Raw genomic sequence first — 98,628 nt, forward strand, 5'->3', positions numbered from 1 at the left:
ACACGCTCTTGAGTTCTCAAACCACCACCGCACCGGACCGGAAGCACCAGCCCCAAGGGGAAGCACCCCGTGCCGAGCAGCAAGAGAAAAACTTACACCAACCCCGGCCCACACGCAACCCCGACCCACACGAACACCCCCAAAACCATTGGAAACACACGCAAACACCGGCGTGTCGAAAACACCCCGAAACCAGACCGAACCACACCCACGACACCCACGGGGACACCGGAACCACCCACAAAACACCACAGAACAACCAGACAACGGCGCGTCACACAAGCATTCAGCCGCACAAATCGCCAGTCAGCCAGCTCACAACCGAACCGCATGCGGTATCGGAACCTCGACAGAGCCACAACGCTTGCGACTTGCATCAGCAACATAGCCGTTATATATGCGCATCACGGTCGAACACTCACGCACATGCATGCCACGTCCATCCAAGTCATACGGGTACCGCCCACCACACGCCACTGGGAAACAAGGCACCATCATCAACGCCCCATAAGCCCACGACAGGGCAAAGTCTAGAATGGCCTTCATGAGGGTGCCCCGACCGCAGCCAGCGATAGCATCGCTCGCCACGAGACGGGCACGACACCGTACAAGTTCGCCACACACAAGGCGAGGAACGAAACGAACGCACATACCGCGTCTCCAACACAGCCAAGCAAAGCGACCACATCAAGCACAACACCATGATCAAGCCAGCAACCACACGCAATAACCGCACCACCACCAGCCGCAACATCGACCGGCAAACACGGCCACGCACACAGCACAATGCCTTCGCGCGCATTGGAGCCACGGCACGATGGGCACTCGCCGTGGCGGCATGTCTGTGGCTGGCCTGGTGCACCGCAGTCGGGCCGCTGTATTGGAACGATTCCTCCATTGCGAACTTTGGCGCGCTCAATGCACTATTCGGCATACTCGCGTTTGCCATCTACCTGTTCATCGTGGTGGTGCTGGTACGCAAAGCACACCACCAGCCGGCACTCGGATGGGCGGCTGACCGCGCCACCGGCGAGCGCACGCCCAGAACACTGATTCCGCGATCCTGGCGTACCACATGGAGGAAACGAGCCGCAACGTTCCGGATCACCAAAACCGGCATCTGGCTTCAGCGCATAAGCGCATGCTGCGGCCGCTGGATTGTGCGCTGTACCGACAAACGATGGAAAATCGCACTGGTGCTCGTCATCGGATGGCTGTGGGTACCGACAACGCTATTGGCCGCCTTCGGCGCGGACCTACGAAGCCAGGCCTGTGAATTCAGCTGGGCTTGGAATCAGTGGACGGGTTTGAAACAGCCGTATATCGGGTTCTTCTCCTTCGCCCCGATGGACATCTACCCGACCGCACATTACCTATGGCCGGACTCCCCTACCTACCTGACCGACCAGCATAATATTCTGCTCACGCTGTGGTATGGCTCCACATTGGCCGTTTCCCGCTATTTCACCGGTTCCAACGACTGGGGCATTGTGCTGCTGGCCGCCATCCAATGGCTGTTCGCCATCGGATGCATCGCCGCCACATTGCATCGCTTCCTGAATCTGCCTTGGCTCGCGCGCAACGAATACGTTGATTTCGCCCACCCTGAACGCGGCGGACGATTCGCCCCGACTCGCCTTGGACGCCCCGAGCGGGGCATGCGCGCCACTCTGCCTTCCCAATCGGCACATGCGCCGGCACGAATCATCACGATACTGTTCTTCCTGTTGTGCCCGTTGGCGGTATTCTCCACGATTTCGCTGACCAAATCGCCGCTGTTCGCATTCGCGTTCACTTGGGCGTTCGGCATCTGGTACGAGCTGTACGCCACATCCGGCGACCGCCATGCCCCGGCCCATGGCGCACCGTTCCTCGCAAGATTCCACCGTTTGCCTGCACGCACCTTCCTTGCTTTCCTCGCCGCCAACGCGATCATGCTGATCAGCGCGAAATACGCATGGTACGTGCTGCTGTTCGAATTTGTTCTTGCCCTGATTGCAGATCGCAGGCATTGGAAGGTCTACGTGTTCGCACTGCTTGTGCCGACGGTGCTGATTCACGGCGGCATCTCGATGGCCATCAATTCCGGGATCATTATCAGCGGCGATCCGATCGAAAGCCATGGCGTTCAGTTGCAGCAGATCGCACGAATCGCCAATAAGGCACCTGAGACCATCCCCGAGTCGGCACGCAGAAAGCTTGCGCCGGTCTTCAATCTTGACCAGATGGCCGAAGCGTACTTCCAGCAGGATGCGGATCCGGTGAAATCCTCGGGCATCCAGTCCAAGAAGGTCAGTTACCGGTGGCGGTCCGTCACGCCGGAAAGCATGAAGCATTTCAACGAGGCCTGGCTGGAGACCGTGCGTGCGAATCCTGTGGTGGCAGTGGACGCGCTGATGGCAAAATGCTTCGGATACTTCGACATCGCAGATCTTCCCTACGTTTCGATGGACTATTACGTGTATAACGACCAAGTGACTTCGAACTCCACATGGATCAAGTACTACAACGCGAATTGGCGCGCATGGGTGGCGAATACATCCAGGCAGATCAGCCGGACACCGGTTCTTGGATGGCCGCTGCACGGCAACTTCTACGTTATTCTGACGCTGCTCATCGGCGCTGCGGAAGTGATTCTGCGACGGTGGCGCACACTGGCATGGCATCTGCCGTTGCTGCTGCTTATGGGCGTGATGATCACCGCACCGGCGAACAACTTCGAACGCCACATGCTACCCATAGCCTTCTGCTTCGTATTCCTATGCCTGACATTCTGGCGTGATTCGCATGCCCGCGTCTCCACAGCGAACACGGGTGCCCGCGCTTGCACAACGAAGGATTAGACTGGCCTGATATGACCCAAGATTTTCTGGACATGCTTCTGGCGGGAGACAAGGCCGATACGGATTGCGAAACCACGCCGGATCGCGCGGACACGGCAAGCGCCACCCACCTTATTCGTGCTGTCGCGTTCGAATGTCTGCTGAACCACGTGGTTGACGAACGTGCGCAATCCGTGCTGCGACTCGTCGGTTTCGATGGTGATTTTGCCTGCTGCGCAGTCGCAGGCCGCCCCTCGGAAACCGAGCATGCCTCCAGTGAAACGATCCGCCATGCCATTGCGGATATCGGCGGCGCAGAACCGCTGATCGGCATGCAGGGCGAAACACTTGTGGCGTTATTCCGATTGCAGGGCGCCACAAACCCTGATCTCACTTGCACGGCGATTGCGGGAGCCTTTGCCTCCGACGTTCCCCTCTGCCTAGGACCGGTAAGACGCGGCATCATCGGCGCTTCCCGAACCATTCATGCGGCATTGACCACGCTGCGCACCATTCCTGCGCTACACGCGATAATCGAAACAACACCCTCCTCACGAGTGCAGCATCAACCGTTGCTACGAGCGGAAGATGCGCTACCGGAACGTGCACTGCTCGGCGATGAGGATGCACGGCATGAACTGGTTGATGGCATCTATGCCAATCTGCTTGGCCAAGGTGAGGACGACCCGACCATGCTTACGGTTTCCTCGTTCCTTGAATCCGGAAGATCTCTTGAAATCACTGCCCGTATGTTGAACGTGCACCCGAACACCGTGCGGTATCGCCTGAAGCGTATGGCGGATACCACCGGCTGGGATGCCACCAATCCGCGCGACGCCACTGTGCTGACAACCGCCATTGCGCTTGGGCGAATCGCTTACGCCGAACAGCATTAATCCTGAGCCGCATATCTTGTAGCCGTACGGCACGGATGACTGGCTGCGTTGGGCGAAATCGCCGGCAATGACTCGACCTGCTCACAACTACGACGAAGGCCTCCCGCACCATATGGTGCGGGAGGCCTTCGTATCGACCAGTGAATCAACCATCACACGGCGAAGCCGCTGATGGGTTCAGACTCACAGAGCAGCCGGATCGACCGGGATGCCAGGGCCCATCGTGGAGGTGATAGTGGCCTTGGTCACGTAACGGCCCTTCACAGTGGACGGCTTGAGACGCTTGATCTCATCGGCCACTGCATGGAAGTTCTCGTCCAGTGCCTTCTCGTCGAAGGAGACCTTGCCCACGAGGAAGCTCAGGTTGCCGTTCTTGTCGACGCGGAACTCGATCTTGCCGCCCTTGATGTCCTTGACAGCCTTGGCCACGTCCATGGTCACGGTGCCGGTCTTCGGGTTCGGCATGAGGCCACGCGGGCCGAGCACGCGGCCCAGACGGCCGACCTTGCCCATCATGTCCGGGGTGGCGACGACGGAGTCGAAGTCGAGGAAACCGCCCTGCACCTTGGCGATGAGGTCATCGTCACCGACGATGTCGGCGCCGGCTTCCTGAGCGGCGGTGGCCTGCGGGCCACGGGCGAACACCAGAACCTTGACGGTCTTACCGGTGCCGTTCGGCAGGCTCACGGTGCCACGAACGAGCTGATCGGCCTTGCGGGGATCGACGTTCAGACGCACCACGGCTTCAACGGCTTCGTCAAAGTTGCGGGTCGGCATGCTCTTGAGCAGCGCGATGGCCTGATCAGGGGTGTACAGGTTGTTGCGATCGACCTTTTCGGCCGCTTCACGATACTTCTTGGAATGCTTAGCCATCTGTCCTTCTCCTTATCAGTCGGTCACCGTGATGCCCATGGAACGGGCGGTGCCTTCGATGATCTTCATGCCGGCTTCGATGTCGCGAGCGGACAGGTCAGCCATCTTGGTTTCAGCAATTTCGCGGACCTGGGCCTTGGTGACGGAACCGACCTTGTGGGTCAGCGGGTTCTCGGTGCCCTTCTCAATGCCAGCGGCCTTCTTCAGCAGAGCTGCTGCCGGCGGGGTCTTCAGGATGAAGGTGAAGGAACGATCTTCGTAAACGGTGATCTCGACAGGGATGACCTGGCCCATCTTGTCCTGCGTCTGGGCGTTGTACGCCTTGCAGAAGTCCATGATGTTCACGCCATGGGAACCCAGAGCCGGACCCAGCGGCGGGGCAGGATTGGCCTTGCCAGCCTGGATCTGCAGCTTGATCAGCGCGGATACTTTCTTTTCTTTAGCCATAGTTATGGTCTACTTTCTATAACGCGGTACATTCGGTCGCCGTTGCGTTGCTCCACCTTGCGGCTTGACGCTGCAACAGTCTCCTCCCGCAACTTATATCGCTGTGCTGTGCTAGCGGGTCTCCCCTCCAGACACAAGCTTTCCCATTATGCCGTTCGGTTGCGACAAAATCCGCCGCACGGACCTGTACCTGCAAAATCACGCAATATCAAGGCACCCCAAGGGAGACGCACGAAAATGCGTCGACCGAGGAGCAACGCCCCCGGAAACCAAACACCGCCAAACCAGGAAGGCGACGCACAACGCTGCGGCCGCACTCCCCTAACAACCCCAATAAGGACCTGAACATACAAAAAGCACGCGCTGGCAAGGCGCACCGAGGGAAAGCGTACGAAGGTACGTCGACCGAGGAGCAACGCAGCCAGCGCGTGCTTTTTGTATGTTCAGGAGAGTTTTTCGACTTGGCTGAAGTCAAGCTCCACCGGCGTATCACGGCCGAAGATGGACACGAGAACGGTGAGCTTCTGGGTGGTGGGCTCGACGTCGGAGACGACGGCGGGCATGGTGGTGAAGGGGCCATCGGTGACGGTGACCTGATCGCCGACGGCGTAGGAGACCTCAAGCTTGCGCTTCTTGGCGGCGGCGGGCTTGTCGCCGGCCTTCTTGAGGGCTTCGGAGGCGATCATGGGGGCCATCATGGAGACGACTTCCTTGCGGCTGAGCGGTGCCGGATCCTTGGTGGGGCCGACGAAGCCGGTGACGCCTTCGGTTTCGCGGACGATGCGACGGGCTTCCTCATCGGGCCACATACGAATCAGGACGTAGCCGGGGACGCGCACGCGGGTGAGGATCTTCTTGCCCTTTTCGGTGTGCTTTTCGACTTCCTCCATGGGGACTTCGACCTGGAAGATCTTGTTTTCGAGACCGAAGCTTTGGATGCGGGATTCGACGTTGGTCTTGACGCGCTTCTCGTAACCGGAATAGGTGTGGAGCACGTACCACTTGCCTTCGAGAGTGCGAAGGGACTTGGAGAATTCGTCGACTGCGGCCTGACCGGCGTCGACGGGTTCGGCGGGTTCGTCGCCGTCCTGTTCGGCATTATCGGTGTCTTCGGCGGAATCGGATTCGGTTTCAGCCTCAGCTTCGGAATCCTCGGCTTCGACGGCCTGATCGGCCTGTTCAGTCTGATTTTCGGTCTCTTCGACGGTTTCGACCGGCGCTTCCTGCGGTTCAGCCGCGGTAGCAGCCGCCTCGACGTCGTTGTCGACGTCAGGCGACGCATCAACGTTTTCGAAATTTACTTCATCACTCATGCGTCAGTCACCTTTATGTTCGCGTTCGCAGTTTAACGATCAGCCAAACACAAGCAGTACAAGCTTGCCCAGGCCGTAATCCATGCCCGTAACCAAGGCCATCAGCAGCAGCACGAAAATAGCCACGGCCAGTGACCAGAAGAACAGTTCCTTGGCGGTCGGGGTAACCACCTTGCGAAGTTCGTCGATGATCTGCTTGATGAACAAACCGATGCGCATGAAAACGTTGGGCTTGATGGCCTTTTCAGCCTTGTTTGCCTTAGCCATAATCATCCTCTTCGTTCAGGAGCCGTCAGGAAAACTTGGCAGGGAAGGCGGGACTCGAACCCACAACCTACGGTTTTGGAGACCGTTGCGCTACCAATTGCGCCACTTCCCTAGGTGAACCTCCGCCATGCATGCGCTCAAGAGAACGCTTCGCCTGACGAAAACCGCCAAGTCGATACATTAGCAGCAGGTCACGATTTAGACAAATCGAACGTGCTCACCGCGTGTACACCCGCGTGTCACGCCTCCACGTACGCCTTCATGCGACGCATGCCTTCGGCCAGCTGGTCGTCGGCAAGCGCGTAGGAGAAGCGCAGGTACCCAGGTGCGCCGAAGGCTTCGCCCGGCACGGCCGCGACGTGCGCCTCATCCAGCATCGCCGCGGCGAATTCGCTGGATGTGTGCGCGACGGTGCCGTTGGGGCCGAGCGGCTTGCCCAGCAGCGCGGTGATGTCGGCGAACGCGTAGAACGCGCCGGTCGGGGTCGGGCAGTTGACGCCTTCGATGTCGTTCAGCGCGGCGACGATGGCCTGACGGCGCTTGTCGAAGGCCGCACGCATCTCGTACACGGCGTCAAGCGGACCGGAAACGGCCTGGATCGCGGCGCGCTGGGAGATGTTGTTCACGTTGGAAGTCATGTGACCCTGCAGCTTGGATGCGGCCTTGGCCACTTCGGCGGGGGCGATCATCCAGCCGACGCGCCAGCCAGGCATGGCGTAGGTCTTGGCGACGCCGTTCAACACGAGCAGCTGGTCGCGCACTTCGGGCACGGCCGCGCCGATATACGTGGTCTTGGCGCCGTCGTAGTTCAAGTGTTCGTAGATCTCATCGGAGATGACCCAGATGTGGTGTTCGATGGCCCATTCGCCAATCGCCTTCACGGTTTCCGGCTTCCATACGGCACCGGTCGGATTGTTCGGCGTGTTCACGATGATGGCCTTCGTGCGCTCGGTGCGTGCCGCCTCGATGCTTTCGATGGACGGCTCGAATCCGCGATCGGCGCCGGCGAACACTTCGACCGGCTTGCCGCCGGCCAGTTTCACCGCTTCCGGGTAGCTGGTCCAGTACGGGGTGGGGATGATGACCTCGTCGCCTTCGTCGAGCAGAATCTGGAAGGATGCGTAGACGGCCTGCTTGCCGCCGTTGGTCACGACGACCTGGCTCGGATCGACCTCATAGCCGGAGTCACGCAGCGTCTTCGCCGCGATCGCCTCGCGCAGCTCGGGCAGACCTGGGGTCGGCGTGTAACGGTAGTTCTTCGGATCCTGCACCGCTTCCGCGGCGGCGGCCACGATGGGGGCGGGGGTCGCGAAGTTCGGTTCGCCGGCACCGAAGCCGATCACGTCGATTCCGGAGGCTTTCATAGCCTTTGCCTTGGAGTCGACGGCGAGCGTGGCGCTCGGCGCCACATGATTAATACGGTCGGAGAGTCTTTGCCAATCAGCCATAGTCATGATTGCCATGCTAGACCTTGCGGGAGAAAAAGGAAACGCCTACGGGCATCATGATTCAGTATGCGGGTGCCTCTCGCGCCGGATGCGCGATCCACCGCATTCCCGTCATCGCTTGCCCCGGTTTTACAGCATGGAAAAGCCGTCCCTCCCGGCGGGGAGGGACGGCGTAACGTTTCGGGTATCAGCCGTGCTTGGGCATGAGCCGGGCATGATCAGACGAGCACGAGATTGTCGCGATGCACCAGCGGATGGGCGTATTCCTCGCCCAGGAACCGTTTGAGTTGCGTGGTGTTGCGGCCGAGCATCTGCGGAATCTCCTCCGAATCGAATCCGGCCAATCCCCTACCCAGATGGTTGCCGTTCTCGTCGTCGATCCACACCGCGTCGCCCGCGGAGAATTCGCCACGAACCTCCACCACGCCGGCGGCCAGCAGACTCGCCTGCCCGCCGCGCACGGCTTTGGCGGCTCCCGCATCGGCGACCAGCGTGCCGAAGGGATGCGCCGCGAACCCGATCCACAATCTGCGGGACGACCCACGGTCGTTGATCGGCGCGAACACCGTGCCGACGGGATCGCCCATCATGGCCGGGCCAGCGTTCGAAGCGCAGGTCAGCACGGTTGGAATGCCGGATACCGCGGCCACACGCGCGGCTTCCATCTTGGTGACCATGCCGCCGGTGCCGACGTTCGACCCGCTGCCGCCGACCTCGATCTTGCTCAGGGCGTCTTCGACGTTCGGCACGTAGGGGATGCGTCTGGAATCGGGTTGGGAGGGAGGTGCCGTGTATAACGAGTCGACATCGGTGAGCAACACCAGTGCGTCGGCGACGACGATGTTCGCGATGAGCGCGGACAGACGGTCGTTGTCGCCGAAACGGATTTCGTTGGAGGCCAGGGAATCGTTTTCGTTGATGATCGGCACGGCGCCGAGGTCGAGCAGACGATCCAGCGTACGCCGTACGTTGCGGTATTGCTGCGGCTGCATGGTGTCGGATGCGGTGAGCAGGATCTGCCCGACACACAGGCCGTACCGCGAGAACGCGGCCTCGTACTGCGCCATGAGCAGTCCCTGGCCGACGGCGGCGCACGCCTGCTGGTCGGTCACATCGGTCGGGCGCGAAGCGAATCCGAGCGTTCCGAATCCGGCTGCGATGGCGCCCGATGAGACGAGCACCACACGGCCGCCCATGAGCCTCACACGCGCCAACGCGGCGACCAAGGCGTTCAATCGTTCGGGATCAAGATGACCGGACGGCATGGTCAGCGAGCTCGAACCGACTTTGACAACGATGGTCCGCGCTTCGGTAATCGCCCTGCGCACTTCGGCTTGCGATGGTGTGATCATACGTCCATTCTCTCACTCTTCGCCGCGTCCGAACAGGCTCGTCTCGTCGTGACGGTCGTCGTCCACGCTCGGATCGGCCCAGTGGCCGGCCTTGCGTTCCGCCATCATGGCTTCGCGCACCGCGGCCTTGGCGTCCATCATCGCGTGGTATTCACGACGGCGCTCGGCGTTCGTACGGCGATGTGCACGGCCCTCATCCTCGTCCAGTCGCAGATCCTTGCCTCGTGCACCCAGCGGGGTGCCGTCCAGCCTCTCCGCACCCGCGGCGATGGTCGGATCCCAGTCGAATGCGACAGCGCGGTCACCCTTGCCGATGCGGATCTCATCGCCCGGATGGGCGCCCTTGCGGCGCAGTTCGTCCTCCACGCCGAGCTTGGCGAGACGGTCGGCCAGATAACCCACGGCCTCATCGTTGTCGAAGTTGGTTTGCAGCACCCAACGTTCCGGCTTGCGGCCCGTGACTTCGAACCACACGTCGCCGTTGCCGAGCTCCTTGCGTTCGATGGAGAAGTCGAGCGACGTGCCCTGCTCGTCGGCGCTGCGACGGCGACGGCCCGCGCTTTCCAAAGGCTTGATCACCACGCGTGCGGCTTCCTCCTCGCTTTCACGCTTGGCGACCTCGCCACGCATTTCGTCGACCATGCCGGCCAGCGCGAAGTTCAGTTCCTTGAGGCCCTCATGCGAGGCGGTGGAGATGATGAAGGTGCGCATGCCGCGCTTTTCGAATTCGGGACGCACGAATTCCGCCAGTTCCTTCGCTTCCGGCACGTCGACCTTATTGAGGATGACGATGCGCGGACGCTCGGGGATCGGGATGGCACCCAGCGGCAGGTCAAGGGAATCCGCGTATTCGGCGAGCTCCTTCTCAAGCGCCTCGTAGTCGCTGATGGGGTCGCGGTCGGGTTCGAGGGTCGCGCAATCGATGACGTGCGCGATGATCTCCGTACGTTCGATGTGACGCAGGAATTCCAGGCCAAGGCCCTTGCCTTGCGAGGCTCCCGGGATCAGGCCCGGCACGTCGGCGATGGTGTAGCGGCTGTCGCCTGCGATGACCACGCCGAGGTTCGGCACCAGCGTGGTGAAGGGATAGTCGGCGATCTTCGGCTTGGCGGAGCTCATCGCGGCGATGAGCGAGGACTTGCCCGCGGAGGGGAAGCCCACAAGGGCGACGTCGGCGATGGACTTCAGTTCCAGGATCACATCGCGTTCCTCGCCGGGTTCGCCGAGCAGCGCGAAGCCGGGGGCGCGGCGCGTGCGGTTGGCGAGGGCGATGTTGCCCAAACCGCCGTTGCCGCCGGCGGCCGCGACGAAACGATCGCCCTCATGGCGCAGATCGGCGAGCTGCTCGCCCGGATGCTTGGGTTTGCCTTGCGGGCCGCGTGCTGTGAAAATCACCGTGCCGCACGGCACCGGGAGGATGAGATCCTCACCCTTGGAACCGTCCTTGTTATCGCCGAGACCCATGGTGCCGCCCGGAGCCACGCGATGCGGCATGAAACGATAATCCAGCAGGCTGGTGGCGTTACGACTGGCCTCGAAGATCACGGAACCGCCGTCACCGCCGTTACCGCCGTTCGGACCGGCCAACGGCTTGTACTTCTCGCGGCGGATGCCCGCGGAACCGTTGCCGCCGTCACCGCCCTTGACGTGGACGGTTACTCGATCCACAAAATCACTCATTGTTGTTGCCTTCGTTCAGGTCTGCCTGCCGCGATCCGATCGGCCTGTGCCGCCAGTCTCGCCCGGGCAAAGTACGGGAGTTGGGATGCAAATATGGAAAAAGCCGCGTCCATAGGGCGCGGCTTTCCTGTAAGCGTATTCGCGTGCTCAGGCGGCGATGACGTCGACGACCTTGCGGTCACGACGGACGCCGAACTTCACGGAGCCGTCGGTGAGAGCGAACAGGGTGTGATCCTTGCCCATGCCGACGTTCTGGCCCGGGTGGAAGTTGGTGCCACGCTGGCGAACGATGATGTTGCCGGCGACGACAGCCTCGCCACCGAACTTCTTCACACCGAGGTACTGAGGCGATGAATCGCGACCGTTGCGCGAGCTGGACGCGCCCTTCTTATGTGCCATGATTGGTTCCTTTCGACTCTGATTAAGCTACTGCCAAATCTCAGGCGATCGCCGTGATCTTGACGGCGGTCAGCGGCTGACGGTGGCCCTTGCGGCGGGCAACGCCAGTCTTGTTCTTGTACTTCTGGATGTTGATCTTCGGACCCTTGGCCTCATCATCAACAACCTCAGCCTTGACGGAAACCTTGGCCAGATCGGCGGCAGCCAGAGTCACCTTGGCGCCATCGACTACGAGCGCGACCGGGAACTCCACAGTATCGCCCTTCTTGGCGTCGAGACGGTTGACAAGGATGACGTCACCGACCTCGACCTTTTCCTGATGGCCACCGGCCTTCACAATCGCGTACATAATCGTTCCTTTGTATTTTCTTGGGAAAGCTTCCTTGCCTGGCGACTTGGACAACACTGAGCCCACGGCCAGACACCAGCAAACTAATTTACACTGGTACTTGGACTAACGCAAGTCGTGTCAAGCGCGACACGCGCAGACGCCCGAAACGGGGCGAGGATTTCAGTCCTCGTCCTGTTCCGTGTTGTTCGCGGCCACGGCGGCCGCGGCGATCTGCGCGAGCTTGGCTTTGACGGCCGGCGAGGAGCCTTGCGGTTCGGGGGCCGGCGTGGTGCCATGACCATGCTTGTTCGTCTTGACGAACGGGTCGCCGCCGCGCATCGCGTACGGGTCGTCGTATTCGGCGCTGACGGTGGGCTTGTCATGCAGGATGAAGCCACGGCCCTTGCAGGTCGGGCATTCCTCGGAGAACGCTTCGACCAGGCCCTGGCCGATACGCTTGCGGGTCATCTGCACCAGGCCCAGCGACGTGACCTCGGCAACCTGATGCTTGGTGCGGTCGCGGGCGAGGCACTCCACCAGTCGGCGCAGCACCAGATCACGGTTCGCGGGCATCACCATGTCGACGTAGTCGATCATCACCATGCCGCCGATGTCGCGCAGACGCAGCTGGCGTGCGATCTCCTCGGACGCTTCCAGATTGCAGCGCGTCACCGTCTCCTCCAGCGACTTGCCACGGCCGATGAAACGGCCGGTGTTCACGTCGATGGTGGTCATGGCCTCGGTACGGTCGATGACGATCGAACCGCCGGACGGCAGGTAGACCTGACGTTCCATGCCCTTACGCAGCTGGGAGTCGATCTGCCACTTGTCGAACACGTCCTTGCCTTCATGCTCGGCGGGATCCCACTTCTCCAGCTTCGTTTTGAGATCGGGGGCCATGGTGTCGAGGTATTCCTCGATGCGGTCGTACACCTTGTCGCCTTCGACGATGAGCTTGGTGAAGTCATCGTTGAAGATGTCACGCACCACGCGGATGGCCACGTCAGGCTCACCCTGCAGCAGCTTCGGACGCTTGCCGTGCCAGAACTCCTCACGCTTGGCGTTGATGCGCTCCCACTGGCGTACGAGGCTTTCCAGATCCTTGACGATCGCGTCCTCGGAGGCGCCTTCGGCGGCGGTGCGGATGATCACGCCCATGTCCTTCGGGGCGACCTTCGACACGATGTTCTTCAGGCGGCTGCGTTCGCGTTCGCTCAGCTTGCGGCTCACGCCGGTCATGCCGCCGGACGGCACCAGCACCAGGAATCGGCCGGCGAGCGTGACCTGAGAGGTCAGACGTGCGCCCTTGTGACCGATCGGATCCTTGGTGACCTGCACGAGCACCGGATCGCCGCTCTTGAACGCGAGCTCGATCCTGCGCGGCTGGCCTTCCAGTCGCGTGGCATCCCAGTTCACCTCGCCGGCGTACAGCACGCCGTTGCGGGCCTGGCCGATGTCGACGAACGCGGCCTCCATGCTCGGCAGCACGTTCTGCACACGGCCGAGATAGATGTTGCCGACCGTCTGCACTTCCTGGATATCGGACACGTAATGCTCGACGAGCACGTTGTCTTCCACCACGGAGATCTGGGTGTGCTTCTCCTTCTCGCGCACCACCATGAACCGTTCGACGCTCTCGCGGCGTGCGAGGAAGTCCTGTTCCATGATCTGCGACTGGCGGCTGCGTTCGCGGCGGTTGTCACGGCGGCGCTGCTTCTTCGCCTCGAGTCGCGTGGAGCCCTCGACGTCGGTGATCTCGTCGATGTACTGCTGCTTGCGGGAGCGACGGGTCAGCGGCTGCTCGTCCTCGGCGTTCTGCTCGCCCTTGTTGCGGCGACGGCGACGGCGACGGGTGACGGTTTCGCCTTCGTCCTCGCGATCGCGATCACGGTCGCGGTCGGAACGGGATTCGTGCTCGTCGTGCTCGTCACGGTTCTCGCGGTTCTCGCCGGAACGGGATTCCTCGGCGTTCTGCTCGCCCTTGTTGCGGCGACGGCGACGGCGACGGGTGGGACGCTCCTCCTCGGCGCCTTCCTCCTCGTCGATCGGACGGTAGTTGATGTCGTCGAGCTCGAGGTCCTCCTCGATCTGCTCGACTTCGGCGGCGGCGCGACGCTCCTGCGCGTTCAGCCTGCGGTTGCGACCGCGACGCGACGACGTGCCTTCGCGCTCGTCGTCCTCGTTGCGGTTGTCACGGTTGTCGCGATCATCGCGGTTGCCGCGGGTACGGGTATCGCGATTATCGTCGTCATGATCCTCGTCATGGTTCGTGCGGGAGGCGCGAACGTCGCCGTTCTCGCGATCATCGCGGGAGTCGCCGCGATTGCGGTGGCGACGGCGGGTGGGACGCTCCTCATGATCGTCATCGCGCTCATCGCGGTCGTCGCGGGTGTCGCGATCGTCGTTGGAACCGTTGCCGACCGGGATCACCGGCTCCTGGAACAGCAGCGACGTCATCGGACGGGCCGCGCCGCCGCGGGTCACATGCGGCGAGGACGAGAACAGTTCCTCGGCAATCGCCTGGGCGCGGTCATCGACATCGGAATCGGATGCTGTGGAACGACGGCGACGGGAATGCTTGGGCTCTTCGGCCTTCGGCTCCGGAATGTCCACGGTTTCCACGGCGGAACGACGGCGACGGGTGCGGCGGACCGGCTGGTCGTCAGCGTCCTCGACGGGCGCGGGGACGTCGATCTTGGGTTCCTCGAACAGCGGGGCTGAGTGGTCCTCCACCTGAAGTTTCAGCGAGACGCCGGCCGCGCCTGCGTCGCGCACCACGCGCCTGCCTCCACGGCGGCGACGTGCGGGGGTTACGGGTGATTCATTACGCTGAGCGTCGGTTTCTCCGAGCTCACCCTTGTTCACAATGGGCACAATGCTCCTTGCAGACGCGCTGCATCGCGTCGGCTTTCTCGGGCTTCGCAGTCTCTCACACCACGCTCTCACCGTGGCCGCGCATCAGTTGCTACAACGAAGCAATCCAGTCAAAGTCTGTCTGCCCAGTGGCGGACACCGGCGCTTGCACGGGAACACGGTCCAACTGCAAGGGGATCAACGCCATCTGGCACGTAGGTGGTTTGCAGAACCACCACTCTCCAGTATGCCACACCTTGCGACGTACCGTGTCGGAAACGGAACCGCAGTATGGCACATACGTCGGAAAGCCCGACAGTTCAACAATCAATTCATTCAACAATCAATCCGATTGCAGGTTCAACGGGATTCGACGGCGCTCAACAACGCTCGGCAGCGCTCGACAGCATGATATGGGCCGACGCCCGCACCCCGCGGAGGTCGGCCCATATCGGCTCGCCAGTTCGCAACGGCCCATCGACCCGAGCCGCACCCGGATTATTTCAGCCAATCCTCCAGCAGATCGGCCATCAACACCAGATCGGACTCCGGCAGCTGCTCGTCGTGCTTATGCGCCAGCAGCGGGCTGCCCGCACCAAGATTCACCGCGGGAATCCCCAGGATCGAGAAACGCGCCACATCGGTCCAACCGAGCTTGGCCAGCGGGTCACGGCCGGTACGCTCCTTGACCAAGGTGACCAGCGACGCGGCCAACGGGGAATCCAGTCCCGGCCTGGCGGACGGCGACTCGTCCTTCATCTCGATGCCGAAACCTTCGAACACGCCACCCGTGGCCTTGTGCTCGCCATTGCCCAGTTCGGCACCGGCATCGGCGCCCATCATCAGCGCCTTCGCCTCAGGCAGCGTCTTGTCGGGCGCGAAACGGTAGTTCACATGGATACGGCACCAGTCGGGAATCACGTTCGTGCCATTGCCGCCGGAAATCAGCGTGGCATTCAGCCCCTCCTGATACGCCAGACCGTCCACTTCGATGCACTTGTTCTCGTACGCGTTGAGCCGTTTGAGCACTTCGGCGGCATCATGGATGGCGTTGTGGCCCATCCACGCGCGTGCGGAATGCGCGGCCACGCCATGCAGCACCACGTCGAATCGCATCGTACCGTTGCAGCCTCCTTCGATACCGCAATCGGTCGGCTCGCCGATAATCGCGAAATCGCCAGAAATCCAATCCGGGTGCGCTTCGACCACCTTGCGCAGGCCGTTCTTCTCCGCCGCGACCTCCTCATGGTCGTAGAACACGAACGTCAAATCGACCTTGGCGTCGGTGAGCGTCGCCGCCAAGTACAGCATCACCGCGTCGGAACCCTTCATATCGGTCGCGCCACGCCCCCAAATCACACGCTCCCCCGGATGCGCCGCGGCGACATCCTCACGGATCAGCGGGTCGCCGGGTTCCAGCCATTTCGGCGGGAAATTGTCGATCACCGGCACCGTATCGAGATGCCCGGCGAGAATCACGCGATGTTCCCTGCCGAACCCGGTGGAGGCGACCAGCGTATCGCCGTGCCTGCGGACCGTCAGATGCGCTTGCCGCTTCAGGAATGCCTCGACCGCGTCCGCGAGCGCCCCCTCCTCGTCGCTGACGGAGTAGATGTTCATGATCTGATCCATAAGGGTGTTCAGCGCCTCACGCTTGCCGCGGGACGCGTCGAATCCAATCTCGTATTCACTCATGCGTCTCATTATCCGCCAAAGACGATACGGGTATGGTGGGCGGGCATCGTTTTGAGATAAAACGGCTGACGGTATTCCCGCCGTGCCACACTGGGGTTGATTCGAAGAGAGAGGAACATGCTATGCCAGGTCTGTTGAGCGCGATGCAAGGGTTCTGCGTCATCGGCATCGTCATCGGAACCGGCTATGTGGCCGCGCGTATGCGTATCGGCGGGCCAACCGCGCAGACGGTGCTGAACAGGTTCAGCTTCTTCGTGTCCAGCCCGTGCCTGATGTTCGCGATCCTGTCGAAGGAGAAGATCTTCGCGATCTTCCATTCGTCAATCGTCGTGGCGTTCTTCTCCGCGATTCTGGTGGGTATCGTGTTCCTGCTGCTCAACAAGGCCTTCTTCCATATGAAGCCGGCCGATGCGACCATCGGCGCATTGAACTCGTTGTATTTGAATTCCAACAACATCGGTTTGCCGATCGCCACGTATATTCTCGGCAATCCCGCGCTGGTCGCGCCGATTCTGGTGATGCAGCAGGCGGTGTTCACGCCTATCGGACTGACCGTGCTCGACGTGACCACCAAGGGCAAGGTGTCGGCCAAGGAGATCCTCAAGCAGCCGTTGCATCAGCCGCTGCTCATCGGTTCGCTGCTGGGCATCATCGTGTCCGCGGTTTCCGCGAAGGTCGGTTGGTTCGTGGTGCCGAGCTGCATTTACGATCCGATCAACATGATCGGCAATTCGGCCGTGCCGATGATCCTGATGGCGTTCGGCATGTCGTTGCATGGCACGAAGCCGTTGCAGGAGAAGGCGGATATTCCCGCCACGATCACGGTGGCCGTGTTGAAGAACATCGTGATGCCGATCATCGCGTTCCTGCTGAGCTACTTCGTGATGGGCTTCCGTGGCGCGACGCTGTATGCGTGCGTGGTGCTCGCCGCTCTGCCGACCGGTCAGAACGTGTACAACTATGCGGCCCGGTACAACGTGGGTCTTACGTTCGCGCGCGACGGCATTCTGTTTTCGACGTTGACTTCGCCGATTTTCATCGCGATCATCGCGGCGTTGCTCAGCTGAAATCCGCATCCCGTTGTCTGCCTAGAACGGCCGGAATGGTGTGAACCGTTCCGGCCGTTCCTATTGGCGTGGGTCTGTGTGCTGGTCTTCGCGTCAGTCGTCGGCGCGATGCTCCACCATATTGAGCCTGCGGGCCGCATGGTTGGCAGTCAACGCCCCCACGCCGATCAGCGCGTAGCATAGCGCGACGCCGCAGAGCAGGCTGAACAGCGTCACCGGTTCGAACAACGTCATCGCGATGATCGGGAACAGCAGCAGCATCGAACCGCATCCCGAAACCAGCACCACCGTATTGAGCGGCGTGAACACCTCCGCGAACCGCGCCCGGGCCAGCGTCCGCTCATCGGTACCTTCCAAGCGCAGCATGCGGTATTCGGCGGCCTGATCATACACACTGCTGGCCTGCATCACACCGGAACTGACCGCGGCGAGCACGGCGGCGAACGTGAGCGTCAACAGGCCACCGGTGCCGATATCGCGCATGTACAGCATCGAAGGGTCGAGCGGATCGCCGCCACGGTCCTGCCCCACCAGTGTTCCGATCGACGTGATGACGGCGATGAACACAGCCAATCCCACACCGGACACGTTGCGCCACGCACGCTTCGGATTGTCAAGGATGCGGCGCATGGCGATCATAGTGGCTGCGTCCTTCGGCCTACGGGCACGCGCTTTGGCCCGTTTGGCAATCACCCACGTACCGACCACGTTCACCATCGTGAATCCGACGAAGAACGCGCCGAACACCAGCACGAACACCGCGTTTTCACCCAAACCGGCGAACATCGAGACGTTGTTCAGCAGCAGGTAAAGGCCCGCCATCACCACTAGGAAGATCAGTACACGCCATGTGGCTGGCAGAGGCTGCGCGGCGCGGCTCATCACGCCCAATGGGGTGATGGCAACGCGGCGCAGGGTGATCAGCGACGATACCAGCGCGAGCACGGTGACTCCGGCGAGCACGCCCACGAGCACCGGTAGGCCAACCCACAATTCCTGGAACATGAAATGACGGTTCTGGAATTTCAGCAGCATGATCAACGGCATGACCGCACAATAACCGACAATGCCGATACCAGCGCCGAACAATGCCTGGATCGCAGCGTCGAGCGCGGTCAGTTTGACCACTTGAGCGGTGGTCGCGCCGGCCAGCCTGAGCGCGGACAATCGCGCATCCCTACGGGATGCGGCCAAGCGGGCCGCGGAGCCCGCAAGCGAAACGAACGGAACGACGAGCATCAGGCAAGCGAACGCGGCCAATATTACATAGCCGTCCGAATAGGTGTCCATAACCGCCGCGGAACGTTCGGCGGTCCAACGCGTTCCCGGTGCGGCGACGAACATGCCTGCCTCGTTCCTGGCACGTTCCCACGCTTCATGGGTGCCGGGCGCACAGGAAGCGGAACTGATCAGACAACCGAGCGTATGATCGGCGGAGGCGCGCCAGATGAAACCGTGCACGCCTCCCAGCACAGTCAGGAAAATCGTGGTGGCCGCCGCAAAGGCAATGACCGCGAGCGCCGACGTGCGTTCGCCTATGCCGCGAGCGCCTCGGCGGTGGAACAGTTTCCATAGGGTGAAGGTGTTCATTGTTCGCCTCCGAGCAGTCGCCCATCGCGCATGGTGACCGTCCGGCTGCAGAAGGCGGCCACGTTCGGATCGTGGGTGACGACAACCACGGCCGACCCGTTGGCCTGTGCGGCGTCCATGAGTATGCCCATGACTTCGCGCCCGGTGGCTTGGTCGAGTGCTCCGGTGGGTTCGTCGGCGAATACGACCGAAGGGTTCGTGGCGAGCGCACGGGCGATGGCCACACGCTGCATCTGGCCGCCGCTCATCTCGCCGGGGCGGTGCGAGGCGAGATGTTTGAGGCCGAGACGTTCCATCCAAAGCATGGCGGTATCGGTGGCCTGCGAGTAGTCCGTTCCGCCGAGCATCAACGGCAGCGCGATGTTTTCGACTGCAGGCAGTTCGGGGAGCAGCTGCCCGGATTGGAAGACGAAGCCGAAGGCGTTGCGGCGCAGCATGGTGCGGTCCTGATCGGAGATGCCGGTGAGCTCGCAGGCGCAATTGTTGCGCACATGGTAGGTGACCTGGCCGGACGTGGGCAGGTCGATGCCGGCAAGGATGTGCAGCAGCGTGGATTTGCCGGAGCCGGAAGGGCCCATGATGGCGACCGTTTCGCCGACGTTGAGACGAAAACTCACGTTGTTGAGCGCCGGTGCGGTGTTGGCGAGCGCACTCATCGGAGTCGTGCCGACACGGTTCGCGGTCTTGCGTCGCGCCGCATAGTCCATGATGAGGTTGGTTGCGGTGATGACCGGCCTGCCTCCGGGAATGAGGGCATGCGCTGCCGTGCGGTCGCTCGCCGCGTAGGCGTTCGTTGTATAGGCATTCGGTGCGGCGACCGATGCGTTGACGTTCTGATTCCGTTTCATATGTCACACGCTATGCCCCCGAAGCCCTCCCCTCCATCGGACGTTGGGAGGATTCGACGCGCCTGACCTCATCCGAAGGAATGACCACAGGCCGTGCCCGCATACGGCGCCGGCGTGGGAACGGTAAGCGACGAGATGCCACGCTCAACGGTGATGTCAGCGACGCACGTCAGCGATAGGTTGCGGCGAGCGCGTTGAGACGTGCCGCAAAACGCGGCCAATCGGTACGCATGGCGGTGAGCAGCTTCAATCCGCCGACCTGTTCGATCGGCACCCATGCGATCTCCATGCTTTCATCGTCGTTCGCCTTCGGCTCGACCGTGTGCCCGGGCTTTTCGAACGCGAACACGGTGGTATACGCCCACGGACCGTGATCCTCGCAATAGGAGCCGACTACGTCGATGTCTTCCGGCGTGATGTTCGCCTCCTCATAGCTTTCACGCAACGCGCCTTCGATCGGGGTCTCCCCTTGGGCGGTCGCGCCTCCTGGAATGCCCCATGTGCCGCCTTCAGCCGACCAGACGGCACGATGCTGCATCACCACATGCGTGACATTGCCGGTCCGTTCGTCGCGGCGGGCCAGCAGCACGCCGGAAGCGCCGTTCACACCCCAGTGTTTGCGCCCGCAATCACAATCGATCCAGCCATCGCCTGGCTGGTGCACGTTCTCCTTGGGCGGTTCGATGCCCGCATGCCCGGCGCCTTCGGCCTTGCTTTCCGTAGGCGCAAGCTCGGAGCGCACATTCCACAAATCAGGCCATGCGATGCCCAGCCGTTCCGTAAGACGGCGCACCAACGGCAGACTCAAGCCGATAATGCCGCTCGGATCGCCTTCGATACCGTCGATGAAGGCCCCACCGAAGCCTTCCAGCGTGAACGACCCCGCAACTTCCAGCGGCTCGCCGGTGGCGATGTAACGTTCGATGTCATCACCGCTGAATTCCGAGAAATGCACGACGGCATGGCTGGCGTCGCGCACCACGCGGCCGGTGGCGAAGTCGACAAGGCAATGGCCCGTCCACAGTTCGCCAGTAGCGCCGCTCATATGCTTCAGCCGTTCGCGGGCGGCTTCGACGCTATGCGGCTTGCCGTAGCATTCGCCATCCATAAGGAACATGGAATCGCAGCCGAGAATCAGCGGCCCGACGGTGCTATGCACCAGGCCCGGGCGGCCGGCGGTGAAGACGTTGATGGGCTGGGTTCTAGTCGGGATGTTCACGCCGGAAAAGTCGCGGGTGGTGGCGATGTGGGCGGTGGAATAGTCGATCGGCTTGCCGGGTTCCGTTGTGCCGCGTTCGACGGCATCATCGGTTTCCGAGCGCCCGGCCGCCTTCAGCGGGTAGCCGACGACGCATTCGCCAGTCGCGGCATCGGCCGTGGCTGCGACATTGCGATACGCCTGGTACACGGCTTGAGCCTTGGCTTCGGCAAGAATGGCAACCCGATCGCCGATAAACAATTCGCCGACATTGACGCCGGCCTTTGCCGCGGCGTCTCGTAACGCGGCCGGTTCGTCCACATGCGATACGCGAATCGTGGGGCATACGCCAGCCGCATTCAGCACATTGCGGCGAGGCAGGGACTTGGATGCCAGAATCAGCGGAATGGCCATGGTGTCGAACTCCTCTATCGTTGTTCCCGAAACCGTCGTTCCCGGAAGCTGTTGCTGAGCACAGCATAGCGCACGCGGCACCGCAAGACCGGGCGACGCACTCCCCTGATGGAACGCCTAGGCGAAGCATCCGGACGAAACGAACAGGGTCTTCCATCCGGATGGACGGAAGACCCTGTTGAGAACGGAATGCAAATCAGCTGCGTTCCACTTCAACACCCTTGGTGTTGATCGGCAGATGCAGCACCTTCCAATGGCCGGAAGCGAGCTGTTCGGCGGCCACCTTGTCGATGGCCTCGCGGGCGTCGCCATAATGCAGCACCAGCACACACGGGCCGGCGCCGGAAACGGCGGCCGCATAACCGTGCGAGCGGAACAGCGCAATCAGATCGGTGGACGGCTGCATGAGCGGCGCACGGTACTGCTGATGCAGTTTGTCCTGCGTGGCCACGTACATCAGCGCATTCGGTTCCACGCCCTCGACCGGGTTCATCGCGGCGGGGAGCAAGCCGACGCGCGACACGTTGTACACCGCGTCACGGTAGGCGACTTCCTTCGGCAACGCCTCGCGCGCCTTCTCCGTGGACAGCTCGTAATCCGGCACGAATACGGCGGCGCTCACCGCCGGATCGACCGGATAGTTGACCGTATGGAATCCGCCATGCAGCGGTTCGCCGCCGGGGATCGAAACGGAGCCGACGCCTTCGGGCATTTCGAAATCCCAGCTCACCGTAAGCCCGCCGAACACGGCCGGCGCGACATTATCCGGATGGCCTTCGTAATGCGCGGCCATGTCGAAGATGGCGGCACGGTTCAGCTCGCCCTCCTGGGCGAATGCGGCGGCCGCGGCGATGCCGGCGACGATGGCTTCCGCGGAGGAACCCATGCCACGCGCCTGCGGGATGTTGTTCGTCGCTTCGAGTGTGAACCCGAGATTGCCCAGACCGAAGGTGGCACAGGCGCGGCGGAACGTGGACACCACGAGATGCGTTTCGTCACGCGGCAGCGTGTCTTCGCCTTCGCCGTGGATGATGACGTGCGCGACGCCGTCCGAGGGATCCTCGTTCAGCGTGAAGACGAGCTCGTCATGGTAGTCGAGCGCCAGGCCGACGGTGTCGAATCCGGATCCCAGATTCGCGCTGGTCGCCGGCACGCTCACATGAACACGATTGCAGACCGGTTTCATCAGTCGAGCACTCGCAGGATGGACGGTTCGCCGGCGACGAAGTCGAGGCCCTGCACGGCTTCGACGGTTTCGCGCAGCGTCACTTCGTCGGTCAGGTGGGTGACGAGGCGCAGCTGCTGGATTTCGCCGTCATAGCCCGGATCGGTGACGGAAGGCTTGAGATCCTGGTTCACGCCGTTGATGGATACGCCGCGCTTGGCGAATTCGGCGGCGATGGCGGCCAGCACACCCGGCTTGTCGTGGATGAGGAAGCGCACGGCGAACGCGGCCTTGGACGCCTCGATCGGCGCCTTCTTCAGATCCTTGTACAGCGGGATGGACGGGCCGGTGCAGCCGGCGGCGATATGACGAGCCACGGTGACCACGTCGCCCACCACGGCGGAAGCGGTCGGAGCGCCGCCCGCGCCGCGACCGTAGAACATGAGATCGTCGGCGGCTTCGGCCTTGACGAACACGGCGTTGAAGGAGCCGTGCACGCTGGCCAGCGGGTGGGATTCGGGGATAAGCGCCGGATAGACGCGGGCGGAAACGCCTTCGTCGCTGTTCTCCACGACGGCGAGCAGCTTGATGACCTTGTGCTCGGCGGTGGCGGCGGCGATATCGTCGGCGGTGATCTTGGTGATGCCTTCAACGGACACGTCGTCGATGGTGACGGAGGTGTGGAAGCCGAGGGTGGCCATGATGGCGGCCTTGTTGGCGGCGTCGTAGCCTTCGATGTCGCCGGTCGGATCGGCTTCGGCATAACCCTTGGCCTGAGCGTCCTTGAGCACATCATCGAAGTCGAGACCCTTGGTGGTCATCTCGTCGAGAATGTAGTTGGTGGTGCCGTTGACGATGCCCAGCATGCTGGTCACCTTGTCACCGACGAGGGATTCACGCAACGGGCGCAGGAACGGGATCGCACCGCCCACAGCGGCTTCGAAGTAGATATCGACGCCCTTGGCTTCGGCGGCGGCGTACAGTTCCGGACCGTACTTGGCGAGCAGGGCCTTGTTGGCGGTGACGACGGAAGCGCCGGATTCGATGGCGGCGAGTACGAACTTGCGGGCGACGCCGGTGCCGCCGATGAGTTCGATCACGATGTCGCTGTTCGTGGCCACGGACATGGTGTCGGTGGTGACGATGGACTTGTCGATCCACGGGAAGGGGTCGGTTTCCGCCGGATCAAGGCAGGCGACGCCGGTGAGTTCAATCGGACGACCGATACGTGCGGTCAGTTCGTCCTTCTGCTCGACGATCAGACGTGCGGTCTGCGATCCGACGGTGCCGGCGCCCAGAAGTCCGACGCGGATGGGGGTTTCGTTCTCGTTTGCCACTGTGAGCCCTTAACCTTTCTGTGCTTGCGCATGCGCGACTCGTGTTCATTCTACGAATGGAATATGACGAGACGGCCGTTCATCCCACGAATCGAAGCGGCTCGCACCCGCACGTTGCCAGCCCATCATCCGCAACGCCTTCCGTACCAATGGCAACGCCCGCGGGAAAAACTCCCGCGGGCGCTACCTGGACGATACCGTTTCCGTCACTCGCTGACGTCCCAATCCAGCAGGTCGTCGATGGTCTGGCGACGGATCATGACATGCGCTCCCTCCTCGGAAACGCCCACGACCGCGGGAATCAGCGCCTGATTATAGTTGCTGGCCATCGTGCGACCGTATGCGCCGGTGACCGGCACGGCGAGCACGTCGCCGCGCTTGGTGTCGGCGGGCAGGTGGCATTCGTGCACGATGATGTCGCCGGATTCGCAGTGCATGCCGACCACACGCGACAGCTTGGTCTCGGCGGAGCCCGCGCGGTTCGCGAGCTTCACCGCATAATCCGCGCCGTACAGCGCCGGACGGATGTTGTCGCTCATGCCGCCGTCGACGGACACGTACACGCGTTCGGTGACCGGATTGCCGGCCTTGTCGGTGGTGTCGCCGCTCAGCTGAACCGGCTTGACGGTGCCCACGCGGTACAGCGTCACACCGGCCGGTGCCACGATCCAACGGCCCGGCTCGAAGGAGATGACCGGCGCGGGCATACCGAGCGCACGGTTGATGGACGACACGGCTTCGGACAGGCGCCCGAGCTCCACGTCGATGTCCATCGAATCCTCGCCGTCGGTGTAGGCCACGGAATAGCCGCCGCCCAAGTCGACTTCGGGCAGCGTGTAGGCGTCGGTGGCGTAGAAGGTCTTGCGCAGCAGCATCATGCGCTTCGCCGCCTGAATGAAGGCGTCCGCGTCGTGGATGTTGGAGCCGATGTGCGAGTGCACGCCGACCAGTTCGAGCACATCCTGATGACGGTAGATCTCCTTGAGCACGGCGAGCGCCGGGCCGTCGGCCACCATGGTCATCGCGTCGGCGAGCTTGCGGTCGCCTTCGGAAACCTTCTCGTGGCTCAGGTCATACGGGTATTTGATGTCGTACTGCAATTCGCGTGCCGCATGGCCGTCACCGGTCGCGCTGTTCGCACCGTCTGCGCCGCCGTTGCCGGCTGCGTTTTCGGCGAGACGCGCGTTGGAACCGGCCGGGGTGACGTCGGTCAGATCATCCAACACGTCGAGTTTGCCGGTATCCGCGCCTGCGGGCAGCAGCGAAACGCCGAACTTCTGGTCCTCGTGCGCGGTGGAGATGAACTCGTGGCCGCCCGCGTGGATGCCGGAGGTCACGCGCAGCATGACCTTGGCCCGTTTGCCCAGTTTGCGGGCGATTTCGGCGATGCGTGCCGGTTCGTTCGGCTCGTCGATGACGATTTTCGCGAATCCCTGTTCGATGGCGAGCGCGATTTCCTCGTCGGACTTGTTGTTGCCGTGCAGCACAAGCCTGCGGCCGGGGACGCCCGCGGCGAGCGCGATGCGCATTTCACCCATGGAGCAGGTGTCGATGAGCATGCCCGCCTTGGTGACGATGCGGCAGATTTCCTTGCTGAGGAACGCTTTGCCGGCGAAGCTCACGTGGGTGACGGTGTTGTCGAAGGCGTTGGCGGCGGCGTGCACGAACGTTTCGGCGCGATGCTTCACTTCGTCGGTGTCGATGAGGTAGAGCGGCGAGCCGAATTCGTCGAGCAGGCTTTCGGCGGTGCGCCCGTGGAAGGTGATGGCGCCGTTTTCGTCGATGGCGCTGGCTTCAGGCCAGATGGGGGTGACGGGCATGATCACATCTTTTCCGGAGCGGTGACGCCGAGCAGGTCAAGGCCTTCGGCGATCACGATCCTGACGGCGTCGTTGAGCTTGAGTCGCGCGGCGGCGCGGGCGGGTTCCGGGGCCTTGGCGATGCGCAGGGCTTCCGCTTCCTCGCTGCGGGCTTCCGGATCGGTGAGTTCCATGGGGACCACGCGTTCGACGTTGTACCACTTGTGGTAGGTGGCGGCAAGATCCTCCAGATAATGCGCCACGCGGTGCGGGGCGCGCAGGTTGCCGGCTTCGCGCAGCAGGGCCGGCCACTGGACCAGGGCGGCGAGCACTTCACCGTCGGCGGGGGTGTCGAGCAGGCTCAGGTCGGCGCCTTCGTAGGTAATGCCGGCGGTTTCGGCATTGCGATCCACGTTGCAGGAGCGTGCGTGCGCATACTGCACGTAGTACACCGGGTTCTCGTTGCTGTGGGATGCGAGCAGGTTGAGATCGATGTCGACCGGGGAGTTGTAGTCGGTGCGTGCCAGCGAGTAGCGGGAGGCATCCACGCCGATGGCGTCGGTCAGATCGTCGATGGTGACGACGTTGCCGGCGCGCTTCGACATGCGCACGGCCTTGCCGTCCTTCATCACGTTGACCAGCTGGCCGATGAGGATCTGCATGTTCTCGCCCGGCTTGTCGCCGAACGCCTCGCACATGGCCATCATGCGGCCGATGTAGCCGTGATGGTCGGCACCGAGCATGTAGATGGCCACGTCGGCCGGGTTGACCTCGCGGTGGCGCTTGTTGCGGTAGTAGGCGATGTCGGCGGCGAAGTAGGCGTAGTGGCCGTCGGATTTGATGATCACGCGGTCCTTGTCGTCACCATGCTTGGTGGAGGCGAACCAGGTGGCGCCGTCCTTTTCGAAGATGTCGCCGCGTTCGCGCAGGTCGGCGATGGCCTTGTCGACTTCGCCATCGTTGTACAGGCTGTTCTCGTGGAACCACACGTCGAAGTTGACGCGGAAGTTCTTCATGGACTTCTGGATCTCGTCGAACATCATCGGGACCGCACGCTTGCGGAATTCCTCACGCTGTTCGGAATCGCCTTCGCCCAACGGTTCGCCGTTCTCGTCGGTGCCGCCGTCGATGCGCGGCAGAGCGAGGATGTCGACGCCGTCCGCCTTGGCTTCGTCGATGACGCGCTGCGCGATCTCATCGATGTAGGCGCCCTTGTAGCCGTCGATCGGTGTGGTTTCGCCGTGTGCGGCGGCGACGAGGGACTTGGCGAAACGGTTGATCTGCTCGCCGTGATCGTTGAAGTAGTATTCACGTACGACCTTGGCGCCGTTGGCTTCGAGCACGCGGGCCATGGAGTCGCCGACTGCGGCCCAACGGGTGCCGCCGATATGGATCGGACCGGTCGGGTTGGCGGAGACGAATTCGAGGTTCAGGGTTTCGCCGCCGAGATGATCGTTCTTGCCGTAGGCGCTGCCAGCTTCGAGCACGGAATCCACCACGGCTGCGGCGGAAGCGGAGTCGAGCACGATGTTGATGAAGCCGGGGCCGGCCACTTCCACGGACTTGATGCCGTCCGCCTTGACGAGTTCGGCGGCGAACAGTTCGGCGAAGTCACGCGGCTTCATGCCGGCCTTCTTGGCCAGCTGCATGGCGGCGTTGGATGCCCAATCGCCGTGCGCGCGGTCCTTCGGACGCATCACGGCGAACTTGGCCTGCGGGGGGATAAGATCTGCGGTTAACGTACCGGCCTTGCCTTCGTTCACAAGGTCGTTGACGATGTTGAAAATCAGTTCACTAAGCGCTTCTGGACTCATTCCTCCAAGTCTACCGAGCGCGCAGACAGAAACACCCCTCCGATTCCGCTTCGCTTCAAGGCGTGGAACACACGCCCGAGCGGAGGGAAAACGAGGGGTGAAACCGCGGGTTGTACGGCTCAGCGCTTGCCGTTCCTGCGGCGACGCCACGCTTCGGAAGCGTAATAGGCCACGTAGCACAGCGCGACGAACGGGATCATGTACAGCAACGTCGAACGCTGGGATGGGTCGAGGACCACGAGCACCAGCGCACCGATGCACATCACGATCGCGGCGATCGGCACGAACGGGTAGCCGGGAGCCCTATAGCGCAGTTCACTCACGGCATGGCCTTCACTGATCCAACGCTTGCGGAAGAGCATATGGCATACGGACACCGACGCCCACACCACGAGCGTGGCCAAGCCGGACACGGCGACCAGCGCAAGATACACGGTCGACGCGGCCACCACGGACGACAGCAGGGCGAGCAGGCTGCCTGCCATGCTGAACAGCACGGCGAACACCGGCACGCCATGGAAATTGGTTTTGGCGAGCGCGGACGGGATCATATGCTCCTTGGCGAGCGACCACACCATGCGCGAGCACACGTACAGGCCGGAGTTCGCGGCGGACAGCACGGCGGTGAGCACCACGAAGTTCATGATGTCGCCGGCGAACGGCATGCCGATGGACTGGAAGACGAGCACGAACGGGCTGGTGTCGACGCCGGCTTTCTGCCACGGGATGAGCGCGGACATGACGGCGATGGAGCCGATGAAGAAGATGGCGAGACGCAAAACCGTGGTGTGCACGGCCTTGGGGATGGCCTTCTGCGGGTCCTTGGTTTCGCCCGCGGCCACGCCCACGACCTCGGTGCCGGAGAAGGCGAACACCACGGTGAGCAGGGTGGAGAAGACCGGGATGATGCCGTTCGGCAGCAGGCCTTCGGAGACGAAGTTGCCGAAAAGCGGCGCATGGCTGTAGCCCTTGATGGGGATGATGCCGAAGATCGCGAACAGGCCGACCACGATGAACGCGATGATGGCAATCACCTTGATGCTGGCGAACCAGAATTCCGATTCACCGTACAAGCGTACGGAAAGAATATTGAGCAGGAACACCACGACGATGAACACCGCGGACCATATCCATGCGGGAGAATCGGGGAACCATCGTTGCATGAGCAGGCCCGCCGCGGTGAATTCGGAGGCGAGCGCCACGGCCCAGTTCAGCCAGTAGAGCACGGCGATGGTGAACGCGGTGCCGGGACCGATGAATCGTTTGGCGTACAGGTGGAAGCTGCCGGCGTAGGGCATGGCCACAGACAACTCGCCCAAGCTCAGCATGATGAAATATACGAGCAGCGAACCGATACCGTAGGCGAGGATCGCGCCGAACGGTCCGGCCTGGTGAATGGTGTAGCCGGAGCTGAGGAACAGGCCCGTGCCGATCACGCCGCCAAGGGAGATCATGGTCAGGTGGCGGGCGCTCATCTTGCGTTCGAGACCGTTATGCTCGTCCGTTGCTTCCGTTTCCATGGCTTCTGCCGTTTGCGCGGATTCCACCGTTTGCGTTACGCCCGGCTCCCCCGCTGTTTCAGGCCGTCTGCGTTCATTATCCGATTGCACGGTCATTCGTATGCTCCTTGCCCGCAATACTGTGATGGATGCGGCCGTTCCGGCACGCGCATCCAAGGGGCAACTATACGGTATGCGGGTACGCGAAGCCCTCGCATGGGGCAGTATTCGGATTATCGTACGCCTGTGGCGGCATGCAAAAGCCCCGCGCGAATCAACTTCGCACGGGGCCAGACGAATCGTGCCCGGACGGAACCGGGGCCAATGTCACTGTGCTGCGATCGTTGCGATCATCACTGCACGGCGATGGCGTCGATCTCGACGAGCGCACCCTTCGGAATGTTGTTGCCGCCGAAGGCCACACGGGCCGGCTTGACGGAACCGGTGAAAGTCTGAGCGTACACGGCGTCGACCTCCTTGAAATCATCGACGTTCTTCATGTAGATGGTGGCGCGCACGACCTTGTCGAGGCTGCTGCCTGCAGCATCGAGGATGTTCTTGATGTTCTTCAGCGCCTGTGCCGCCTGCTCACCTGCGGTCGCACCGGCCAGTTCGCCGGTAGCCGGATCAATGCCCAGCTGGCCGGAGACGAACACGAAGCCGTTCGCCTTCACGCCCTGGCTGTACGCGCCCAGCGCCGCCGGAGCCTGAGAAGTCGCCACTTCTTCCAGGGATTCGTTCATTGTGCACTCCTTGCAATCAGGGCATACGTCACGCCGCACACACCGAACGATGAGCGGCGAACCGATGCCGTTTGACGTCTTTCCCAGCAGTCTACTTGCCCAGCCTGCATGACCGTTCGCTCTGCCCGCAATCCGGCCACTGCGGGTGGGTTAGCAGACGGGTACACCACCCGAACAGCGGTACCTAAAACGGTACCTAAACGGGACACATACATCGAAAGATGCAACGATTCAAAGGCTGACAAAAGCCCAAGCGAACACCGGATTTTCAGTATATTTTCGGCATGAAAAGGATTTCCGGCATACCGTCGGCAACCCCTGTAGTGGGCTTGATGGGGATCGAACCCACGACCTTCTGTTCCGGAGACAGACGCTCTATCCACTGAGCTACAAACCCAAGCAACTCCCCTACTCTACACCATCTGAGCGAAAACTTCAGCCATCGAGCACACCGACTGCCCCAATCGCATCCCGCGCCCGCACCCCGCACCAGCACCCCGCACCCGAAGCCCAAGGCGAACCAGATAAAACCCCAGCAAAAGCCTCAAATCGCCGCGCTTCGCCTATCCGCGCCGTAATGAAACCGTCTAGACTTGAGTTATGTCCGAGCCAATGAATGATTTCGAATACGAGCGCCGCTTCTTCTGCCATGCGCTGCCCGCTGAATATCGCAAGGGCAATCCTCCGGAACTCGTCATCCAAAGCTATTACGTGCATTCCAACAATTACGTGCTGCGCGTGCGGCTTACATCACGCAGCATCAATCTCGTCATGGATTGCGACACCTACCCCATCGATGTGCTGCACAACTACCGTGACGCCTTCTCCCACGCCTATGTGACGGTGAAGGGTCCGGCCTCGCTGGGAACACGGTATGAGAAGGAAATGGAGATCGATACGCGCATCGCGGCGGAACTGATCACGCGCGGCGGCGATACGGTCATCAAGAACCGCTATTCCGTGTGGATCGCCGAAGATGGGTGGAACGTGGACGTGTTCGGTGCGACGAACGCGCCGCTCATCATCGCCGAAGCCGCACGCAGCGGGCCGGTGACGAATCTGACGATTCCGAAATTCTGCCTGACCGAAGTCACCGACCAACCACGGTTCAGCAACGAGAGTCTGGCCGCAAGCCCGTTCAGCAGGTGGGCCGGAGAATTCGAGGCCGAGCTGAGCGAAAAAGGACCCAGCTTCCAACAAGTGTTCGGCACGAACAAGATGGGCGACTGAAAAGGCGTTCCGCAGAAATCCGCGGAACGCCCGTACAACAAGCTCGGAAGCGAGCGCCGGCGTGCGGCGCATCGCTTATCGCATCAGTACATCAGCGTGGCGAGACGACGACGTGCCGCCACCAGACGAGGATCCCCGGTTTCGGGAATGGTGAAGTATTCAAGCAGACGCTGGCGCACCGGCTCGATATCCGCCTTATGGCCTGCCGCCACGAAGTCAAGCAGACGGTCGAACGCATCCTGGATCTGCCCGCCGATCATATCGATATCGGCCACGTCGAGCTGCGCTTCCACATCATCCGGGCGATCGGCGGCGGCGGTACGCACTTCACGCACGTTCGCCGTGGCGGAACGCGCCAACAGCAGCGCCTTGGAACGTTCACGCGCGGCGAGTGCATCGTTCGGATCGGCTTCGAGCACTTGCGCGTATGCGGCCGCGGCACCGGCATAGTCGCCGACCTGCGCAAGCTGGTACGCCTCCTGATGCTCAGGCGGCACCACGGAAGCGGGATTCGCGGCACCCTCATCCTGCGCACCATCCGCATCAGGATCGCCGGAGTACGGTGCGGTTCCGTTCACGCCGGCCTGCTGGGCCATGGCCACGATCTTCGGCAGCACCTGTTCGGTGATCTGCTGCATTTCCTCATCGCTGGGCAGCCCCTGCAGCAACGGCATCGGGCGGCCGCCGATCAGGGCGAACATCGCCGGAGCGCCCTGCACTTGCAGTGCCTGGGCGATATTCGGATTGGTTGCGATGTCGATACGGGACATCTGAATCTGCCCGTTCATCGCGTTGACCGCGTCGGCGAGCTTGCGTGCCATCGGGAACAGACGATCATCGGTCGGAACCCACAGGAATAGCAGGATCGGGAACGTGGTCGAGGTCTGCACCATCGCCTGGAAGGTGTTTTCAGTCGTGTCGATCACATAGCCGCCGGCCGCCGGCGCCCCACCGGCCTGACCGGGTTCGGCTTTGACCTGATGCTTCAACGCCTCCAAATCGACCGCACCCGCCAACGAAACGCCCGGATTGAACTGCTGCTGACCTGCCATGGTGTCCTCCATAAACACAAAATCGTTGCTGGCTTAACTATAAGTACCAGCAACGATTTCATGCTACGCAAAATCCACTGTTCAACGGATCGCCTATATGGTATACGGGCTTATATCATGCGGGCTTACAGCGCCTCCACCTTGACGGGTTGGCGTTCCGCGCCCACGGCGGTGATCTGCTGCCCGGACCCGGCTGCCGGAACCCACAGCGCGATCACGTTCACGTACGTGACCTTCATCGTGCTGGTGGCTTTGCCGCCGCCGAACAGCGCCTTCTCCTCATCCGAGGCAGGCAACGATTCGCGTCCTTCGCCGGCCTGACGCGTCCACGTCGAGTCGATACGAGCCACGACCAGATCGCCGCCGTCCGCCGAACGCATGATCTTGATCTGATCCTTCGGCACGGTGAACACCTGCTGCTGCGTGCCCTTGTTCGCCTCCATGCCCTGCTGCACCGTGGCGGACAACTTCTGCAGGTCGTCACGGAACATATCGTCGGCGAAATCCTTCTTGTATTTGCTGGAGTCACCGCTGTTGAGCAGGTCGCAGTATTCGTTGACCGCTTCGGCGGGGGTCGCCACCAGCTTGGAATCCTTCGCCGTGCCCATTTCGCTGCCCAGCTTGGGCACTTCGAACTTCGGCAGTTTCGCGCCCTGGAACAGCCTTGCGACACCCCACAGCTTGTAGTTGTCTCGCGCGGAATCCTGGGTCAGGACCAGAAGCCTCTTGGACTGCTGGTCGTCGGTTGTGGTCGTGATGGTGAACACGGTGCGCGGCCAGCCGTCGTTGACGGGGATGACGGTCTGCGTGATCTTGCGCGGAATAACCGCCTTGGCCTGCATCTTGCCGGTCGCCTTCGCGATAGTGAGTTCGCTGGTGCGCACGTCGAGTTGCGGACCGGTGACACGTTCGGCCAAGCCATCCGCGCTTTTGCTGTTGTCCGCGGCGTCGAGCACATCGAGGATCTTGTTGCGGATCGCCTTCTCTTGGGCCGTGCTCAGGTCGGGCGTGGTCTTTTCGGACGATGTCGACGTGACTTGCGGAACCTGCCCTTCGCACGCCGCAAGGGAGACGAGCATGCCGGCGCTGGCTATGAGCGCCGTGATTCTGGTAAGGGTGCGTTTGTTCATCAGGCTTCCTCCTCTTCGGCGGATTCCTCATCGGAAGGTGCGCTCTCGGCGGAGTCCGTATCGTTATTGTCGGATTCGTCCGATTCGGATGCGTCCGTTTCGTCGGATTCGTTCGATTCGTCCGATTCGGATTCGTTCGATTCAGCGGATTCATCGGATTCGGTTTCGTCCGTCACCTTATCGTCCGATTCATCGGATTCGCTGTCGGCGGATTCAGATGCAGCTTCGGTTTCCGTTTCTTCCGGCGCGTTTTCGGTCGCGTCTTCAGTCGTGCTTTCGGCTTCGGTCACATCTTCAGCCGCGTCTTCGGTTCCGGAATCAGCACCGGAACCAGCACCGGAGTCGGCTTCGGCATCGGTTTGCGTTCCCATGCCGAAGGATTCCCCGGATTCCTGTGCCAGTCGCGCGAAGTACGCTTGCAGTTCGTCCGCGGAAATCACCGACGTCTCCTCGCCCACCGACTCATCATCGGCTTCCGTATCGCCGGCGGCATCCGCCACCAGATTGCGTGCGGACGGATCGACAACGGTCGGCTGCGCAATCTCATCATTCGAAGCGGCGGCATGCCTACGGCTCCTCCTGGAACGCGGTTTGAATGCGGAGGCCAAACCGCTCAGGCTTCCTGCCACAGCATCCTTCACGGACACTTCCTCAATCGGTTGCTGTTCCTGTTCCTCAAGCTGACCTGCCATACCGGACACCACACGCTTGTTGCGGCGACGATGCGGCGGCATGGCGAACACGGATGCGGTCAGCACCGCGCCCAACGCCAACAGTCCGCCGACGAAATAGAACGGCATCGCGAAATCGGGCAGCGTCTTACGCGTCCATGTGAGGGAAACATCCGCATTCTGTTTCTTGCCCAAGTCGATGAGCAGCACGTCCGAACTGTTCTTGGCATTGATTTCGGTTTCAACGTTCCTCTCATCGCACGTCACCGCACGCCACATGTCGGAATCCTTGAAATCGACCCCTGTCTGTTCCTCTGCGGCGGCATCGGCGGATGCGCTCGTATCTCCGGTGGCTTTCACCGTGCTCAACGTCGACCAGTCCTCAAGACCGGTCAGTCGCGTGTACGTTTCGCCGGACAGCCATCCCGTGGCATCCTTTGCCGATGTGGAGGCGATGCAAACCTTTTCCGCCCCACCTACCGACACGTTCACTTTCACATCGTCGTCAACCAGACCGCTCACGCCAGGGTCCGTTACGACATAACGGCTTCCGGATACCTGCGTCTGCGCCGTAATCGTACGACTGGGCTTCCACTCGGTGGCGTTCATAAGACCAAGCCCGATGGACGCTACGGCGAGCAGACCCAGGATCGGTGTCACCACACCGCGCATCAGCCTCGCATGGTGACGCGCCTTCTTTTCTGCACTTGGCTCGTTATCCATGGCTTCGACCTCGGATTCGTTTGTCCGTTTCAAAAAAACTCATAGCACCACCATTCTAACAATAGGGCGTTATACCCGGAAAATCAGGGTTCCCGGCTAGAGTGAGTTGTCATGCATTCACATAAGATCACCATGTTGCTCCGTTCCGCTCTGGCGGCCGGATGCGCGCTGGCCATGTGCGCCACGCTTGCCGGCTGTTCCAACGGCTCCGACTCCTCCAGATCCGACAAGGATTCCTCCGATTCCTCCAAGCAGACGGTCAATATGGACCAGATCTCCGGCATCACCGCCACCGGCAAGCTCGGTGAGAAGCCGAAGGTCACCTTCAAAACACCGATGACGGTGCAGAACAACACGTACGCGATCCTTCAGAAGGGCGACGGCGATACCATCCAGAAGGGCGACCGCGTGTGCGCCCAAGGCATTGCGATAAACGTCAAGGACGGTTCCGAACTCATGAGCTCATGGGAGAAGAACACCCCCGACTGCTCCATCCTGCTGTCCGACTCGAACCTCAAGCAGATCGAACCGTACAAGGCGATGATCGGGCAGAAGCTCAACACCTCCATCGCATTCGGCATCAACGACAGCAATTCCGCGAACACCTCGTACATCCTCGTCTACACGCTCGTATCCAAGTCAAAGGATCTCACCCGTGCCGAAGGCGACCAGGTCACCGATGTTCCGGCGAATCTACCAAAGGTGACGCTGGGCAAGAACGGCAAGCCGTCCATCGATATGAACGGTCAGGGCTCGGTCGACAAGCAGATCACCCAGACGCTCATCAAGGGCAAGGGCACGAAGATCACGAATTCTATGACCGCCGTGGTGAAATACACCGGTTGGACGACCGACGGCAAGCAGTTCGATTCCTCGTGGGATAAGAACACGACGTTCGACGCCGACGTCTCATCGTCCGGGCAGATCATCCAAGGCTGGAAGGATGGCCTGATCGGTCAGACGGTCGGCTCGCAGGTACTGCTGGTGATCCCGCCCGACAAGGGCTACGGCAATAAGGCTTCCGGCTCGATTCCGGCGAATTCCACGCTGGTGTTCGTGGTCGATATTCTCGCCGCGTACTGATCGGTTGCCCTAGCCGTTCCGTAGCGGATTTCAATCGGCGGATTTCGGCCGATATAGCGAAGGAGCCTTCCCGGGTATCGGGAAGGCTCCTTTTCAGTTTACGGCTCGACCTGTTGCCCAAGCGTAGCCCGAGCCGCGGTTCAGTCCTCAGCGCGGAGAACGCCGTCACGCATTGCATAGCAATAATCGGCGATCTGGTTGAGTTCATCGAAGTGATGGGATGCGATGATGACGGTGGCGCCCCGATCCCGTTGACGTCGCATTTCCTCAAGGAACATCGCCACGGATTCCTGATCCAATCCGTTCGTCGGCTCGTCCAGCACGATGAGGTGCTGGTGTTCCATCAGCGCTTGCACGATGGCGAGCTTCTGCCGCATACCCAGCGAATACGATTTCACCTTGGCGTCGGCATGATCCAGCAGATCGAACAGTCGCAGCAGCCGTTCCGTTTCCTCCTGATCGAAATCCTTATTGATACCGGCCAGATATTCCAGATTCTGCATACCGGTTTCAGACAGCACGAATCCCGGATTCTCAATGATCACACCCACGGAGTCCGGCAACTTCCGATTGAACACGACAGGCTCGCCGTTCATGGTCACCGTGCCCGCGTCCAATCGGATGAACCCGCAGATCGCACGCAGCAACATGGTTTTGCCTGAACCGTTCGGCCCCACCACGCCGTAGATTCTTCCGCGTTCGAACCCGGCGCTGACATCCCGCAGCACCTGCTTGTTCTTGATGGTCTTCGACGCATGATCGATGGTGATGTACATGATGTTCTCCTTACGAAACGACTATGATTCAGATGATTTCCAGACGCTCGAACAGCGCATAATTCGCCACGATCAGCGCCGCCGTCAGAACGCCCAATGTCACGCTCCAATTCGGTACGCCCAGAGGCGATTCGAGCAGCCAGCGCATCAACGGCATATACGACAACGGCACGATGTACAGCACCATTGCCGCAAGATAACCGTAGGGGCGGTTCCTGCCGAGATAGCCCAGGTTGATGATCAATGCCAACACCAGCAACGTCCAGCCCGCGCATACCGCACCGATCATCAGCTGTTTGGGGGACGCGTACACCACATGAAGGGCCACAGCCAGCTGCACGCCGGCATAGAAGAGGCAATACGCCCCCACTATCGCGCAATATCCAAGGAATCTCGGTAGACCTCGGGGTCTGCGCACATACACCATCGTCTCGGGAATGCTGAGATATTCCGAAGGGCGTTCGAGCATCAACGCCACACCAACCACCATGAATCCGATGGCGTACAGGTTGCTTTCCAATCCGGACGGCATGTATGACTCGGGGGCGCGGAACATGCCGATGAAAATCCTGCAATCCTGGCCGCTCGTGTAAAAACGGTACGTCATCGCCACGTACATGAGCACAAGCATCAGACGAAGACCGTTGCCTTCACGCAATATCTGGACGATTCGCCTCCAAGCCATCATGACAACCTCAATCTGTCACTACAGTTGAACGCGGCCATGTTCGCCATCGTTAGCAGTATGCAGTAACCGATGAAAGGCGCTACTTGCCGGACAAGCACCGCCACCAAGGAATCGCCGATCGGGTACCAGAAATAGAAAGCGTATCGAGTCAGATCTCCGGGCATCAGTTTCAGACAGAAATCGGCGATGATGGGAATGGCGATGGCAGGCGGCAGAATCTGCCCCCATGGTATACCCAGATTCATCAACAGCCACACAAGCAATGCGACCGACATGTTCATCATGAACAGTTGCAGCAGCATGACCACGCATAGCGACCATTGTCCCGATTCACACAGACTGCCCTTAAGCATGTTCGCCACAACGAAAAGAACCCAGGCACTTGCAGCTATGGACAACGCAACAAGAGCCAGCCACGCGGCATTCAGACGGAATTCGTCTCGCGGGTCTCGTCGTACACGTTCGAATGCGCCAAAACGTGCGCAGCCCATGCAAAACAGCATGAGATTCGCAGGCAGAATCACACGCTCCGCGAGCTCCACCATGCAGCCTCGATACAATACTGGCAACGGCATAGACTGTTGCAACACTGATAAGTAGTACGCTAAACCGCAAGCAGCTGCAATCCACATGAGACCCCGCACATGCGCGGAAACACGTCTGATCGGCATAAACAGATCGTTAATCATGGCGCTTCCTTTGCAGCCAGCACAATACGGCTACTATCGCCGGGAAACCGACCAAGGTCATAGCGATGCCAATAAGGTTCGCGATGTTCGCCCCAGGCGTTTCGAAACCATCAAGTTGGAGATAGAGAATTGGATTCAGTTCCTCAACATGGCTTGATATGGAGGAAAGCTGGATTATCCCCGGAAGCATCCACCACAACAGCAGGAAGGCAACCGGCACGAGCACTTCCACGTTCCGATGCCTTACGAACGGCGAAATCGCAACAGCCAAGCATGCAAACAATCCTGACAGTGCCGCCATTAGCAGTCCGACGACGACAATGCACAGCACCTGGTTGAACCGATAAATCGGATAAACCCATCCATTCGCGGAAATCAGAATGAATTGGAAGCTCGCAATATCGACATCCGAACTCTCCACGCCATCGATAAACGACAAATGGGGATTTCCCCCAGCAGCAAGGAGAACATCGATGACGTAGGGGAGCACGCCTCCCAGAGCTCCCAGCAGAAAACCCGAGCACAAGGAGGTGCGTTCCACGACGCCATAGCTTGAACGAGCCTGCAGAAACGTCAATCTGCCACTGCGACGTTCCACGGCCAGTGTGCTTCCTCCAGCTAGTGCGGCCAGAAAAGGAAACAGAAACTGATATAGCGTAGTTCCACTGCCATAGCTGGAAAACAACAGCGTCTCGTCCAAGAACGTCGGCTGGTGATATGGCAGTCTATATCCCGCATGTCGTATCGTCCACCACTGAAAGATGGCTATGACTACCGCCAGCACTAACACCAGTAGGAAACGAATGCTCAATAACCCACGTCTGATCTGTCCACAAAGCAAAGAACCATTGATCATTCTCACACAACCTTCTCCAACGATTCGATTGTCGGAGGCACAGACATCATGTACCTCCAACAATCGATTTCAGACGGAATCCGGGCTCCAAACGCCCCAGGCCTGAGTCACGTCATTGTATTTGGCCGTATTCTGCAGCCTGAGATGTATCTGGCACGGCTTATATCCATTATTTTCAAAAGCATACTGACTAATTTTTCTTGACTGGCCAGTTGTGAAGTTCACCGTGCTCGATTTCACATCGTTATTTGAATAGCCTAGTGCCCAAGCCCGAATCGTGCGATTCTTTGTAACAGAGTCAGCTTTGATATACGCATAGGATGCATCCTGCTTCTGCCGATTCGGAGTATCTGAGGTCTCCCAATTTTTTAAGTACGCACTCCATGCGGTATCACCATGATTGTTAGCCATGGCGGGAGCCGCAAAACAGCACATAGAGGCAACAGCAGCGAGAATAGCCATACAGCATCTCATCATTCTGCTCATACGTAGTGATTTCATCATTGAAACCTTTCTTCTGCAATGATTCGCAAGGCCGAATGCCTTGCAGATTCCAATGTAGGGAGATCGTAATGGGAAGCATATGCTATCTGCAGATAGCTGCAGAAATTGCCGTACTGCGAAACGACTTGACAACACACCTCAGGCAACGCGATACACTGCAACCATGGCATTCAAGGGGGATATAGGTATTCGCAGCATACGCATCGGTGTGCTCGACAACGATGCCTGCGCATTGAACTACATCATGCTGATGCTCAAGCAGCTCAACAACAGAAACGGCATGACACTGAATCCATGGACCACTACCTTCCCAGCACGCGCACTGCAGGAATGCCAGCATGGCATGCGGCATACGGATATTCTACTGCTCGACATGGCTTTGAACGGCATCACCGGTCCGCAGGTCGCGCAATCGATTCGTCGCATCTCACCGACCACTGCGATCATTGGTATGACCTCGTATGAGCCGGAACTGTACCAGGCGGAAGCATCGAAGGCCGGCATCACGACGATATTGGACAAGACGACGCTTGCCGACAATCTTCCCAAGGCAATCGTCGACGCATTAGCCGCTCCTCAAGAGTCGATGGAGTCCGAATACGAATCATCCAGCGCACAAACGCCTTTGCCAAAACTTACTGATGCCGAGCAGCGCATCCTTACGCTCAGCGCCTCAGGCCTGAACGCCAAACAGATCGCGACCCGTCTTGGCATTTCCACCGACACCGTTTTCTCGCACCGACGTAATATCAAGACGAAATTCCATATTTCCGACTGGCATGACGTCATCGCACAGAGTCGACAGCTGCATATCATCTGAACCTATTGCAATGATTGCGATACCAACAATAACGCGCACTTCACTCTCAAGGAAGAGGACGAATGACCGCACATACCTCTACGCTCCGACGGCTCCTGCAAGCCATGCCACGCACAGCACTTACCACATGCACATGCGTGCTCGCCATTGCGGCAATCGCCAATATAGGCGTTGATTGGGGGATTGACGGCTCGGAATGGGTGCGCTACCTATGCTGTGGGCTCGCCGCCACAGTCGCATCCACATGGTTCGCATACAAACCGCAGCATGGAAGCTATGCGGTCATCGTCGTATCCATAGGCGACTTCCTAATCGGAGGTACAGCGTTCGCGCCCATGCTAATTCTGGCGCTGCTTGCCACCGGAAGTATCGGCTATACAAGCCTTGTAGAAGGGGTTTTGGCTGGCATCGCATTGCTTGCGGCCGTGTTCTTCTCACCGTATACAGTTGCGTTTCCCGCCATCGACAACAATCTGCTCTCGTTCCCCTGTCTTATCGCTCTGACTTTAAGCATCAGCGTGCTGATTCGCAGGAACGGGGAACGGCAACGCCAACTACAGCGGGAGCAGACACTGCTTGCCAACGCCGGAATCGCACAACGCCTGCACGACTATACGACGAACGATCTGAGCGACATCGCCATGATGGCCGATCACCAGCTTGCAATATGCGACGATGAGCAGCGGGAAGCGTGGCACAGCGTTAAAAACCTAGCTCTTGATGCACTGACGCATACCCGAAAAGCTATTCGCACACTTGAAAGCGACAAGACAACCGTCAAGCAATACGACGGCACACAGACGTATGACCACCGCCAGAACCAACTCGTCTCCCTGCGGCACAGCAGCACCGCGCCAGCGCAGGCCTCCGAAACCACCGGGATCGATAGACTCGACGAACTTAACAAGCTCATCGCCACCTGCCAGAGCAATCTGGCGGCAAACGGCTACGCAGGCGAGGTCATTCGTTTCGGTACGGAACCGACACAGCTGGGTGACGCGACGGCAACACTTATCATCGGTCTCGTCCGCGAACTGTTCGGCAACATCGCCAAGCATGCCCAGGCATCTGCCGGCTACACCATGCTGATTAGTTGGACCGATGCCGCTTTCGTCATCGAACTTTCCGACGTTCCGGAGCCTAATACCGATGTTGGTCTGCGGTCCGGGCTGGAACGATACCGTCAGACTATCGAGTCGATGCAAGGGCAATGGGACATCGAAGACACAAGTAACCATTGGAACTTCCACGCAGAGGTTCCGTGCCAGCGCACGAACTGAGTCATTTCCTCAAACTATCGACACTGAGCGCACCCCAACGTCGGTAGTTTGAGAGAAGCCCAAACTACCGTCGCTCATGGGGTGCTCACCATCGGTAGTTTGAGGAAACGCTAGAACAGGCGCAGCGAGTCGTCCTCCGTGCCCTTCATCTCCTCGTAGTCGAGAATCAGGCAGCGGAAGCCACGGTCCTCGGCAAGCACGCGGGCCTGCGGGGTGATGGTCTGCGCGGCGAAAATGCCATGCACGGGTGCGAGCAGCGGGTCACGGTTCAGCAACTCGCAATAGCGCGTAAGCTGCTCCACGCCGTCGATGCCGCCATGTCGTTTGATTTCGATGGCGACGTGTTCGCCGTTCGCGTCGATGGCCATGATGTCCACCGGACCGATGGCGGTCGGGTATTCACGGCGGACAAGTTTCGCGCCTTCACCGATGCGTTCGATCTGTTCGGCCAGATAGCGTTGCAGGTGATCCTCGACGCCGTCCTTGATGAGTCCCGGATCCTCGCCCAAATCGTAGGTCTCGTCGGAGTAGATGTGCTGCAAGGTGACTTCGAGCACGTCGGAGGACTTGTCCGAGGTCACGCGAAGCACCTTTTCCGGCGTGGGCGTATCCACGTCGTCGTCCGCGTTCGGCGGGGTGATGTCCTTGAGCGTGCAGGGGGCCGCCATCCAGTTCAACGGCTTGTACGATCCCAATTCGGAGAAGATCAGCAGGCTGTTGTCCGCCTTGACCAGCAGCACGCGCTTGGCGAGCGGCAGCGAGGCGTTCAGACGGCCCGAATATTCGGCGGAGCAATCGGCAACCAGAATTCGCATAAGAGCCCACCCTAGCGCATGGGCACAATCTTCGGTATACGTGCGCATACGCACGCCCGACGCACGCAATCGCCGCATCCCCGCACGCCCGCAGGCATAACAAAAGCGGCGCCCCTTTCGGAGCGCCGCCCAAAGCAGACGATATCGTCTATACGGTCATTCGGCGTTTTCTTCCGCACGCTTAAGCGTGCCGGCGTCCTCGACCGCAACGGTGAGCTTGTTCGAATCGAAGGAAATAAATCCGTCCGCGACTTCGATCACGTGGCGGGTACCGTCCTTCTCAACCACGGCAAGCTTACCCTGCTTAATCAGCGTGAGCACAGGCTCGTGATTAGGCAGAATACCCATCTGACCGCCGGAAGCGGGAATGGTGACCTGCAACGCCTCTCCGCTCCACACCGGGTGTGCGGCGGAGACGATGTTCACCTGCATCGTGGCTTTCTCGCTCATCAGTCACCAAATTCCTTCTGCATGTCGTGCCACTTGCGCTCGAGATCCTCGATGCCGCCGATGCCGGAGAAGGCCTGCTCGGGCACGTTGTCGTACACGCCGTCGCAGATGCGGGTGAAGGCTTCGATGGTCTCGTCGGCCGGCACGTAGGAACCCGGACGACCCGTGAACTTCTCGGCCACGTAGAAGTTCTGGCCGAGGAACTGCTCGATACGACGAGCACGGTTCACGGTGGTCTTGTCCTCTTCGCTCAGCTCGTCGATACCGATCAGGGCGATGATGTCCTGCAGCTCCTTGTTGCGCTGCAGAATCGCCTTGACGCGGTTGGCGCACTCGTAGTGAGCCTGGCCCACGTAACGCGGATCAAGGATTCGCGAGGTGGAGCTCAGCGGGTCCACTGCCGGGTAGATGCCCTTCGATGCGATTTCACGGGAAAGCTCGGTGGTCGCGTCGAGATGGGCGAAGGTGGTTGCCGGGGCCGGGTCGGTGTAATCATCGGCCGGCACGTAGATGGCCTGCAGCGAGGTGATGGAGTGGCCTCGGGTGGAGGTGATGCGCTCCTGCAGGGCGCCCATCTCATCGGCAAGGTTCGGCTGGTAGCCCACGGCGGAAGGCATACGGCCCAGCAGGGTCGACACCTCGGAACCCGCCTGGGTGAAGCGGAAGATGTTGTCGATGAACAGCAGCACGTCCTGGTTCTGCACGTCACGGAAGTACTCGGCCATGGTCAGTGCGGTCAGCGGGACACGCAGACGGGTACCCGGCTGCTCATCCATCTGGCCGAAGACCAGTGCGGTCTTCTCAAGCACGCCGGCCTCGTCCATTTCGCCGATCAGATCGTTACCCTCACGGGTACGCTCGCCGACGCCGGCGAACACGGACACACCGCCGTGGTTCTGGGCCACGCGCTGAATCATTTCCTGGATCAGCACGGTCTTGCCGACGCCTGCACCACCGAACAGACCGATCTTGCCGCCCTGCACGTACGGGGTGAGCAGATCGATGACCTTCACACCGGTTTCGAACATCTGGGTCTTGGACTCCAGCTGGTCGAATGCGGGCGGGTTGCGGTGGATGGGCCAACGCTCGGTGACGGTGATGGTCTCATCCGGCTTCTTGTTCAGGATGTTGCCGGACACGTCGAAGACGTGGCCCTTGGTCACATCGCCGACCGGCACGGAGATCGGGCCGCCGGTATCGAGCACGGCGGCGCCGCGGACGAGGCCATCGGTCGGCTTCAGTGCAACGGCGCGCACGGTGGAATCGCCGAGGTGCTGCTCGACTTCCAGCGGAATCGTGTGGCTGCCGCTTTCGCCTTCCTCGTTGGCGCCCATGTCGGACAGCTCAACGGTCAGTGCGTTGTAGATGTCGGGCAGATGGCCAACCGGGAATTCAACATCGATAACCGAACCCTGGATACGCGTAACGCGTCCGGCAATCGGCTCAGTAGCTTCTGCAGTCTGGTTCTCAGCCATATGCGTTCCTACTCTTCCTTCTTATTCAGCGCGTCGGCGCTGCCGATGATTTCGGTAAGTTCCTGGGTAATCGAGGCCTGACGCGAAGCGTTGAGCTTGCGGGTCAGATCGTCGATCAGGCTGCGGGCGTTCTCGGTCGCCGTGTGCATGGCATTCTGTCGGCTTGCCGTTTCGGATGCGGCCGCGGTGAGCAGGCATTCGTGGATGCGCGACTGAATGTATTTCGGCAGGATGGCGTCCAGCACCTCGTCCACGCTCGGCTCGAACGCGTACAGCGGGCTCGCTTCGGCGTTCTGGTCGGTGTTGATCTTGGTGGGCTGGTCCGCAATCACTTCGACAGGCAGCATGCGCAGCACGCGCACCTTCTGCACGACCATGTTGATGAACTCGGTGAAGACGATGTAGAGTTCGGAAACCCCGCCGTCCTCATCCGACTTCATGTACGCGTCGACCAGTGCCTTCGAGATCGCTTCGGCGACTTCAACGCCGGGCTTGTCGGTATTGCCTTCCCAAGTACCTGCGATATCGCGGTTGCGATACTTGTAGTACGACACTCCACGACGACCATACACGTACAGTTCCGTCTGCTTGCCCTGCTCATCGAGGCGGGCCAGCAGCGATTCCGTTTCGCGGATGATCGAGGAGGTGTAGGGACCTGCCATACCACGATCCGAGGTGAGGGCGAGAACGGCCACACGGGTGCCGTTCTCGCTTTTCTTCACGATCGGATGATCGATATGGGTGTGCTGTACCAGAGCTTGCACGGCGTCGGAAATCGCATCGCTATACGGCTTCGCGTTCAAGGCGACGTCGCGCGCCTTGGCGATGTGCGAAGACGCGATCATCTCCTGCGCGTTGAAGATCTTCTCCAACGAGCTGGTGGAGGCGATCCTAGATTTCAATGCGAGTTGCGAGCCCATGGATCACTTCTCTCCCGCGACGATCTTTTCCTGCTCGATCGGGGCGGCGTGCTCCGTGTCGGGCTTCTTCTCGACCAGCGGCTTGCCTTCGCTGGTGACGAAGGTGGCACGGAACTCATCCACTGCCTTGTCGAGGGCTGCCTCGGTGTCGGCGGTGAAGTCACCCGTTTCGCGGATGGTCTTGAGGATATCGGTGTTGTGCTCCAGGTAGTCCAGCATGCCCTTTTCGAACGGCAGCACGTCGTTCAACGGCAGGTCGTCGATCTTGCCGTGGGTACCGGCCCACACGGAAGCGACTTCCTGTTCCATCGAATACGGCGAGAACTGCGGCTGCTTGAGCAGCTCGGTCAGGTGCGCGCCACGGTTCAGCTGGGCCTTGGATGCCGCATCCAGATCGGAGGCGAACATGGCGAAGGATTCCAGCGAACGGTACTGGGCCAGGGAGATCTTCAGCGTACCGGAGACCTTCTTCAGTGCCTTGGTCTGTGCGGCGCCACCGACTCGGGAGACGGAGATACCGACGTCCACGGCAGGACGCTGGTTGGCGTTGAACAGGTCGGACTGCAGGAAGATCTGACCGTCGGTGATGGAGATCACGTTGGTCGGAATGTATGCGGACACGTCGTTCGCCTTGGTCTCGACGATCGGCAGACCGGTCATCGAGCCACCGCCAAGGTCATCGGAAACCTTGGCGCAGCGCTCCAGCAGACGGGAGTGCAGGTAGAAGACGTCGCCCGGGTACGCTTCACGCCCCGGCGGGCGACGGAGCAGCAGGGAGATCGAACGGTAGGCTTCGGCCTGCTTCGACAGGTCGTCGAAGACGATCAGGACGTGCTTGCCGTGGTACATCCAGTGCTGTCCGATGGCGGAACCGGTGTAGGGGGCGATGTACTTGAAGCCAGCGGAATCGGATGCCGGGGACGCCACGATGGTGGTGTACTCCATGGCTCCGGACTCTTCGAGGCTCTGACGCACGGAGGCGATGGTGGAGCCCTTCTGGCCGATGGCCACGTAAATGCAGCGGACCTGCTTCTTCGGGTCGCCGGATTCCCAGTTGGCCTTCTGGTTGATGATCGTGTCGATTGCGATAGCGGTCTTGCCGGTCTGGCGGTCGCCGATGATGAGCTGACGCTGACCGCGGCCGATCGGTGTCATGGCGTCGATGGCCTTCAGGCCGGTGGACATAGGCTCGTCGACCGGATGACGGTGCATGACGTCCGGTGCCTGGGCTTCCAGGATACGGCGGCCTTCGGTCTTGATCTCACCCATGCCGTCGATAGGACGACCCAGCGGATCCACGACGCGACCAAGGTAGCCATCGCCGACGGGCACGGAGAGCACTTCGCCGGTACGGCGCACTTCCTGGCCTTCCTCGATACCAGCGAAATCACCGAGGATAACCACACCGATTTCGCGAGCATCAAGGTTGAACGCCAGGCCCTGCGTGCCGTCCTCAAAGGTCAGCAGCTCGTTGGCCATGCAACCAGGCAGACCTGTCACGTGCGCAATGCCGTCACCGGCCGTCGCGACATATCCCACTTCCTGAGTGGGGGTGTCGGTCGGCTTGTACGCTTGGACGAAATCGTCCAACGCCTTGCGCACCGAGGCAGGATCAATGGTAAGTTCTGCCATGATCTCTCCTTTATTGTTGTGTAAAAATCTATTTGTTCAGCGCTGGCGACCGTTCAGGATACGGTCTTCACGCTGCGCCGCAAGTTCTCCAGCTGCGCCACCACGGTGTTGTCCGTGACCTCGTCGCCCACCTGCACACGCATGCCGCCGAGTACCGACGGATCGACCACGCAGTCGATGTGGACCGCGTGTCCGACCTTCTTGGAGTACACCGCGACAAGCCTGTCGATCTGGGCCTGGCTCAGTGGCGTCGCCGTGGTCACGATGACCATGGACTCGCCCATATGGCGGGAGAGCTTGTTGATCAGCCACTGAATGGTTTCCAAGTAACGGCGCTTGCGCAGGTTCTCCGTGGCGTGCTCGGCCAGACGCATCGTGACCTTGTTGAGGCCCTTGCCGTCGAACAGCTCATGGAAGAACTTGACGCGGGCTTCGCTCGACACGGTCTCGTCGTAGAGCTTGGCACGCACCACCGGAACGTTCAGCAGCGCGGAATGCAGTTCCGCCAGCTCGATGGCCACCTGCAGCGTGCTGTCGGTGGCATCCGCGTAGTACATCATCGCATCCACGCCGAAATCCTCGACCGCGTTCGCGATATCGGTGGCACGGCTCCAACGGCGCCTGACGACTTCGGTCATGATCTCCATGGTCATCGGATGCACCTGATCGCCCAGCAGGGTGTTCAGGACCGCAACCTTGTCCTCAAGGGGTCGCGACACGTCGGTAAGCGCACGTTCGATACGGATGTTGCCGTCGAGCAGCGAGGTGATGACGAACAGCTCATTGCCGATGCGCCATGCATCCTCACGGGTATCACGCAGCTTGGATGCCAGCAAATCACGCGATTCGCGATCAGCTATACGAGATGCCTCTCCTCGCATGATGTCACCTGCCTTTCTCTCTGCCTGATATCACTGCTTGTCCGAATCCATGCCGTCGATCAGCTGATCGATCATGGACGACTGCACCTTCTCGTCCTGAAGCTCGCTGCCCAGGATCTTGCCTGCCAGAGCCGTAGCCAGAGCGCCGACCTCACCCTTGAGCGAGACCAGAGCCTGCTGCTGCTGCGATGCGATGGCACGCTGTGCGCTGGCGGTGATCTGGTTGGCGTCGGCCTCCGCACGGGAACGGGCGTCGGCAACGATATGGGATGCCTCGGCGCGTGCGTCGTCGCGGATCTTGGAAGCCTCGACACGGGCGTTGCTCAGCTGAGCCTCGTACTTGGCCTTGGCCTCGTCGGCATCCTTCTGGGCCTGCTCGGCCTTGGCGATGCCTCCCTCGATCTTTGCCGCACGCTCATCGAACACGGCCTGGAACTTAGGCAGGAAGAACTTGTAGAAGAACAGGGCGACGATGACCAGAATGATGGCCGACCAGACGATGTCGTACACCTTCGGGACGAACAGCATGATTCCGCTTTCAGCCAATGTCTCCATATCCGCCTCCTTTCACTTCGTTCGTTGTATTACCGGTTCCTTCGGATCAGGCGAAGATGAAGCCAGCGACGATACCCAGCAGGGCAAGGAACTCGATCAGACCGAAGCCGATCCACATCAGGGTCTGGATCTTACCGCCGAGCTCAGGCTGGCGGGCGGTGGACTCAATGGCCTTGCCGAACACGATGCCGACGCCGATGCCGGGGCCGATGGCGGCGAGGCCGTAGCCGATGGCGCTCAGATTACCGGAAACCTCAGCGAGCGTGATGATATCCATGGGTTGATTCCTTTCTAACTGAATTCGTGGTAACGAATTACAAATCTTTGTTGCGGTACGTCAGTCCTCGGGGTAGCTGAGGTTGATGTACACGGTGGAAAGCGTGGCGAAAATGAACGCTTGCAGATACGCCACGAAGCCTTCGAATAGGGTCATGATGAAGCCGAACACGAAGGTTGCCGCGCCGAATGCGGCCATCCAGTTGTGGGCTTCGATCAGGAAGAACTGCGTTGCGGAGAAGCACAGGGCCACGATGATGTGGCCGGCGAGCATGTTGGCGAAGAGTCGGACCGTCAGGGAGACCGGGCGGATGACGACCACGTCAAGCAGCTGGATGGGGATGGCGATGATGAGCACTGGTGCCGGGACGCCCTGAGGGATGCATTCCTTCTTCAGGTAAGTGAAGAAGCCCTGCTCACGGCAGGCGGTGCGCCAATACTGCACGAAGGTCCACAGCGCGAATGCCAGCGGCATCATGATCGTCGCGGTGGCGGCGATGTTCATGCCGGGGATGATGCCGCAGATGTTGAACATCAGGATCGTGAAGAACAGCGTGGTGATCATGGGAACGTAACGCTTTCCTCGCGTCTCGCCCATCACCTCGTATACGATCTTGTCGCGTACGTATTCGATGCCCCACTCGATGAACCCCTGCCAACGGCTGGGGATGAGTTTCGCCTTGGCGGCGCTCACTCCGAGCACGGCCAACATGATGACCACCATGACCAGGCGCACCAGGATGATGCGGTTGATGGCGAATGGGGTACCGGCGAAAAGGATCTCCGGGGGAAGGAATTCATCAACGGTGGGGATCTCCGGCCCGTTCGCGGCAAGTGTGAGCCCGGACAATAGCGTCTCGTGCATTCTTCGCGCCTCCTACTTCTTCATGCCTGTTGCCAGTTTATCCCCAAACGGCCACCCAATGTGACCGGTCGGTAACATCTTCGGGCATCTCGGTTCGGCTCGCGGGCTCATGTCGGCAGGGCACAAATCGAGGGGATTCAAACTGCCTGATCGGCATCCAATCTCGAATGGCTAGGTGAAAATTATTCGCCATCTCGTAGACGAACGCAACGGAGACGACGATAAACCGTGATTTTGCATGGATTCGTTCGGCGTTTCACATTTGGGCGAATCGCTTGATGTTGACAAAACCGACTTTTTCGTTAGCACTAACATCCGCTACATGACAACGTTTTCCGTCTGTTATGCGGTGTCGGAAAATGGACCGGACGTGTCCACAGAGAGAACTTTTAAGTCCGGAATATGGACGTTTTTATGATCACAATGCGGATTCATATGGGTCGAAATGCGTGTCGGCGGTGCCCGGAATCACCTTCCGGGCACCGCCAACACGTCAAACGATGCACATCACCGCTCGTGAATCACGCCATATCCATCGTGTTCGAACGGACGGAAATCGTCGGCGCGGGGGCCCGCCGGCTCATGCCGGATCGCACGGTCGGTGCCGAGCTTCTTATGCGCCCTGAGCTCCGGCACTTCGGTCAGATCGTACGGCGTGGTCTGATACACCCAATTGAGCCAGTTGCGCCACAACAGGTTCGCGTGCGCACGCCAGGCGAACAACGGTTCCAGCTTCGGATCGTCATGCGGGAAATAGTTCTTCGGGAACGGCACGTTGGTCATGCCCTTGGCCATGTCACGCTCGTACTCCTCGGCGAGCGTCATCTTGCCATACTCCCAGTGGCCCAGCGCGAACACTTCGGAGAAATCGCGCGTGGCGATCAGGCCCGGACCGGACTCCGGCCCCCAAGTCAGAATCTGCAGATCGGGATTGGCGCGCACATCGCGCTCATCCACGCCGGCGAGACGGGAATGCGGCTGCAACGCGATCTCGTCGAAGCCGTTGGTCAGGAAGCAGTACTCGTCCTGCAGGCACTGCGGGAAGACGCCGAAGATCTTCTCCGGCAGGTCGACCTTGTGCACGCCGTACCGCTCGTACAGCGCACCCATCGCACCCCAGCACAGGTACATGGTGGAGAACACGTGCGTGGACGCCCACTCGAGGATCCGCTGGAATTCCTCCCAGTAGTCGACCTGCTCGAAGGGCATGTGTTCCACCGGGGCGCCCGTCACCACGAAACCGTCGTAATAGTTGTCCTTCAGCGCATCCAGCGTTTCGTAGAACTTCACCAGATGGTCGGCGGACACGTGCGTCGCCTCGTGGGTGGAGGTTTTCATGAAGTCGATCTCGACCTGCAGCGGGCTTTTCGAGATGAGCCTGAGCAGCTGCGTCTCGGTTTCGATCTTCTTCGGCATCAGATTCAAAATCACCAGCCGCAGCGGGCGGACGCGCTGCCGCTCCGCCTCGGTCTTCTCCAACGCGAAGATACGCTCCGAATCGAGGATGGCTCTGGCCGGAAGGCCACTGGGAATCTTGATAGGCATGGTTTACATTATGCAGTGCACCATGCCAAGCGGCTTGGAAACATTCACGACACGCGCAGAGTTGACATACGCATCCCTCCGCTTATAATAGGTAGAGCTGTCAAAAAGACAAGCCGTCGCGGGGTGGAGCAGCTCGGTAGCTCGCTGGGCTCATAACCCAGAGGTCCATGGTTCAAATCCATGCCCCGCTACCAATGGAAGGCCGGGAATCGCAAGATTACCGGCCTTTGTCGTACTCTCACGCTGCCGTGGGATGTTTGGCGGTAATTGCCGTTACCTATTTATCTTCCCTGTCGTCATCACCGTGATCCCGTTACAGTGATTCACGCCGGTGGGCCATGACCAGGATCAGGATGCCCGAAGCGAGCGCCATCAGCGCCATGACGACGGCGAAGACCACATCACTGCCCGTCGAGGCAAGCGGTTTCTCCGGCTCACCGGGTTGCTCGACCTCCTCATCGACCGGCTCCTCCGGTTCCTCCGGCTTCTCTTCCTCGGGTTCCTCGATCACCCTCGCCTGCTCCCACTGGTCATCGTAGGCGCTGGCGGCGGGCATGACTCGATCATCGCCGGGGAACGTCCATACGAACGCATACCAGCCGTGCTCCTCGGCGACGATGTTCACCGGATCACCGTGCGCGTCCAACGCACCGGCACCCACCCGGATGCGCCCGTTCCTGGCCGGCACATCCCATGTGCCGATCAGCTTGTGATGTTCATCCTCCTGCGGCACTTCCGCACCGGACGGACGGTATTCGTCATCGCTGCCCGGATCATCCCTGTCACCGGACCACCACACGCTCACCTTCGCATACTCCTCGTCGGCGCCGATGCCGAACTCCTCATCTCCCTTGAACTCGCCATGATCCTCGGGGAATCCGGTCACGGTGATGGTGTCGCTGAGCTGCGCACCCAATGACGGGCTGTGCTCGGTGATCGTCGACTCCACTTCCACTTTGGCACGGTTCACGTTCGTCTCCTCGGCTTCAAGGAACATGCTCACAGCATCCTTCGTGACATATTCGCCCGCCTTCCCCGCTTGCTCGGAAGCGTCGAACGCCCACACCCACGTGCCGATACCGCCACGCGACGGCGTACGGTACTGCTCATCGCCGCCCGGCTGCGTCACGGCAGTGACGGTTTTCCTCTGCCCCGGCCCTGTGAACGCTGCGGAACCATACGCCGCAGGCTTGTGCCCACGCTTCGCGATGCGTTCGAGGAACGCCTCGACGCTCTCCCCATCGCCCGGCTTCAGCGGATCGCCCAGCTCATTGGCGCGAATCGCATCGAAATAGTATCCTTTGGCCTGCAACCCCAAGCCTTCGGGCCAATGACTATCGGCACCGGTCACGGTGGATGTGACCTCATCGCTCACCGTCTCACCGGCATCCACGATCTTCCTCGAAGCGACCGTGGTCACACCGGGCGTGAAATCCTTGCGCACCTTGAACGTGATGCCGTCGCCCGACACTTCGCTTTGGCTGCCATAGCATGCGTAATCCTGATTACTCACCAACTGCAATACGCTCGGTACCTCATAACGCGTATCCACCTTCACCTCACCGGCACCGGTGGCATGCCATGCGTGACGAATCGCGGTATTCCCCGAAACACCGCTCACCGTTTGTCCGCCATCATCGAACCGGGCCGGACCGCTCAGACTGACGGTATAGGGAACACCCGCGAGCGCCTTGCCATTGCTTCTCACCAGCACATCCACCCAGCCGGAACGCTTGCCCTCCACCATCTGGCTGGAAACCTGCAAGCCGACCGGCAGGTTCACACCGGCCTCGCTCCACAAACGATCCGCAATCGCCCCCAAATCCGGGTATTGCGCGGAAATAACCGCCCAATGGCGAGCCCACGCCTGCACGTCGAGTTCCATATACCTATGCACCAGCACGCCGATGGCGGCATGCGTTTTCGCATCACGACTGTTCTGATAGCGGTTCGCAAGCCAAGCGATGCGACGTATGTTCTCGTTATCCCCCACCGGCCGTTCAGCCGAATAGTCGCTGCTGGAATCCGCGCCCGCCTTCATGCAGTAGGCGAGCCTGCCATCAGGCAACTGTTTGATTGCGCCGATTAACAGATTCCTGCCGTCGACGCGATACCACAGATTCGTGCCGGGCGGCGGCTCATTCAACGTCGCCGCGAACGCGCTCGCCGAGCTTGCCATCATCATCACGAACGCGATGACGATCGCCGCCAACATGGAAAGGTAGCGCCATGGTTTTGTGGCCATATTCTTCCTCCTATATACATATGGTGTCGCCCTGCCGGCCGCGATGCCGGGGGCTACCACCGAGACTGCCAGATGCCGCACAGACATTCCACGTTTTCCTCCCCCTGTGGTCGGAACCCCCTTCGCCGGGCGTGTTGTGGATAAATCCAAGCGCCGGTTATGCACATTTCGCCGCTCACGGCACATGTCACGTGAAGTTGTCCACAACGACGGGGGTAATATCCCCAAACTCGTCCACATTCTTCGCTGTCCCGCACATACAATAGGAACGAAACCATTATGAGTAGCAAGGAGAAGGCTGCATGTCGACGAAGACGACCGATAATACAGCAGGGAAGAACGCGGAGTCATCCGCGAAACCGACAACCGGTGCGGCGGAGCGCACCACAGCGAGGAGGACCAGGCGCACCGCCAAGGCCACGCCCATAATTCAAGGCGAAGCCCCGGCTCCCGTCATTCCCGTCACCGAACCCGGCCAGTTCGGCCGCGTCAACGTGATGGACATCACCCCGAACGAGGAGCATGGCGTCTTCCCGGCGCGCGTGGAGCTCGGCGAGGCGTTCGAAGTCACCGCGCAGGTGTTCATCGAAGGACGCACCAAGGTCGGCGCGACCGCCGTGGTGCGCAATCCGCGCGGCAAGGAAATGCTGCGCCTGCCGATGACATGCGTGAACCCTGGTCTGGACCGTTGGACCGTGACGTTGAAGTGCGGCGAGCGCAGCGACGTCAAGCCGTGGGAGGACGGCTTCCCCAAGGTGAAGCGTCAGCTCGGCGAGTGGACTGTCACCGTGGAAGGTTGGGAGGACACCTACGCTTCCTGGCTGCATGACGCCACCATCAAGGTGGAAGTGAACGATGATGTGGAGAACGCGCTGATCTCCGGCTCCCGGCTGCTCGCACGCTGGGCGCTCGCCGATGATTCCAAGCTCAACGCCCGCCAGCGCAAGACGTTGGAGGCCGCGGCCGCGACCATGGCGGACACCACCCTCTCCCCCGAGGAGCGTCTCGCCGCCGCCACCGACGATGCGATCAGTGAACTGCATGCGACGAATCCGCTGCGCGACGGCCTGTCGCCGAGCGCCCCGCAGCGTTTCAAGGTGGAACGTCCGAAGTCCAGCTTCGCCGCCTGGTACCAGTTCTTCCCGCGTTCCGAAGGCGCGACCTTCGATACGGAGACCGGCAAGATCAAGCAGGGCACGCTGGTCACCGCGCTGTCCGGTCTGGAACGTGCGAAGGCGGAAGGCTTCGATATCGTCTATCTACCGCCGATCTTCCCGATTGGCGTGACGAACCGCAAGGGCCGCAACAATGCTTTGGTGGCCGGTCCCGACGATCCGGGCTCCCCGTTCGGCATCGGTTCGGCGCTGGGCGGTCATGACACCGTGGATCCGCTGCTGGGAACCATGGATGATTTCAAGGCGTTCTGCGCCCGTGCGCATGAGCTCGGCTTGGAGGTCGCGCTCGACTTCGCCCTGCAGTGCTCCCCCGACCACCCGTGGGTCAAGCAGCATCCGAACTGGTTCCGCACCAAGCCTGACGGCACCATCGCGTTCGCCGAGAACCCGCCGAAGAAGTATCAGGACATCTACCCGATCGACTTCAACGCCGACATGGCCGGCATCGAAAAGGAAGTCGAACGCATTATGAACCTGTGGATCGCCGCCGGCGTGACCTTCTTCCGCGTCGATAACCCGCACACCAAGCCGGTGCGTTTCTGGCAGGATGTGATCGCCGCGGTCACGAAGAAGCACCCCGAAGTGCTGTTCCTCGCTGAAGCGTTCACCCGCCCCGGCATGATGCGCGCGCTGAGCTATGCGGGCTTCACCCAGTCTCACTGCTACTTCCCGTGGCGTAACACCAAGGAGGAGCTCGAAAAGTACCTGCTGGAGACCAACGGCGACAACGGTTACTACCAGCACAACACCTTCTGGCCGACCACGCCCGACATCCTCACCGACTATGTGCGCGACAACGGCGTGGCGGGCCATGCCGTCCGCGCGGTGCTGGCCGCCATGGGTAGCCCGAGCTGGGGCATCTACAACGGTTTCGAACTCGTGGAGAACAAGCAGCGCCCCGGTTTCGAGGAGCAGATCGACAACGAGAAGTACGAGGTCAAGGTGCGCGACTGGGAGGATGCCGACAAGTACGGCATCGCCGAGCTGCTGACCAGCCTGAACAGGATCCGCCGCGAGTATGCCGACGTGTTCAGCTACCACAATGTGAGCATCCTGCCGTCGTCCGATCCGAACATCCTCGCGTTCGCCCGCCACACGCCCGCCGAGCTGACGAGCACCGGCAAGGCCGAAACGCTGGTCGTGGTGGTGAATCTTGACGGTCATAACGCGCATCAGTCGGAAGTGCATCTGGAGATGCCTGATTTCGATATCGATCCGCAGTGGGGCGCGCATATGCGTGAAGAGCTTACGGGCCGTGATTTCGCGTGGAGCTGGGACAACTTCGTCTCGCTCGCCCCGTGGGCCGACGTCGCGCACGTGTTCCACATCGTCCGCTAGTTCCAACATAGTCAGCGATACGACGGGTGCCCGAACCGGAACCATCGATTCGGGCACCCGTCGCCTTACCCATGACGTGCCTGCCGTACTTCGGCGGAAAGAGGTATTGTGGGTATCGGAAATACAACCTGCCCCATCTCAAGGAGAAACGAAATGGCAGAAACCTTCAACGTCGTGGTGGAGATCCCGCGCGGCTCCAAGAACAAGTACGAAGTCGACCACGAGACGGGCCGCGTGTTCCTGGACCGCACCCTGTTCACCTCCATGGGCTACCCGGACGATTACGGCTACATCGACGGCACCCTGGGCGAGGACGGCGATCCGCTGGACGCGCTGGTCATGATCCCGAACTCCGTGTTCCCGGGCTGCGTGGTCGAGTGCCGCGCCGTCGGCCTGTACCACATGGTGGACGAAGCCGGTGGAGACGATAAGGTCCTGTGCGTGCCCGCCGACGTGCGTTTCGACGACATCAAGGATGTCGAGGATGTGTCCGAGTACCACAAGGCTGAAATCAAGCACTTCTTCGAGCAGTACAAGGCCCTGGAACCGGGCAAGGAAGTGCTGCCCGGCGATTACTGGACCGGTGCCGCCAAGGCCGAGGAGGAGATCGTCGCCGCTCGCAAGCGTCTCGCCGAAAGCGAGAAGTGACCGACCGGATCAACCGATGATTCCCGCATGATGGCGGGAAACCGGCGAACCGCGACATCGCATAACGACATCGCATAATGGGAAACCGCCCTTGTTTCGAGGGCGGTTTCTGCGTATCATGTGCCCTTGTAATTGACGACATGCGAACAGTATTCGCTGAATTCAAAGCCCGCCGCAGGTGAGGCAGTTCTATGTCGGTACCCCTAGGCGTAGGCGGTTCACCCCGTCGAGGCCCATCCCGTGGGGAGACCGGCGGGATGAACCTTTGTTCAAACCCATGTTGCAGACATTTCTTATCGCAATTTCCGTTTCCATGGACGCGTTCGCCGTCTCCATCGGCAAGGGATTGACCGTCAAACGGCTCCGCGTGATGGACGCACTGAAAAGCGCCTTGTGGTTCGGCGGTTTCCAGGCGTTGTTCCCCATACTCGGCTATTTCGCGACTTCCACGTTCAGCCGATACGTGACGGCGGTGGATCATTGGATCATTTTCTTCCTGCTCATGCTGATCGGCGGCAGTATGGTGCGCGAAGCGTTCGAGGAGGATGAGGAGAACGCCAAGGAGACGCCGGAATTCGACTGGCATCACATGCTGCCGATCGCGTTCGCGTGCAGTATCGACGCGTTCGCCGTCGGTGTGAGTTTCGCGTTCATGAATCTCAACATCTGGCTGTCTGCGGCCATCATCGGCGTGACGACCGGCCTGTTCGCGGTCGCCGGACTGTGCATCGGCAGGCTGTTCGGCTCGCATTGGCAGAAGCCCGCGCAGATCATCGGCGGTTTCGTGCTGATGCTCATCGGCGTGAAGGTGCTGCTGGAGCATCTGAGCATCATCGGCTTCTGAGAATGCGAGACCGGTACGAACACATACCGGTAGACGACCCGATAAACGCCTGATAAACGAAAGCCCTGCGGTTCACAACCGAACCGCAGGGCTTTTATGTCTCTATCTTGTAGTCGCTTAAGCCGCCTGTATCCGCAGATCAACAGCCGACGATCTGAACCAGCAGCGCGGCGGCGAACACCACTAGGCCGAACAACATCACCGGCAGCATGGCCACACCGACCCACGGTTCACGCGCGTCCTCGGCGGGATCAAGCTCCTTCATCCAGAATACGGACGCGTAGGCGAGCAGCAACGCCACCACGATCATCGCGACGATCAGTGCGACGAATTTCCCGGTGCTCGCTTCACCTTCGACGAACTGGCCGGTGACCACGACGTACGGGAGGAATGCCCATCCCGCCAACGAAATCGATGCGGCGCCGCCGGTCACGCAATGCGACAGCGCACGAATGAGATGCGAACGCTCCTCGCGCAGCATCTGGCGACCGAACGACACCACAGTCAACAGGACGAGCAGGCCTGCGACCGCCGCCGCCCAGCACATCATCGGATACGTATTACGCATGAGATCGTCGTTCAGGATCTTCTCATTCGTGGGAACCAGCTTCTCGCCAAGCGTGGTGGCGGCGAACACCAGCGACAGCAGACCCGTCACCATGCCGATGATGCGATCGGCGACACCCGCGCGGAACGGCCAGCATACGTGGAATACCACCAGCACCACCAGCGCGATGGCCGCAAGGCCGTACACCACCGTCGTCGACATCGATCCTCGTACAGCGGATAGCAACAGCGCCACCACAATGAACACCACATACGCCGCAGCCTGCACACCCAACATCCGTGCGCACCCGGCGCTTCTTTTCTCCACGCTTTCGTTCATGTCAACTCCAGATTCTCGTTCGGCACTCCCCTTATCCTACTCAATCCCCCCACACGCCTTACATGTTCTAAACAAAAGGGGTGCATTCTGGTATGCAGCGTGCGTCGCGCGTGTCCACGATGTGCGCGTAAAATATCCACAAATCGACAAGCAAACCGAAACAGGGGGTTTGACGTGACTGATCTGACGCTTATGACGTCCGCCAGCAACCCCGCTTCCGTGCTGCCTTCACTCGCGTTGCTCTCCCATCGCATTCGTGTTCTTCCGATGGATGCCGCCAGCCTGGTGAAGATGCCTGAAAGCACGATTCTTTTCCTTGATGCGCGCGACGATCTGGCCACGGCCAAAACGTTGTGCAATCTCATCCATGCTTCCGGCCTTTCCACACCCATCGTGCTGGTGCTCACCGAAGGCGGATTCACCGTGGTCAACTCGCAATGGGGCATTGCGGACGTGGTGGTGTCCACCGCTTCTCCGGCCGAGGTGGAAGGCCGTTTGAGGCTCGTTTCCGAACACGGCAATGCGCCGGCGACCATGCTTCCCGCCACCGATGGCGGAACTTCCGCGGTCGACGGGCAGATTCGTTCCGGCGATCTGATTGTGGACACGAACGGCTATACCGCTTCCCTGCACGGCCATCCGATCGATTTGGCGTACAAGGAGTTCGAACTGCTCAAATACCTCGTGCAGCACCCCGGGCGGGTGTTCACCCGCGCCCAGTTGTTGCAGGAGGTGTGGGGATACGACTATTACGGCGGCACCCGTACCGTCGACGTGCATATTCGACGTTTGCGCGCCAAGCTCGGAGGCGAATACGAGCATCTCATCGGCACCGTGCGCAATGTGGGTTACCGTTTCGACCCGCCGGACGAGGAGAGCGAGGAATCCACGGCGAAGTCGACGTCCCTTCATTCCGGCGAATGACAGGCAGTGAATCGTTGCGTTCGCGGGTCGCACAACCCGCCGTACGACCCGGCGGGCGGGAATCCCGCAAGGCCCGCGTGGCACGCATGCACGCGCAATACGACGTGCTGTGCGAAACCTATCCGGACCCCAAATGCGCGTTGCATTTCGAGACACCCCTGCAATTGCTCATCGCCACGGTGCTGAGCGCCCAGACAACCGATAAGCGCGTCAACACCGTCACCCCGGAACTGTTCGCCACCTATCCGACCTGCCGTGATCTGGCGGCGGCCGATCCGGACAATGTGGAACGCATCATCCATCCGCTCGGATTCCACCGTTCGAAAACCCGGCATCTGCTCGGCCTGGCCCAAGCTTTGGACGAACGCTTCGACGGCACCGTGCCGAGCACCATGGACGAACTGACTTCACTGCCCGGCGTGGGGCGGAAAACCGCGAACGTGGTGCTGGGCAACGCATTCCACATTCCGGGATTCCCCGTGGACACCCATGTGATGAGGGTCACCGGCCGATTGCGCTGGCGCAGCGACTGGCGGAAAGCGAACCCCGACCCCGCACACGTCGAACAGGAGATCACGGCCTGCTTCCCACCCGACCAGTGGACCGACCTGAGCCACCGGTTGATTCTGCACGGACGAGCCATCTGCCACGCCCGCAAACCCGATTGCGACCTCTGCCCACTCGCCGATTCCTGCCCGTCGGCACAGTGAACGCCCCGGCATGAACGCTCCGGCATGGCCAACCATCGCACCGATACGTTACCCGCACCGATACACTGGAACATATGTCGAACATGCCGCAGAACCATGAGCAATCGAGCCGCGCCCGCACCAGCAACCAGCTGATCCGCTGGCTCATCTTCCTCGGCATCTCCGCGGTGCTCGCCCTGATCGTATTCGTGGCCGTGCCGACACTCACGCATCGCAGCCCGCTCGGCAACGGCACGGACGCGACGGGAGGCAGCCTCACCGTAGGCGTCACCGATACACCCCAGACGCTTGACATCCGCACCACCGACAGCGATTCGCTCAACCGCGTGCTCATCGGCAACGTCTACCGCACACTGCTTGACCGTGACAAGGACAACAAAATCACCGCCGGGCTCGCCTCGGCATGGACCACATCCGACGACGGCCTCACGCTCACCTTCACCCTGCGCAACGGCATACGATTCGCCAACGGCCACACCGTCGACGCATCCAACGTCGTATGGTCGCTGCAGCAGGCGGTCGCGAACAAATGGCCCGGCGCGGACACCAAACTGGCGGCGCTCGACTCCGTGACCAATCCGAACGCCACAACCGTGGTCATCTCGCTGAAGCACCCGGACGCCACGCTACCGCGCACGCTCGCCGGCCGTCTCGGCATCGTCTACGACAGCGCCGCGGACATCGACTACGCGAAGCAGACCATGGGTTCCGGCCCCTACACGGTCAAAAACTTCGAACCCGGCAAACGAGTCGTCCTTAACGCAACCGAAGGGTCCAAAGCCAAGACAAGCACCGTCACCTTCGAGAACTACGCCAGCGACCAAGCCCTGATGAAGGCCACGCAGGCGGGCGGCATCGACCTCGCGCTGCCAGCCGACCCCGCTTCCACGGCAAACCTCACCAACGATCAGAACTTCCGCATCGCCACCGGCATCAGCGAAACCAAGGTCGTTCTGCTGTACAACAACGACGCCGACTCCATCTTCTCCGACGTGCAGGCGCGTACGGCACTGCGCATGATGGTCGACAAGACCGCGCTGACGAAGGACCGTTCCGACGTGGCGCAGGTGCTCGGAGGCCCGATCGGACCGCTCGAACCCGGTTACGAGGATCTCACCGGCCTCATCGCCCACAATGCGGACAGGGGTCGTCAGCTTCTCAGCTACTTCACATCAAGCTATGTCGGCACGCTGAAACTGGTGACCGACGAGACTTACGAACCGTTGGCGAACCAGATTGCGCAGCAACTGCAGGAACAAGGGGTTTCGGTCGAAGTGTCCGCGCTCAGCGCGAACGGTGTGCAGGACAGCATCAGCAAACGCAACTTCCATCTGCTGCTCACCACCGTCGGAGCCGAAGGCGCCGCAAGCTTCGCCGATCCGAACGGCGCATCGCATTACACGAATGCGGACGCGCAGGCGCAATACACGCAGGCCGTGCGGGCGACCACCCAACAGGCGTATGAGGACGGGTTGAAGACGTACGCGCGCACCGTCAGCGGCACCGCGGCCAGCGACTGGCTGTACGCCCGCAAGACCGCCCTCGTCGCCTCCACGCAGTTCGCCGGATACTCGGCGCAGATGATCGACGAACACCTGCCCCTCGCCAACATCGCCAAGCAATGATCGCCTCCACCCCGCTAGGGCGGAAAATGGCGCTTTCTTGTCATGCAAAAGCCTTAAACTGGCGCGTATGACTGAAGCCAAATCCATCGACGCAAATCTGACCCCGCTGCCCGACAAGGTCGGCGTGGACGGTCTGGAAGACAAGTGGCGTGCCGTCTGGGACAAGAACGGCACCTACAAATTCAACAACACCCGCGACCGCAAGGCCGTGTACTCCATCGACACCCCGCCGCCCACCGTTTCGGGCCACCTGCACGTGGGCCACGTGTTCTCCTACACGCACACCGACGTCATCGCACGTTTCAAGCGCATGCAGGGCTACGACGTGTTCTACCCGATGGGCTGGGATGACAACGGCCTGCCGACCGAACGCCGCGTACAGAACTACTACGGCGTGCGCGTGGACACCTCCCTGAAGTACGATCCCGATTTCAAGCCGCCGTTCGAAGGCACCGACGGCAAGAAGATCGACGCCAAGGATCAGGTTCCGATCTCCCGTAAGAACTTCATCGAGCTGTGCGAAAAGCTCACCGCCCAGGACGAGAAGCAGTTCGAAGCCCTGTGGCGTTCCCTGGGCCTGTCCATCGACTGGACCCAGACCTACCACACCATCGGCAAGCACCCGCAGCGCGTGGCACAGAAGGCGTTCCTGCGCAATCTGGCCCGCGGCGAGGCCTACCAGAAGGACGCCCCCGGCCTGTGGGACGTGACCTTCCAGACCGCAGTGGCCCAGGCCGAACTGGAATCCCGCGAATACCCGGGCTTCTACCACAAGGTCGCCTTCCGCTTCGAAGACGGCACCCCGATCTACATCGAAACCACCCGCCCCGAACTGCTGGCCGCCTGCGGCGCACTGATCGCGCACCCGGACGACGAACGTTACAAGCAGTACTTCGGCCAGTACGTGTACTCGCCGCTGTTCCACGTCAAGGTCCCGATCCTCGCGCACAAGGCCGCGGAAATGGACAAGGGCGCGGGCATCGCCATGTGCTGTACGTTCGGTGACGTCACCGACGTCGAATGGTGGCGCGACCTGAACCTGCCGCTGCGTTCCATCATCCAGCGCAACGGACGTATCGTCATGGACGTGCCGGATTGGATCGAAGACGAGGAAGGCCGCAAGATCTTCGAGGAGACGGAAGGCAAGACCACCTTCTCCGCACGCAAGATCATCGTCGACCACCTGCGCGAATCCGGCGATCTGGACGGCGAACCGACGCCGACCAAGCGTATGACGAACTTCTACGAGAAGGGCGACAAGCCGCTGGAAATCGTCACCTCCCGCCAGTGGTACCTGAAGAACGGCGGCACCGACGAAAAGCTGAACGCCGAACTCATCGAACGCGGCAAGGAACTCAACTTCCACCCCGACTTCATGCGCGTGCGCTACGAGAACTGGGTGCATGGCCTGAACGGCGACTGGCTGATCTCCCGCCAGCGCTTCTTCGGCGTCCCGTTCCCGTTGTGGTACCCGGTGAAGGAAGACGGCACCCCGGATTACGATCACCCGATCACCCCGAGCGAAGACATCCTGCCGATCGACCCGACCGACGACGTGCCGGAAGGCTACACCGAAGACCAGCGTGACGTGCCCGGCGGCTTCACCGCCGAGCCCGACATCATGGACACTTGGGCCACCTCCTCCCTCACCCCGCAGATCGTAACCCGCTGGGAGGAACCTGGCGAAGAGAACCAGGCAATCTTCAACGCCACCTTCCCGATGGACCTGCGCCCGCAGGGCCAAGACATCATCCGCACCTGGCTGTTCTCCACCGTGGACCGCGCGCATCTTGAGAACAAGTGCCTGCCGTGGGCCAACGCGACCCTGTCCGGCTGGATCCTCGACCCGGACCACAAGAAGATGTCGAAGTCCAAGGGCAACGTCGTGGTGCCCGACAAGCCGATCAAGCAGTTCGGCGCCGACGCCGTGCGCTACTGGGCCGCAGCCGCACGCCTCGGCCTGGACGCCACCTACGACGAAGGCCAGATGAAGATCGGCCGTCGACTGGCCATCAAGCTGCTCAACGCCACCAAGTTCGCACTGGCCATCGGCCGTGAGGACGAGAACCATCACGTGGCCGAATCCGCGACCGCGACCTGGAACCCGGCCGACGTGACCGAACCGCTGGACCGCGCCGCGATGGCGAAGATGGCTCTGGTGGTGCGTGAAGCCACCGCAGCGCTGGAAGCCTACGAGCATTCCAAGGCGCTGGAAGCCATCGAGAACTACTTCTGGCAGTTCTGCGACGATTACATCGAACTGGTGAAGAACCGCGCCTACGGCACCGCCGATGCCACCGGCAACGTGCCGAGCGAAGCCGCGGTCAAGTCCGCACGCACGGCTCTGGGCCTGGGCCTCGACGCCTTCGCCCGCCTGCTCGCACCGTTCCTGCCGTACGCCACCGAAGAGGTGTGGAGCTGGATGCACGCCGGTGAAGGCTCCGTGCACCACGCCGCATGGCCGACCCCGGACGTGTACGAAGCCGCGGCGTTCAAGGTCGCTCCGGAACTGCTGAACCACGCCGGTGAGGCTCTGGCCGCACTGCGTGGCATCAAGTCCAAGGCGAAGGTCTCCATGAAGACCCCGATCCTCTCCGTGACCCTGGGTGTGGCGGACGACGTGCGCGAATCCATCCAGAACGCGCTGGGCGACATCGCCGAAGCCGGACGCGTGGTCGGCAAGATCAGCTTCGCCGGCGCGGTCGCCGCGGTGAAAGCCGCGAAGGCCACCGCCGACGCCGCCAAGGAAGCCGTGAACAAGGCCAAGACGGAAACCGAGGCTGCGGCCGAAGTCATCGTCGAGGAATCCGAACTCGGCGAGCCGCCGGCCAAAAAGCCTAAGAACAAGTGAGTAACCTGCGCTGAAAATTAGATGGAGCTCCTCATTCCAACGGAATGAGGAGCTTCATCATATATAACCTCAAAAAACGCTGTATGGCGGCCTGACGGTCACGCGAACACGTCGAGTACGCCCGGGTCTCCCCCGGCTTCGGCGATGCGCTGATGGCGTTTTTTGGCCTCGGTGACCACGAACTCGCGGTACATCTCCGCGATTTGCAGATCCAAGCCCGCATCGACGGCGATGCGGTGCAGACGTTCGATCTGATAATCCTCACGCTTGGTGTCTTCCGGAGCGAATCCGGCGTTCGCCTTCAGCACGCCGACCTGCGAAGTGGCCTTGAAGCGTTCCGCGAGCAGCGAGACGATCGCGGAATCGATATTGTCGATGGATTGGCGCAATGCCTTGATTTTCGCCACGGCCCGGGCGGTTTCCGGATGCTGTTCGGCCTGTGCCGAATCGATGGTGGTCTTCTGCCAGTCGCTATGTTCGGAATCACTCATATGTGCAAGACTACCCCACCGAATGGCCACAGCGTGCGCCGAAACCGGTGACGTCACACATATGCGAAGCGGGTTCCGGTATGGCACCGAAACCCGCCGTATCCGGTCATGCGTGAAATCTCACAGCCGGAACACCACGCCCCACCGAATCAGTTGCCGTTGGTGGCGTTGCTCGCATTGGCCTGCTGCACGATGGCCGCCAGGAAGTCGCGGTTGGACGCGGTCTTCTTCAGACGCGGCACCAGGGTCTGGTAGGCCTGCTCGGCCTCCATGCCGCCAAACAGACGACGCAGACGGTAGATGATCGGCAGTTCCTGCGGATCGGTGATGAGCTCCTCGCGGCGGGTGCCGGAGGCGTTCACATCAATGGCGGGGAACATACGCTTTTCCGCCAGTTCGCGGCTCAGACGCAGTTCCATGTTGCCGGTGCCCTTGAACTCCTCGAAAATCACCTCATCCATCTTGGAACCGGTTTCCACCAGCGCGGAGGAGATGATGGTCAGGGAGCCGCCGTTTTCGATGTTGCGGGCCGCGCCGAAGAACTTCTTCGGCGGGTACAGCGCCTGCGCGTCCACACCGCCGGACAGAATACGCCCGGAAGCCGGTGCCGCGATATTGTAGGCACGGGCAAGACGGGTCATGGAATCAAGCAGCACGACCACGTCCTGACCGAGCTCCACCAGGCGCTTGGCGCGTTCGATGGCTAGTTCGGCCACGATGGTGTGATCGGATGCCGGGCGGTCGAAGGTGGAGGAAATGACCTCGCCCTGCACGGTACGCTCCATGTCGGTGACTTCCTCGGGGCGCTCGTCCACCAGCACGACCATCAGATGCACTTCGGGATTGTTGGTGGTGATGGCGTTGGCGATGTTCTGCAGGGTGATCGTCTTGCCGGCCTTCGGCGGGGACACGATCAGGCCACGCTGTCCCTTGCCGATCGGGGAGACGATGTCCATGATACGGCCGGTGAGCTTGTTCGGCGTGGTCTCCTGCTTGAGTCGCTCCTGCGGGTACAGCGGGGTGAGCTTGCTGAACTGCGGTCGGCCCATGGATTCCTCGACGCTCATGCCGTTGATGGAATCGATGGACTGCAGCGGCACGAACTTCTGACGCTGGTTGCGACGTTCGCCTTCGCGGGGTGCGCGGATGGCGCCGTGCACGGCGTCGCCCTTGCGCAGACCGTACTTCTTGACCTGGCCCATGGAAACGTACACGTCGTTCGGACCGGGCAGGTAGCCGGAGGTGCGCACGAACGCGTAGGATTCCAGCACGTCGACGATGCCGGCCACCGGCACGAGATCGGCCTGCTGATCATTGCGATCGGCGCGATCGTTGTTACGGTCGTTGCCACGGTCGTTACGATCGTTACGGTCGTTACGGTCGGCGCGGGCGGATTCGCGGTTGTCGCGATCCGTACGGTCATCACAATCATTGCGGTCGCGGCCGCGCAGACGGCGACCACGACGGTCCGTGCGATCGGCGCGATCCTCGCGGGTGCGACGCGCATCGTCATCACCGCGGGATTCCTTGTTGTTGGACGGCAGGGATGAGAGAATATCGTCGAGATCGCGTGCGGTTCCCTCGCTCGGCGTATCCTGATCCTTGCGATGGCGGCGACGGCGCACGTTGCCGATGATCACCTCGTCATCAAGGTCATCGCTGAGGCGACGACGCGGCTTACGCTCACGGCGATCATCGTCCTTCGTGAGACCGAGATCCAGCGTGGACAGCAGGTCCACGGCTTCCTTGGCCGCATCCTTGCCCGCACTGCGCTCACGCCTGCCAGCCTTGGCCGAATCGGTCTTGTCCTTGCTTTCGACCTCGACCTTGGTTTCGTTCTTGGGCTTGGCTTCGATCTTGGCTTCCGCCTGCTCGGTTGCCTGAGACTCGGCGGCCTTCGCGACACCGGCCTTCGATGCCGTGCCCTTCGCGGCACCGGCCTTGGTCTTCGGCGCCTTCACGGTCACACCGGCGGGCGCCTCGCCACCGGAACGGGCGGCCTGAAGCGTGGCAAGCAACTCCGGCTTGCGCATGGTGGAGGTGCCGCGCAATCCCATCTGCTTGGCAAGCTCCTTGAGTTCCGGCAATTTCATGCTTTCAAGATCTTGGCTATTGGCCACGTTATATACCTTTCCACAGCATTCGCCAAACACTGGGCCTTGACGATCTGAAGAGTGAATGCGGCTCCGCGCCGCGGTAAGAATCCACGGCAACCCATGCACGTGAACTTGCTTCACTGTACAACGCCGCCCCGGACAACGCAACACGCGTCCGAATCATAGTTCCAGACAGCGAAAACCTTTGGTTGAAGCCGATCCGAGCCGGTGGGCCCGAACCGATGCGTGCGGTTATGTGACCAATGCGACGGCCATGCGGAACAATCCCATGGATTGGGGAAGAATATGAAAAACGCGCGCCGAATATGCTCGACGCGCGTTACGATGCTGACGGTACCGTCAATCAGCCGATCAATCGATCAGTCCGATCGATCGGCACGAACCGACTACTTCTCCTCGTGATAGGACTTGTCGGTGTTCACGGACCAGACATTCTCCTTGGTCGCCTTGCCGGACTTGATATTGTCAACGGCCTCGATGGCGGTGGCCATGGAGTGGTCCATATTGTTGTAGCGATGCTGGCCGTTGCGGCCCACGCAGTACAGGTTGCCGAAACCGTCGAGGTAGTCGATGACCTCGTCGATGCGATCGTAGGTGTCGAAGTAGGCGGGGTACGCCTTCTTGACGCGTTCACGGTGGGAGTCGATGACATCCTCGGGGTTCTCGATGACACCCATGCGCATCAGCTCGGAGACGGCGAACTTCACCGCATCCTCCTCGCTCATGTTCCAGAAGGTGTCGCCTTCCTCGCAGAAGTATTCCAAACCGATCCACACGGTGTCGTCGACATCCTTGACCAGGTACGGGCTCCAGTTGTTGAACACCTGGATACGGCCGACCTTGTAGCCCGGGTCCTGCACGTAGATCCAGCAATCCGGCACGATCGGCGGGTTGCCGAGGGTGGGGATGTCGGTGGTGTTCTCAAGCTTCAGGCAATTGACCAGCAGGCCGACGGTGACGAAGTCGCGGTACGGCAGGCCTTCGGCCACTTCGGTGACGGCTGCGGGGGCGATCTTGGAACCGTCGGCGACGGCCTGTTCGTCCTCGCCCGCGGCGTCAATGGCCTCGACCAGATCCTTGACCGGCATGGAGGAGATGAACGTATCGGCGTTCCACTCGGTGCGGGTGCCGTCGACGGCCTCAGTCACCACGGAGGCGATGTGACCGTCGTCCTGACGCACCTCAACGACCTTGGCGTCGGTGACGACCTTCACGCCCGCGTTCTCGCAGTTGGATTCCACGGTCTCCCACAGCTGGCCGGGGCCATACTTGGGGTACCAGAATTCCTCGATCAGGGAGGTTTCGACCTCGGAATTATCACGCTTCTTCGGCAGCAGCCTCTGGAAGGCGTTCTTCAGCACACCCATGATGCTCAGGCCCTTGACGCGCTGCGCGCCCCAATCGGCCGAAATCTCGGACGGGTGACGGCCCCACAGCTTCTCGGTGTAGCCTTCGAAGAACATCGAATACAGCTTGCGGCCGAAACGGTTGATGTAGAAGTTCTCCAGATTGTCTTCCGGCAGCTTGTGCACCATGGACTTCAGGTAGCTGAAGCCGGCGACCATGGTCAGCTTGAAGCCCATGGCCTTCAACGTGCCGAGGCTCAGGGAGATCGGGTAATCCAGGAAGTGCTTGTTCCAGTAAATGCGGGAGACGCGGTGGCGCTTGAGCATCACCTTGTCTTCGACCTCGGGATCCGGGCCGCCCGGTTCCATGTCATGCTCGCGATTGAGCTTCTTATCATCGTAGGAGGGCGCACCCTGCAGCGGAAGCGTGTTCTTCCACCAATCCATGATGCGATCGTCCTTCGAGAAGAAACGGTGGCCGCCGATATCCATGCGGTTCCCATTGTGCTTCACGGTGCGGGAAATGCCGCCGAATTCATGGGTTTCTTCCAGAACAGTGACGTCGTACCTATCGGCACCGCCGTCCTTGATCAGTTCCCAAGCCGCGGTCAGGCCAGCAGGGCCACCGCCGATAATCACTACGGACTGCTTGTCGGTCACGTCCATTCTCCTTACGTCAAATCACGCATATTCTACTAGAGCCACAGGAGGAACATCCGATCCGTAACCAAATCGGCATCCTTTCCCCATATATGAGCCTGCAACCGCACGCTCTTCCCTTGGGTTCCAACTATAGAAGTCACGCCCGCCAAACCGGCGGGAGGCCTGAATCAGCCCATGTCGTCCGGTATGTCGATATCCGTTTTCTGCACTTCCTCGACGTTCACATCCTTGAACGTCAGGATGCGCACGTTCTTGACGAAGCGGCTCGGACGGTACACGTCCCACACCCATGCGTCCGTCAGCTGCACGTCGAAATAGACGTCCTGACCGGCGGAACGGACGTTGAAATCGACCTTGTTCGCCAGATAGAACCGACGTTCGGTCTCCACCACGTAGGTGAACAGCTTGATGACGTCACGGTATTCCTTGTACAACGCCAGTTCGGCGTCGGTTTCGTAATTATCGAGATCTTCGGCGCTCATTCCCTTGCCTTTATGCTCCTATGACCTTCCGGCCACGCCATGTGCCATGCCGGACCATCGGGCCCGTCCGGCCATCCGGCCGGATTACCACTGTACCCGTTCGTCTGCCGGGCTTCGTCGGCTACTTGTCGTTGCCGCGCTTGCGACCACGGCCAAGCGTACGCCACCATGCACCCTTCGCGGCCTTGCCCTTGCCTTGCGCATAAGGCCAGTTCGATTCCTCGCCGTCGGACGCGGCATCGGGGGATGCTCCGCCCTTGCCTTCCGATTCGCCGCTGTTGCGCACGTCGTCCGCAGCCGTGGCACCCGCCACGCGATCAGCGGGCTCGCGAACCGACTTGCCTTGCAGCTTCTCGGCCTCGCTATCGGCTTCATTCCGCGCAGCACCCAGACCCTGCTGGATGGCGATGGAATGCTCGCGGGCGCTCAGCGCCTCCTTCACACCCGGATTGTCTTCGATCACGTGCATGCCGAACGCGTCGAGCGAACGAATCGGATCGTATTCGTCAGCAAGCGTGTCCATGACGATGAGATCCTGATAGCGGTTCTGTGAGGCGTTCCACAGCGCGTCGCGGGAAGTGCCGGACGGCACGAAGCCGAGCGACTGGTATACGGAGACGGCTCGGGTGTTCTGTTCCGGCACGGACACCCAGATGCGGTGCAAACCGAGGCCGGCCGGTTCCGGCGCGAAACCGTAGGTCATCACGCGCGGCATGATGTCGCGGGAGTAGCCGCGGCCACGGTAATCCTGACCGAGAATCACCTGAATGCGGGCGGATCGCGCCCAGCCGTCGATGTCGATAAGGAAGATCATGCCGATCACGTTGTCGCTGTCGGCGGCATCGATCTCACCGTCACCGTCATGGTCGCTTTCCGTGATGACCGACCATGCGATGGTGCGACGGGCCTCCGGGTCGCCGACACCGGATTCGGTCGGCGCCTCACCGAGGCTCCAGGCAACGGAGCGACGTACCCAGGCGTGCACGGCGGCACGTTCCGCCACGCGATCCTTGCCTGTGATTCCGGAGGCTCCCGGATATGCGTCGATCGCATCCATCTTGTCGAGATCCTCGACGGTCGCCGGACGCAGGCGCACCATTTCACCGCGTACGGGAGGGATGGTGATACGGGCCGGCAGCTCTCGAGATTCCGACTGTGCAGCGTTCTCTGGCATGAGTGTTCATCCTTGCGTCATTACAGGTGTGGATTTCCCCACATCCATTCCGACGGTATTCTACCCGACTGGAGGATTACTGGGAACAGAACACGGCAATAGGTGCATAACCGGCACGAACCGAGCGGAATCACGCTGGAATTATTCCGGAATCACGCTGAAATTAGACCGAATCGCGGCGGATTACGGCGAATCGCATCGGGAACACGCCCGCCAGCGGCAAACCGACAGCACCAGCGGCAGCAACGGTACGGCAACGGTGACGAGCGAAACGAAACGGGGCGCACACCGAATCGGTGTACGCCCCGCAATCACGACTCACGACCAACGGCCCGCGCCGGGCATCCGCCCGCGCGAACCGGCAAGTCGAGCCTGTCAACTTGCGCTCATGCGATCACTCGATCACTTGAGCTTGCCCATGACCACCTTGGTGACGGCCTTCGCGTCGGCCTGGCCGCGCGTGGCCTTCATCACGGCGCCGATGATGACGCCCATCGGCTTCATGTTGCCGCTCTTGAGCTTTTCGACGACATCCGGGTTGGCTGCGAAGGCCTCGTCCACGGCCTTGTCGATCAGACCATCGTCGGAGACGATCTTCAGGCCGCGCTTCTCGACGACTTCGCTCGGCGTGCCTTCACCGGCGAGCACGCCGGCCACGGTCTGCTTGGCGAGCTTGTCGTTCAGCTTGCCGTCGGCGATGAGCTTCTCGACTTCGGCCACATCGGCCGGGGTGATCGGCAGCTCCTCCAAAGTCACGCCCTTGGCGTTGGCCTCGCGGGACAGCTCGCCCAGCCACCACTTGCGTGCGCCGGCGGCGGTCGCGCCCTCGGCCACGGTGGCTTCGATCAGATCCAGCGCATCCGCGTTGAGGATGTCGCGCATCTGCAGGTCGCTCAGACCCCACTCGGCCTTCAGACGGTTGCGACGCTCACGCGGCATCTCCGGCATCTGGGCCTTCATCTCTTCGATGTGCTCCTTGGTGATGTGCAGCATCACCAGATCCGGATCCGGGAAGTAACGGTAATCGTCGGCGTCGGACTTCACACGGCCACCGGCGGTGGTCTGCGAAGCCTCATCCCAGTGACGGGTCTCCTGCAGGATTTCGCCACCCTCGGAGAGGATCTGCGCCTGGCGGCGGATCTCGTACTGCACGGTCTTCTCGATGCCGCGGAACGTGTTCACGTTCTTGGTTTCGGAACGGGTGCCGAACGGATCGCTCGGGTTGCGGCGCAGCGACACGTTCACGTCGGCGCGCATATTGCCCTGCTCCATGCGGGCGTGGGAGATGTTCAGCGCACGCACGATGTCGCGGATGGCACGCATGTAGGCGCCCGCAATCTCCGGGGCGCGCTCGCCCACCCCTTCGATCGGCTTGGTCACGATCTCGATCAGCGGCACGCCGGCGCGGTTGTAGTCGACCAGGGAATGGTCGGCGCCTTCGATACGGCCATCGGCACCACCGACGTGGGTGTTCTTGCCGGCGTCATCCTCGATGTGCGCACGCTCGATCGGCACACGGAAGATGGTGCCGTCGTCGAGCTCGACATCCAGATAGCCGTTGCCGTTGGTCGGCTTGTCGTACTGCGAGATCTGGTAATCGCGCGGCATATCCGGGTAGAAGTAGTTCTTGCGGGCGAACTGGCTCCACTCGGCGATTTCGCAGTGCAGGGCAAGGCCCAGCTTGATCGCGTAATCGACGGCGGTCTTGTTCACCACCGGCAGGGAGCCCGGCAGACCCAGGGAGACCGGGGTCAGCTGGCTGTTCGGCTCGCCGCCGAAGGAGACTTCGGCAGGGCAGAACAGCTTCGTCTTGGTGGACAGCTCCACGTGCGTTTCCAGACCGAGCACCGGGTCAAACTGCTTGACGGCCTCGGAGTACTTCATCAGTTTTTCAGCCATGATGATTCCTTAAATCCTTTCCGATCCGTCGATCTCACTTGGCCTGGCCGTTGAGCCAGGAAGCGTTCAGCGACTTCCAGATCGGGCCGTTCCACTCATCCTCCAGCGCGGCTTCGAGGGCCGCGGCCGGCTTGTACATCACTTCGTCACGCTGCTGCGGCGCGATGAACTGGAAGCCGACGGGCAGACCGTCATCGCTCAGTCCGGCCGGGATGCTCATGGCCGGAACGCCGGCGAGGTTGGCCGGGATGGTGGTGATATCGATGGCGTACATGGCCATCGGATCCTCGGTCTTCTCGCCGAACTTGAAGGCGGTGACCGGGCTGGTCGGGCCGACGAGCACGTCGACCTTCTCGAAGGCCTTCTTGAAGTCGTCGATGATGAGGGTGCGCACCTTCTGCGCGGAGCCGTACCAGGCGTCGTAGTAGCCGGCGGACAAGGCGTAGGTGCCGAGGATGATACGGCGCTTGACCTCGTCGCCGAAACCAGCTTCACGGGTGTAGGCCATCATGTTGGCGGCAGTCTGCGGCACGTTGTCCGGCGGCATCACGCGCAGGCCGTAACGCATGCCATCATAGCGGGCCAGGTTGGAGCTGACCTCGGACGGCATGATGATGTAGTACGCGCCCAGGGAGTAAGGCAGGTGCGGCAGGGACACTTCGGTAACCTCCGCGCCCATCTCCTCAAGCTTCTTCACGCCCTCGTTGAAACGAGCCTCGACGCCCGGCTGGAAGCCATCGCCGCCGAGTTCCTTGATCAGGCCGACCTTGAGGCCCTTCAGATCGCGCTTCATGCCTTCGCGGGCGGCGGCGACCATCGGACGCGGGCCTTCCGGGATGGACGTGGAATCACGCTTGTCGTGACCGCCGATGATCTCCTGCAGCAGCGCGGAGTCAAGCACGGTACGGGAGCACGGACCGATCTGATCGAGCGAGGACGCCATGGCGATGGCACCGAAACGGGACACGCCACCATAGGTGGGCTTGACGCCGACGGTGCCGGTCAGTGCGCCCGGCTGGCGGATGGAACCGCCGGTATCGGTGCCGAGGGCCAGCGGGGCTTCGAACGCGGCCACCGCGGAAGCGGAACCGCCGCCGGAGCCGCCGGGGACGCGGTCGGTATCCCACGGATTGTGGGTGGTCTTGTATGCGGAATGCTCGGTGGAGGAGCCCTGAGCGAACTCATCCAGGTTGGTCTTGCCGAGGATCGGCATGCCCGCGGCCTTGAGCTTTTCGATGACGGTCGCATCGTACGGGGGGATCCAGCCTTCGAGGATCTTGGAGGCGGCGGTGGTTTCGATGCCCTTGGTGACGATCATGTCCTTGATCGCGATCGGCACGCCCGCCAGCTCCGGCATGGCGGCCTTCTCATCGGCGCTCTTGGCGTCGAAGGCGTCTGCCTGTTCACGGGCTTCGTCGGCGGAGACCTTCAGGAAGGCCTGCACGCTCGGTTCAGCGGCTTCGATGACCTGGAGGTGGGCGTCGACCAGTTCACGGCTGGAAACATCGCCCTTCTTGATGGCCGCGCCCATTTCGGCGGCGGAAAGCTTGACCAGTTCCTCTACGTTCGCCATGCTCACTCCTCGCTTCCCAGAATGCGCGGGGCAACGAACATGCCCGCTTCGGTTTTCGGGCCGCCGGCGAGCGCCTCGGCCTGGGTCAACGGCTTCTCAGGAACGTCGGGACGCAGGTAGGCTTCCAGCGGAATCGGGTTGGCGGTCGGTTCAACATCGTCGGTGGCGACTTCCTGGACCATGTCGATGGAGTCGGCAATGACATTCAACTCGCCCTGCAGGCGGGTAATTTCTTCATCGCTCAGTGCGATTCGGGCCAAGTCGCCCAAATGCACGATTTCTTCGCGTGTAAATGTAGGCATGCCCATAACTATATGTGCGTTATGTGACAGTGCGGCAAACCGCTCTCCATATGGTATCGGGGGGATATCGCCCGAATATCGGCGCGATATCCGGGCGATTGACACGGGTGCGGAAGCACCCGGCGCGACACGCCTTACGTCGTCCGCGCCGTCTTATTCCGCCACGCCGCCGATCACGGCATGCTGCGCGATCCAACTGTGCATGGCCACCGCCGCGGCCGCGCCGTCTTATTCCGCCACGCCGCCGATCACGGCATGCTGCGCGATCCAACTGTGCATGGCCACCGCCGCGGCCGCGCCCGCGTTGATCGAACGCACCGATCCGAATTGCGAGATGTACACCACGTCATCCGCCAGTTCAAGCGCCTTGTCGCTCAAACCCGGGCCTTCGGCGCCGAACAGCAGCAGGCAGCGCTTCGGGAACGCGTACCGTTCCATGGGAACCGCGCCGGGAATGATGTCCATCGCGATCACACGCGCGGCTTCAAGCTCGCGGATGCGCGCTTCGGCGGCATCCACCTGCGCGGTGCGGGCGGCGAGCGCCTGCGTATCACCACGCTGCGCGGCCTGATGGGCGTGGAGCGCGGCGGCTCCGGCTTCGGCGCGGGCGGCGGCGATTTCGCCGGCGATGCGGTTATGCCAGCAGTCCACCAGTTCGGCGATCGACGGATGGTTCTCGACGTGCTGGTACAGCTCCGTCATCAACGCGCCCTTGCGGTTCCACTTGTGCGGTCCGACGATGTGCACGCGTCGGGCTTGGAACGCGTTCGCCGTGCGCACCATGGAACCGATGTTGAAATCGTGCGTCCAGTTCTCCACGGCGACTTCGAAATCATGGCGTCCACGCGCATCCAGATCGGCTTTGATCGCCGCGACCGTCCAATAGCGGTATCGGTCGAGCACGTTGCGCCGGTCGCCTTCGTCGAGCAGTTGGCTGTCGTACTTGGGGTCGGTCGGGCGCGGTTCGCCCGGATGCGTCTGCTCCCACGGGCCTACGCCGATTTCGCGGAATGTGGGCTCGCCGGAGGCTTTCGCGGCCACGTCGATGGGGTGCGGCGCGTGCATCAGTGCAGCTCGGATTCGTCGAACAGCTGCACGAAGGGCAGTTCGTGGCGTTCATCGGTGACGGAGTTGATCACTTCGATGCGCTTCGGCTCGCTGCCGCCGAGCCCGCCGACCATGGAGGCCACGGCCACCACGCTCGCGCCCTCATGCTCCACCACGGAGAAGTCGAGGCTCAGCTCGTTGCCGTTGCGCAGCGTGACCAGCGAGGATGTCTGCACATAGGACTTTTCGGACAGCCACGCGTCGAGCAGCACCACACGCTTGCCTTTGATCGACGGACCCTTGATCGACGGGTACACGAAGTCCATCACGAAGCCGTCGACGTCCTCGCCACGGGAGGCTGCGGCCTGCACCACCGATATCACCAGCGGCACGGCGGCGGCGGTCAGCGCACCCACCGCGTCGAAATCGTCGACGGAATACCCGGCGTCCTCCAACGCGTCCAGCAGCAGATGGCCCATGACCGTGGCACCGCGATGGTCGAACGTGACGGCGGCCAGTTCGGAGAACGGTCGGCCGGCCGCGCGTTCACGCAACAGTTCGAGCAGCTGGTCGCGCGGTTCGAGGGATGCGAAGTTCAATGCGTCGGAAGCGTTGCCAGAGGCGGCTTCGGCGGGGGCGTTCGACGTGCCCGCAACGGTGGGGCGGAATCCAGAATCAGTCATACCGCCCAGTGTACGGACCCCTCTTCCCACTACCCGAGCTTCCCCCGTTGCCGTCGTTTCCCGTTGCCGTCGCGCTTCCCGCAGCTTCGGCCCATCCCGTCACTTCGCTTCCGACTACTCCCCGCGCTCATCCTCCTGCACGGCGGCTTCGGGAGCCGTGAGCTCGGTGACGTTGATTTTATCGGAATCAAGCATGGGCACTTCGCCGATCACCGTGCTGGGGTCGAGGTTCTGCAGTTTACGCGCGGTGGGCAGCACGCGGCTTTCCAAGCTGGAGACGAACGCGTTGTAGGCCGCGACGGTGCGTGTGAGCTGCGTGCCCAGTTTGGTGGCGTGTTCGCCGAGCTTGGCGAAACGTTCGTACAGTTCGCGCGACAGGTCGAAGAGGGTTTTGGCGTCGTCGGTGAGGCTTTGCTGCTGCCATGCGTAGGCGACGGATTTGAGCACGGCCCACAGGGTGACGGGTGAGGTCAGGGCGACTTTGCGGGCGAACGCGTCGTCCAACAGGGTCGGGTCCGTTTCGAGCGCGGCCTGCAGCAACGCCTCGTTGGGGATGAACGCGACCACGAAATCGGGGGCCGTGCTGAACGCCTGCCAGTACGCCTTATCGCCCAGCACGCGCACATGCTCGCGCATGGCCTTGGCGTGCGCCCGCATCAGTTCCGCGCGGCGGGCGAGGTCGGCCGGCGACGCCGTGTCCGGGATGGTGCAGGCGCGCTGGTAATCGGAATACGGCACTTTGGCGTCGATGGGAATGGTTTTGCCGCCGGGCAGATGCACCACCATGTCCGGTCGCTGGTCATGGCCGGCGGCGTCCTTCACCATCACCTGCGTATCGAAGTCCACGTGTTCCAGCAGGCCGGCGGATTCCACGATATTGCGCAGCTGCGCCTCGCCCCATGCGCCGCGGATCTTGTTGTTGCTCAGGGCGGCGGACAGCGCATTCGTCTCCTTATCGAGGCGCGTCTGCTGTTCGCCCAGGCCTTTCAGCTGCTGGCCGAGGGCGCCCATTTCACGCTTGCGTCCCTCTTCGATTTCGATCACCTTGTTTTGCAGGGCATCGAGGTTCTTCTGCACGGGGGCGAGCGCTTCGATCACACGGCTTTGCTCCTGCAAGCGCTGCGCCTGTTCGGCCCGCTGCGCCTCGGCTTGGGCGGCGGCGCGTTCGCGCTCGTGTTCGATGCGGATCTGTTCGGCACGCTGAGCTTGGGCCAGTTGGGATTTCACGAAGATGAGCTGCTGGTTTGCCCCGTCCAGCTGGGCGCGCATTTCCGCACGGGAGGTTTCGAGTTGGGCGATTTCCGTCCGGGCGGCTTCAAGCTGCTCGTTGAGGGATTCCGCGTCCTCGTTCTGAGGCCGGTAGGAGCCGTCGGCCACCTGCGACCTGCCCACGTTCAACCCGGCCACGGCTCCCACCGCAACGCCGATGAGCAACATTATTACCATTGGAATCCAAGTCACATCCATGCCTTTCAGTATGGCAACGGTACGATACAGCGTGATGGCCGGGCCGATTCACGGCCCTGTGTGGGCCGCGGCGGCGCATGATGCCGGCTCACCCGCCGTTCTTCGCCGGTTTCCGTCACTTTCCACCGTCGTTCAGCCTGGACGCCGCCGCAGCCCACCCGTCACCCACCGCAGCCCGACCGTTGTTCAGCCACTGCTCACCCACTACTTCGCTTATATATGGCAGATTCCGGGGTCGGCATATTGCTAGGTGGCTTATATATGGCACCGATATGCGAATACCCGGAGTATGCACGTTGGAATTCCAACGCTCATACTCCGGGTATCGCGTTTTGAGTGCCATATATAAGCCACCTGGCGTTTCCCGGGACTGCGAATCCGCCATACATAGGCGAGATACCCGGCCGGAGGCCCTGCCGGGCGCCCCTACGAGCGCCCGCCGGCCCCGCCGCGCGATTCAGGCGGCGTACTTCGCCGGGTCCTTATCGAAGGTTTCGGCGCAACCGGGGTTGCAGAAGAAGTAGGTCTTCCCCTCGTATTCACGGGTCGCGGCGGCGCCGGCCGGGTTCACCGTCATGCCGCACACCGGGTCCTTCGCGCCCTCGCCCGCGGCGGTGTGGCCGCCGCAGCAGCTCTCCTTCTTGGCCTTGTGATCGCTGAACAGTCCCATGATGGTTCCTTTCCTGATGTTGGTATTTACTTGGTAGTCATGTGGTTTCGCCGGGTCGAACAGGCGTAGTCTGCTGGCGTTGCTTACCACGCACAGCGACGAGAACGCCATGGCCGCACCGGCGATCATCGGGTTGAGCATCATACCCGTGAACGGGTAAAGGATACCGGCCGCGATGAGGATGCCCACGCTGTTGTAGCCGAGCGCGAAACCGAGATTCTGGCCGATGTTGCGCAAGGCCGCGTGGGCGAGGTCGATTTCGTGCACCAGGCCCATCAGCGACCCGCTCATCAACGTGACGTCGGCGGATTGGATGGCCACATCGGTGCCGGTGCCGATGGCGAAGCCCACATCCGCGCGGGCCAGGGCGGGCGCGTCGTTGATGCCGTCGCCGACCATGGCCACGGTGTACCCGTTCGCCTGCAGTTTGGCAATCTCATCGGCCTTGTTCTCCGGCCGGACTCCGGCGACCACGTGGTCCACGCCCACCTGTTTGGCGACGGCCTTGGCCGTGGTTTCGTTGTCGCCGGTGAGCATGGTGACGGCGATGCCGTGGGAGCGCAATGCCGCGATGGCCTGCACCGAATCAGGTTTGACGGTGTCGGCCACCGCGACGATGCCCGCAAGCTCGCCGTCGACCGCGATAAGCATCGGGGTTTTGCCCTGACCGGACAAGCCTTCCATATCGGCGATGATGGCGTCCAGATCCTCGTCACCGATGGATGGCATACCCACATCCAAGCGGTCGATGAGATCCGTATTACCCACGGCGACGGCATGGCCGTCGACCTCGCAGGTGACACCGAGCCCGGCATGGACGCGGAATCGACCACGGTTCAACGCGTCGGCGGAAAGGTCGCGGCGCTTGGCTTCGGCGATCATCGCCGCGGCCAGCGGATGTTCGGAATCATGTTCGGCCGCGGCGGCGAGCGTCAGCAGGCGATCAGGATCACGCCGCCACGCGCCCAACGGCAGGATGTCGGTGATCGACGGCTTGCCTGCGGTGATGGTGCCGGTTTTGTCGAGCACAATGGCGTTCACCCGTCCGGATAATTCCAATGCTTCGGCGGACCTGATCAGCACGCCCATCTGTGCCGCCCTGCCGGTGGATACCATCACCGATAACGGCGTGGCCAAGCCGAGCGCGCATGGGCAGGCGATGAGCAGCACCGACACCGCGGCGACCAGGGCGTGGACGACCCGCGGTTCCGGGCCGAACGCGAACCACATCGCGCATGACCAGACCGCGATGAGCACCACCAGGGGCACGAATATGGAGCTGATGCGGTCGGCGAGACGCTGCACCGGCGCTTTGGAGCTTTGCGCGGTTTTCACCATCGCCACGATGCGCGCGAGCACGGTGTCCTTGCCGACTTTCGTGGCACGATAGCGCAGCGATCCGGCGCCGTTGATCGTGGCACCGGTCACCTCGTCACCCACCGTTTTGGCCACCGGCATGGGTTCGCCGGTGATCATCGATTCATCGACCGAGGACGAGCCCACGAGCACCTGGCCGTCCACGGGAAGCCGCTCCCCCGGACGCACCGCGATGATATCGCCCACGACCACGTCATCAATGGGAATGTTCCGTTCCTCGCCGTCGCGCACCACGCATGCGACGCTCGGCCGCAACCCCATCAGCGAGCGGATGGCTTCGCCCGTGCCTTTACGCGCCCTCGCTTCGAGCAGCTGCCCGACCAGCATCAGCGTAATCACCACGCCCACGGCCTCATAGTAGGGTTCGCGCGAATTTCCCGGCAGTATGCCGGGCGCGAAGGTGACGACCAGCGAATACAGGAATGCGGCGGCGGTGCCCATGGTGACGAGCGCGTTCATTTCGGGGGAACGATGCACGATGGCCGCCCAGCCGCTGCGGAAGATCGGCAGCGCCGCGTAGCCGACGACGGGCAGCATGCACAGCAGCTGCCCCCAGGCGGGCATGTGGTACAGCATGAGCATGGACGAGCAGAACACGGGGATCGTGCACACCGCGGCCACGATGAGCCGGTGGATCAGTGTCCTGATCTCGTGGGCGTCGTCGATGCTTTGGACGGCGGTTTCGTCCGCCTCTTCCCGCGAGGTCTCTTGCATACCGGCCTGTGCATTGGTCTGCGCACTGGTCTGCACATCAGCCGGAACGGTCTGCGCCTCGGGGGACGCCGTTGTGCCGTGATGCCTGCCGGGCAGCACCCGCAATGTGCCATGCAGCATGTTCATGCCGCAGGCGAAACCGTATTCCCCCGGTTCGGCGGGTTGCAATGTGACCGTGGTGGAACGGAACGCCGGCAGGACCTTATCCACGCCGAAATCGGAAAACACCACGTGGGAGGAGCATTCGCCGTCCTCCTTGCGGTCGAACACCAGTCTGAGCGGTACGCCAGCCTCGGCTTCGATAACCGACGGACTGTACCCACCCTTCACTTCGATGACGGCTTCCTGCATGCCATCCTCAAGACGAACGCGGTACGCCTTGCGCGGCGCGAAGAAGAACCAGGCGATGCCAGCCGTGGCCAGCACTGCCAAGGCGATCGCGATCACAGCCTGCATATGCGTTTTCCTTCTCTCGGTTGTCTGAAAACAATCACACCATATATCGGCGCGGAGCGCGGAAAAATCTCGTATCGCGCCCAGCGGAACCGGCGCGGCGAAGTACGCGGCCCAAGTCTCGCGGCGGAGCTGGCGGAGCGTTCATAGGGCGCTCAGCGGGGCTCCCGGCCAGCTATCTTGCTCTTCTCCCGGCATCCGCTTGGCCCAGCCCGTGGGTTTGACGGAGCTTGCGAGTAGGCATCTCGCCTATGTATGGCAGATTCCGGAGGCATCAAAACGCTAGGTGGCTTATGTATGGCACTCAAAACGCGATATCCGGAGTATGTGCGTTGGAATTCCAACGTGCATACTCCGGATATTCGCATATCGGTGCCATACATAAGCCACCTAGCAACATGTAAACCCCGGAATCTGCCATACATAGGCGAAGTAGCGGGTGGGTGGTGGTTGAACCGTGCAAGTGATGGTGGACGGTGGGTGAGCGGCGGCTGAACAACGGTCAGGCTGCGGTGGGTGACGGGTGAGCTTCCGCGGACCCCAAGCCGGACGACGGCGGATAGCAGCTAAACCGTGGACGAGACGGTAAAACCGACGAAACCGACGGAGTACAGCGAAAACGGCACCGTGCGACGCCATGGCACCGTGCGCTTCGCCGTCTTGGCAACAAAAAGGCCCGCTGCCGTAAGGCAGCGGGCCGGAAATCACACGCGAGCGTAGGTCGCAATCAGATGAACACCTTGAACAGGGCGGCACCTGCGATCGCGCCCAGAATCGGGGCCACGACCGGAATCCACGCCTCGCCCCAGCGGGAGGAACCCTTGGCCGGAATCGGCAGGATGGCGTGCAACAGTCGCGGCATGAGATCACGGGCCGGGTTCAGGCCAGGACCGGTCGGACCGCCCATGGAGGTCACGAGACCCCACACGATGAAGCCGACCACAATGGATGCGGCGGCCGGGTTCGCCTTGCCCCACGGCAGGCACAGGCAGCACAGTGCGCCGACCACGAGCACGAAGGTGCCGAAGAACTCGTTGAGGAAGTAGTTGAAACGGTCGTTGTGGGCGTCGGTGGTGCAGAAGGTGCCGAGGATGGCGTCAGCGTCCTCGGTCTCCTTGTAGTGCGGGTAGTAGGTGATGTACACGATGAGCTGGCCGACGAGTGCGCCGAGCAGCTGGGCGATGATGTACGGGAGCACGAGGTTCCACGCGAACAGGCCGTTGACCGCCTGGGCGATGGTCATGGCAGGGTTGATGTGTGCACCGGAGACGGCACCGAACATGAGCACGGGGAACATCACGCCGAAGCCGTAACCCATGGCGATGTTCAGCCAGCCGGCGTGGTGGCCCTTGGTGTTCTTGAGTTCGACATTGGCGACTGCACCGTTGCCGAAGACCATCAGAATGGCGGTACCGACGAATTCGGCTGCCAACTTAACGAAAAGTGAGTATTCCACTACTGTTTCCTCTATTAATTGCTTCTTCTCTACAGGATGTTGCGATTCCGCTATAAGCAGACGACATTCCACCCTACTCCCCACGTTGGAAGTCGTCATACCCCCGCGAATGCGGGTTTTGCGTCGTGCATCGCGGGTCTGTGAGCGGCGATGTCTCGCTCTGGAGCGACTGAGCGAATAGGTGGCCGGAAAACAAAAAAGCCTTGGAATAATTCCAAGGCTTTATCTGTGCCCCCTCAGGGATTCGAACCCTGGACACGCTGATTAAGAGTCAGCTGCTCTAACCAACTGAGCTAAAGGGGCGTTGGTCATTTCTTGAACCGAGAGATAAGTTTACTCACAAACGACTATCACGCAAACGCCGGCGTGTCGCGCTGTAAAACGTTGGAATTCCAATGTTTTACAACTTCTCTAAAAACCTGTGGATCACAACGGATTATGACGCGAATCCGAAGAATCCGCCCTACAGCACGATTCCCAACCACCTACATACGACAATCCCCCGCACCAATCGATACGGGGGATGCGAGGATTGCGGCGCACACTCCGCGCAACACATATTTCGCAACATACTTCGCACGGCGCACGCCGATCGCGCCCTGACCGGGCCTACTCCATCTGCACCGCCATGCAGTCGTTCGGCCCGAACGCGTTGGTCGAACACCACGACCGCGCGTCACTCACCGAGTCGAAGCGCTCGCCGGAGAGCAGCACATAGTAGTCGGCCTCGTGTCCGTACCGTGTGTAGTAGTCGTAGTCCGCGGCCCACGCCAGCACCGCGTTCGGCCACTTGGCGTGAAGTTCGAGATACTGCTTGTAGATGTCGCGGTAATGCTGCGTTTTACCATCGACTTCCATGCCGTATTTCCTGCTGAACAGCTGCGTGGTCGGCACGTCGTGCAGCGGGGAGATCGCCGATTTGTCGTTCGACACCTGCCAGCTCAACGCCAGCTGCGCGTATCGTTCCATGTCGGAGTCCGCGATATTCGCGCCTCCTCTGGCGCTATCCACGTCCGCGGACGGTTTACCGTTCGGCGAAGACCCCTCCTGCACCACCATGCTGGTCGCACTGGTTTTGATCCGGCTCACGGCACGCCAATACTGATTCGTCGTGAATGCCAGTTTGACTGTGGTCACACCGTCTTCGAACTTCATCGGCTTGGTCGTGAAGTCGTATACCGCGGACGCGATCACCTCATTGTCGGAATCCTTGATGGAGATCTTGACGTTCTTGCCCTTCCACGCGTGGTCGCCGCATACGTCTGCGGAGAAATCAACCGTCGCGATCAACGTGCTTCCAATTGCCAAGCATGCCTACCAACGGAAAATCCCCCTGCACCAATCGATGCAGGGGGATTCCTTGTGCTTAAGCTCAGACGTACTTCAGTCTGGAATCATTCACCGCGCCGAGCCTTGAAGACTGGCCGCGGTGAGTGGGGGAATCACTCAGCGACGACCTTCACGAAGAAGGAAGCGGTGATCTCCGGGTGGAGGGCGACCTTCGCCGGGAATTCGCCGGTGGTCTTGATGGACTCGACCTCGATGGCCTTCGGATCGACAACGGCCTTGTCTTCAAGGGCGATGGCGATCTGCTCGGCGGAGATGCTGCCGAACAGCTTGCCGGACTCGGACACCTTGGCGGCGATCTCGACGGCGGTGCCTTCGATGGCGGCCTTGGCAGCGACGGCATCCTCACGGGTGGCGACGGCCTGGGCCAGACGAGCGCGCTTCATAGCGAGAATCTGCTTCTCAGCGCCCTTGTTCCAAGCAAAGGCGAGGCCCTGCGGGATGAGGTAGTTGCGAGCGAAGCCGGACTTCACTTCGACAACATCACCGGAGTGACCGAGGTTGGCAACGGTCTTGGTAAGAATAACCTTGGTTTCAGCCATGATTCATAGCCTCCCTAACTCAGCGACCAGAGGTGGCGTACGGCAGCAGAGCCATTTCGCGGGCGTTCTTGATGGCCTTCGAAATCTCACGCTGTTCCTGCACGGTGACACCGGTGATACGACGGGAACGGATCTTGCCTCGATCGGAGATGAACTTACGCAGCAGAGCGACGTCCTTGTAATCGATCTCGGTGACCTTCGCCGCCTTCAGCGGGTTCGGCTTCTTCTTGAACGGCTTGACCGGCGGTTGCGGCCTCTTACGTGACATGATGTTCTCCTTATGAACGATTGAAAATGCAGTATGCCGGATGTGTCAGAACTCGGGTTCGTCGTCGCCACCACCGAAATCGGAGGAGCCGCCGAACGTGGAGAAGCTGTTGCCTCCATCGCCGCCGTTGCCCCAGGGATCGGCAGCCGGCGCCTGATTGGCGGCCGGGTTGGACGGGGCGCTCTGGGCGCCGCCGAAACCACCGTTGCCACCAAAGCCGGAGTTACCTCCGAAACCGGAGTTGCCTCCGTTGTAGCCGCCCGCGTTGCCGCCGAAACCGCTGGCACCGCCGGAATAACCGGTGTTGCCTGCGTTGCGGCCTGCGAAGCCGCCCTGACCGGATGACTGGCGCTGCACCTGGGCGGTGGCGTATCGCAGCGAGGGGCCGATCTCGTCGACCTGCATCTCGAACACAGTACGGTTGGAACCGTCCTGCGCCTGATAGGAACGCTGCTGCAAACGACCCTGTGCAATCACGCGCATGCCCTTGGACAGGCTCTGCGCGCAGTGGTTGGCAAGGTCACGCCATGCACTGCAGCGCATGAACAGCGCCTGACCATCCTCGAACTGGTTGGTCTGGCGGTTCCAAGTGCGCGGAGTCGAAGCAATGGTGAAGCTGCACACGGAAGCGCCGCTTCCGATGGTACGCAGCTCGGGATCCGCGGTGAGATTGCCCACCACGGTGATGACGGTTTCACCTGCCATGACGTGTCCTTCTTCTTAGTTGTACATCCAGCGCGAACGCTGACGATAAAACTTACTTGGCGTCCTTGCGAAGGATCTTCGTACGGATCACGGATTCGTTAAGGTTGAGCACACGATCCAGCTCGTCGCTCGTTGCAGGCTCGGCGGAGTAGGTCACCACAACGTAGTTACCCTCGGTCTTACCGGCGATTTCGTAAGCAAGCTTGCGACGCCCCCAGTAATCGGGTTCGTCAACAGAACCGCCTTCCTTGGTGACGAGTTCCAGATACTGCTCGGTCAGCTTCTTCAGACCGCGCTCATCCAGCTCAGGATCGGCGATGAACATCAGTTCGTACTTGTGCGCAGACATCACCCACCTCCTTCGGACTATTCGGCCACGGACGTTCCATGGCAGGAGTGTGTATACGCGTTGCTTGCGGTCGGACGACCTGAAACAAGCAACTTTTCAATGATACAACCCGTCGGCGACGAATATTTTCGCTGTGGGCGCGCAGCACGTTCGGTGCGGCGAACGCGGCGGAGTCCATCCGCTTGTCAGAAGCGATGCGGAACGCGGCCATCTCGCCTGGCAGAAAGGTCACCATGCCCATGCCGACATACGGTGGCGACCAGCAACTCGTTGGCGCGATCGCCGAACCCGGCGACCCCTCGCCCAACGGCAGGCCCTTATGGTCCACACCGTCAAGCGTCACATCGAAGTGTTCGGAGGCGAGCACCACGCCGTCGAGCGTCACACGTTCCACAGTCCACGTACCCTTCCAAACCTCACGGGTCTCGTTCAGCACGATGAGTTCGAGATGATCGGTGACGGTTTTCACGCCTTGTCAGCTGTGGGTTCGGCGGTATTCCTCGCTGGCGCGCGGCTGGATAGCGGCAAGTCTCGGCGCGAAGAAGTCGCGCGACGCGTACCATACCGGTTTGCGATGGCCCGGAGTCAGGTGGAAACGCATGCCGCGAGCCAGCTTGCAGTTGCCGCTGAAGGCTTTCTGATGCACGAGCATCTGCTTGCCGAACGGTTCGAGATTCTCGCCATCACCACACGGGTCAGCATGCCTGTGCCCGTCGGCACGGCGCATGACGCGATATCGCTTGTCAACGGGTACCCGAGCCTCATCGATGGCATCGGCACCCGTCGACCCGTCAACCGGATGATGGTTCGCGCAACTGCCGGCTCTTCCCGCGGCTCCCTTCACCTGCCGCATGGACTGAGCCGGCCCGTACCGGCGGCACCGGCACCACCCGCTTGAACATACGAAAAGCGCCGCCCGCGCAATACGGGCGGCGCTTTCACCATCGCCTAGGCTGTCAGGCGAAATCCCCTAAATCCGGGGAATCGCTCACTGAACCTGGGTACGGGCGATCTTGCCGTTGAAGGTAGCCATATCGGCGTCCTCATCCTTGCCGTTGTTCCAGGAGAACATGGCACGCAGCTTCGGGCCGACGGTCTCGATGCGGACGTTGGAGTACTCCTCCTGCAGGGCCTTGAACTTCGGGGCGCCGGCATCCTGATCCTCGATGAACTCCTTGGCGAAGGAGCCGTCCTGGATGCGCTTCAGGTGGTACTGCATACGCTCACGCACGTGCTCGTCGATGCAGGTGTTGGTGTAATCGCCGTACTGAGCGGTGTCGGAGCAGGACCAACGATCCTTGTTCATGCCGCCTTCGTTCATCAGGTCGACGATCATCTTCAGCTCGTGGCACACCTCGAAGTAGGCGATCTCCGGCTGGTAGCCGGCGTCGGTGAGGACCTCGAAGCCCATTTCGACGAGCTTGTTCACGCCACCCATGAGGACGTTCTGCTCACCGAACAGATCGGTTTCGGTCTCCTCCTTGAAGGTGGTCTTGATGGCGCCTGCACGCAGAGCGCCCAGAGCCTTGGCGTAAGCCAAGGTCAGAGCCCATGCGTCACCGCGCGGATCCTGCTCGACGGCGACGACGACCGGCACGCCACGGCCGTTCACGTACTCACGACGGACGATGTGGCCCGGGCCCTTCGGGGCGACCATGAACACCGGGTGATCCTCGGACGGCTTGATGTAGCCGTAGTGGATGTTGAAGCCGTGGGCGAAGGCGACGGCGGCGCCCGGCTTGATGTTCGGCTCGATGTCGTTCTTCCAGATGTTGCGCTGGTACTGATCCGGAGCCAGGATCATGATGACGTCGGCTTCAGCGGCGGCTTCCGGAACGGACTTGACTTCCAGGCCCTGCTCCTTGGCGTGCTCGACGGACTTGGAGGTCGGACGCAGGCCGACGACGACGTCGACGCCGGAGTCACGCAGATTCAGCGCATGGGCGTGGCCCTGGGAACCGTAACCGATGATGGCAACCTTCTTGCCTTCGAGGACCGAGAGATCACCGTCGTTCTCGTACCAGATTTGTGCAGCCATGGTAATTGGCACTCCTTTTGTATGTAGTGGGGTGAGGCACAATGTGCCGGGGTATCTACTGTGTTGCAGATTATTCGTCTTGTGAAGGATTTTGTCCTTCAAAACTGAGCACTATCCTACCGGTATCGCTCCCCCAACCCCGCCGCCGTCCACAACGTGAGCCATATCACAGTCTTTACGCCCCCATCCGCGCAAAACACCACGAATACGCAAAAAGCCACCGCATAAGCGGTGGCTTTCGCAAAACGGACTACTGAACGATGTCAGTCAGCCGCGCACAATCACTGAACCTGGGTACGAGCGATCTTGCCGTTGAAGGACTCGGCCATATCGGCATCGGCGTCCACCTGGTTGTTCCAGGAGAACATGGCGCGCAGCTTCGGGCCAACGGTCTCCAGGTGCGGGTGGCTGTACTCTTCCTGCAACTTCTTGAACTTCGGGGCGCCGGCAGCCTGATCATCCATGAACTCCTTGGCGAAGGAGCCGTCCTGGATGCGCTTCAGCTGGTACTGCATGCGCTTCTTGGTCTCCTCGGTGATGACCGTGGAGGTGTAATCGCCGTACTGAGCGGTGTCGGAGCAGCTCCAGCGAGCCTTGTTCAGGCCGCCTTCGTTGGCCAGGTCGACCAGCATCTTCAGCTCGTGGAACACCTCGAAGTAGGCGATCTCCGGCTGGTAGCCAGCCTCGGTCAGCACATCGAAGCCCATGTCGCACAGATGGTTGATGCCGCCCATGAGGACATCCTGCTCGCCGAACAGATCGGTCTCGGTCTCCTCGGTGAAGGTGGTCTTGATGGCGCCTGCACGCAGAGCGCCCAGAGCCTTGGCGTAAGCCAGGCACAGCGGCCACGTCTTGCCGTCAGGATCCTGCTCGACGGCGACGACGACCGGCACGCCACGGCCGTTGGTGTATTCACGACGAACGATGTGGCCCGGGCCCTTCGGGGCGACCATGAACACCGGGTGATCCTCGGACGGCTTGATGTAGCCGTAGTGGATGTTGAAGCCGTGAGCGAAGGCCAGAGCAGCGCCCGGCTTCAGGTTCGGCTCGACTTCTTCCTTGTAGACCTTGGCCTGGTACTGATCAGGCAGCAGGATCATCACCACGTCAGCCTCGGCGACGGCGTCACCGACGGACTTGACTTCCAGACCCTGCTCCTTGGCGTACTCCACGGACTTGGAGGTCGGGCGCAGGCCGACGACGACGTCCACACCGGATTCACGCAGGTTCAGCGCGTGGGCGTGACCCTGGGAACCGTAACCGAGGATGGCCACCTTCTTGCCCTCGAACACGGAGAGATCGGCGTCCTTTTCGTACCAGATAGTTGCTGCCATAATGGCGCTCCTTATTGATTCTTCTGTTGTATTATTCGATATTCATCGTTCTGCGTGGTTGTGCAGAAATCTTCTGTTCTGGTTGTCCTTGTGGGCTTTTCCGCTACGTAGGTTTAGTCCGTTTTTCCAAGGATTGCACCAAGGGTGTTCACTAAGTGAACGCCCGGTTTTCAATTATTGGAGACCTGCCCTCGCGGCCCATCCGGAGAGGGAAACCGGAGGACGGGTCAACGTTTCAAACGCTGATTGCAATCGCTGATTTCACTCGGTGAATCACTTGGTGAAATCGACGTTCTTGGTCTCCTTGCAGCTCAGCACCGCGACGAGGCAGCAGACGGCCATCACGCCGAGGTACAGACCCACGGAGTGCACGCCCCAGTTGTGGGACAGCCAGGTGGCGATGGTCGGCACGAATGCCGCGCCGACGATGGCGGCCAGGTTATAGCCGATGCCGGAACCGGAGTAACGCACGTTCGCGTCGAACAGTTCGGGCAGGAACGCACCGATCGGGCCGAATGCGGTACCCATCAGCGCGAAGCCGACGCACAGGAAGACCATGTTGGTGAAGAAGTTACGCTGGCCGACCAGATTGCCGTCCAGCAGGAACGGGAAGAGCAGCGCGAAGGCGACGAGGCAGCAGGAGGAGATGACGATCACACGCTTGCGGCCGAACTTGTCGGCGTTCACGCAGGAGATCACGATGAACGCGGCGAACACGCACACGGCGACCATCAGCATAAGCAGGTACTCCTGCTTGGAGAAGCCGAGGCTACCGCCGCCCTGTTCGGTGGTCTTGGTGCCCCAAGCGAGGGACCAGGTGGCGAGCGTGTAGAACAGCGTGTAGGTGACGGCCACCAGAAAGGTAGCCTGCAGGACCTGCTTCCAGCTCTTCTTGAAGACTTCGGTGAGCGGGGACTTGACAACCTTCTTCTGCTCTTGGGCGAGGCGGAAGATCGGGGTTTCCTCCATCTGGACACGGACGACGAGGCCGACGATCACGAGGATCGCGGACAGCAGGAACGGCACGCGCCAACCCCAGGCGAGCATGGCATCGTCATCGTTGAAGGCTTCCAGCAGGAAGTAGGTGCCGTTCGACAGGAAGAAGCCGATCGGAGCGCCCAGCTCCGGGAAGGAGCCGTACAGCGCGCGCTTGTCTTCCGGCGCGTTTTCGGTGGCCACCAGAGCAGCGCCGGACCATTCGCCGCCAAGGCCGATGCCCTGCACGAAACGGCAGAGGCACAGCACGGCGACGGCCATGACACCCCACTGGTTGTAGGTCGGCAGGCAGCCGATCAGGAAGGTGGCGACGCCCATGGTGAGCAGGGAGACCACCAGCGTGGTCTTGCGGCCCATGCGGTCACCGAAATGGCCGAACACCAGGGAGCCCAGCGGGCGGGCGATGAAGGCGATGGCGAAAGTAAGCAGGCTGGCGAGCAGGGCGACGGTCGGATTGGTGGTGTCGCCGAAGAAGACCTTCGGGAAATAATTCGCCGCGGCGGTGCCGTATGCGTAGAAGTCATAGAATTCGATGGCGGTGCCGATCATCGAAGCCGCGATCACGGTCTTGACGGAATCTCGTGCCATCGCTTTGAGTTTGCCGGACGTTGTCACATCGGCTGCAGTCATAAGGATTTGCCCTTCTTCTTCATTCCTTGTGCGGGCGGCTGCCGTTTCCGGTCATACCGCTCGGTGCTGTGTATTCGCTTCGTTTCTCGCTTGGGATTGCCGCAGATGCCTTGTGGGCGGGCAACAAAAAAGCCCCGCACGTTTGCAGGGCTTCAAGATTCTCGCTCGTTGCCCTGCCTTCGTTGGCGGGGCTCAAGCTTGTATGCCGAATCAGTCCGCCAGCGAAGACGGAATAATAATTCGTGCGGACAGCAGTGCGAGCGCATTGAATCCAGTCATCGTGGCGAACCTCCTTTCGGTTTTCGAAGTATGTCTTCGGATTTCCATCCGAACTACGGTGGGACCATAGGAGCCGATACGGCGACTATCTACCGGGTGTTCACTATGTGGACGCCCGTCTTTGTCTTGGACGGAGACACCGGATTCATCCGCTGTCGGCGACCTGCGCATACGCCAATCACACCTACGCCGCGCTCGTTCCGTGTCCGATTCGCATCCGATTCAGCCTCGTCCCACGCCTTGTTCCTCGTCTCGTCTCTCGTCTCATTTCCGCTCTCCGCGGCAACGAAAACGCCGGTGCGGCTGCGGCATGCGTTTCCGCACACCGCCATGCAGCACCGGCGCAATCGGCCAGCCGCGATCAGCCAGCCATCAGTCGCCAGCCGTCAGTCGCCAACCATCAGTTATCTTTGGCCCTATCCGCAAGCAACGGCAATACCACCGCGATAATCACGCACACGATGGCGGTCGGGAACAGCGCCACATATCCCAGCGACGGGGAAAGCAGGTTCACCGCAATCGCACCCACAGCCACGCCCAGAATCAGACCCAACGGCTTCGACAGCGCGTAGAAGCCCAGATCACGGCCGGCATTGCGCGGATCGGGCAGCGACTCGACCACCAGCGAACGCGTGAGCACGTCGTAGATGCTCAGGCTGAATCCGGCGAGGAACGCGAACACCAGGAAGGTTTTCTCCCCGTTCAGCACCACGGTGAGCATGCCCGCAAGAAGACCCACCACGTACAGTCCGCCCACAACCACAACCGCGATGCGGAAGTTGCGATCGCGCGAGCCCTGCATGAGGTCGATGCGGTCGGTGATGATGCCGGCCGTACCCGTGGCCAGCAGCGCACCGCCGAACATCACGATGGCGAACATCATGATGAGCGTGCCTGCGGGCAGGGTGAGCGGCGCGGAATCCGCAAGTCCCCTCAAGTTGCCGTACAAGGTGAACCGCACGATGTACCACAGGAACACGCTGGTCAACGCCATCGCGGCCATCATGAACACCCTGGACAGGAACAGGCGGTGGAATCCACGCGCCTTGTCGCCGCGCGGGCCGCGCAGCATGGAGAACACGTCCCGCCAATCGGTGCGAGCCCACTTCTGGTCGACGCTCGAGCGCTCACGCGGCCACACCAGCACGGGAATCACGCCGGAAACGGCGAACAGTACCGCCGCGCACAGGAACACGTCGGTCGCCCCGAAGGCGATGGACATACCGCCGATCACGCCGCCCGCAGCCTGGCCGATAAGCACGCCGACCGCATGCCAACGTTCGACCCCCACACGGTATTTGTCGGGCACGCGCTCGGAGATGGCCGCGGCGAGCGGCGCGGTGAGCATGACGTATGCGGGTTGCATGAGCAGCCAGCCAGCAACCAGTCCGATCAGGGCATCCGTGGCGCTGAGGATCAACGTCGCCAACGCCGCCAGCACACCGCCGGCGACCAGCCACGGCGTACGTCTGCCGATGATGACGCGAGTGTGGTCGGAGAATGTGGAGATGAGCGGCGTGACCACGATCGATAGCGCCGTCCCCAGTGCGATGACCATGGCAAGCGGAGTCGCCAGAACGGTTTCACCGCCATCGGGCAGCGGCCCCTCGGTGTTGAGCCCGTACATCAAGGCGATGTGATTGGGGATGGCGATGAGATTAAGCATGACCCACGGCGCGGTGATGAGCACCGCGGCGAGCGCGAACGCCCATTTCAGGCGCAACACGTCCGTTCGCGACGGCTTCACACCGTCCGCGGAGGTCATGGGGTCGCGCATGTCGAGGAATGACGAGGCGTAATCGGGGACGGCGGTGTCGACGCCGGCCGCGGCGACCGATGCGCCACCGGCCACGGTCAGTCGCGCGGCCTGCGCTTCAGGTTGTTTCGCCGACGCTTCCGGCGGCAATCGCCGATCCTCGCGCGCAAGTCGCGCAACAGATGCCTTGTCCTCGTCGCTCAACGCCTTGTCGTAATCAGGGCGATCGTCGATACCCGGACGAATGTACGGTTCCAGCATGGTTGCTCCTCCGTCCCTCGATGCGTTGCACCGTTCGACCATGCTGTTCGGCATACCGCGAACGGCTTCCCTCCTATGGTTTCAGAGTACGCGATGGGGCGTATCTCCATGCGTGTCTTCCGCGCCTGTTCTCGCATGTATCGCTTGGCCTGCGGCATGATGATTTTCCGTGGTTCCGGGGCTCCGATGGCGGGTGTTTGCGCGACAGGTGTGACAGGAAAGATAGAGGCGGAAAACGAAGGAGGGAAGCGCCGCTTCCGCTGCGCTTCCCTCCGCTATCGCGTTGTCGTATTACCGCGTTGTCGTGTTACCGCACGGTGATATCGCACGACGTTACCGCACGATGTCACCGCATGGCCGGATCACAATCTATCGCACAACCGGCGGCTGCGCGATCAGATCGTCCGTGCGATGCTCGCCCGCGGCATCAACCCAAGTCAGCGACGCGACCGACGCGGTATTGTCCACGCCGAGACCGCGGCCCGGTTCGAAGGTGAGCGTCGCCGAAGTGCCATCACCCTTCCAGGTGAACGAGATGGACGTGTCACCATCCGCCTCGTACGAGAATTCGCCGTCGAACGCGTCGAGCTCGTTGCGGAACTTCGCCAGCGCATTCAGCGCCTTGACCACCGGACGTTCGAGGTTCTCGTCGATTTCCGCCGTGGAATAGTAGTGACGGTTGATGTCGCGGCCGTTGTTGGTTTCACGCAGCAGCTTCATATCGTTGCGGCCGGCGAGCGCACCCACGTAGTACACCTGCGGCACGCCCGGCAGGAAGAACTGCACGGCGCGAGCGGCGATGTAATGCTGATCGTTGCAGCCGAGCGCCGAATAATAGGTGCTGTTGACCTGGTAGAGGTCGAGGTTGGATGCGGCGGCACCGGTCGCGGCCTGCGATTCGCCCTTCGTATTGGCGTGAATGGTGTTGACGAGGTTGTCGACGTCCTCATCCGGCACCAGACCCTTGAGCGAACGGTCGAGCTGGTCGGAACCGATGTCGATCACGCCGATGCCGTCGTGCGTATCGAGCACGGTGACGGCGTTGTTCGGGCGGATCTCGGTCCAATGCGCCACCGGTTCGACGTGACCGGTGAACAGCGAGTGCAGCAGCAGCGGAGGCAGGGCGAAATCGTAGACGCGGTCGACCTTGGAGGCGATCTCCACCTGCTTCTTGTAATAGGAGTGCACTTCGATGAGGATTTCCAGACCGCGCTTCATGCCTTCCTCGCGCAGGCGGGAGATGAGCTTGAAGGTCTTCGGGGTCATGAAGCAGCTGGTGCCGGCCTCCTTGGCGCCGTAGCCGACGGCATCGAGACGGATGTAGCTGACGTGCGAGGCCGCCATCTGGTCGAAGATCGACATGAGGTATTCCCAACCCTTGTCGGAATCGGTGTCGATGTCGACCTGCTGCGGGGTGAAGCTGACCCAGACCAGTCGGGTTTTGCCGGCGAACTTGTAGTGGGTGAACGGCAGACCCGGGCGCGGACGGTAGATGCCGGCCAGATCCTCTTCGGTCGCGCCGTTCGGGAACACGGAACTCATGGTGAGGAACATCGGGTAGTATTCGGATTCCTCGCCCTTGGCGAGCACGTCCTGGAACTGCTTGGATTCCCAGCTCATGTGGTTGACGATGGCGTCGACCATGATGTTGTGGGTTTTGGAGAGTTCGGCCACATCGTCCCAGCTGCCGAGTCGCGGATCGACCTTGGTGTGGTCGATCGGGTCGAAGCCGGCGTCCGCACCGTCGAACGGGGTGAAGAACGGCAGGATATGCACGCCGTAATACACGCCGTCGAAGCGGGTGCGCAGGATGTCGGTCATTGATGCCAGGGTGCCGTCGCCGAGACGGTTGGCGTAGGTGATGAGCTGCACCTTGTTTTTCATGGGACCTCCTTTGGTTCCGTTTCATCCATCGGTATCGAACCGGTTCGATATTACCGCCGACCGCACTCTCCAAGCAAACGATTCCGCGTGTCGAACCGGTTCGATATCCGTTCGACATACATAAGCCTCCCCACATCCCCAAAATCAGACAAAACCGGCCCATTCCTGTCCGAAAATGGGGATGAAGCAACCTTCCCCAGAATCAGACGAATTTGTCCCATTCCTGTCCGATTCCGAGGAAGACCAACCCCGACCCACACCCAATCCCATCCCCACATCCCCAGAATCAGACAAAACCGGTCCATTTTTGTCTAATTCTGAGGAAAGTCCAGCCCATCCACCCCGTCCAACCAGAGCCTGCATCCGTGTTTCACACGGAATGTTTCACATGAAACAACGCAATCGTGTTTCACGGACGCACAGGTTTTTCACCCAGCATATGCCGATATCTACCGCGAAATCACAAGCAGCAGTCCTGTGGAAACCGCGATATATCAAACACCTACGGCGCACAGCAGAATCGTGTTCGCGAATCGCAAGTTCGACAGGCGGGACCGACAACATGAAGCAAAACCCGCAAAAAGATCCGGAAACTCAACGGGAACTCAACGGAGACTCAACCGCGCGTAGTGGCGCCCGTCACCAACGAAACGGGAATCAGATGCTCGGCTTCACCGGCGATAGCTGGTTCGCGCCCATCATCCGCAGCACCGGCAATGGCTACGCTCTCGGAACGTTTATCATCAGCAGCGCCAACTCTGCCAGTCACATCAACAGCAGCACCAGCAGCGCCAGCCGCTGTACCGCCCTCGATCAAACCCATCATCCGATTGGCGACCTGCTCGGCGATGGCCGGAAAATCCTGCCTCACCGCAGTCAACGTCATACCAGCCAAATCGGTCAGATATGTGCCGTCATACGCCACAATCTGCAGTTCATCGGGAACGCTCACGCCCCTTGCCATCGCCTCGCGCACGCACATCGCCGCACCGATATCCGAGCTCACCACCGCATCCACGGCACGGCCGGAACCATAATCGGCCTCACGCTCGAACACGCTCCGCACCGCGCCGGCATACCCGGCGAAATCCATCACTTCCCCGGCCCCGATGTACTCGTATTCCACACCGGCCTTGGCGAGTTCCGCCTCCAAGGCCAGGTGGTAGCGCACTGTGGGGAATGTGGTGCCTTCGTCGCCCGACGCCTCATGGAATTGATTGCGCGGCCCGCCAATCACCACGACATGGCGTGCGCCCGTCCGAATCAGCAGGTCGGCGATCAGACGTCCGCCCTGCACATGATCGGAACCGACCGAGGGAATCCCCTCCCCCAGCACACGGTCGAATGCAACAACCGGGCGATGGATCGACGTCCAATAATCCGGCGCATGCTCGGTGTGCGCTCCCATCACGATGCCGTCCATAAGCCGTCTGCGCAGCATATCGACGTACTCGGCTTCACCGTTCACCGCATCAGCCGTGGAGCACAACAGGGTTTGCAGGCCGTTTTCCGCCAGCACATGCTGCAGGCTGGCCGTGAGCGTGGCGAAGAATGGATGACGGATGGTCGGCACGATGATGCCGACGGTGTTGGCGCGATTCTGGGAAAGATTGCGGGCAAGATCGTTCGGCACGTAATGCAGGGCGCTCATGGCCCGACGCACGCGATCACGCATATCGTCGGAGACGTACCCCGTGCCGTTCACTACTAGGGAGACGGTGCTCAATGAGACTCCGGCACGTTTCGCGACATCACGCATTCCTACCATTTCGCCTCGTTTCTCGTTCTGTGATTCCGATGAGCGTGCCGGCCGGCTTCCTTACGTGCTACTGTCTAGGATTCCGGCGACGCGATCCGCCGTCAGCGTTTGTCGGTTCCGACGATCCCGGATCCGATGATTCCGGATCCGATGATTCCGTTTTCGGCACCTCTGGCGCTTTCGACGACCGACCACGCTTTTCTTGCCTTTCGCATTGTACTCTTGGACGCTCTCGTTGCCGCTGTCACAGTCGCTTCCCAACCGGCTCTCCATCAACCCTAACGCCCCGTTCCATGCCGCCCCCATGCAGCCGCCATGGTGGAACAGCGTCGCGATCATCGGTGAAACATCGCTGACGCATCGTCAAGTTTCACGTGAAACAACCGGTGAAACATTCCACGGAACAACCTGGGCTGTTCCACAAATCGTTCTGCGAAATAATCTGAGCTGTTCCACGAATCGTTCTGCAAAACGCTCCGCAACCATCGCACAGGGAAGCATGCCCAAAAGCGTGGAAAAACGCACGGGGGCGTCGCACAACAACCACGTCATACGCGTTTATCCATACAGGTCACCACACACGCCGTTTTATGCACGCCATCACACAGGCCGTCGCCCAGATCATCACGCACCTCACTACACGTGCTACGCAAACGCGCCACACGCGCCATCACGCACGTCACCATGTAAATGCGCCACGCAAACAGGTCACACGCTCGCTGCCGCACAAACGCACCATACACACTGTTACGCATGTCATCGCACACGCACTATCGCACACGCTCGCCATCACACACGCTCGCCGCCACACAAGCCCACTACACAAGCTCATCACGCAATCCGCGAATAGTCATCACGCAACCAAATCACACACCAGATCACACACGCACCGCGAATCACACACCGAACCACAAGCCGAACCACAAACGTCGGCCCCCGCCAACTCCCTCAAAAATCCCTATCCACCCCCATTTCTTGTAGCTTATTCAAGCTTACCCGATAGAAATACAAAGAATTCAACGACTTCGGCATGCTTGTGAGCGCGAATAGACATAGACTGTAATCACAACAGAAAAGAAACGACACGATGCCGCTCAGCAAGACCGGAGCACCGGTAAGGCGGCACCCCCGCGCAAGGCACAAGGCCAAAGCGCATGAGATACCAAGGACATACCGAACAAGCGGCCACAGGAACGAAAAAACAAGACAAACATACGGCCGCTCACGAAAGGAACCATCATGAAGAACAACACTCTCGACCAGATCCTGAACAGCAACCTCGCCTCCGTCGATCCGGGCTTCTACCAGTTCGCCCTCGCCAAGGCCTCCTCCGACCTGTTCAAGCGCATCATCAACAAGTGATTTCACTTGCCTAGGTAACCGGCCCAACGCCGATCACCTTTCATACGGACTCCCACAAGGCCGCGACTCAACAGGGTCGCGGCCTTTCCGTATTTAGTCCCCGCTTCCGCACCACGCCACCACGCCACTCCCCCGCTTCCGCACCACGCCACACATGGAAAAGGCGGTCGATATGGACGAATTCCACTCGGATTTCGTCCATATCGACCGCCTTGTTATAGGAAGGGGTCAATTACGTAGTAGTAGCAAGATCACGCGGCGGAGCCGGAACCAGAGGCGCTACCGGCGGCGGAACCAGCCACACCGGAACCAGCCACTTCGGCAGGCGCATCAGCGCCCTCGTCCTCGATTTCGCCGGACGCGAGCTTGGCTTCAAGCTCCTTGACGATCTCGTCGTGCATCTTCTCGCTGATCTTCACCTTGAACATGAACACCAGCAGGCCGAGCACGATCAGGGCGAGCGGCACGTAGAACGCGCAGGTCTTGAAGGTGTTGATGTTCGCGGCGGTCATGTCGGCGGCGGTCGCGTCACCGGTCATGCCCGCGGCGATGGCGATGAAGCCGACGATGCCGTTGGACATGGCGCCACCGATCTTGTCGAGCATCGGGCGGACGGACAGGGTGACGGCCTCGTTGCGCTTGCCGTTCTTCAGCTGGCCGTATTCGATGGAATCGGTCAGGGAGAGGATGGCGGTCATCTGGATGAGCGTGCCCGGCACGTAGAAGAGGACGAGGGCGACGAACACCATGATCATGTTGTTGGCGAAGATGCCGAGCAGGATGTAGCCCGCGATCATGGAGATCATGCCGCCGATGTACAGGTAGCGGCGCGGGATGCGCTTGTTCAGGATCGGGTACAGCGGTGCCATGACCAGGCCGGCCACCAGCGCGATGATGCCTGTGACGGAGTAGGCGGCCTGATTGTCCAGCACGAACTTGAACAGGAAGATCAGCACGCCGGTGGTGGCCACGTTGGCGATGGCGTACAGCAGGTAGGACAGCGCCACCCAGAGCAGCTGGTCGTTCTGGAACAGGGCCTTGAACGCCTGCAGCGGGCCACCGTTCTTCTGGGCCTTGGAGCGCAGGGCGCTTTCGCTTTCCTTGGTGCCGAACGCGACGGACCATGCGGTCAGGATGCCGAGCAGCGCCACGATGATGCCGAAGGAGGTCCAGCCGCTCTGGCTTTCGGTGT

At 61.2% G+C, this 98,628-nt stretch carries 82 protein-coding genes and 4 tRNA genes; 16 read left to right on the plus strand and 70 right to left on the minus strand.

Annotation, left to right across the window (positions count from 1 at the left end; genetic code table 11):
* The first annotated feature begins 701 nt into the window (after positions 1 to 701).
* Complete coding sequence (locus tag BUB29_RS08610; RefSeq protein ID WP_033523473.1) at positions 702 to 2,843, plus strand: DUF6020 family protein; 2,142 nt, start codon at positions 702 to 704, stop codon at positions 2,841 to 2,843.
* An 11-nt stretch (positions 2,844 to 2,854) separates the two neighbouring features.
* On the plus strand, positions 2,855 to 3,718 hold the full coding sequence (locus BUB29_RS08615; protein ID WP_033523472.1) for a PucR family transcriptional regulator: 864 nt from the start codon (positions 2,855 to 2,857) through the stop codon (positions 3,716 to 3,718).
* Between the two features lie 183 nt (positions 3,719 to 3,901).
* Here BUB29_RS08615 and rplA read toward each other — a convergent pair whose 3' ends face one another.
* From rplA to dapE, 12 genes are all read right to left on the minus strand, one after another.
* A complete protein-coding gene (gene rplA, locus BUB29_RS08620) occupies positions 3,902 to 4,591 on the minus strand; it encodes a 50S ribosomal protein L1 (RefSeq protein WP_003825552.1) in 690 nt (229 codons plus the stop codon).
* Between the two features lie 15 nt (positions 4,592 to 4,606).
* Positions 4,607 to 5,038: a 50S ribosomal protein L11 gene (rplK, locus tag BUB29_RS08625; protein ID WP_033523471.1), complete on the minus strand. Its 432-nt coding sequence runs from the start codon at positions 5,036 to 5,038 to the stop codon at positions 4,607 to 4,609.
* A 443-nt stretch (positions 5,039 to 5,481) separates the two neighbouring features.
* Positions 5,482 to 6,351, minus strand: a complete 870-nt coding sequence (gene nusG / locus BUB29_RS08630) for a transcription termination/antitermination protein NusG (protein WP_033523470.1) — start codon at positions 6,349 to 6,351, stop codon at positions 5,482 to 5,484.
* Between the two features lie 39 nt (positions 6,352 to 6,390).
* Positions 6,391 to 6,618, minus strand: coding sequence for a preprotein translocase subunit SecE (gene secE / locus BUB29_RS08635; protein WP_033523487.1), 228 nt, complete (start codon positions 6,616 to 6,618; stop codon positions 6,391 to 6,393).
* A 36-nt stretch (positions 6,619 to 6,654) separates the two neighbouring features.
* Positions 6,655 to 6,730, minus strand: a tRNA-Trp gene (locus BUB29_RS08640).
* Positions 6,731 to 6,857: 127 nt separating this feature from the next.
* The gene (locus BUB29_RS08645) at positions 6,858 to 8,081 is read right to left on the minus strand and encodes a pyridoxal phosphate-dependent aminotransferase (RefSeq protein ID WP_033523469.1); all 1,224 of its coding nucleotides are present in this window, start codon (positions 8,079 to 8,081) and stop codon (positions 6,858 to 6,860) included.
* A 203-nt stretch (positions 8,082 to 8,284) separates the two neighbouring features.
* A complete protein-coding gene (gene proB, locus BUB29_RS08650; RefSeq protein WP_033523468.1) occupies positions 8,285 to 9,418 on the minus strand; it encodes a glutamate 5-kinase in 1,134 nt (377 codons plus the stop codon).
* A gap of 12 nt (positions 9,419 to 9,430) precedes the next feature.
* Positions 9,431 to 11,098, minus strand: coding sequence for a GTPase ObgE (gene obgE, locus BUB29_RS08655; RefSeq protein ID WP_033523467.1), 1,668 nt, complete (start codon positions 11,096 to 11,098; stop codon positions 9,431 to 9,433).
* A 147-nt stretch (positions 11,099 to 11,245) separates the two neighbouring features.
* Positions 11,246 to 11,497, minus strand: a complete 252-nt coding sequence (rpmA, locus tag BUB29_RS08660; RefSeq protein WP_033523466.1) for a 50S ribosomal protein L27 — start codon at positions 11,495 to 11,497, stop codon at positions 11,246 to 11,248.
* 40 nt (positions 11,498 to 11,537) lie between these two features.
* The gene (gene rplU, locus BUB29_RS08665; RefSeq protein ID WP_003825540.1) at positions 11,538 to 11,846 is read right to left on the minus strand and encodes a 50S ribosomal protein L21; all 309 of its coding nucleotides are present in this window, start codon (positions 11,844 to 11,846) and stop codon (positions 11,538 to 11,540) included.
* 162 nt (positions 11,847 to 12,008) lie between these two features.
* Positions 12,009 to 14,702: an Rne/Rng family ribonuclease gene (locus BUB29_RS08670; RefSeq protein WP_073117630.1), complete on the minus strand. Its 2,694-nt coding sequence runs from the start codon at positions 14,700 to 14,702 to the stop codon at positions 12,009 to 12,011.
* A 477-nt stretch (positions 14,703 to 15,179) separates the two neighbouring features.
* Complete coding sequence (gene dapE, locus BUB29_RS08675) at positions 15,180 to 16,376, minus strand: succinyl-diaminopimelate desuccinylase (protein WP_033523465.1); 1,197 nt, start codon at positions 16,374 to 16,376, stop codon at positions 15,180 to 15,182.
* A 122-nt stretch (positions 16,377 to 16,498) separates the two neighbouring features.
* Here dapE and BUB29_RS08680 point away from each other — a divergent pair, with 122 nt between their 5' ends.
* Complete coding sequence (locus BUB29_RS08680) at positions 16,499 to 17,443, plus strand: AEC family transporter (protein WP_033523464.1); 945 nt, start codon at positions 16,499 to 16,501, stop codon at positions 17,441 to 17,443.
* Positions 17,444 to 17,536: 93 nt separating this feature from the next.
* Here the strand turns inward: BUB29_RS08680 and BUB29_RS08685 are convergent, their stop codons facing one another.
* The 10 genes from BUB29_RS08685 to BUB29_RS08730 all read right to left on the minus strand — a co-directional run bounded on the left by BUB29_RS08685 (position 17,537) and on the right by BUB29_RS08730 (position 30,247).
* The gene (locus BUB29_RS08685) at positions 17,537 to 19,033 is read right to left on the minus strand and encodes an FtsX-like permease family protein (RefSeq protein WP_033523463.1); all 1,497 of its coding nucleotides are present in this window, start codon (positions 19,031 to 19,033) and stop codon (positions 17,537 to 17,539) included.
* Positions 19,030 to 19,881 (minus strand): ABC transporter ATP-binding protein, encoded by an 852-nt coding sequence (locus BUB29_RS08690; protein ID WP_051915156.1) that lies wholly within the window; start codon positions 19,879 to 19,881, stop codon positions 19,030 to 19,032. Before BUB29_RS08690 ends, BUB29_RS08685 begins: the two co-directional genes overlap by 4 nt.
* A 169-nt stretch (positions 19,882 to 20,050) precedes the next feature.
* Positions 20,051 to 21,493 carry a Maf family protein gene (locus BUB29_RS08695; RefSeq protein WP_033523462.1) on the minus strand — a complete coding sequence of 481 codons (1,443 nt, stop codon included), beginning with the start codon at positions 21,491 to 21,493 and terminating at the stop codon, positions 20,051 to 20,053.
* A 196-nt stretch (positions 21,494 to 21,689) separates the two neighbouring features.
* On the minus strand, positions 21,690 to 22,679 hold the full coding sequence (thrB, locus tag BUB29_RS08700; protein WP_033523461.1) for a homoserine kinase: 990 nt from the start codon (positions 22,677 to 22,679) through the stop codon (positions 21,690 to 21,692).
* Positions 22,679 to 23,995 (minus strand): homoserine dehydrogenase, encoded by a 1,317-nt coding sequence (locus tag BUB29_RS08705; RefSeq protein WP_033523460.1) that lies wholly within the window; start codon positions 23,993 to 23,995, stop codon positions 22,679 to 22,681. The genes thrB and BUB29_RS08705 overlap by 1 nt, the downstream gene beginning before the upstream one ends.
* A gap of 206 nt (positions 23,996 to 24,201) precedes the next feature.
* Positions 24,202 to 25,815, minus strand: a complete 1,614-nt coding sequence (locus tag BUB29_RS08710) for a diaminopimelate decarboxylase family protein (protein ID WP_033523458.1) — start codon at positions 25,813 to 25,815, stop codon at positions 24,202 to 24,204.
* Positions 25,816 to 25,817: 2 nt separating this feature from the next.
* Positions 25,818 to 27,608 (minus strand): arginine--tRNA ligase, encoded by a 1,791-nt coding sequence (gene argS, locus BUB29_RS08715; protein ID WP_033523457.1) that lies wholly within the window; start codon positions 27,606 to 27,608, stop codon positions 25,818 to 25,820.
* Between the two features lie 119 nt (positions 27,609 to 27,727).
* Positions 27,728 to 29,128, minus strand: a complete 1,401-nt coding sequence (locus tag BUB29_RS08720) for an amino acid permease (RefSeq protein ID WP_033523484.1) — start codon at positions 29,126 to 29,128, stop codon at positions 27,728 to 27,730.
* 332 nt (positions 29,129 to 29,460) lie between these two features.
* Positions 29,461 to 29,850, minus strand: a complete 390-nt coding sequence (locus BUB29_RS08725; protein WP_033523456.1) for a Rid family detoxifying hydrolase — start codon at positions 29,848 to 29,850, stop codon at positions 29,461 to 29,463.
* Positions 29,851 to 30,174: 324 nt separating this feature from the next.
* Positions 30,175 to 30,247 (minus strand) — tRNA-Arg (locus tag BUB29_RS08730).
* 203 nt (positions 30,248 to 30,450) lie between these two features.
* On the opposite strand from BUB29_RS08730, the gene BUB29_RS08735 reads away from it, so the two are divergent.
* Entirely contained in the window at positions 30,451 to 31,080 is a 630-nt protein-coding gene (locus BUB29_RS08735) for a CYTH domain-containing protein (RefSeq protein ID WP_033523455.1), read from the plus strand.
* A gap of 83 nt (positions 31,081 to 31,163) precedes the next feature.
* Here the strand turns inward: BUB29_RS08735 and BUB29_RS08740 are convergent, their stop codons facing one another.
* The 3 genes from BUB29_RS08740 to BUB29_RS08750 form a co-directional block, all read right to left on the minus strand.
* Positions 31,164 to 32,132 carry a co-chaperone YbbN gene (locus tag BUB29_RS08740; protein WP_033523482.1) on the minus strand — a complete coding sequence of 323 codons (969 nt, stop codon included), beginning with the start codon at positions 32,130 to 32,132 and terminating at the stop codon, positions 31,164 to 31,166.
* 125 nt (positions 32,133 to 32,257) lie between these two features.
* Positions 32,258 to 33,262, minus strand: coding sequence for a DUF8094 domain-containing protein (locus BUB29_RS08745; RefSeq protein WP_033523454.1), 1,005 nt, complete (start codon positions 33,260 to 33,262; stop codon positions 32,258 to 32,260).
* Positions 33,262 to 34,656 carry an MSCRAMM family adhesin SdrC gene (locus tag BUB29_RS08750; protein ID WP_234356164.1) on the minus strand — a complete coding sequence of 465 codons (1,395 nt, stop codon included), beginning with the start codon at positions 34,654 to 34,656 and terminating at the stop codon, positions 33,262 to 33,264. Before BUB29_RS08750 ends, BUB29_RS08745 begins: the two co-directional genes overlap by 1 nt.
* A gap of 111 nt (positions 34,657 to 34,767) precedes the next feature.
* On the opposite strand from BUB29_RS08750, the gene BUB29_RS08755 reads away from it, so the two are divergent.
* Positions 34,768 to 35,739: an FKBP-type peptidyl-prolyl cis-trans isomerase gene (locus tag BUB29_RS08755; protein WP_051915152.1), complete on the plus strand. Its 972-nt coding sequence runs from the start codon at positions 34,768 to 34,770 to the stop codon at positions 35,737 to 35,739.
* Positions 35,740 to 35,879: 140 nt separating this feature from the next.
* On the opposite strand, the gene BUB29_RS08760 is transcribed toward BUB29_RS08755, so the two are convergent.
* The 5 genes from BUB29_RS08760 to BUB29_RS08780 all read right to left on the minus strand — a co-directional run bounded on the left by BUB29_RS08760 (position 35,880) and on the right by BUB29_RS08780 (position 39,210).
* Positions 35,880 to 36,515: an ABC transporter ATP-binding protein gene (locus tag BUB29_RS08760; RefSeq protein WP_033523453.1), complete on the minus strand. Its 636-nt coding sequence runs from the start codon at positions 36,513 to 36,515 to the stop codon at positions 35,880 to 35,882.
* A 28-nt stretch (positions 36,516 to 36,543) separates the two neighbouring features.
* Positions 36,544 to 37,203: a hypothetical protein gene (locus BUB29_RS08765; protein WP_033523452.1), complete on the minus strand. Its 660-nt coding sequence runs from the start codon at positions 37,201 to 37,203 to the stop codon at positions 36,544 to 36,546.
* On the minus strand, positions 37,200 to 37,892 hold the full coding sequence (locus BUB29_RS08770) for a hypothetical protein (RefSeq protein WP_033523451.1): 693 nt from the start codon (positions 37,890 to 37,892) through the stop codon (positions 37,200 to 37,202). Before BUB29_RS08770 ends, BUB29_RS08765 begins: the two co-directional genes overlap by 4 nt.
* The gene (locus BUB29_RS08775) at positions 37,885 to 38,748 is read right to left on the minus strand and encodes a hypothetical protein (protein WP_033523450.1); all 864 of its coding nucleotides are present in this window, start codon (positions 38,746 to 38,748) and stop codon (positions 37,885 to 37,887) included. Before BUB29_RS08775 ends, BUB29_RS08770 begins: the two co-directional genes overlap by 8 nt.
* Before the next feature lie 69 nt (positions 38,749 to 38,817).
* The gene (locus tag BUB29_RS08780; RefSeq protein WP_045920738.1) at positions 38,818 to 39,210 is read right to left on the minus strand and encodes a hypothetical protein; all 393 of its coding nucleotides are present in this window, start codon (positions 39,208 to 39,210) and stop codon (positions 38,818 to 38,820) included.
* 205 nt (positions 39,211 to 39,415) lie between these two features.
* Between BUB29_RS08780 and BUB29_RS08785 the strand changes: the two genes are divergently transcribed.
* Both BUB29_RS08785 and BUB29_RS08790 read left to right on the plus strand, forming a co-directional pair.
* On the plus strand, positions 39,416 to 40,072 hold the full coding sequence (locus tag BUB29_RS08785; RefSeq protein ID WP_033523449.1) for a response regulator transcription factor: 657 nt from the start codon (positions 39,416 to 39,418) through the stop codon (positions 40,070 to 40,072).
* 62 nt (positions 40,073 to 40,134) lie between these two features.
* Positions 40,135 to 41,352, plus strand: a complete 1,218-nt coding sequence (locus BUB29_RS08790) for a sensor histidine kinase (RefSeq protein WP_033523448.1) — start codon at positions 40,135 to 40,137, stop codon at positions 41,350 to 41,352.
* Between the two features lie 110 nt (positions 41,353 to 41,462).
* Here the strand turns inward: BUB29_RS08790 and nucS are convergent, their stop codons facing one another.
* From nucS to BUB29_RS08840, 10 genes are all read right to left on the minus strand, one after another.
* A complete protein-coding gene (gene nucS / locus BUB29_RS08795) occupies positions 41,463 to 42,167 on the minus strand; it encodes an endonuclease NucS (protein ID WP_033523446.1) in 705 nt (234 codons plus the stop codon).
* A 156-nt stretch (positions 42,168 to 42,323) separates the two neighbouring features.
* The gene (locus tag BUB29_RS08800) at positions 42,324 to 42,620 is read right to left on the minus strand and encodes a F0F1 ATP synthase subunit epsilon (protein ID WP_107315186.1); all 297 of its coding nucleotides are present in this window, start codon (positions 42,618 to 42,620) and stop codon (positions 42,324 to 42,326) included.
* Positions 42,617 to 44,092: a F0F1 ATP synthase subunit beta gene (gene atpD / locus BUB29_RS08805; RefSeq protein WP_033523442.1), complete on the minus strand. Its 1,476-nt coding sequence runs from the start codon at positions 44,090 to 44,092 to the stop codon at positions 42,617 to 42,619. Before atpD ends, BUB29_RS08800 begins: the two co-directional genes overlap by 4 nt.
* A gap of 8 nt (positions 44,093 to 44,100) precedes the next feature.
* Positions 44,101 to 45,012 carry a F0F1 ATP synthase subunit gamma gene (locus tag BUB29_RS08810; protein ID WP_033523440.1) on the minus strand — a complete coding sequence of 304 codons (912 nt, stop codon included), beginning with the start codon at positions 45,010 to 45,012 and terminating at the stop codon, positions 44,101 to 44,103.
* A 3-nt stretch (positions 45,013 to 45,015) separates the two neighbouring features.
* A complete protein-coding gene (gene atpA / locus BUB29_RS08815; RefSeq protein ID WP_033523438.1) occupies positions 45,016 to 46,644 on the minus strand; it encodes a F0F1 ATP synthase subunit alpha in 1,629 nt (542 codons plus the stop codon).
* A 53-nt stretch (positions 46,645 to 46,697) separates the two neighbouring features.
* A complete protein-coding gene (locus BUB29_RS08820) occupies positions 46,698 to 47,525 on the minus strand; it encodes a F0F1 ATP synthase subunit delta (protein WP_033523436.1) in 828 nt (275 codons plus the stop codon).
* Between the two features lie 30 nt (positions 47,526 to 47,555).
* A complete protein-coding gene (locus tag BUB29_RS08825; RefSeq protein ID WP_033523434.1) occupies positions 47,556 to 48,080 on the minus strand; it encodes a F0F1 ATP synthase subunit B in 525 nt (174 codons plus the stop codon).
* Between the two features lie 46 nt (positions 48,081 to 48,126).
* A complete protein-coding gene (atpE, locus tag BUB29_RS08830; protein ID WP_033523432.1) occupies positions 48,127 to 48,357 on the minus strand; it encodes an ATP synthase F0 subunit C in 231 nt (76 codons plus the stop codon).
* A 60-nt stretch (positions 48,358 to 48,417) separates the two neighbouring features.
* The gene (gene atpB, locus BUB29_RS08835) at positions 48,418 to 49,221 is read right to left on the minus strand and encodes a F0F1 ATP synthase subunit A (protein ID WP_033523430.1); all 804 of its coding nucleotides are present in this window, start codon (positions 49,219 to 49,221) and stop codon (positions 48,418 to 48,420) included.
* 507 nt (positions 49,222 to 49,728) lie between these two features.
* Positions 49,729 to 50,766, minus strand: a complete 1,038-nt coding sequence (locus BUB29_RS08840) for a homoserine O-succinyltransferase (RefSeq protein WP_033523428.1) — start codon at positions 50,764 to 50,766, stop codon at positions 49,729 to 49,731.
* Positions 50,767 to 50,883: 117 nt separating this feature from the next.
* On the opposite strand from BUB29_RS08840, the gene BUB29_RS08845 reads away from it, so the two are divergent.
* Positions 50,884 to 50,960, plus strand: a tRNA-Met gene (locus tag BUB29_RS08845).
* Between the two features lie 119 nt (positions 50,961 to 51,079).
* On the opposite strand, the gene BUB29_RS08850 is transcribed toward BUB29_RS08845, so the two are convergent.
* Complete coding sequence (locus BUB29_RS08850) at positions 51,080 to 53,011, minus strand: hypothetical protein (protein ID WP_033523426.1); 1,932 nt, start codon at positions 53,009 to 53,011, stop codon at positions 51,080 to 51,082.
* 302 nt (positions 53,012 to 53,313) lie between these two features.
* On the opposite strand from BUB29_RS08850, the gene BUB29_RS08855 reads away from it, so the two are divergent.
* From BUB29_RS08855 to BUB29_RS08865, 3 genes are all read left to right on the plus strand, one after another.
* Complete coding sequence (locus BUB29_RS08855; protein ID WP_033523424.1) at positions 53,314 to 55,524, plus strand: alpha-1,4-glucan--maltose-1-phosphate maltosyltransferase; 2,211 nt, start codon at positions 53,314 to 53,316, stop codon at positions 55,522 to 55,524.
* Positions 55,525 to 55,677: 153 nt separating this feature from the next.
* Positions 55,678 to 56,172: an inorganic diphosphatase gene (locus BUB29_RS08860; protein ID WP_003825472.1), complete on the plus strand. Its 495-nt coding sequence runs from the start codon at positions 55,678 to 55,680 to the stop codon at positions 56,170 to 56,172.
* A gap of 277 nt (positions 56,173 to 56,449) precedes the next feature.
* On the plus strand, positions 56,450 to 57,016 hold the full coding sequence (locus BUB29_RS08865) for a manganese efflux pump MntP (RefSeq protein ID WP_033523422.1): 567 nt from the start codon (positions 56,450 to 56,452) through the stop codon (positions 57,014 to 57,016).
* Positions 57,017 to 57,155: 139 nt separating this feature from the next.
* Here BUB29_RS08865 and BUB29_RS08870 read toward each other — a convergent pair whose 3' ends face one another.
* Complete coding sequence (locus BUB29_RS08870) at positions 57,156 to 57,902, minus strand: hypothetical protein (RefSeq protein ID WP_033523420.1); 747 nt, start codon at positions 57,900 to 57,902, stop codon at positions 57,156 to 57,158.
* 174 nt (positions 57,903 to 58,076) lie between these two features.
* Between BUB29_RS08870 and BUB29_RS08875 the strand changes: the two genes are divergently transcribed.
* From BUB29_RS08875 to valS, 4 genes are all read left to right on the plus strand, one after another.
* The gene (locus BUB29_RS08875) at positions 58,077 to 58,826 is read left to right on the plus strand and encodes a winged helix-turn-helix transcriptional regulator (RefSeq protein WP_073117632.1); all 750 of its coding nucleotides are present in this window, start codon (positions 58,077 to 58,079) and stop codon (positions 58,824 to 58,826) included.
* Positions 58,827 to 58,912: 86 nt separating this feature from the next.
* Positions 58,913 to 59,536 carry an endonuclease III gene (gene nth, locus BUB29_RS08880; protein ID WP_033523416.1) on the plus strand — a complete coding sequence of 208 codons (624 nt, stop codon included), beginning with the start codon at positions 58,913 to 58,915 and terminating at the stop codon, positions 59,534 to 59,536.
* A 74-nt stretch (positions 59,537 to 59,610) separates the two neighbouring features.
* Positions 59,611 to 61,161 carry an ABC transporter substrate-binding protein gene (locus BUB29_RS08885; RefSeq protein ID WP_051915150.1) on the plus strand — a complete coding sequence of 517 codons (1,551 nt, stop codon included), beginning with the start codon at positions 59,611 to 59,613 and terminating at the stop codon, positions 61,159 to 61,161.
* Positions 61,162 to 61,228: 67 nt separating this feature from the next.
* The gene (valS, locus tag BUB29_RS08890) at positions 61,229 to 64,012 is read left to right on the plus strand and encodes a valine--tRNA ligase (RefSeq protein ID WP_033523477.1); all 2,784 of its coding nucleotides are present in this window, start codon (positions 61,229 to 61,231) and stop codon (positions 64,010 to 64,012) included.
* Between the two features lie 98 nt (positions 64,013 to 64,110).
* Here valS and BUB29_RS08895 read toward each other — a convergent pair whose 3' ends face one another.
* From BUB29_RS08895 to BUB29_RS09020, 27 genes are all read right to left on the minus strand, one after another.
* Positions 64,111 to 64,503, minus strand: coding sequence for a chorismate mutase (locus BUB29_RS08895; protein ID WP_033523414.1), 393 nt, complete (start codon positions 64,501 to 64,503; stop codon positions 64,111 to 64,113).
* Between the two features lie 149 nt (positions 64,504 to 64,652).
* Positions 64,653 to 66,623 (minus strand): transcription termination factor Rho, encoded by a 1,971-nt coding sequence (gene rho / locus BUB29_RS08900; RefSeq protein ID WP_033523412.1) that lies wholly within the window; start codon positions 66,621 to 66,623, stop codon positions 64,653 to 64,655.
* Positions 66,624 to 67,006: 383 nt separating this feature from the next.
* Positions 67,007 to 68,626, minus strand: a complete 1,620-nt coding sequence (locus BUB29_RS08905) for an NAD(P)/FAD-dependent oxidoreductase (RefSeq protein ID WP_033523476.1) — start codon at positions 68,624 to 68,626, stop codon at positions 67,007 to 67,009.
* A 170-nt stretch (positions 68,627 to 68,796) separates the two neighbouring features.
* Positions 68,797 to 69,111, minus strand: coding sequence for a DUF2469 domain-containing protein (locus tag BUB29_RS08910; protein ID WP_033523410.1), 315 nt, complete (start codon positions 69,109 to 69,111; stop codon positions 68,797 to 68,799).
* A 121-nt stretch (positions 69,112 to 69,232) separates the two neighbouring features.
* Positions 69,233 to 70,285 (minus strand): GNAT family N-acetyltransferase, encoded by a 1,053-nt coding sequence (locus BUB29_RS08915; protein ID WP_033523408.1) that lies wholly within the window; start codon positions 70,283 to 70,285, stop codon positions 69,233 to 69,235.
* Between the two features lie 402 nt (positions 70,286 to 70,687).
* Positions 70,688 to 72,184 carry an Asp-tRNA(Asn)/Glu-tRNA(Gln) amidotransferase subunit GatB gene (gatB, locus tag BUB29_RS08920; protein ID WP_033523407.1) on the minus strand — a complete coding sequence of 499 codons (1,497 nt, stop codon included), beginning with the start codon at positions 72,182 to 72,184 and terminating at the stop codon, positions 70,688 to 70,690.
* A 34-nt stretch (positions 72,185 to 72,218) separates the two neighbouring features.
* On the minus strand, positions 72,219 to 73,757 hold the full coding sequence (gene gatA / locus BUB29_RS08925) for an Asp-tRNA(Asn)/Glu-tRNA(Gln) amidotransferase subunit GatA (protein ID WP_033523406.1): 1,539 nt from the start codon (positions 73,755 to 73,757) through the stop codon (positions 72,219 to 72,221).
* Between the two features lie 2 nt (positions 73,758 to 73,759).
* Positions 73,760 to 74,059, minus strand: a complete 300-nt coding sequence (gene gatC, locus BUB29_RS08930) for an Asp-tRNA(Asn)/Glu-tRNA(Gln) amidotransferase subunit GatC (RefSeq protein ID WP_033523475.1) — start codon at positions 74,057 to 74,059, stop codon at positions 73,760 to 73,762.
* Between the two features lie 228 nt (positions 74,060 to 74,287).
* Positions 74,288 to 75,124, minus strand: coding sequence for a TrmH family RNA methyltransferase (locus tag BUB29_RS08935; RefSeq protein WP_033523404.1), 837 nt, complete (start codon positions 75,122 to 75,124; stop codon positions 74,288 to 74,290).
* Positions 75,124 to 75,789, minus strand: a complete 666-nt coding sequence (locus tag BUB29_RS08940) for a type I phosphoribosyltransferase (protein WP_033523403.1) — start codon at positions 75,787 to 75,789, stop codon at positions 75,124 to 75,126. Before BUB29_RS08940 ends, BUB29_RS08935 begins: the two co-directional genes overlap by 1 nt.
* 114 nt (positions 75,790 to 75,903) lie before the next feature.
* A complete protein-coding gene (gene rmuC, locus BUB29_RS08945) occupies positions 75,904 to 77,256 on the minus strand; it encodes a DNA recombination protein RmuC (RefSeq protein ID WP_033523402.1) in 1,353 nt (450 codons plus the stop codon).
* 457 nt (positions 77,257 to 77,713) lie between these two features.
* Positions 77,714 to 80,473, minus strand: coding sequence for a heavy metal translocating P-type ATPase (locus BUB29_RS08950; protein ID WP_033523401.1), 2,760 nt, complete (start codon positions 80,471 to 80,473; stop codon positions 77,714 to 77,716).
* 724 nt (positions 80,474 to 81,197) lie between these two features.
* Complete coding sequence (locus BUB29_RS08955) at positions 81,198 to 81,926, minus strand: MIP/aquaporin family protein (RefSeq protein WP_033523400.1); 729 nt, start codon at positions 81,924 to 81,926, stop codon at positions 81,198 to 81,200.
* 229 nt (positions 81,927 to 82,155) lie between these two features.
* Positions 82,156 to 82,229 (minus strand) — tRNA-Lys (locus tag BUB29_RS08960).
* Positions 82,230 to 82,535: 306 nt separating this feature from the next.
* Positions 82,536 to 83,216 carry a hypothetical protein gene (locus BUB29_RS09580; protein ID WP_234945722.1) on the minus strand — a complete coding sequence of 227 codons (681 nt, stop codon included), beginning with the start codon at positions 83,214 to 83,216 and terminating at the stop codon, positions 82,536 to 82,538.
* A 152-nt stretch (positions 83,217 to 83,368) separates the two neighbouring features.
* The gene (gene rplI, locus BUB29_RS08970) at positions 83,369 to 83,815 is read right to left on the minus strand and encodes a 50S ribosomal protein L9 (RefSeq protein WP_003825433.1); all 447 of its coding nucleotides are present in this window, start codon (positions 83,813 to 83,815) and stop codon (positions 83,369 to 83,371) included.
* Positions 83,816 to 83,834: 19 nt separating this feature from the next.
* The gene (rpsR, locus tag BUB29_RS08975; protein ID WP_003810112.1) at positions 83,835 to 84,083 is read right to left on the minus strand and encodes a 30S ribosomal protein S18; all 249 of its coding nucleotides are present in this window, start codon (positions 84,081 to 84,083) and stop codon (positions 83,835 to 83,837) included.
* A gap of 45 nt (positions 84,084 to 84,128) precedes the next feature.
* Positions 84,129 to 84,788: a single-stranded DNA-binding protein gene (locus BUB29_RS08980; RefSeq protein WP_033523399.1), complete on the minus strand. Its 660-nt coding sequence runs from the start codon at positions 84,786 to 84,788 to the stop codon at positions 84,129 to 84,131.
* 52 nt (positions 84,789 to 84,840) lie between these two features.
* Positions 84,841 to 85,137 carry a 30S ribosomal protein S6 gene (gene rpsF / locus BUB29_RS08985; RefSeq protein WP_003825429.1) on the minus strand — a complete coding sequence of 99 codons (297 nt, stop codon included), beginning with the start codon at positions 85,135 to 85,137 and terminating at the stop codon, positions 84,841 to 84,843.
* Positions 85,094 to 85,606, minus strand: coding sequence for a hypothetical protein (locus tag BUB29_RS10180; protein WP_051915149.1), 513 nt, complete (start codon positions 85,604 to 85,606; stop codon positions 85,094 to 85,096). Before BUB29_RS10180 ends, rpsF begins: the two co-directional genes overlap by 44 nt.
* Before the next feature lie 6 nt (positions 85,607 to 85,612).
* Positions 85,613 to 85,990 (minus strand): hypothetical protein, encoded by a 378-nt coding sequence (locus tag BUB29_RS10185; RefSeq protein ID WP_234945723.1) that lies wholly within the window; start codon positions 85,988 to 85,990, stop codon positions 85,613 to 85,615.
* A gap of 135 nt (positions 85,991 to 86,125) precedes the next feature.
* Positions 86,126 to 87,175, minus strand: coding sequence for a ketol-acid reductoisomerase (gene ilvC, locus BUB29_RS08995; protein ID WP_034249859.1), 1,050 nt, complete (start codon positions 87,173 to 87,175; stop codon positions 86,126 to 86,128).
* A gap of 281 nt (positions 87,176 to 87,456) precedes the next feature.
* On the minus strand, positions 87,457 to 88,509 hold the full coding sequence (gene ilvC / locus BUB29_RS09000; RefSeq protein ID WP_034249857.1) for a ketol-acid reductoisomerase: 1,053 nt from the start codon (positions 88,507 to 88,509) through the stop codon (positions 87,457 to 87,459).
* 273 nt (positions 88,510 to 88,782) lie between these two features.
* Positions 88,783 to 90,093, minus strand: a complete 1,311-nt coding sequence (locus BUB29_RS09005; RefSeq protein ID WP_407640922.1) for an MFS transporter — start codon at positions 90,091 to 90,093, stop codon at positions 88,783 to 88,785.
* A gap of 721 nt (positions 90,094 to 90,814) precedes the next feature.
* Positions 90,815 to 92,431 carry an MFS transporter gene (locus BUB29_RS09010; RefSeq protein WP_033523954.1) on the minus strand — a complete coding sequence of 539 codons (1,617 nt, stop codon included), beginning with the start codon at positions 92,429 to 92,431 and terminating at the stop codon, positions 90,815 to 90,817.
* Positions 92,432 to 92,800: 369 nt separating this feature from the next.
* Positions 92,801 to 94,315: a sucrose phosphorylase gene (gene gtfA / locus BUB29_RS09015; RefSeq protein WP_033523952.1), complete on the minus strand. Its 1,515-nt coding sequence runs from the start codon at positions 94,313 to 94,315 to the stop codon at positions 92,801 to 92,803.
* A gap of 616 nt (positions 94,316 to 94,931) precedes the next feature.
* Complete coding sequence (locus BUB29_RS09020) at positions 94,932 to 96,083, minus strand: LacI family DNA-binding transcriptional regulator (protein ID WP_033523951.1); 1,152 nt, start codon at positions 96,081 to 96,083, stop codon at positions 94,932 to 94,934.
* A gap of 1,230 nt (positions 96,084 to 97,313) precedes the next feature.
* On the opposite strand from BUB29_RS09020, the gene BUB29_RS10235 reads away from it, so the two are divergent.
* On the plus strand, positions 97,314 to 97,436 hold the full coding sequence (locus tag BUB29_RS10235; protein WP_003825405.1) for a hypothetical protein: 123 nt from the start codon (positions 97,314 to 97,316) through the stop codon (positions 97,434 to 97,436).
* A 251-nt stretch (positions 97,437 to 97,687) separates the two neighbouring features.
* Here the strand turns inward: BUB29_RS10235 and BUB29_RS09025 are convergent.
* Positions 97,688 to 98,628: glycoside-pentoside-hexuronide (GPH):cation symporter (locus BUB29_RS09025; RefSeq protein ID WP_143155197.1), on the minus strand; the 941-nt coding region annotated here is incomplete at its 5' end.

Origin of the sequence: Bifidobacterium merycicum DSM 6492 (assembly GCF_900129045.1) — a bacterium.
In the GTDB taxonomy this organism is placed as follows: domain Bacteria; phylum Actinomycetota; class Actinomycetes; order Actinomycetales; family Bifidobacteriaceae; genus Bifidobacterium; species Bifidobacterium merycicum.

Excerpts from the sequence above, each read along its gene's own strand:
- BUB29_RS08850 (WP_033523426.1), bottom strand. The coding sequence starts at position 53,011 with ATGGCCACAAAACCATGGCGCTACCTTTCCATGTTGGCGGCGATCGTC.
- BUB29_RS08685 (WP_033523463.1), bottom strand. The coding sequence starts at position 19,033 with ATGAACACCTTCACCCTATGGAAACTGTTCCACCGCCGAGGCGCTCGC.
- BUB29_RS08790 (WP_033523448.1), top strand. The coding sequence starts at position 40,135 with ATGACCGCACATACCTCTACGCTCCGACGGCTCCTGCAAGCCATGCCA.
- gatC (WP_033523475.1), bottom strand. The coding sequence starts at position 74,059 with ATGCCTACATTTACACGCGAAGAAATCGTGCATTTGGGCGACTTGGCC.
- BUB29_RS10185 (WP_234945723.1), bottom strand. The coding sequence starts at position 85,990 with ATGCGGCAGGTGAAGGGAGCCGCGGGAAGAGCCGGCAGTTGCGCGAAC.
- rpmA (WP_033523466.1), bottom strand. The coding sequence starts at position 11,497 with ATGGCACATAAGAAGGGCGCGTCCAGCTCGCGCAACGGTCGCGATTCA.
- atpA (WP_033523438.1), bottom strand. The coding sequence starts at position 46,644 with ATGGCAGAACTTACCATTGATCCTGCCTCGGTGCGCAAGGCGTTGGAC.
- rplI (WP_003825433.1), bottom strand. The coding sequence starts at position 83,815 with ATGGCTGAAACCAAGGTTATTCTTACCAAGACCGTTGCCAACCTCGGT.
- BUB29_RS08915 (WP_033523408.1), bottom strand. The coding sequence starts at position 70,285 with ATGCCAGAGAACGCTGCACAGTCGGAATCTCGAGAGCTGCCGGCCCGT.
- rpsR (WP_003810112.1), bottom strand. The coding sequence starts at position 84,083 with ATGTCACGTAAGAGGCCGCAACCGCCGGTCAAGCCGTTCAAGAAGAAG.
- BUB29_RS08980 (WP_033523399.1), bottom strand. The coding sequence starts at position 84,788 with ATGGCAGGTGAAACCGTCATCACCGTGGTGGGCAATCTCACCGCGGAT.
- rplK (WP_033523471.1), bottom strand. The coding sequence starts at position 5,038 with ATGGCTAAAGAAAAGAAAGTATCCGCGCTGATCAAGCTGCAGATCCAG.
- BUB29_RS08950 (WP_033523401.1), bottom strand. The coding sequence starts at position 80,473 with ATGCAGGCTGTGATCGCGATCGCCTTGGCAGTGCTGGCCACGGCTGGC.
- BUB29_RS08865 (WP_033523422.1), top strand. The coding sequence starts at position 56,450 with ATGTTGCAGACATTTCTTATCGCAATTTCCGTTTCCATGGACGCGTTC.
- BUB29_RS08735 (WP_033523455.1), top strand. The coding sequence starts at position 30,451 with ATGTCCGAGCCAATGAATGATTTCGAATACGAGCGCCGCTTCTTCTGC.
- argS (WP_033523457.1), bottom strand. The coding sequence starts at position 27,608 with ATGAGTCCAGAAGCGCTTAGTGAACTGATTTTCAACATCGTCAACGAC.
- BUB29_RS08820 (WP_033523436.1), bottom strand. The coding sequence starts at position 47,525 with ATGCGAGGAGAGGCATCTCGTATAGCTGATCGCGAATCGCGTGATTTG.
- atpB (WP_033523430.1), bottom strand. The coding sequence starts at position 49,221 with ATGCACGAGACGCTATTGTCCGGGCTCACACTTGCCGCGAACGGGCCG.
- BUB29_RS09020 (WP_033523951.1), bottom strand. The coding sequence starts at position 96,083 with ATGGTAGGAATGCGTGATGTCGCGAAACGTGCCGGAGTCTCATTGAGC.
- atpD (WP_033523442.1), bottom strand. The coding sequence starts at position 44,092 with ATGGCTGAGAACCAGACTGCAGAAGCTACTGAGCCGATTGCCGGACGC.
- gatA (WP_033523406.1), bottom strand. The coding sequence starts at position 73,757 with ATGGCGAACGTAGAGGAACTGGTCAAGCTTTCCGCCGCCGAAATGGGC.
- nth (WP_033523416.1), top strand. The coding sequence starts at position 58,913 with ATGCACGCGCAATACGACGTGCTGTGCGAAACCTATCCGGACCCCAAA.
- ilvC (WP_034249859.1), bottom strand. The coding sequence starts at position 87,175 with ATGGCTGCACAAATCTGGTACGAGAACGACGGTGATCTCTCGGTCCTC.
- BUB29_RS08775 (WP_033523450.1), bottom strand. The coding sequence starts at position 38,748 with ATGATCAATGGTTCTTTGCTTTGTGGACAGATCAGACGTGGGTTATTG.
- BUB29_RS08720 (WP_033523484.1), bottom strand. The coding sequence starts at position 29,128 with ATGGAAACGGAAGCAACGGACGAGCATAACGGTCTCGAACGCAAGATG.
- rpsF (WP_003825429.1), bottom strand. The coding sequence starts at position 85,137 with ATGTCTGCGCACAAGTACGAACTGATGTTCATCGCCGATCCTGAGCTG.
- proB (WP_033523468.1), bottom strand. The coding sequence starts at position 9,418 with ATGATCACACCATCGCAAGCCGAAGTGCGCAGGGCGATTACCGAAGCG.
- BUB29_RS08610 (WP_033523473.1), top strand. The coding sequence starts at position 702 with ATGATCAAGCCAGCAACCACACGCAATAACCGCACCACCACCAGCCGC.
- BUB29_RS09005 (WP_407640922.1), bottom strand. The coding sequence starts at position 90,093 with ATGGCACGAGATTCCGTCAAGACCGTGATCGCGGCTTCGATGATCGGC.
- gtfA (WP_033523952.1), bottom strand. The coding sequence starts at position 94,315 with ATGAAAAACAAGGTGCAGCTCATCACCTACGCCAACCGTCTCGGCGAC.
- BUB29_RS08695 (WP_033523462.1), bottom strand. The coding sequence starts at position 21,493 with ATGGCCATTCCGCTGATTCTGGCATCCAAGTCCCTGCCTCGCCGCAAT.
- BUB29_RS08910 (WP_033523410.1), bottom strand. The coding sequence starts at position 69,111 with ATGAGCGCCGAAGATCTCGATAATTACGAAACCGACGCCGAACTGGCG.
- BUB29_RS08740 (WP_033523482.1), bottom strand. The coding sequence starts at position 32,132 with ATGGCAGGTCAGCAGCAGTTCAATCCGGGCGTTTCGTTGGCGGGTGCG.
- rmuC (WP_033523402.1), bottom strand. The coding sequence starts at position 77,256 with ATGGATGTGACTTGGATTCCAATGGTAATAATGTTGCTCATCGGCGTT.
- dapE (WP_033523465.1), bottom strand. The coding sequence starts at position 16,376 with ATGAGTGAATACGAGATTGGATTCGACGCGTCCCGCGGCAAGCGTGAG.
- valS (WP_033523477.1), top strand. The coding sequence starts at position 61,229 with ATGACTGAAGCCAAATCCATCGACGCAAATCTGACCCCGCTGCCCGAC.
- BUB29_RS10235 (WP_003825405.1), top strand. The coding sequence starts at position 97,314 with ATGAAGAACAACACTCTCGACCAGATCCTGAACAGCAACCTCGCCTCC.
- BUB29_RS08840 (WP_033523428.1), bottom strand. The coding sequence starts at position 50,766 with ATGCCTATCAAGATTCCCAGTGGCCTTCCGGCCAGAGCCATCCTCGAT.
- BUB29_RS08785 (WP_033523449.1), top strand. The coding sequence starts at position 39,416 with ATGGCATTCAAGGGGGATATAGGTATTCGCAGCATACGCATCGGTGTG.
- BUB29_RS08770 (WP_033523451.1), bottom strand. The coding sequence starts at position 37,892 with ATGATTAACGATCTGTTTATGCCGATCAGACGTGTTTCCGCGCATGTG.
- ilvC (WP_034249857.1), bottom strand. The coding sequence starts at position 88,509 with ATGGCAGCAACTATCTGGTACGAAAAGGACGCCGATCTCTCCGTGTTC.
- BUB29_RS08940 (WP_033523403.1), bottom strand. The coding sequence starts at position 75,789 with ATGACTGATTCTGGATTCCGCCCCACCGTTGCGGGCACGTCGAACGCC.
- gatB (WP_033523407.1), bottom strand. The coding sequence starts at position 72,184 with ATGGCTGAAAAACTGATGAAGTACTCCGAGGCCGTCAAGCAGTTTGAC.
- BUB29_RS08885 (WP_051915150.1), top strand. The coding sequence starts at position 59,611 with ATGTCGAACATGCCGCAGAACCATGAGCAATCGAGCCGCGCCCGCACC.
- BUB29_RS08855 (WP_033523424.1), top strand. The coding sequence starts at position 53,314 with ATGTCGACGAAGACGACCGATAATACAGCAGGGAAGAACGCGGAGTCA.
- BUB29_RS08760 (WP_033523453.1), bottom strand. The coding sequence starts at position 36,515 with ATGTACATCACCATCGATCATGCGTCGAAGACCATCAAGAACAAGCAG.
- atpE (WP_033523432.1), bottom strand. The coding sequence starts at position 48,357 with ATGGATATCATCACGCTCGCTGAGGTTTCCGGTAATCTGAGCGCCATC.
- BUB29_RS08615 (WP_033523472.1), top strand. The coding sequence starts at position 2,855 with ATGACCCAAGATTTTCTGGACATGCTTCTGGCGGGAGACAAGGCCGAT.
- nusG (WP_033523470.1), bottom strand. The coding sequence starts at position 6,351 with ATGAGTGATGAAGTAAATTTCGAAAACGTTGATGCGTCGCCTGACGTC.
- rplA (WP_003825552.1), bottom strand. The coding sequence starts at position 4,591 with ATGGCTAAGCATTCCAAGAAGTATCGTGAAGCGGCCGAAAAGGTCGAT.
- BUB29_RS08690 (WP_051915156.1), bottom strand. The coding sequence starts at position 19,881 with ATGAAACGGAATCAGAACGTCAACGCATCGGTCGCCGCACCGAATGCC.
- BUB29_RS08870 (WP_033523420.1), bottom strand. The coding sequence starts at position 57,902 with ATGAACGAAAGCGTGGAGAAAAGAAGCGCCGGGTGCGCACGGATGTTG.
- BUB29_RS08810 (WP_033523440.1), bottom strand. The coding sequence starts at position 45,012 with ATGGGCTCGCAACTCGCATTGAAATCTAGGATCGCCTCCACCAGCTCG.
- thrB (WP_033523461.1), bottom strand. The coding sequence starts at position 22,679 with ATGAAACCGGTCTGCAATCGTGTTCATGTGAGCGTGCCGGCGACCAGC.
- BUB29_RS08745 (WP_033523454.1), bottom strand. The coding sequence starts at position 33,262 with ATGAACAAACGCACCCTTACCAGAATCACGGCGCTCATAGCCAGCGCC.
- BUB29_RS08935 (WP_033523404.1), bottom strand. The coding sequence starts at position 75,124 with ATGCACGCGCCGCACCCCATCGACGTGGCCGCGAAAGCCTCCGGCGAG.
- BUB29_RS08825 (WP_033523434.1), bottom strand. The coding sequence starts at position 48,080 with ATGGAGACATTGGCTGAAAGCGGAATCATGCTGTTCGTCCCGAAGGTG.
- rplU (WP_003825540.1), bottom strand. The coding sequence starts at position 11,846 with ATGTACGCGATTGTGAAGGCCGGTGGCCATCAGGAAAAGGTCGAGGTC.
- nucS (WP_033523446.1), bottom strand. The coding sequence starts at position 42,167 with ATGCGAATTCTGGTTGCCGATTGCTCCGCCGAATATTCGGGCCGTCTG.
- BUB29_RS08680 (WP_033523464.1), top strand. The coding sequence starts at position 16,499 with ATGCCAGGTCTGTTGAGCGCGATGCAAGGGTTCTGCGTCATCGGCATC.
- obgE (WP_033523467.1), bottom strand. The coding sequence starts at position 11,098 with ATGAGTGATTTTGTGGATCGAGTAACCGTCCACGTCAAGGGCGGTGAC.
- BUB29_RS09010 (WP_033523954.1), bottom strand. The coding sequence starts at position 92,431 with ATGCTGGAACCGTACATTCGTCCGGGTATCGACGATCGCCCTGATTAC.
- BUB29_RS08710 (WP_033523458.1), bottom strand. The coding sequence starts at position 25,815 with ATGCCCGTCACCCCCATCTGGCCTGAAGCCAGCGCCATCGACGAAAAC.
- BUB29_RS08645 (WP_033523469.1), bottom strand. The coding sequence starts at position 8,081 with ATGGCAATCATGACTATGGCTGATTGGCAAAGACTCTCCGACCGTATT.
- BUB29_RS08750 (WP_234356164.1), bottom strand. The coding sequence starts at position 34,656 with ATGGATAACGAGCCAAGTGCAGAAAAGAAGGCGCGTCACCATGCGAGG.
- BUB29_RS08725 (WP_033523456.1), bottom strand. The coding sequence starts at position 29,850 with ATGAACGAATCCCTGGAAGAAGTGGCGACTTCTCAGGCTCCGGCGGCG.
- secE (WP_033523487.1), bottom strand. The coding sequence starts at position 6,618 with ATGGCTAAGGCAAACAAGGCTGAAAAGGCCATCAAGCCCAACGTTTTC.
- BUB29_RS08780 (WP_045920738.1), bottom strand. The coding sequence starts at position 39,210 with ATGGCTATTCTCGCTGCTGTTGCCTCTATGTGCTGTTTTGCGGCTCCC.
- BUB29_RS08895 (WP_033523414.1), bottom strand. The coding sequence starts at position 64,503 with ATGAGTGATTCCGAACATAGCGACTGGCAGAAGACCACCATCGATTCG.
- BUB29_RS08860 (WP_003825472.1), top strand. The coding sequence starts at position 55,678 with ATGGCAGAAACCTTCAACGTCGTGGTGGAGATCCCGCGCGGCTCCAAG.
- BUB29_RS08755 (WP_051915152.1), top strand. The coding sequence starts at position 34,768 with ATGCATTCACATAAGATCACCATGTTGCTCCGTTCCGCTCTGGCGGCC.
- BUB29_RS08765 (WP_033523452.1), bottom strand. The coding sequence starts at position 37,203 with ATGATGGCTTGGAGGCGAATCGTCCAGATATTGCGTGAAGGCAACGGT.